115 protein-coding genes, 2 tRNA genes and 3 pseudogenes are annotated in these 115,343 nt (G+C 42.7%); 100 read left to right on the top strand and 20 right to left on the bottom strand.

Annotated features, from left to right (window positions below):
- The first annotated feature begins 687 nt into the window (after nt 1–687).
- Complete coding sequence (locus EUBDOL_RS11790; protein ID WP_004798169.1) at nt 688–810, top strand: hypothetical protein; 123 nt, start codon at nt 688–690, stop codon at nt 808–810.
- A 393-nt stretch (nt 811–1,203) separates the two neighbouring features.
- Nucleotides 1,204–2,496 carry a group II intron reverse transcriptase/maturase gene (gene ltrA, locus EUBDOL_RS02570; protein WP_040462961.1) on the top strand — a complete coding sequence of 431 codons (1,293 nt, stop codon included), beginning with the start codon at nt 1,204–1,206 and terminating at the stop codon, nt 2,494–2,496.
- 115 nt (nt 2,497–2,611) lie between these two features.
- On the opposite strand, the gene EUBDOL_RS02565 is transcribed toward ltrA, so the two are convergent.
- The 3 genes from EUBDOL_RS02565 to EUBDOL_RS02555 form a co-directional block, all read right to left on the bottom strand.
- Nucleotides 2,612–3,952 carry an ATP-binding protein gene (locus EUBDOL_RS02565; protein WP_004798167.1) on the bottom strand — a complete coding sequence of 447 codons (1,341 nt, stop codon included), beginning with the start codon at nt 3,950–3,952 and terminating at the stop codon, nt 2,612–2,614.
- A 253-nt stretch (nt 3,953–4,205) separates the two neighbouring features.
- Nucleotides 4,206–4,622 carry a hypothetical protein gene (locus tag EUBDOL_RS02560; protein WP_004798166.1) on the bottom strand — a complete coding sequence of 139 codons (417 nt, stop codon included), beginning with the start codon at nt 4,620–4,622 and terminating at the stop codon, nt 4,206–4,208.
- A complete protein-coding gene (locus tag EUBDOL_RS02555; protein ID WP_148495292.1) occupies nt 4,619–4,798 on the bottom strand; it encodes a hypothetical protein in 180 nt (59 codons plus the stop codon). The genes EUBDOL_RS02560 and EUBDOL_RS02555 overlap by 4 nt, the downstream gene beginning before the upstream one ends.
- 191 nt (nt 4,799–4,989) lie before the next feature.
- Between EUBDOL_RS02555 and EUBDOL_RS02550 the strand changes: the two genes are divergently transcribed.
- The 20 genes from EUBDOL_RS02550 (at nt 4,990) to EUBDOL_RS02455 (ending at nt 23,211) form a co-directional block, all read left to right on the top strand.
- Nucleotides 4,990–5,547, top strand: coding sequence for a hypothetical protein (locus EUBDOL_RS02550; protein ID WP_022419625.1), 558 nt, complete (start codon nt 4,990–4,992; stop codon nt 5,545–5,547).
- A 1-nt stretch (nt 5,548) separates the two neighbouring features.
- Nucleotides 5,549–6,085 carry a GNAT family N-acetyltransferase gene (locus tag EUBDOL_RS02545; RefSeq protein WP_050750071.1) on the top strand — a complete coding sequence of 179 codons (537 nt, stop codon included), beginning with the start codon at nt 5,549–5,551 and terminating at the stop codon, nt 6,083–6,085.
- A gap of 15 nt (nt 6,086–6,100) precedes the next feature.
- Nucleotides 6,101–6,514: a C-GCAxxG-C-C family protein gene (locus tag EUBDOL_RS02540; protein ID WP_004798162.1), complete on the top strand. Its 414-nt coding sequence runs from the start codon at nt 6,101–6,103 to the stop codon at nt 6,512–6,514.
- A 19-nt stretch (nt 6,515–6,533) separates the two neighbouring features.
- The gene (locus EUBDOL_RS02535) at nt 6,534–6,977 is read left to right on the top strand and encodes a thioredoxin fold domain-containing protein (RefSeq protein ID WP_004798161.1); all 444 of its coding nucleotides are present in this window, start codon (nt 6,534–6,536) and stop codon (nt 6,975–6,977) included.
- 235 nt (nt 6,978–7,212) lie between these two features.
- Nucleotides 7,213–8,181 carry a carbohydrate kinase family protein gene (locus tag EUBDOL_RS02530; RefSeq protein WP_004798160.1) on the top strand — a complete coding sequence of 323 codons (969 nt, stop codon included), beginning with the start codon at nt 7,213–7,215 and terminating at the stop codon, nt 8,179–8,181.
- A 397-nt stretch (nt 8,182–8,578) separates the two neighbouring features.
- Entirely contained in the window at nt 8,579–9,370 is a 792-nt protein-coding gene (locus tag EUBDOL_RS02525) for a PHP domain-containing protein (RefSeq protein ID WP_004798159.1), read from the top strand.
- Nucleotides 9,367–9,921 carry a histidine phosphatase family protein gene (locus tag EUBDOL_RS02520; RefSeq protein ID WP_004798158.1) on the top strand — a complete coding sequence of 185 codons (555 nt, stop codon included), beginning with the start codon at nt 9,367–9,369 and terminating at the stop codon, nt 9,919–9,921. Before EUBDOL_RS02525 ends, EUBDOL_RS02520 begins: the two co-directional genes overlap by 4 nt.
- A gap of 240 nt (nt 9,922–10,161) precedes the next feature.
- Complete coding sequence (locus EUBDOL_RS02515; protein WP_022419631.1) at nt 10,162–10,854, top strand: iron-sulfur cluster assembly scaffold protein; 693 nt, start codon at nt 10,162–10,164, stop codon at nt 10,852–10,854.
- A gap of 11 nt (nt 10,855–10,865) precedes the next feature.
- A complete protein-coding gene (locus tag EUBDOL_RS02510; RefSeq protein ID WP_004798156.1) occupies nt 10,866–11,867 on the top strand; it encodes a GGGtGRT protein in 1,002 nt (333 codons plus the stop codon).
- A 186-nt stretch (nt 11,868–12,053) separates the two neighbouring features.
- Nucleotides 12,054–12,617 carry a GNAT family N-acetyltransferase gene (locus EUBDOL_RS02505; RefSeq protein ID WP_004798155.1) on the top strand — a complete coding sequence of 188 codons (564 nt, stop codon included), beginning with the start codon at nt 12,054–12,056 and terminating at the stop codon, nt 12,615–12,617.
- A gap of 359 nt (nt 12,618–12,976) precedes the next feature.
- Nucleotides 12,977–13,723: an N-acetyltransferase gene (locus EUBDOL_RS02500; RefSeq protein WP_004798154.1), complete on the top strand. Its 747-nt coding sequence runs from the start codon at nt 12,977–12,979 to the stop codon at nt 13,721–13,723.
- 234 nt (nt 13,724–13,957) lie between these two features.
- Nucleotides 13,958–14,713: a helix-turn-helix domain-containing protein gene (locus EUBDOL_RS02495; protein ID WP_004798153.1), complete on the top strand. Its 756-nt coding sequence runs from the start codon at nt 13,958–13,960 to the stop codon at nt 14,711–14,713.
- Nucleotides 14,714–14,953: 240 nt separating this feature from the next.
- Entirely contained in the window at nt 14,954–17,566 is a 2,613-nt protein-coding gene (locus EUBDOL_RS02490; protein ID WP_040462957.1) for a calcium-translocating P-type ATPase, PMCA-type, read from the top strand.
- A 171-nt stretch (nt 17,567–17,737) separates the two neighbouring features.
- Nucleotides 17,738–18,709 (top strand): rod shape-determining protein, encoded by a 972-nt coding sequence (gene mreB, locus EUBDOL_RS02485; RefSeq protein WP_004798151.1) that lies wholly within the window; start codon nt 17,738–17,740, stop codon nt 18,707–18,709.
- Nucleotides 18,710–18,853: 144 nt separating this feature from the next.
- Nucleotides 18,854–19,900: an A/G-specific adenine glycosylase gene (mutY, locus tag EUBDOL_RS02480; protein WP_004798149.1), complete on the top strand. Its 1,047-nt coding sequence runs from the start codon at nt 18,854–18,856 to the stop codon at nt 19,898–19,900.
- A 9-nt stretch (nt 19,901–19,909) separates the two neighbouring features.
- A complete protein-coding gene (locus EUBDOL_RS02475) occupies nt 19,910–20,485 on the top strand; it encodes an NUDIX hydrolase (RefSeq protein ID WP_004798148.1) in 576 nt (191 codons plus the stop codon).
- Between the two features lie 63 nt (nt 20,486–20,548).
- Nucleotides 20,549–21,277, top strand: coding sequence for an amino acid kinase family protein (locus tag EUBDOL_RS02470; protein WP_004798147.1), 729 nt, complete (start codon nt 20,549–20,551; stop codon nt 21,275–21,277).
- Between the two features lie 60 nt (nt 21,278–21,337).
- Nucleotides 21,338–21,529, top strand: coding sequence for a hypothetical protein (locus EUBDOL_RS02465; RefSeq protein ID WP_004798146.1), 192 nt, complete (start codon nt 21,338–21,340; stop codon nt 21,527–21,529).
- Between the two features lie 354 nt (nt 21,530–21,883).
- The gene (locus EUBDOL_RS02460) at nt 21,884–22,870 is read left to right on the top strand and encodes a LolA family protein (protein WP_004798144.1); all 987 of its coding nucleotides are present in this window, start codon (nt 21,884–21,886) and stop codon (nt 22,868–22,870) included.
- The gene (locus EUBDOL_RS02455) at nt 22,870–23,211 is read left to right on the top strand and encodes a type II toxin-antitoxin system PemK/MazF family toxin (protein WP_004798143.1); all 342 of its coding nucleotides are present in this window, start codon (nt 22,870–22,872) and stop codon (nt 23,209–23,211) included. Before EUBDOL_RS02460 ends, EUBDOL_RS02455 begins: the two co-directional genes overlap by 1 nt.
- Before the next feature lie 123 nt (nt 23,212–23,334).
- Here EUBDOL_RS02455 and EUBDOL_RS02450 read toward each other — a convergent pair.
- Nucleotides 23,335–23,410: transfer RNA gene (locus tag EUBDOL_RS02450), tRNA-Asn, on the bottom strand.
- A 408-nt stretch (nt 23,411–23,818) separates the two neighbouring features.
- Between EUBDOL_RS02450 and EUBDOL_RS02445 the strand changes: the two genes are divergently transcribed.
- Nucleotides 23,819–24,883: a M42 family metallopeptidase gene (locus EUBDOL_RS02445; protein WP_040462955.1), complete on the top strand. Its 1,065-nt coding sequence runs from the start codon at nt 23,819–23,821 to the stop codon at nt 24,881–24,883.
- Nucleotides 24,884–24,903: 20 nt separating this feature from the next.
- Here the strand turns inward: EUBDOL_RS02445 and EUBDOL_RS02440 are convergent, their stop codons facing one another.
- The 3 genes from EUBDOL_RS02440 to EUBDOL_RS02430 all read right to left on the bottom strand — a co-directional run bounded on the left by EUBDOL_RS02440 (nt 24,904) and on the right by EUBDOL_RS02430 (nt 26,935).
- Nucleotides 24,904–25,767 (bottom strand): GNAT family N-acetyltransferase, encoded by an 864-nt coding sequence (locus EUBDOL_RS02440; protein ID WP_040462953.1) that lies wholly within the window; start codon nt 25,765–25,767, stop codon nt 24,904–24,906.
- Between the two features lie 187 nt (nt 25,768–25,954).
- Nucleotides 25,955–26,197 carry a DUF3781 domain-containing protein gene (locus EUBDOL_RS02435; protein WP_004798140.1) on the bottom strand — a complete coding sequence of 81 codons (243 nt, stop codon included), beginning with the start codon at nt 26,195–26,197 and terminating at the stop codon, nt 25,955–25,957.
- Nucleotides 26,198–26,278: 81 nt separating this feature from the next.
- A complete protein-coding gene (locus tag EUBDOL_RS02430) occupies nt 26,279–26,935 on the bottom strand; it encodes a nucleotidyltransferase domain-containing protein (protein WP_004798139.1) in 657 nt (218 codons plus the stop codon).
- Between the two features lie 156 nt (nt 26,936–27,091).
- Here EUBDOL_RS02430 and EUBDOL_RS02425 point away from each other — a divergent pair.
- Nucleotides 27,092–27,177 (top strand) — tRNA-Leu (locus EUBDOL_RS02425).
- Between the two features lie 143 nt (nt 27,178–27,320).
- Here the strand turns inward: EUBDOL_RS02425 and EUBDOL_RS02420 are convergent.
- Genes EUBDOL_RS02420 through EUBDOL_RS11910 form a run of 3 tightly spaced genes read right to left on the bottom strand, consistent with a single transcriptional unit; the run spans nt 27,321 to nt 28,692 of the window.
- Nucleotides 27,321–28,232, bottom strand: a complete 912-nt coding sequence (locus EUBDOL_RS02420) for a zf-HC2 domain-containing protein (protein WP_004798137.1) — start codon at nt 28,230–28,232, stop codon at nt 27,321–27,323.
- Entirely contained in the window at nt 28,222–28,455 is a 234-nt protein-coding gene (locus EUBDOL_RS02415; protein ID WP_004798136.1) for an RNA polymerase sigma factor, read from the bottom strand. The genes EUBDOL_RS02420 and EUBDOL_RS02415 overlap by 11 nt, the downstream gene beginning before the upstream one ends.
- A gap of 39 nt (nt 28,456–28,494) precedes the next feature.
- The gene (locus tag EUBDOL_RS11910) at nt 28,495–28,692 is read right to left on the bottom strand and encodes an RNA polymerase sigma factor (protein WP_004798135.1); all 198 of its coding nucleotides are present in this window, start codon (nt 28,690–28,692) and stop codon (nt 28,495–28,497) included.
- 203 nt (nt 28,693–28,895) lie between these two features.
- Here EUBDOL_RS11910 and EUBDOL_RS02405 point away from each other — a divergent pair, with 203 nt between their 5' ends.
- From EUBDOL_RS02405 to EUBDOL_RS02385, 5 genes are all read left to right on the top strand, one after another.
- Nucleotides 28,896–29,726, top strand: a complete 831-nt coding sequence (locus EUBDOL_RS02405) for a Cof-type HAD-IIB family hydrolase (RefSeq protein ID WP_004798133.1) — start codon at nt 28,896–28,898, stop codon at nt 29,724–29,726.
- A complete protein-coding gene (locus tag EUBDOL_RS02400) occupies nt 29,723–30,238 on the top strand; it encodes a transcription repressor NadR (protein WP_004798132.1) in 516 nt (171 codons plus the stop codon). The genes EUBDOL_RS02405 and EUBDOL_RS02400 overlap by 4 nt, the downstream gene beginning before the upstream one ends.
- Before the next feature lie 177 nt (nt 30,239–30,415).
- Nucleotides 30,416–30,988 (top strand): hypothetical protein, encoded by a 573-nt coding sequence (locus EUBDOL_RS02395; RefSeq protein ID WP_235713683.1) that lies wholly within the window; start codon nt 30,416–30,418, stop codon nt 30,986–30,988.
- Between the two features lie 94 nt (nt 30,989–31,082).
- On the top strand, nt 31,083–31,796 hold the full coding sequence (locus EUBDOL_RS02390) for an AzlC family ABC transporter permease (RefSeq protein ID WP_004798129.1): 714 nt from the start codon (nt 31,083–31,085) through the stop codon (nt 31,794–31,796).
- A complete protein-coding gene (locus EUBDOL_RS02385; RefSeq protein ID WP_040462949.1) occupies nt 31,789–32,103 on the top strand; it encodes an AzlD domain-containing protein in 315 nt (104 codons plus the stop codon). The genes EUBDOL_RS02390 and EUBDOL_RS02385 overlap by 8 nt, the downstream gene beginning before the upstream one ends.
- Here EUBDOL_RS02385 and EUBDOL_RS02380 read toward each other — a convergent pair.
- Together EUBDOL_RS02380 and EUBDOL_RS02375 are read right to left on the bottom strand one after the other, a co-directional pair.
- Nucleotides 32,087–32,428, bottom strand: coding sequence for a helix-turn-helix domain-containing protein (locus EUBDOL_RS02380; RefSeq protein WP_004798127.1), 342 nt, complete (start codon nt 32,426–32,428; stop codon nt 32,087–32,089). The genes EUBDOL_RS02385 and EUBDOL_RS02380 overlap by 17 nt on opposite strands.
- Before the next feature lie 119 nt (nt 32,429–32,547).
- Nucleotides 32,548–33,279: an SDR family oxidoreductase gene (locus EUBDOL_RS02375; RefSeq protein ID WP_040462946.1), complete on the bottom strand. Its 732-nt coding sequence runs from the start codon at nt 33,277–33,279 to the stop codon at nt 32,548–32,550.
- 163 nt (nt 33,280–33,442) lie between these two features.
- Here EUBDOL_RS02375 and EUBDOL_RS02370 point away from each other — a divergent pair, with 163 nt between their 5' ends.
- Entirely contained in the window at nt 33,443–34,648 is a 1,206-nt protein-coding gene (locus EUBDOL_RS02370) for a hypothetical protein (protein WP_004798125.1), read from the top strand.
- 114 nt (nt 34,649–34,762) lie between these two features.
- On the opposite strand, the gene EUBDOL_RS02365 is transcribed toward EUBDOL_RS02370, so the two are convergent.
- The gene (locus tag EUBDOL_RS02365; RefSeq protein ID WP_004798123.1) at nt 34,763–35,269 is read right to left on the bottom strand and encodes a hypothetical protein; all 507 of its coding nucleotides are present in this window, start codon (nt 35,267–35,269) and stop codon (nt 34,763–34,765) included.
- A gap of 217 nt (nt 35,270–35,486) precedes the next feature.
- Between EUBDOL_RS02365 and EUBDOL_RS02360 the strand changes: the two genes are divergently transcribed.
- The 5 genes from EUBDOL_RS02360 (at nt 35,487) to EUBDOL_RS02340 (ending at nt 42,887) form a co-directional block, all read left to right on the top strand.
- Nucleotides 35,487–37,220 carry an ABC transporter ATP-binding protein gene (locus tag EUBDOL_RS02360; RefSeq protein WP_004798122.1) on the top strand — a complete coding sequence of 578 codons (1,734 nt, stop codon included), beginning with the start codon at nt 35,487–35,489 and terminating at the stop codon, nt 37,218–37,220.
- Nucleotides 37,213–38,997, top strand: coding sequence for an ABC transporter ATP-binding protein (locus EUBDOL_RS02355; protein ID WP_004798121.1), 1,785 nt, complete (start codon nt 37,213–37,215; stop codon nt 38,995–38,997). The genes EUBDOL_RS02360 and EUBDOL_RS02355 overlap by 8 nt, the downstream gene beginning before the upstream one ends.
- Nucleotides 38,998–39,436: 439 nt before the next feature.
- Entirely contained in the window at nt 39,437–40,381 is a 945-nt protein-coding gene (locus EUBDOL_RS02350) for a hypothetical protein (RefSeq protein ID WP_004798119.1), read from the top strand.
- A gap of 31 nt (nt 40,382–40,412) precedes the next feature.
- Nucleotides 40,413–41,951 carry a cardiolipin synthase gene (gene cls, locus EUBDOL_RS02345; protein ID WP_004798118.1) on the top strand — a complete coding sequence of 513 codons (1,539 nt, stop codon included), beginning with the start codon at nt 40,413–40,415 and terminating at the stop codon, nt 41,949–41,951.
- Between the two features lie 78 nt (nt 41,952–42,029).
- Nucleotides 42,030–42,887: a patatin-like phospholipase family protein gene (locus EUBDOL_RS02340; RefSeq protein WP_022420032.1), complete on the top strand. Its 858-nt coding sequence runs from the start codon at nt 42,030–42,032 to the stop codon at nt 42,885–42,887.
- 44 nt (nt 42,888–42,931) lie between these two features.
- Here the strand turns inward: EUBDOL_RS02340 and EUBDOL_RS02335 are convergent, their stop codons facing one another.
- Nucleotides 42,932–43,807 carry a class I SAM-dependent methyltransferase gene (locus tag EUBDOL_RS02335; RefSeq protein WP_004798116.1) on the bottom strand — a complete coding sequence of 292 codons (876 nt, stop codon included), beginning with the start codon at nt 43,805–43,807 and terminating at the stop codon, nt 42,932–42,934.
- Between the two features lie 139 nt (nt 43,808–43,946).
- Here EUBDOL_RS02335 and EUBDOL_RS02330 point away from each other — a divergent pair, with 139 nt between their 5' ends.
- The 4 genes from EUBDOL_RS02330 (at nt 43,947) to EUBDOL_RS02315 (ending at nt 47,476) form a co-directional block, all read left to right on the top strand.
- Entirely contained in the window at nt 43,947–45,104 is a 1,158-nt protein-coding gene (locus tag EUBDOL_RS02330; RefSeq protein WP_004798115.1) for an alanyl-tRNA editing protein, read from the top strand.
- Nucleotides 45,105–45,221: 117 nt separating this feature from the next.
- Nucleotides 45,222–45,893, top strand: a complete 672-nt coding sequence (locus tag EUBDOL_RS02325; protein WP_004798114.1) for a hypothetical protein — start codon at nt 45,222–45,224, stop codon at nt 45,891–45,893.
- 43 nt (nt 45,894–45,936) lie between these two features.
- Entirely contained in the window at nt 45,937–47,151 is a 1,215-nt protein-coding gene (locus EUBDOL_RS02320; RefSeq protein WP_004798113.1) for a hypothetical protein, read from the top strand.
- 1 nt (nt 47,152) lies between these two features.
- The gene (locus EUBDOL_RS02315; RefSeq protein WP_040462944.1) at nt 47,153–47,476 is read left to right on the top strand and encodes a hypothetical protein; all 324 of its coding nucleotides are present in this window, start codon (nt 47,153–47,155) and stop codon (nt 47,474–47,476) included.
- Between the two features lie 23 nt (nt 47,477–47,499).
- On the opposite strand, the gene EUBDOL_RS02310 is transcribed toward EUBDOL_RS02315, so the two are convergent.
- The 3 genes from EUBDOL_RS02310 to EUBDOL_RS02300 all read right to left on the bottom strand — a co-directional run bounded on the left by EUBDOL_RS02310 (nt 47,500) and on the right by EUBDOL_RS02300 (nt 50,704).
- Entirely contained in the window at nt 47,500–47,712 is a 213-nt protein-coding gene (locus tag EUBDOL_RS02310; RefSeq protein ID WP_004798111.1) for a zinc ribbon domain-containing protein, read from the bottom strand.
- Nucleotides 47,713–47,796: 84 nt separating this feature from the next.
- On the bottom strand, nt 47,797–49,407 hold the full coding sequence (locus tag EUBDOL_RS02305; protein ID WP_004798110.1) for an LCP family protein: 1,611 nt from the start codon (nt 49,405–49,407) through the stop codon (nt 47,797–47,799).
- 157 nt (nt 49,408–49,564) lie between these two features.
- Nucleotides 49,565–50,704 (bottom strand): hypothetical protein, encoded by a 1,140-nt coding sequence (locus EUBDOL_RS02300; RefSeq protein WP_004798108.1) that lies wholly within the window; start codon nt 50,702–50,704, stop codon nt 49,565–49,567.
- A 466-nt stretch (nt 50,705–51,170) separates the two neighbouring features.
- Between EUBDOL_RS02300 and EUBDOL_RS02295 the strand changes: the two genes are divergently transcribed.
- The 25 genes from EUBDOL_RS02295 (at nt 51,171) to EUBDOL_RS02185 (ending at nt 73,744) form a co-directional block, all read left to right on the top strand.
- The gene (locus EUBDOL_RS02295; RefSeq protein WP_004798107.1) at nt 51,171–53,360 is read left to right on the top strand and encodes an ATP-dependent helicase; all 2,190 of its coding nucleotides are present in this window, start codon (nt 51,171–51,173) and stop codon (nt 53,358–53,360) included.
- Between the two features lie 12 nt (nt 53,361–53,372).
- A complete protein-coding gene (gene ligA, locus EUBDOL_RS02290) occupies nt 53,373–55,367 on the top strand; it encodes an NAD-dependent DNA ligase LigA (RefSeq protein WP_004798106.1) in 1,995 nt (664 codons plus the stop codon).
- Nucleotides 55,354–56,466: a CamS family sex pheromone protein gene (locus EUBDOL_RS02285; protein WP_004798105.1), complete on the top strand. Its 1,113-nt coding sequence runs from the start codon at nt 55,354–55,356 to the stop codon at nt 56,464–56,466. The genes ligA and EUBDOL_RS02285 overlap by 14 nt, the downstream gene beginning before the upstream one ends.
- Before the next feature lie 74 nt (nt 56,467–56,540).
- The gene (gatC, locus tag EUBDOL_RS02280; RefSeq protein WP_004798104.1) at nt 56,541–56,834 is read left to right on the top strand and encodes an Asp-tRNA(Asn)/Glu-tRNA(Gln) amidotransferase subunit GatC; all 294 of its coding nucleotides are present in this window, start codon (nt 56,541–56,543) and stop codon (nt 56,832–56,834) included.
- A 1-nt stretch (nt 56,835) separates the two neighbouring features.
- Nucleotides 56,836–58,254, top strand: a complete 1,419-nt coding sequence (locus EUBDOL_RS02275) for an amidase family protein (protein ID WP_004798103.1) — start codon at nt 56,836–56,838, stop codon at nt 58,252–58,254.
- Nucleotides 58,251–59,675, top strand: a complete 1,425-nt coding sequence (gene gatB, locus EUBDOL_RS02270) for an Asp-tRNA(Asn)/Glu-tRNA(Gln) amidotransferase subunit GatB (protein ID WP_004798102.1) — start codon at nt 58,251–58,253, stop codon at nt 59,673–59,675. Before EUBDOL_RS02275 ends, gatB begins: the two co-directional genes overlap by 4 nt.
- An 89-nt stretch (nt 59,676–59,764) precedes the next feature.
- Complete coding sequence (locus tag EUBDOL_RS02265; protein ID WP_004798101.1) at nt 59,765–60,406, top strand: hypothetical protein; 642 nt, start codon at nt 59,765–59,767, stop codon at nt 60,404–60,406.
- A gap of 22 nt (nt 60,407–60,428) precedes the next feature.
- Nucleotides 60,429–61,754: a 23S rRNA (uracil(1939)-C(5))-methyltransferase RlmD gene (gene rlmD, locus EUBDOL_RS02260; RefSeq protein ID WP_040462979.1), complete on the top strand. Its 1,326-nt coding sequence runs from the start codon at nt 60,429–60,431 to the stop codon at nt 61,752–61,754.
- Nucleotides 61,755–62,239: 485 nt separating this feature from the next.
- The gene (gene dgt / locus EUBDOL_RS02255) at nt 62,240–63,481 is read left to right on the top strand and encodes a dGTP triphosphohydrolase (protein WP_235713681.1); all 1,242 of its coding nucleotides are present in this window, start codon (nt 62,240–62,242) and stop codon (nt 63,479–63,481) included.
- A complete protein-coding gene (locus tag EUBDOL_RS11785; RefSeq protein WP_268869314.1) occupies nt 63,482–63,637 on the top strand; it encodes a hypothetical protein in 156 nt (51 codons plus the stop codon).
- Between the two features lie 2 nt (nt 63,638–63,639).
- Entirely contained in the window at nt 63,640–64,590 is a 951-nt protein-coding gene (locus EUBDOL_RS02250) for an SIR2 family protein (RefSeq protein ID WP_004798097.1), read from the top strand.
- Between the two features lie 103 nt (nt 64,591–64,693).
- Nucleotides 64,694–65,131, top strand: a complete 438-nt coding sequence (rplM, locus tag EUBDOL_RS02245) for a 50S ribosomal protein L13 (protein WP_004798096.1) — start codon at nt 64,694–64,696, stop codon at nt 65,129–65,131.
- Between the two features lie 13 nt (nt 65,132–65,144).
- A complete protein-coding gene (gene rpsI / locus EUBDOL_RS02240) occupies nt 65,145–65,549 on the top strand; it encodes a 30S ribosomal protein S9 (RefSeq protein WP_004798095.1) in 405 nt (134 codons plus the stop codon).
- A 467-nt stretch (nt 65,550–66,016) separates the two neighbouring features.
- On the top strand, nt 66,017–66,838 hold the full coding sequence (locus EUBDOL_RS02235) for a ParA family protein (RefSeq protein WP_004798094.1): 822 nt from the start codon (nt 66,017–66,019) through the stop codon (nt 66,836–66,838).
- On the top strand, nt 66,795–67,724 hold the full coding sequence (locus EUBDOL_RS02230) for a ParB/RepB/Spo0J family partition protein (protein ID WP_004798093.1): 930 nt from the start codon (nt 66,795–66,797) through the stop codon (nt 67,722–67,724). Before EUBDOL_RS02235 ends, EUBDOL_RS02230 begins: the two co-directional genes overlap by 44 nt.
- Nucleotides 67,725–67,736: 12 nt before the next feature.
- Entirely contained in the window at nt 67,737–68,027 is a 291-nt protein-coding gene (locus EUBDOL_RS02225) for a DUF5720 family protein (protein ID WP_004798092.1), read from the top strand.
- 65 nt (nt 68,028–68,092) lie between these two features.
- A complete protein-coding gene (locus EUBDOL_RS02220) occupies nt 68,093–68,953 on the top strand; it encodes a DUF6017 domain-containing protein (RefSeq protein ID WP_004798091.1) in 861 nt (286 codons plus the stop codon).
- Between the two features lie 50 nt (nt 68,954–69,003).
- Complete coding sequence (locus EUBDOL_RS02215; protein WP_008728385.1) at nt 69,004–69,315, top strand: DUF5720 family protein; 312 nt, start codon at nt 69,004–69,006, stop codon at nt 69,313–69,315.
- Nucleotides 69,316–69,413: 98 nt separating this feature from the next.
- Complete coding sequence (locus EUBDOL_RS02210; RefSeq protein ID WP_004798089.1) at nt 69,414–69,914, top strand: PcfB family protein; 501 nt, start codon at nt 69,414–69,416, stop codon at nt 69,912–69,914.
- Nucleotides 69,911–71,740 carry a VirD4-like conjugal transfer protein, CD1115 family gene (locus tag EUBDOL_RS02205; protein WP_004798088.1) on the top strand — a complete coding sequence of 610 codons (1,830 nt, stop codon included), beginning with the start codon at nt 69,911–69,913 and terminating at the stop codon, nt 71,738–71,740. Before EUBDOL_RS02210 ends, EUBDOL_RS02205 begins: the two co-directional genes overlap by 4 nt.
- A gap of 218 nt (nt 71,741–71,958) precedes the next feature.
- Nucleotides 71,959–72,117 (top strand): Maff2 family mobile element protein, encoded by a 159-nt coding sequence (locus EUBDOL_RS11165; protein ID WP_004798086.1) that lies wholly within the window; start codon nt 71,959–71,961, stop codon nt 72,115–72,117.
- Nucleotides 72,118–72,181: 64 nt separating this feature from the next.
- On the top strand, nt 72,182–72,544 hold the full coding sequence (locus EUBDOL_RS02200) for a helix-turn-helix domain-containing protein (protein WP_004798085.1): 363 nt from the start codon (nt 72,182–72,184) through the stop codon (nt 72,542–72,544).
- Nucleotides 72,513–72,881 carry a TnpV protein gene (locus EUBDOL_RS02195; protein ID WP_456059060.1) on the top strand — a complete coding sequence of 123 codons (369 nt, stop codon included), beginning with the start codon at nt 72,513–72,515 and terminating at the stop codon, nt 72,879–72,881. The genes EUBDOL_RS02200 and EUBDOL_RS02195 overlap by 32 nt, the downstream gene beginning before the upstream one ends.
- A 54-nt stretch (nt 72,882–72,935) precedes the next feature.
- Nucleotides 72,936–73,196 carry a hypothetical protein gene (locus tag EUBDOL_RS02190; RefSeq protein WP_004798084.1) on the top strand — a complete coding sequence of 87 codons (261 nt, stop codon included), beginning with the start codon at nt 72,936–72,938 and terminating at the stop codon, nt 73,194–73,196.
- A gap of 47 nt (nt 73,197–73,243) precedes the next feature.
- Entirely contained in the window at nt 73,244–73,744 is a 501-nt protein-coding gene (locus tag EUBDOL_RS02185; RefSeq protein ID WP_004798083.1) for a hypothetical protein, read from the top strand.
- 94 nt (nt 73,745–73,838) lie between these two features.
- Here the strand turns inward: EUBDOL_RS02185 and EUBDOL_RS02180 are convergent, their stop codons facing one another.
- Complete coding sequence (locus EUBDOL_RS02180; RefSeq protein ID WP_004798082.1) at nt 73,839–74,645, bottom strand: helix-turn-helix domain-containing protein; 807 nt, start codon at nt 74,643–74,645, stop codon at nt 73,839–73,841.
- Nucleotides 74,646–75,128: 483 nt separating this feature from the next.
- Between EUBDOL_RS02180 and EUBDOL_RS11155 the strand changes: the two genes are divergently transcribed.
- The 10 genes and pseudogenes from EUBDOL_RS11155 to EUBDOL_RS02135 all read left to right on the top strand — a co-directional run bounded on the left by EUBDOL_RS11155 (nt 75,129) and on the right by EUBDOL_RS02135 (nt 82,825).
- On the top strand, nt 75,129–75,317 hold the full coding sequence (locus EUBDOL_RS11155; protein ID WP_002304353.1) for a hypothetical protein: 189 nt from the start codon (nt 75,129–75,131) through the stop codon (nt 75,315–75,317).
- Nucleotides 75,314–75,655 (top strand): DeoR family transcriptional regulator, encoded by a 342-nt coding sequence (locus EUBDOL_RS02175; protein WP_003020305.1) that lies wholly within the window; start codon nt 75,314–75,316, stop codon nt 75,653–75,655. Before EUBDOL_RS11155 ends, EUBDOL_RS02175 begins: the two co-directional genes overlap by 4 nt.
- Nucleotides 75,648–75,944, top strand: coding sequence for a DUF3847 domain-containing protein (locus tag EUBDOL_RS02170; RefSeq protein WP_004798081.1), 297 nt, complete (start codon nt 75,648–75,650; stop codon nt 75,942–75,944). Before EUBDOL_RS02175 ends, EUBDOL_RS02170 begins: the two co-directional genes overlap by 8 nt.
- A 311-nt stretch (nt 75,945–76,255) precedes the next feature.
- Nucleotides 76,256–76,510 carry a CPCC family cysteine-rich protein gene (locus EUBDOL_RS02165; RefSeq protein WP_004798080.1) on the top strand — a complete coding sequence of 85 codons (255 nt, stop codon included), beginning with the start codon at nt 76,256–76,258 and terminating at the stop codon, nt 76,508–76,510.
- A gap of 21 nt (nt 76,511–76,531) precedes the next feature.
- Nucleotides 76,532–76,936 (top strand): hypothetical protein, encoded by a 405-nt coding sequence (locus tag EUBDOL_RS02160; RefSeq protein ID WP_004798079.1) that lies wholly within the window; start codon nt 76,532–76,534, stop codon nt 76,934–76,936.
- A 182-nt stretch (nt 76,937–77,118) separates the two neighbouring features.
- On the top strand, nt 77,119–78,699 hold the full coding sequence (gene mobQ / locus EUBDOL_RS02155; protein ID WP_004798078.1) for a MobQ family relaxase: 1,581 nt from the start codon (nt 77,119–77,121) through the stop codon (nt 78,697–78,699).
- Between the two features lie 65 nt (nt 78,700–78,764).
- Nucleotides 78,765–79,409: pseudogene (locus tag EUBDOL_RS02150) on the top strand (CHC2 zinc finger domain-containing protein).
- On the top strand, nt 79,321–80,715 hold the full coding sequence (locus EUBDOL_RS02145) for a virulence-associated E family protein (RefSeq protein WP_004798076.1): 1,395 nt from the start codon (nt 79,321–79,323) through the stop codon (nt 80,713–80,715). The pseudogene EUBDOL_RS02150 and the gene EUBDOL_RS02145 overlap by 89 nt, the downstream one beginning before the upstream one ends.
- A gap of 241 nt (nt 80,716–80,956) precedes the next feature.
- Nucleotides 80,957–81,154 carry a hypothetical protein gene (locus tag EUBDOL_RS02140; RefSeq protein ID WP_003020324.1) on the top strand — a complete coding sequence of 66 codons (198 nt, stop codon included), beginning with the start codon at nt 80,957–80,959 and terminating at the stop codon, nt 81,152–81,154.
- Nucleotides 81,155–82,825 (top strand): recombinase family protein, encoded by a 1,671-nt coding sequence (locus EUBDOL_RS02135; RefSeq protein WP_004798072.1) that lies wholly within the window; start codon nt 81,155–81,157, stop codon nt 82,823–82,825. It begins immediately after the preceding gene.
- 23 nt (nt 82,826–82,848) lie between these two features.
- Here EUBDOL_RS02135 and EUBDOL_RS11980 read toward each other — a convergent pair whose 3' ends face one another.
- A complete protein-coding gene (locus tag EUBDOL_RS11980) occupies nt 82,849–83,013 on the bottom strand; it encodes a hypothetical protein (RefSeq protein ID WP_004798071.1) in 165 nt (54 codons plus the stop codon).
- 57 nt (nt 83,014–83,070) lie between these two features.
- Here EUBDOL_RS11980 and EUBDOL_RS02130 point away from each other — a divergent pair, with 57 nt between their 5' ends.
- From EUBDOL_RS02130 to EUBDOL_RS02080, 11 genes and pseudogenes are all read left to right on the top strand, one after another.
- On the top strand, nt 83,071–83,940 hold the full coding sequence (locus EUBDOL_RS02130) for a VirB6/TrbL-like conjugal transfer protein, CD1112 family (protein WP_002576236.1): 870 nt from the start codon (nt 83,071–83,073) through the stop codon (nt 83,938–83,940).
- A 20-nt stretch (nt 83,941–83,960) separates the two neighbouring features.
- Nucleotides 83,961–84,416 carry a PrgI family protein gene (locus tag EUBDOL_RS02125; RefSeq protein ID WP_004798062.1) on the top strand — a complete coding sequence of 152 codons (456 nt, stop codon included), beginning with the start codon at nt 83,961–83,963 and terminating at the stop codon, nt 84,414–84,416.
- Nucleotides 84,373–86,771, top strand: a pseudogene (locus EUBDOL_RS02120) (VirB4-like conjugal transfer ATPase, CD1110 family). The gene EUBDOL_RS02125 and the pseudogene EUBDOL_RS02120 overlap by 44 nt, the downstream one beginning before the upstream one ends.
- Nucleotides 86,771–87,151 (top strand): DUF3851 domain-containing protein, encoded by a 381-nt coding sequence (locus tag EUBDOL_RS02115; protein ID WP_425321176.1) that lies wholly within the window; start codon nt 86,771–86,773, stop codon nt 87,149–87,151. Before EUBDOL_RS02120 ends, EUBDOL_RS02115 begins: the two are co-directional and overlap by 1 nt.
- On the top strand, nt 87,144–88,880 hold the full coding sequence (locus EUBDOL_RS02110; RefSeq protein ID WP_004798055.1) for a C40 family peptidase: 1,737 nt from the start codon (nt 87,144–87,146) through the stop codon (nt 88,878–88,880). Before EUBDOL_RS02115 ends, EUBDOL_RS02110 begins: the two co-directional genes overlap by 8 nt.
- Nucleotides 88,881–88,908: 28 nt before the next feature.
- The gene (locus EUBDOL_RS02105) at nt 88,909–89,166 is read left to right on the top strand and encodes a DUF4315 family protein (protein WP_004798053.1); all 258 of its coding nucleotides are present in this window, start codon (nt 88,909–88,911) and stop codon (nt 89,164–89,166) included.
- Nucleotides 89,156–89,920 carry a DUF4366 domain-containing protein gene (locus tag EUBDOL_RS02100; RefSeq protein WP_004798051.1) on the top strand — a complete coding sequence of 255 codons (765 nt, stop codon included), beginning with the start codon at nt 89,156–89,158 and terminating at the stop codon, nt 89,918–89,920. The genes EUBDOL_RS02105 and EUBDOL_RS02100 overlap by 11 nt, the downstream gene beginning before the upstream one ends.
- Nucleotides 89,921–90,106: 186 nt before the next feature.
- A complete protein-coding gene (locus EUBDOL_RS02095; protein WP_004798049.1) occupies nt 90,107–92,215 on the top strand; it encodes a type IA DNA topoisomerase in 2,109 nt (702 codons plus the stop codon).
- Nucleotides 92,212–92,490 (top strand): hypothetical protein, encoded by a 279-nt coding sequence (locus tag EUBDOL_RS02090; RefSeq protein WP_004798047.1) that lies wholly within the window; start codon nt 92,212–92,214, stop codon nt 92,488–92,490. The genes EUBDOL_RS02095 and EUBDOL_RS02090 overlap by 4 nt, the downstream gene beginning before the upstream one ends.
- Nucleotides 92,491–92,496: 6 nt before the next feature.
- Entirely contained in the window at nt 92,497–95,865 is a 3,369-nt protein-coding gene (locus tag EUBDOL_RS02085) for an LPD28 domain-containing protein (protein WP_004798046.1), read from the top strand.
- Between the two features lies 1 nt (nt 95,866).
- Nucleotides 95,867–96,082 carry a transposon-transfer assisting family protein gene (locus EUBDOL_RS02080; protein WP_004798044.1) on the top strand — a complete coding sequence of 72 codons (216 nt, stop codon included), beginning with the start codon at nt 95,867–95,869 and terminating at the stop codon, nt 96,080–96,082.
- Nucleotides 96,083–96,178: 96 nt separating this feature from the next.
- On the opposite strand, the gene EUBDOL_RS11695 is transcribed toward EUBDOL_RS02080, so the two are convergent.
- Entirely contained in the window at nt 96,179–96,946 is a 768-nt protein-coding gene (locus EUBDOL_RS11695) for a hypothetical protein (protein WP_235713679.1), read from the bottom strand.
- Between EUBDOL_RS11695 and EUBDOL_RS11690 the strand changes: the two genes are divergently transcribed.
- The 15 genes and pseudogenes from EUBDOL_RS11690 to EUBDOL_RS11340 form a co-directional block, all read left to right on the top strand.
- Nucleotides 96,894–97,289, top strand: a complete 396-nt coding sequence (locus EUBDOL_RS11690) for a TnpV protein (RefSeq protein ID WP_425321173.1) — start codon at nt 96,894–96,896, stop codon at nt 97,287–97,289. The genes EUBDOL_RS11695 and EUBDOL_RS11690 overlap by 53 nt on opposite strands.
- Before the next feature lie 776 nt (nt 97,290–98,065).
- A complete protein-coding gene (locus EUBDOL_RS02075) occupies nt 98,066–104,041 on the top strand; it encodes an SNF2-related protein (protein ID WP_425321175.1) in 5,976 nt (1,991 codons plus the stop codon).
- The gene (locus EUBDOL_RS02070) at nt 104,022–104,396 is read left to right on the top strand and encodes a TnpV protein (RefSeq protein WP_001129922.1); all 375 of its coding nucleotides are present in this window, start codon (nt 104,022–104,024) and stop codon (nt 104,394–104,396) included. The genes EUBDOL_RS02075 and EUBDOL_RS02070 overlap by 20 nt, the downstream gene beginning before the upstream one ends.
- Nucleotides 104,397–104,762: 366 nt before the next feature.
- Nucleotides 104,763–106,682, top strand: a complete 1,920-nt coding sequence (gene tet(O), locus EUBDOL_RS02065) for a tetracycline resistance ribosomal protection protein Tet(O) (RefSeq protein ID WP_000691758.1) — start codon at nt 104,763–104,765, stop codon at nt 106,680–106,682.
- A gap of 51 nt (nt 106,683–106,733) precedes the next feature.
- Complete coding sequence (locus tag EUBDOL_RS11135; protein ID WP_002779755.1) at nt 106,734–106,907, top strand: cysteine-rich KTR domain-containing protein; 174 nt, start codon at nt 106,734–106,736, stop codon at nt 106,905–106,907.
- Nucleotides 106,908–107,393: 486 nt separating this feature from the next.
- Nucleotides 107,394–107,906: a sigma-70 family RNA polymerase sigma factor gene (locus tag EUBDOL_RS02060; protein ID WP_000241709.1), complete on the top strand. Its 513-nt coding sequence runs from the start codon at nt 107,394–107,396 to the stop codon at nt 107,904–107,906.
- A gap of 94 nt (nt 107,907–108,000) precedes the next feature.
- Entirely contained in the window at nt 108,001–108,426 is a 426-nt protein-coding gene (locus tag EUBDOL_RS02055) for an RNA polymerase sigma factor (protein WP_000323895.1), read from the top strand.
- Between the two features lie 83 nt (nt 108,427–108,509).
- A complete protein-coding gene (locus EUBDOL_RS11975) occupies nt 108,510–108,680 on the top strand; it encodes a hypothetical protein (RefSeq protein ID WP_000331638.1) in 171 nt (56 codons plus the stop codon).
- Between the two features lie 458 nt (nt 108,681–109,138).
- Nucleotides 109,139–110,164, top strand: a complete 1,026-nt coding sequence (locus EUBDOL_RS02045; protein WP_001170964.1) for an AAA family ATPase — start codon at nt 109,139–109,141, stop codon at nt 110,162–110,164.
- A 524-nt stretch (nt 110,165–110,688) separates the two neighbouring features.
- On the top strand, nt 110,689–111,654 hold the full coding sequence (gene mobV, locus EUBDOL_RS02040) for a MobV family relaxase (RefSeq protein WP_001820668.1): 966 nt from the start codon (nt 110,689–110,691) through the stop codon (nt 111,652–111,654).
- 8 nt (nt 111,655–111,662) lie between these two features.
- Nucleotides 111,663–112,517, top strand: coding sequence for a ParB/RepB/Spo0J family partition protein (locus tag EUBDOL_RS02035; RefSeq protein ID WP_000743700.1), 855 nt, complete (start codon nt 111,663–111,665; stop codon nt 112,515–112,517).
- A 45-nt stretch (nt 112,518–112,562) separates the two neighbouring features.
- A complete protein-coding gene (locus EUBDOL_RS02030; RefSeq protein WP_001206986.1) occupies nt 112,563–112,793 on the top strand; it encodes a YdbC family protein in 231 nt (76 codons plus the stop codon).
- Entirely contained in the window at nt 112,793–113,056 is a 264-nt protein-coding gene (locus tag EUBDOL_RS02025) for a hypothetical protein (protein WP_000253176.1), read from the top strand. The genes EUBDOL_RS02030 and EUBDOL_RS02025 overlap by 1 nt, the downstream gene beginning before the upstream one ends.
- 54 nt (nt 113,057–113,110) lie before the next feature.
- Nucleotides 113,111–114,967 (top strand): recombinase family protein, encoded by a 1,857-nt coding sequence (locus tag EUBDOL_RS02020; RefSeq protein ID WP_001820670.1) that lies wholly within the window; start codon nt 113,111–113,113, stop codon nt 114,965–114,967.
- A pseudogene (locus EUBDOL_RS11340) lies at nt 114,960–115,343 on the top strand (hypothetical protein); the annotation flags it as partial. The gene EUBDOL_RS02020 and the pseudogene EUBDOL_RS11340, both read left to right, overlap by 8 nt.

Raw genomic sequence — 115,343 nt, 5'->3', positions numbered from 1 at the left:
ATAGAAATATTCAAGAGTTCAGCTTTTTTTCGTAAAATTCGTATGAATATTCATGTGTTCCAAAAAATTGTCCTTAATACTTTGATTTGAATTGGTATCAAGAATAGTATCAATGGTATCAGAAATGTATCTTGGTTGATACCATTTAGTTTAATTGGATCTCTATAAATATTTATTTTGAAATCAATATCTGTACTAATTTGTATTTTTATTTACTGCGCCATTTACTGCGACAACAAGAATTCTATTAATTGTTTCATTCCATTTATTTAACAATTTATTTAGTAAAACGAATTATATTTACTTGTAATAGTGTAGATATAAAATCTTCTAGATAAGTTATGTTTCTTATACAAAGGAAGTAAATTTATTTTCAGATTCATTTGGGTCATCTGGGTCATTTTTTTGGGTCATTTGGGTCAATAATAAGATCATTAAGGTCATGATTAAGGTCATCGAGGTCAAATTCTAATCAATCAGTTAATTAAAATGTAAAATCTAGCTAGAGTAATTAAATCATTTTATATCATATTAGATATATCAATAGAAAATTGAAAAAAGTAAATACTTGTTTTGCTATTTTCTTATTATTTATATTTGAAGAATTGTGCTTTAATTAGACAAAATAAAAGGAACTCTAACATTGAAGTTCCTTTGTAATGTGTGCCAGGCATGGCATGAATTCAGTTGGAGATAAACCAACCACAGGTATCTATCGCCAAGTGTAGTGAACCACAAGCTATTGACAGTGATGTCAAGGGTGGAGGAAGTGGTGTAGCAATTCTTTTGAGCGTACGAACAGAAACTTGATATAAGGCTAAATGGTGGGTAAGGTTGCATTGCAAACCGAAGCCCAAACGATAGACGTAAAACCAAGACAGTAAATTAAGACGTTGTGAAAGAAATAGGATTCATGAATTACCCTGGGAGGTCTTGTGGACGATGAAATCCAATAAACTTTAAAAACAGTGATGGTACCATCGGTCGAAAAAGGTTAATCACAAGAAGTCAGCTGAAGTCATAGTAGGTATTTTGCACCGAATACTGAAGGACTTAATGTTTATATGGAGCAACTCGCCAAAGCGCAATGCTTGGATAATTCGAAATCGAAGATAGTTTTATAAATAGAGAACGTAACTCTATGGAATGAAGATAGAGGGAATAATTCCAAGTACATTTACAAAGGGAAAGGAGAGCAACAGCATGAGATTAATAGATGAAATACTGAGAGAAGAAAATCTTAAGGAAGCAATCAAGAGGGTCAAAATAAATAAAGGTGCCCCAGGCATTGATAAAATGACAGTGGAGGAAATTGACGAATATTTCAACTTGTATAAGGAAGAAATAAAGCAAAGTATATTTGAAAAGAAATATAAACCTCAGCCAGTCAAAAGAGTGTATATACCTAAGGCAAACGGTAAGAAAAGACCGTTGGGAATATCGACGGTAAAAGATAGAGTTATACAACAAGCAATCGCACAGAAATTATCACATATATATGATAATCAATTCAGTGAAAACAGCTATGGCTATCGACCAAAGCGAAGTGCGCAAGATGCTATCACGAAAACATTACAATATCTAAATGAGGGATATGAGTGGGTAATAGACTTAGATATAAAAGCATATTTTGACACAGTAAATCATGATAAATTAATATCAATCCTTAGAGAAGATGTGAATGACTCGACAACATTATATTTAATCAGAAAATTCCTCAGAGCAGGAGTTATGGAAAATGGATTAGCGAAAGCTAATACCATAGGAATGCCACAAGGCGGTCCTTTAAGTCCAATCTTATCTAATGTTTATTTAGATAAATTTGATAAAGAATTGGAAAACAGAGGATTGCGATTTGTACGCTACGCAGATGATAGTAATATCTTTGTAAAGAGTGAAATGGCAGCCAATAGAGTAATGAAGTCAGTAACGTCATGGCTAGAAAGAAAACTGTTTTTAAAAGTCAGTGCAACTAAAACAAAAGTTGTAAGACCAACGGACAGTAACTTTCTGGGATTTACATATTACAAGAATTCCACAGAGTGGAAATGTAGACCAACACAGAGAAGTAAGAAAAACTTATATGACAAATGTCGGAAAGAGTTAATCCGAAAGAAATGTGTGGCAAGACCAAACGCAATCACCTTTAAAAAGATAAATCAAATCATGAGAGGGTGGATAAATTATTACCGAATAGGTAGCATGAAAATGTTCATAACGAAGTTTGGAGAATGGGTAAGACACAAAATAAGGGTAATTATACTCAAACAATGGAAGAAACCCGAAACAATATATGTAAATTTACAGAAATTGAATAGAAAGTTACCATATAAATTCAGTGATGAGAAGATATATGCAGTAGCGAATACAAGATTAGGTTTATATAAACAAGCTAATGGAAATGTAGTCAACTTTTTATTGAATGATAAAATATTAGCCATGAAAAAAGAGGAAAGACCGGGATTGGTCAATCCTCTAACATATTACCTAGGATAAGCTGTAGTAACATGTAAATGTAGCGCCGTATACGAGAACCGTACGTACGGTGCAATGAGAGGGGCGAAAATAATTTATTTTCCCTCTACTCTATTACATTCATTTGATTACATTTTTAGATAAACGGAACCATATAAATGGGAAGATATTTTATTCCATTTTCAAATTTATAGTCTTTTGTATGAACGACGTATTTTTCCTTAATTCTACTACTGAACTTAGTGCAAAATAAATCTAATGATTTATGAGATCTATAATTTCCAGATTTAACTTCTATTGGACATACTTTGTTCCCTATTGAAAATAAAAAATCAATTTCATATAATCGGTTTGAACTATCACTATCCATTGTGTAGTAAAATAAATTATTACCTTTTGCTAATAACATTTGAGCCACAACATTTTCATATATATACCCTAGATTTGTATCAAGTTTATTTGATAATAGTTTATTATAGATAACATTATCAGTAAAATCTTTGTCTTTAAATGCAAGTGTTATAAACAATCCCACATCAGAAAGAAAGAGTTTATAACGACTAGTATCTTTCTCTAAAGCAAATCCAACATTAGGATTGTTTGCATGATACGCAATATTTACAGTAAATGAGCTAAGCATATCAGGAATTAATTCACGTACTCTATTTGTTCTTATTCCTTCTCTAGCGGTTGATAAAACATATCTTGATGCATTACTGCTTAAATTAGCTGGTATTGCATCGTATATATCTCCTGCAAGCCCTGTACCATCAATTTTAACAAAATCTTCTTCATATAAATCAATTATTTCTCTTTTTACTTCGTCTACTATCTGTAAATTATTATTTTCTAGATATGATTCTATAGCTTGGGGCATTCCACCTATAAGCATATAGAGTCTGAAAGTTCGCATGAGATTTCTATGCAAAGAATTACCAGCAGGTTTCTTACTTTTTATTAGTAATTTTATTGTATCTGCTGTCATATCATCGCCAATTGCCCATAAAAATTCTTCAAAATCCATAGGATACATAGATATCTTGTGTTCTTCGCTAGGAATCAAAATATCTTTAGTGTTTTTCTTAATTGATAATAGTGATCCTGTTTCAATGTATTTATATCTTCCATCAGCTACAAGATATTTTATTGCTTGTCTAGCTTTAGGTAGAAGTTGAACTTCATCAAAAATAATAACGGATTCTTTTTCATGCAACCTAGTACCTGTAAACTGTTGAAGTTGTAAAAAGAAAAAGTCTAGATTATACATATCATTAAAAAGTTCTATGATTTCTTTACTTGTATGTGCGAAATCGATTAAAATATATGATTTAAATTCATTTTTTGCAAACTCTTCAGCAATTGTACTTTTACCAATACGTCTTGCTCCTTTGATTAGTAATGCATACTTATCGCTTCGATTTTCTTTCCATTCAAGTATCTCATTATATATTTTTCTTTTAAAAACTGGTTTTTCCACAGAACATCACCTCACATTACCTATTATATCTTGAATCCCCGTTCAAGTAAACACTAAAAATACGCAAATCCCCATTCATGAAATTGCAAAATATACGCAAATCCCTATTTAAATGTTTGATAAACTTATAATTTTATTAAATCTGGATATTAGTCTATTATTACCGTTCTTAATATAAATATACATATATTTTATCTTTCAAAACTTTTTTCTTTTGGTTTCGTTTTATTTTTTTAAAAAGAAAGATGATTTTCTAACATATCATGACAACGTTCTTCATAATTTTTGAAAGCATTTTTCTGACAATACGATAGATATTTTGAAGTCCATTGGTATGTTCTAATTCATCACGCCATTCATCTATACTACACCATGTATTATAATGACATTCTAAAGACATATAATCAATTGTATATCCTTGTTCAAGTTCAGATAAAAGATATCCATCTACATTAAAATCCCAATCTGGAATAGAATAGACTTCTGACATACTCTTATCTTTGAATTTGACATAAACCATTTCATCATTATTTTCTTTTGATGTTGCGTAACCAATAAAATGATGATCATTAGATTTGTTCATTTGAAGAATATAATCAATTTCGTAATTTTTGTAGTGATGATTCTTTAATATCTTTAAATATTCTTTGTATGATTCAATAGGATTCATTCTACTTCCTCATTTCTTTCTTTTAAAAATTCAATCTGTTCCTGAATTAAATCATTTATTAATTTTTCACATGCTTTTTGTTCTTTGATTTTTAAATCATAAAAACGATTGTTAAAATCATTTATGGAAGCATTTAATTTAGAATGAACTTTCTTTTCAAGAATTACTTTTTTCATAAACAATAGAAAAACAAGCTGTGCGAACTGATAATATCGCATGACATGAGGAACATATTCAGAATCACCATAACTGCTCTAACCATGTTTTATTGTTTGTTCTTCATGCAGGTAAGAAAAAACGAAAAGCTTTAGTGCTTTTCAACTTAGCAAAAAAGTGTTACGATATTACCAATTGCGGAGGAATATGTATGCAGTTTAAAAAAGCACATATACGAAAACTAAAATGGAATGGTTTTTTTCAATCTATTTTATGGATTTTAAGCGGCGTTATATTTTGGGTTATGGACAATGATAATAAACTGGTAGTAGCTAAACTAGCCGGCACGCTTTTGGTGGTACAGGGAGTCGGACAGCTACTGTTGTTTATTCAAGAAGATGAGCATTTTCGTTTTTCCATAGTCAGCCTTATACATAGCGTATGTGCAAGCTTTACCGGCATTTGGCTCATGGTACGAAGCTATGAAGCAGTAAACTATATTCACTTGGCATTTGCCTTTATTATGGTACTGCACATGGTTGAAAACCTATTGTTAGGCTATCGTCTGCGGCTTCTACGCTCTCAGGTAGGTTGGATCAGTTACTTATTAGCTTTCAGCTCGATCATTTGTGCTATACTTATCGTATGCTTAAGAGAGGTAGATATCGTTTATATGGCGATAGGCTCTATTCTTGTTGTCAATGGGATAATCGGACTATGGGTATGGCGACATTATGAAAACAAATCAATCGCAGAAATGGGGATTTAGCATGAAAGAATTAACACTAGAAGAATTTGATGCAATGTTTCAAATCATGCAGGAAAGCTTTCCGATAACGGAAATGCGTACATATAAGGAACAAAAGCGTTTGTTTGAACGAGAGGATTATCATGTGTACGGTTTTTACGAACAGAATCAGCTGATTGGCTTTTTAGCAATCTACGAAGAAAAGAACTTTACCTTTATCGAACATTTTGCACTTACTTCGGCAGTACGTGGAAAGGGCTATGGAAGCAGGATCTTACAACAGTTTATTTCCACATTAAAAAAGCCAAGTATCTTTGAAGTAGAGTATCCGACAACGGAAATAGCTAGGCGCAGGATTCGATTGTATCAGCGATTAGGAGCAAAACTATTTGATGAAATAGACTATGCAATGCCGCCATTACATCAAGAGCATGAACCATTGCCTTTGTATTTGATGACATTCAATAAACAGCTACAAGAGGTTGATGTGGTGGATATGATACCGGATATTTATAAATATGTATATCGTGTAGAATTTACATGGAAAGGAAACAAATAAAAAGGGTGTAAGGAAATGGAACGTAAAGAACTAGCAATTCAACTGTATAAAAAAGGATATAGCTGCGCACAGGCAGTTGCTTGCGCTTATCATGACAGCTTGTTATTGAGTGAGGACGCTGCCTATCGAATCAGTGAAGGATTTGGCGGTGGTATGGGACATTATGGGCATACCTGTGGAGCATGCAGTGCCATGGTCATGGTTGCCGGCAGCCAAATTAGTAAGGGTGTAGAAGATATGAGCAGTAAACAACAAACGTATCCGATTGTGAAAGAAATGGTAGAACAATTTGTGGAAGCAAATGGATATTTGAACTGTTTTGATATTTTACGTAATGGAAGTCAGGATATGGAAGATAATAAACGTGTATGCTGTATTCACTGTATCCATAGTGCTTGTGATATTTTAGATCACATGCTTAAGAAATAAACAGAATAGGAGTCGCTATATGAAAAAAATAGTATGTATATTTGCATGTATCATGACACTGGCGTTAGGCGGGTGCTCATCATCTTATGAACGTGATAGTACACCGGGTGAGGTTGTTCGTGTAACAGTAGGTGAGATGCAGTCTATGATTGATAAAAAGGAATCTTTCGCAATTGTTTTTACGCAAACACAATGCTCTCATTGTATTGTATTCCATGAAATGCTTGATGAATATCTTTTATATCACAATATCACCTTATATGAAGTAGTATTAGATGAAGCACCGAAGGAAGAACGCTCTGAGAATTTAAAGAAAATACGTAAAACCTTTAAAGAATTGGATAGTACTCCGACACTTTATTACGTAAAAGATGGAAAAATAGAGGAAGAAATTTTAGGTCTTACCGAGGAAGATGACTTTGATGATTTTGTAAAGGAATATAAATTAGATGAGAAGAAATAATCCAAATACTTGGGTTATTTTTTTCGTATGAATACATTTTGATGGTAAAATCAAGTATGTTTTAACAATTCAAATACTGCTTTATTGGACTAGGATACTTGAAGTATCTGTTGTTTGACATGAAATAGCTTGTTAAATAAGAAAAGGCAAAAAATCAAGATTGGGATTCATTGACTTTTCCATATAGCAAATCTATAATGAAAAGCAAATAACAGAACAAAAAGAGGTGTTAAGTATGAAAAAGCTATGTGCAATAGGAGAAGCTTTGATTGACTTTATTCCTTCTCAAAAGGGAGTATGCTTAAAAGATGTTGTATCCTTTCAAAGAACAGCCGGAGGAGCACCTGCCAATGTTGCGGCGGCAGTGGCTAGATTGGGTGGCAGTAGTAAGGTTATTACGCAACTCGGTAAAGATGCATTCGGTGATTTTTTAGTAGCCACGATGCAAAGCTATGGGATTGATACGAGTGATATTCAACGCAGTGAAGAAGGAGATACGGCACTTGCTTTTGTTTCGTTAGCTGAAGATGGTAATCGAGATTTTCAATTTTATCGTAAAACAAGTGCGGATTTATTGTTAGAACCTGTACAAATACAGGAATCAATGCTTGATGATTGTGGCATTTTACATTTTTGCAGTGTAGATTTGGTGGAAAGTCCTATGCACTATGCACATAAAAAGCTGATTGAGCTAGCTCTTGCGAAACAACTTACGGTAAGCTTTGATCCGAATTTGCGTTTTCCTTTATGGAAAGATAAAGAAAAGCTTAGACAGACGGTTTTAGAATTTTTGCCTTATGCACATATTTTAAAGCTTTCCGATGAAGAACTGGAGTTTATTAGCGGAAAACAAACAATAAAAGCTGCACTTCCTGACTTGTTTGTCGGAAACGTTTCGTGTGTGATTTATACAATGGGGAAAAACGGAGCTAGAGCATATCATAAAAGCGGGTTTTGGGTAGAAACAGCAGGTTATTTTGTTGATGCAAAGGATACGACCGGAGCCGGAGATGCTTTTATTGGAGCCTTTTTATATAAGCTGTTAATGCTTGGAAAGGATATTTCTATTTGCACTGAAGAAGAAACTTTAGAGATGTTGAGATTTGCCAATGCTTATGGTGCGCATACTACAACCAAGCAGGGAGCAATGTCGGCTATGGCATCACGATCAGAGTTAGAACAGTTTTTAAACCAAATGAAATGATAAAGAAACGCCGCTCTTTAAAGATAGAGTGCTAAAGGAAATGTTTGTATTTTCGATTTATCGGATAGAATAAAAGATAAAATATAAGCGTTGTATCTGTGTTTTGTAAGTAGCTGTATTCGTTTGTCAAACGAGAGGAAGCGGCTTTTCTTTATACTTTTTACAGCTTTATGGATTGCTTTCGGTAAGTAGAAAATTAAGGCAGGTTTTTCATAATTCAATGCTGTTGTCCCTTGTTGATTGATAGAGGCTATTTTCTATTCATTAAATATGGTGTGCTATCTCAGAAAAAGATGCAATATATATTAAGGGAGGGAAGAGGTACCTCTCTTTATTGTTTTTTAAAGAGAAATGCGCTATATTAAAGGAGTTAAAGTAAGAATAAGGAGGGTGTGGAATGATTGATGGACATGTGCATTTAGAAAATGGACCGCTTACTAAGGAGTATGTTATGCAGTTTGTGGAAGCGGCGCAAAAGGCTGGTATTGATTGCTTGCATATTTTGGATCATACACACCGATTTTGTGAATTTGCCCCTCTTTATGAAGATTTGAGAAAAGATAATCAAAGCCAACGGGATTGGTTTGCTAAGAAGTTAAAAGAGCCTCTTGCCAACTATCATCGTTTGATTGCGGAAATGAAGCAGACAGAGCTTCCTATTGAGGTAAAATTTGGCTTAGAGGTATGCTATGTACCTAAGCAGGAAGCTTTTTTGAAGAATATCCTTTGCCAATATCCGTATGATTTTTTGATCGGTAGTATTCATTCCATTGATGGAAAGCTTTATGATATGCCGAGCTTTTCAAAAGAAATTCTTTGGGATATTCTTGATACAGATGCGATTTATCAGCGCTATTATGAAATTATGGAAGATATGATCGAAAGCGATTTATTTACACAAATCGCCCACCCCGATCAGCTAAAGCTTTTTCATTATGAACCACGCTATGATCTGAAGCCTACCTATCGACGTATTGCATTGCTGGCTTACAAACATCATGTTTCCATGGAAAGTAATACCGGTATTCATTATCGTTATCAGCATGAGGATTTAGGAACCAACCTCACTTTTTTAACGATCCTAAAGCAAGCCGGTGTAAATATTATCACTGCCAGTGATGCGCATCAGCCTGCACATGTAGGAAGTTATATAAAAGAAATGATGAAAGTATTGGAGGAGTTAGTATGAGCATTTATTTTGTACGGCATGGAGAAACCGATTGGAATGTGGCACATCGCTGGCAGGGAAGTGCCGATATTCCATTGAATGAAAATGGGATTCATCAAGCGATGATTGCACGTGATAAGCTTGCGAATGTACGTATGGATCGCATCTATTGTTCCCCTTTGCAAAGAGCAAAGAAAACAGCGGAAATTATCAACGAAAATTGGAAACTTCCGATTACGGTAGATGAGCGTTTGGCAGAGCGCTGCTTCGGTGTTCATGAGGGAGTATGTGATGAACATATTGATTTTCAAAAGATTTGGTCATGCAGTGATGAGATTATTTGGGAAGGAAGTGAAAGTGCCAATCGGTTTTACAGACGTGTCGAAAGCTTTCTTGATGAACTTATAAAGCTTGCTGAGGATCAAAATATTTTGCTGGTTGCTCATGGGGGAGTAAGTATTCCTTTCTATTGTCATTTTCATGGCTATGATTTTGAAGATTTGCATAGTGTGATGATTGGAAACTGTGAAATCAGAATTGCCGAGCATGGAGAGGCAAAACGCATTCTATGAGGTGAAAATCCTCTTTTTTTTACGCATTTTTTGTAAGTAATGAGGGCTTGTAAACATTGACATAAAGAAAGAAAAGAATTACAATAAAAAGGCGGAGCGTCTTTTTGTGAATATTTTTACAAATATCAAAAAACGACGGATTCGTCAGACGTAATGTTCGTATATAACATTGCGAAATCGCAAGCTGCTTTCAAAAGTGGCACGTTTATAATCATGGATATAGCGGAAAGGAGAAATGACATGATTTATTCAAAAGAAGTTGAAAACATGTGCACAGTAAAATGTGGTGCAAGCCATGGTTGTGCACCTATTCCTGAAGAAGGAAAATGGGTGTACTCAAGAGAAATCAAAGATATCTCTGGTTTGACTCACGGTATCGGTTGGTGTGCTCCTCAGCAGGGTGCATGTAAGCTGACATTAAATGTTAAGGAAGGTATTATCGAAGAAGCATTGATCGAAACATTAGGCTGCTCCGGTATGACTCACTCTGCGGCAATGGCTAGTGAAGCAATCGTTGGTAAGACTTTGCTGGAAGCTGTTAATACAGACCTTGTTTGTGATGCAATCAACACAGCAATGCGTGAATTGTTCTTACAGATCATTTACGGTCGTACACAGTCTGCATTCTCTGAAAACGGACTTCCTGTCGGTGCAGGTCTAGAGGATTTAGGTAAGGGTACTCGCTCTCAGGTTGGTACTGTTTATTCTACAAAGGTAAAAGGTCCTCGTTACCTAGAGCTTGCAGAAGGATATATCCTACGTATGGGTCTTGACGCAAACGATGAAATCATCGGTTACGAATATGTAAACATGGGTGTATTCATGGACGCTGTTAAGAAGGGTGTTAATCCTGAGGAAGCATTAAACAACGCTAAGAAAACTTACGGTCGATTTGCAGATGCTGTTAAGTACATCGACCCACGTCACGAATAGGAGGAAAAATCATGGCATTATTTGAAGGATACGAAAGACGTATAGATAAAATCAATGAAGTATTAAATTCATATGGTATTTCTTCCATTGAAGAAGCAAAAAAACTATGTGATGATTTAGGTGTCGATGTTTATGACATCGTTAAAGGTATTCAGCCAATCTGTTTTGAAAATGCTTGCTGGGCATACATCACAGGGGCTGCGATTGCCATCAAAAAAGGAGATAAAACAGCTTACGATGTAGCAAAATCACTTGGTGAAGGTTTACAGGCATTCTGTATTCCGGGAAGTGTTGCAGATGATCGTAAGGTAGGTTTAGGTCATGGTAACCTAGCTGCTATGTTGTTGAGTGATGAAACAAAATGTTTCGCATTCTTGGCAGGACACGAAAGCTTTGCTGCGGCAGAAGGAGCTATCGGTATCGCTCGTAACGCTAACAAGGCTCGTAAAGAACCACTACGCGTTATCCTTAACGGTTTGGGAAAAGATGCTGCTAAGATCATTTCTCGTATCAACGGATTCACACATGTTGAAACTAAGTTTGATTACTTCACAGGAGAATTGAAGGAAGTATCAAGAACAGCTTACTCTGATGGAGAAAGAGCTGCAGTAAACTGCTATGGTGCAGATGATGTTCGTGAAGGTGTTGCAATTATGCATCACGAAGGTGTAGACGTTTCTATTACCGGTAACTCTACAAACCCTACACGTTTCCAGCACCCAGTTGCAGGTACTTATAAAAAAGAATGCAACGAACAAGGTAAAAAGTATTTCTCAGTAGCAAGTGGTGGTGGTACAGGACGTACGCTTCACCCAGATAACATGGCTGCTGGTCCGGCTTCTTATGGTATGACAGATACAATGGGACGTATGCACTCTGATGCTCAGTTTGCAGGTTCTTCTTCTGTTCCTGCTCACGTAGAAATGATGGGTCTAATCGGTATGGGTAACAACCCTATGGTTGGAGCTTCTGTTGCGGTTGCAGTTGCGATTTCTGAAGCAATGAATAAATAATAAATAGAGAGAGATCGGTGTATGCCGGTCTTTTTTTAACTGTATTGAGTATCTATTGAGGAATAGGTACTTTTTTATAGGATTGTAAGAACTTCGATGTATCAAAGTATATTCTTGTAATTGTAAAAAGGAGGGGTGTGCTATACTTATTTTAAAGATATCTTTTATAGAAAGAAGGGTTTTATAATGAAAGATGTATATCAAAATTGTCCGGTATTTGAAAATGAATTTTACTATTTAAGACAAGTAAAAAAGCAAGATCGTGATGATTTGTTGAAGGTATATTCTGATCGTAAAGCTGTTTGTTTTTTTAACAGTGATAATTGCGGAGGCGATGATTTCTATTATACGAGCGAGCAACGAATGCAAGAAGCAATCGAGTATTGGGATTTTGAATATCAGCGAAGTGGATTTGTACGTTGGGCAATCCTATCAAAAGCATCAAAGGAAGCTATCGGAACGATTGAGCTATTTCACAGAGATGCAACAGATTATTTTACCAACTGCGGCTTGTTAAGATTGGATCTGCGAAGTGATTATGAGAAAGCAGATGAGATTGTCAAAATACTTGATTTGATTTTGAAACCGACGTATTCGTTATTTCATTGTGATAAAATCGCTACAAAAGCTATTCATGAGGCTACGGAGCGTATCAAAGCTTTAAAAGCATTAGGTTTTCATTACACAGATGAAAAGCTGATAGGTCATGATGGAACGGAATATGATTTCTATTTTGTTCTTTCCTCATGATTATACTTTTTATGTATGTTTAGAATATGATGTGATTTGATACATAAGCTTTATGATTGATAGTTTTATCAGAAAAATTATTTCTGAATAAATAGAATGAAAAGTTTGATTATTCACATCATTAGGAGATCATAAGCAAATCGGCATTTCATATTTTCAAATGGAATGTCTTTTTTAGTGATAATTCTGTATTGATATTCTTTTTAGAGCATAATCGGTTAGAAGCTGTTATGTAATAACGTTTATATTCTTAATAATCCATTGAGTAAAAAAGATAGCTAAAAAATAATGACTGTATGATTTTCTATGCTATACTAAACAGTAATAAATCAATGTGCAATTGATGGAGGTTTTATACATTGGAATATATTAAGGTTACAAGTGAAAATATAGAAAAAGAACATATTTGCTGTGCGCTTTCTAACACTAGTGATATTCAAGTGGCTTCAAAAAAAGCGTGGCTGTCAAGGCAGTTTAAAGAAGGCTTAGTTTTTTTGAAAAGTATCGAAAGAGGCAAGTGCTTTATTGAGTATATCCCTGCTGAAAATGCTTGGAATCCGATTTTGGCTGAGGGCTATATGTATATTAACTGTTTATGGGTTGCAGGTTCGTTGAAAGGGCATGGCTATTCATCAGATTTATTAAATGCTTGTATCGAGGATAGTAAAAATAAAGGGAAAAAGGGATTGTGTATTTTGTCGGCGGCAAAGAAAAAACCTTTCTTAGCAGATCCTAAATTTTTAAAATATAAAGGATTTCGAGTATGTGATGAAGCCACTAATGGTATTCAATTATGGTATTTGCCATTTGATAAAAATGTTCATTTACCTAGGTTTAAGGAATGTGCGAAAAATCCTCATATTGATGAAAAGGGATATGTTCTGTACTATACCGATCAATGTCCGTTCAATGCACGCTATGTACCTATGATCGAAGCAATCGCCAAAGAAAAATCCATACCATTTAAAGCAGTTCATTTGCAAAGCAAAGAACAGGCTCAAAATGTAGTAACAGCGGTTACAACGTATGCATTGTTTTTTGATGGTAATTTTATTGCCAATGAGCTTCTGAATGACAAGAAATTTTTGAAGCTATTGGAGAAGTAAAGCTTGATTTTAATAATGGTATCGAATGTATTGCATATTAGAAGCTGTATTTAGTATTGCAGTAAAGGTAGAAAAGTTTTTTTATGCAAATTTTTCATGACTGACACTAGGTGTAAACAAAAGTATCATGTTTATAGAATAAGTGAAAAGATATAGGTAAATGCTTAATTCTCCGTTTCGTAGATTGCGTATTTCAAAGAATGATTTTACAATAGTGGCAGAGGTGGTGGATAAATGGAATCACTAGATCATGAAAAAATCGGACACTTTATCAGTGAAATGCGGAAGGCGAAAAATATGAAACAGAAGGAATTGGGCGATCAGCTATTTGTGAGTGATAAAACGATCAGTAAGTGGGAGAATGGCATCAGTATGCCCAATATCGTTTTGCTCGCTCCATTGGCAGAGTTATTGGATATCAGTGTGAATGAGCTGTTAAAGGGAGAAAAGCTAACACAAGAGAGTGTGGCGAAAACAAGGGAAGAAGCGTTGGTGAATTGCTCTGTTGATATAGCTATGGAAGGTACATTACGTGGGCATAAACGAAATCGAAGATATGCATTTTTCATCGTTGCTGTTGTATTTGGATTGGAAGCTTTTTGGCTTTGGGGCTTGGATATAAGGGATACCTATGTGAAAGATACGCTGTATCTTAGTGTGCTCATGTTGCTCTTTGCTTTTTGGTTTTGTTTCTTCGCGAAAGATTTTCTGCCTTCCTATTATGACAATAATAAAATCAATTATGTTTCACAAGGAATATTTAAGATCCATATCGTTGGTTTATCTCTTAATAATCATAATTGGAGATATATTTGCATTGTATGCAGAGTGTTTACTCTTAGCTTTGCGGTACTCTATCCTTTGCTTTGTATAGGAATATGTTGGTATAGTGAGGTATTATGGAGAGAGTTTTGGCTTCCTGTTGTGATTGTAGGAATAAGTATCTTTATGATTGTGCTTTATGCGGTAGGAAAAAGGTATGAAGTGTAATTGACGACAAAAAATGTGAAGTTATGGGAAAGACATGGAAATATTGACCTTTTAAGCTGATTTTGATAAACTAAAAATGTATAAGGGAGTAGTCGGCACACTGGTGCGATGCTGTCAACATCATGGATTTTTGATCCTGGCAACATCTGAAATGACAAGACTTATCGTCCACTAGTGGAATAAGTCTTGTTTTTTTATTCGAATAGCGGACATCATATAATTAATGAAGGAGGAATGATGATGAACCCGTACTTTGATTCAAAGGAAGAAGTATTAACAGCTTTAGAAAGTGATGAAGCACAAGGCTTAAGAAGTGAACAGGTAAAAAGCAAGCAGGCGCAATTCGGGCGCAATCAGTTGGTGGAAAAAAAGAAGAAAACCAATTGGCAGCGTTTTGTAGATCAATTCAAGGACACGATGATTATTATTCTATTGATTGCGGCTGCGGTTTCGTTTGGTATCGCAATGGTAGAAGGCGATGTTGCGGAGTTCTTTGAACCGGCTTTGATTTTATTGATTGTTATTTTGAATGCTATTATGGGCGTTTTACAGGAAAGTAAGGCAGAGAAAGCTTTAGATGCTTTGAAAAGCTTATCGGCACCACATGCTCGCGTTTTGCGTGATGGAGTGGAGAGTGTCATAGATGCCGCAGAGCTTGTTCCTGGTGATATCATTAAGCTGGAGGCAGGGGATTTTGTTCCCGCCGATGCACGCTTGTTGAAAAGTGCCAGTTTGAAAAGTGAGGAATCGGCTCTAACCGGTGAATCGGTATCTGCGGAAAAAGATGCTTTAGCTCAAATTGAAGAAAATGCCCCATTAGGAGATCGCTCCAATATGATGTTTTCCGGGTGCAGCATTACCTATGGAACCGCAACTGCAGTTGTCAGTGCAACGGGAATGCAGACGGAAATGGGAAAGATTGCTGATTTGTTGAATAATGAGAACGATACGCAAACACCTTTGCAAAAAAAGTTGGCACAGCTTGGAACTTATTTAGGTATTTTGGCACTAGCTGCCTGTGCGATTATTTTTGTCGTAGGCTTGTTTAATGGCATACCGGTATTGGAAATCTTTATGACCTCTGTTTCCTTAGCAGTTTCCGCAATACCGGAGGGATTACCGGCAATCGTAACGATTGTGCTTTCTATTGGGGTTCAGCGTATGGTTAAGAAAAACGCAATCATTCGTCGTTTACCGGCAGTGGAAACATTGGGAAGTGCTTCGGTTATTTGCTCAGATAAAACCGGAACCTTAACTCAAAATCGCATGACCTTAGTGAATGCTTATGTAGATCAAAGTGATGAATTAGAAAAAATCAGCGAGCATAACAGTGAAGCTGTACGTAAACTTTTGATGTATGCGACATTGTGCTGCGATGGCTCTTATGTAGTAGAGGCAAGCGGCGAAAAGCATATCGGTGATCCAACCGAAACTTCCATCTTAAAAGCAAGCTATCTAAATGGTATGCCAAAGGAAGAACTTTTGAAGCGCTATGAGCGTTTGGGAGAAATTCCATTTGACTCCGATCGTAAGCTGATGACAACGATCAATCGCATAGATGGAAAATATATGGTTATTGTTAAGGGTGCTTTTGATATTATGGAAAAGCGCTGTGTGCGTGGCGATTTGAAAAAGGCACGCAACATGAATGATGACATGAGTAAACAGGCTTTGCGTGTATTGGCTATCGGATATAAAGAAATTGAAGCGTTACCGCAAAATTTGGTTGCGGAAGAAATGGAAAACGGATTAACGTTGATGGGTCTTGTCGGAATGATCGATCCACCACGTGAAGAAGCTAAGAAAGCAGTTGAAGTTTGTTGTCATGCAGGTATTCGTCCGGTAATGATTACCGGTGATCATGTCGTAACAGCCAGTGCGATTGCCAAAGAACTTGGTATCTTACATGAAGGTGAAAAAGCGATTACCGGCTTAGAGCTAGATGCGATGAGTGATGAACAATTGGCAAATGAAGTAGAACATATCTCAGTATATGCACGTGTTTCACCGGAAAATAAAATACGTATTGTAAAGGCTTGGCAGAATAAAGGGCAGATTGTTTCCATGACCGGAGATGGCGTCAATGATGCTCCGGCATTAAAGGCTGCGGATATCGGTTGTGCCATGGGGATTACCGGTACCGATGTGGCGAAGAATGCTGCTGATATGACATTGACCGATGATAATTTTGCGACGATCGTAGAAGCTGTCAAAGAGGGACGTGGTATTTATGCAAATATTAAAAAGGTAGTCGGTTTCTTATTGGGAACAAATATCGGAGAAGTTATTTTGGTATTTGTTGTCATGTTGCTATGGCATAAGGCACCGCTTCTTTCCATGCAGCTGTTATGGATCAATTTGGTTACCGATAGCCTTCCTGCTATTGCCTTGGGTATGGAAAAGGTTGAAGCGGATATCATGGATAAAAAACCACGACCAAAAGATGAAAGTATCTTTGCTCATGGCTTTGGTATTCGCATTGCTTTGCAAGGAGTTATGTTTGCGACATTGGCAATCATTGCCTTCCTACTAGGTGAAAATATAACCGGAGAATTGGCAGGAGGACAAACGATGGCATTTATCGTATTGTCTTTATCCCAAGTGATTCAGGCATACAATATGCGTTCTGATCACTCCTTGTTTAAGATTGGTGTCTTTACCAATAAGAAGTTAAATATGGCTTGTCTTGTATCTATCGTATTGGTATTGCTTGTTGTATTTACACCGCTTAAAGTATTGTTTGGACTTATTGATTTACCGATAGAGCTTCATTTGATTGCTTTAGGTTTAATTGCTGTACCGGTATTGGTCATGGAATTATCAAAAGCATTCGGCTTGATTCGTCATCAATAAAATAGGCTGTATAAATAGTGGCTTTGTTCTCTTAAGAGACAAGGTCGCTTTTTTGATAGAAGAAAGTGGAATTGATGCAATTTTGTGAAAAAACTACAAAAGTGATTGATTTCGTGGTATATTTAAGGCGTTGAAATACATTACATGAATTAGAAAATGGAGGCGTAGCGTATGGTTAGAAAAATAGGTATTGATTTAGGAACGACCAACTTGTTGATTTGCCTTGACAATAAAGGGGTTATCGTAAATGAACCATCGGTTATAACGGTAGATGCAACATCGAAAAAATGTATTGCGGCCGGTATAGATGCAAGAGATATGCTGGGAAGAACACCGAAGAATATGATTTGTATTCGTCCGTTAAAAGATGGTGTGGTTGCGGATTTTGAAGCAACCGATATGATGCTGAACTACTTTTTGAAAAAGTGTGAGCTAAAAGGAATGTTCAAGAAAAATGTAATTTTGATTTGCCATCCGACCAAGATTACCTCAGTAGAAAAGAATGCTATTCGTGATTGTGCATATCGTGCCGGTGCTAAGAAGGTGTATTTGGAAGAAGAACCGAAGGTAGCGGCAATTGGTGCCGGTTTAGATATCGGAAAGCCTAGTGGACACATGGTTTTGGATATGGGTGGAGGAACAAGTGATATTGCGGTACTATCCTTAGGCGATATCGTATGCTCTACATCAATTAAGGTAGCCGGAAACAAGCTGACCAATGATATTATCGAGGGTATTCGTGTAAATAAAAAAATGTATATCGGTGAGCAAAGCGCCGATGAAATTAAAATTAGGGTAGGAAACGCACTGCATTCGAACCGTCCGGAAAAAATGACGATCAGCGGACGTGATGTGGAAACCGGTCTGCCGCATTCGATTGAGATTAACAGCAATGAGGTAGAGTCCTATATTCGCAATAGCTTGCAGGAAATTGTCCATGCAACACGTACCATTTTGGAGGTAACACCGCCGGAGCTTGCTGCTGATATTGTTCAGCATGGTTTGGTGCTAACCGGTGGAGGTGCATTGCTGAAAAATTTGGATCAGCTGTTGAAAGACGAATTAAAAATTCCGGTATATGTTGCGGAAAATGCATTGAACTGTGTGGTTGATGGCTGTAACATCATGTTAAAGAGCTTGTAGGAAATGAAATGATGAGGTTTTTTATTCGCAAGGAAACGAATAAGAAGCCTTTTTTATCATCACTTTTCGTCAGCTTATTGAACCAAGTGGTTTTCAAGGGTGTTGTACGTGTATCGAAATGAGAAAATATGCTATAATACCCGCATGAATATACAACATGATAAAGAACAGCTTACAAAACAATTATTAGATTGGTACAAACAAAATGCACGTGTGTTGCCTTGGCGAGAAAAAGCAACACCTTATCGTGTATGGGTTAGTGAAATCATGCTTCAACAAACACGTGTGGAGGCTGTAAAGCCTTATTTTGAACGTTTTATTGCGACGATACCGGATATTCCAACACTTGCAAATACAGAAGATGAGGTGTTGGCAAAGCTGTGGGAAGGACTTGGCTATTATCGACGTGTCTATAATATGAAGAAATGTGCACAGGTATGTGTGGAAAAACATGGTGGAAAGCTTCCCAATACGTATGCAGAACTGTTAGAGCTGCCGGGAATCGGTGCATATACGGCAGGTGCGATTGCATCAATTGCATTTGGAGAATGTGTGGCAGCAGTTGATGGGAATGTTTTACGTGTATTTTCACGTGTACTTGTTTTGGAAGAGGATATCCTAAAGGAAAGTGTCAAGCGACAATATGCGAAAATTGTTCAGATGTACATACCGAAGCATGAAAGTTCTGCTTTTAACCAAGCATTGATGGAATTGGGCGCAACTATCTGTGTTCCGAATGCCGCACCACGCTGTAATATTTGTCCGATTGCAGATAACTGCAAGGGGTATCAATGTGGAAAGGCACATTATTTACCCAATAAAGCAGCTAAGAAAACACGTCGCATAGAAAAAAAGACGATTTGTGTATTACGTTATAAGGATAAGTTCCATGTTCGTCAGCGTGCTTCTCAAGGGTTGTTAGCAGGATTGTATGAATTTGATTGGCTAGAAGGATATCAAAGCAAGAAAGCAGTCAGTGAATATTATAAAATGTATGTAGTTAAGAATATCCGCAAGCTACCTGATGCGAAGCATGTTTTTTCACATATCGAATGGCACATGAAGGGGTATCTTGTTGAAGTGGAAATGCCATGTGAGGAAGGAGTCTGGTGCACGTTGGAGGAATTAAAAGCAAGTTATGCTATTCCAACGGCATATAAGGCTTATAAAGATGCCTTGGAAAAGGAGTAAACGAACACTATGGAAGTATATGAACAGATACAGCGATATGAGCCTTTTGATGAGCAGGAAAGTAGAGATCGCAAGCAAATATTGGACTATATGCGAAGGTATTCAAATATTTACGAGCGAACAAATGAAGTTGCGCATATGACCTCATCGGCATGGATCATCAATCCATCTGCTACGCATGTACTGATGGTGTATCACAATATTTATGATTCTTGGAGCTGGTGTGGAGGTCATAGCGACGGAGAAAAGGATTTATTAAAAAATGCTTTGAAGGAAGGAAAGGAAGAAACCGGAGTAAAAAAACTGAGTCCACTGCTAAAGGATATTTTTTCCATTGAGGTGTTATCCGTTGCGGAGCATATAAAAAACGGAAAGCGTATCAAAGCCCATAAGCATTTAAATGTTACCTACTTATGTGTAGGCGATGAAGAGGAACTTTTACGGTGTAAGCCCGATGAAAACAGTGGAGTGAAATGGATTGCCATTGATGAATTGGAGGCTTATGTAAAGGAGGAACACATGCTTCCTATCTATCGCAAGTTGATTGCAAAGCAGCGTCTGTTGTCAAAAAAACATATAATCTAGGCTCCTTTCCTATGGTATGCGTGCTTATTTGCATATCCTATAAGGAATGCGAGGTAAGATATCATGGATATAAAGGTGATGAAGTTTGGCGGAACCTCTTTGAAAAATGAAAAAACAAGAGCCTATGTTTATCGTCATATCGTAAAAAATCTTATATCTCACAAGGTCGTGGTTGTGGTTTCTGCCATGGGACGTTATCCGGATACCTACGCTACGGATACACTGCTTTCCTTAGGCAGTCCTCGTCTTAGCAAAGAGGAAAAGGCTCGTTTGGTTTCGATGGGGGAGCAGCTTTCGGCCTTGAAGGTATGTAGTGAATTATTGGAGATGGGGATACGTGCCTGTGCACTTTCTTTTTTTCAAGCCGGCATTTTTACTGATGATAATTATGAATATGCCAGTGTGTTAAAAATGGATAGTCGTGGAATTAAGAAAAAGCTACAGCATTACGATGTGGTAGTAGTTGGTGGTTTTGTGGCAGTATCTACGCATGGAAGAATTACGACTTTGGGTAGAGGGGGCAGCGATTACAGTGCTGCATTGTTTGCGGATATGCTAGGTTTAAAAGAAGTTGAGATTTATACCGATGTTGATGGAGTGTATGATCGTGATCCACGCCTTGACAATATGGCTGTGAAGTATGATGTACTGACTTATGATGAGATGCTGAATATGAAGTCGCGTGTTTTGCATGATCGCTGTGTGAACTATGCAAAAAAGCATAAGCTCATCATTCATTTGCGAGGAAGCTTTTCTTCTTCATCGGGAACGCGGATTCAACCGAGATATTAAGGAAATGACCGTTTTATACGGAATGATTTGTGATATAATAGCACTGAGGTGAATACCATTATGAGAAATGTAATATTGGTGCGCAATTTAAACAATCAAGAAGATGCAAAAAGAATTGAACAAGCTTTATCACAGACACGTACGGATTATGAAGTGAATTTAGAAAAGCAGTGTGTTGTGATTGAGGGAAATACGGATATGGTTGCCGTTGCCAGAAAGGTAATCAATGATTTGGGCTTTCGTATTTTGTAATGCTTGCTAATTGAAAGATGTTAAAAAACCTATGTTGATCTAAAATGGATCGCATAGGTTTTTATTTGTCGTTATTTTGAAGTAAGGTGAGATTGATAAAGGCACACGTACCAATGAAAAATGCATAGGTATGTTCAATCCATGGCTTACTATGAAGGAAAGAATAACAAATGTCAAAATGGAACAATATATAAATGGCATAGTTGATGCCGAAGAATACGGAAAAAATAAGAGCCCACTTTTGCAGCTTGTTCATATAGCTATCACCATTTCTATCTTATGATATGCTTATGAACTTATGAATGAAAAGGTGATTGTCTGCATAAAGTATGTTGAGAGTGAAGGGAGAGTCTTATGAAAACAAAAGTGATAGCCGCAGCAGGTATCCTGGTGTTAATGATTGCCTTATTGTTTGCGATACGTCCGAAGTCGTTTGATAAACAGCTTGCGAATACGATGGCTGAAATGGATTCCTATGTTTTAATCGGAGATATGGAAATTACAAAAGGGGAGGATATTAAAAGCTATGCGTTGGAGATTGGATACAAAAAACAAGAGAAGGATTTGTTTCGTGTATCAATTGTAGATAAGGAATTGAATCAGGAACAAATTATTTTACGAAATGATGCAGGTGTTTTTGTGGTAACACCAAGCTTGAATCAGATTTTTAAATTTGAAGGAAATTGGCCTTTGAATTCTCCAAAGCCATACCTTCTGCAATCCATTGTGGAAATTGCACAGAAGAAAGAAGCAAAAGTTGAAAAAGAGGACGATGGTTATTTGGTATCAAGCAGGGTGCATTATCCGAATAATAAGAACTTCTATCGTGAAGAAATCATGTTTGATAAGGAAGCAAAAGTGAAGTGGCTTCAAATTTATAATAAAGATGATGTTGCGGAGTTAAAAATTGCATTTAAGAAAGTGAAGTACGATGCTCCAATAAAGGATACTTATTTTGATGTTCCGCAAACGCTTGACAAAAAAGCAAGTGTTTCGGCAATTCAAGAGGAGGATTTACCGCTATATCCGATGACGCTTCATGGTGCACAATTAACGAATACCAGTCGTATGAATATCAATGGAAAGGTGAAGCATGTTTTGGAGTATAGCGGTGATGCGAATTTTACGGTTGTGCAGATGAAAAAGGATAGTGTGGAAAAGACGCAAACCGTTATTATGCCGGGACAAATGATTGATGTGCTTGATATGGTTGGTTTCTATGATGGAAATCATGTAAGTGCGATTTATGATAATGTTGAGTTCACCGTATTCTCAGAGGATTTAAGCCCTGATGAAATGATGAGTGTGATTACCAGTATGCAGGTGGCAGTGATGAAATAATGATCAAACGCGGAGATGTTTATTATGCTGACCTTTCTCCTGTGGTTGGAAGTGAACAGGGAGGGGTGCGTCCGGTTGTCGTGATTCAAAATGATAAAGGCAATCGTTATTCCAAGACTATTATCATTGCACCGATTTCGAAAAAGCTATCGAAGCCACCGATTCCAACTCATGTCATATTTAGTGATCACGCATTAAGTTATGTTTCTATGATTCTTTGTGAACAACTGCGTACGATTGATAAAACGCGCTTGGGGCAATGGATATGCACATTAGATAAAGAAACCATTAAAAAAATCGATCATGCAATTTGTATCAGTTTGGATATTCAGGGAGTATGATTTTCATGCTTCCTGTTTTTTATCAAAAATATATCGAAATTCAGCAATAAGCTAGTAATATATTAGTTTTATCTTTAAAACAAAAAAAGCGACTAGCTTTCACCAATCGCTTACACTTTTTAATGGCGCCTGAAACAAGACTCGAACTTGTGACCTGCCGGTTAACAGCCGGATGCTCTACCGACTGAGCTATTCAGGCATTTCCTTAAGTGCTTAGATATAATATCATAATAATTCTAAGTTGGCAACCCTAAATTAAAAAAAAGTGAATTTTTTTATGATACGGTTAAATTTCTTTGAAACTCCTGTTTTTGTATACTTCTAAAGTAAGAACTGTTTTTTATGATAAAGGGTATTAGTACAAGAGCTTAAAGAAAAAGAAGTGTATATTATCTGTTATCGAAAAAAAGAAGTAAAAATGGCATATTGCCATCAAGGAAAGTAAAACAGTTGTCTAGACTCTCTATAAGTGAATTGCGGATAGAACCAAAAGGAAGGATTCAAATATCAAGCTCGATAATCAAACACATTAAGATTCATTTTTATTTTTCACTATTGGACATACCCTATGAATTATTTTATAATAAAGGCAGAAAAGAGGGATAAGATGAGAGAAAAAGAATGTATTATAAAGCTGTCTAATGCTTTTGGACCAAGTGGATTTGAAGATGATGTTATTGAATATGCGAAAACACAGGTTCGTGATGTATGCACTCTGAAGGAAGATCACATGCGTAATCTATACATGGAACTACCGGCAGAGGAAAAAGAAACTACGGTTTTGTTAGATGCCCATAGTGATGAGGTTGGATTTATTGTTCAAGCCGTTAAGCCTAATGGCACTTTACGTTTTCTTCCGTTAGGTGGTTGGGATCCGAAAAATATCATCGGTAATAAGGTATGGATTAAAAATAAGGACAATGAACTGATTAGCGGCGTTGTTTGTAGTAAGCCACCTCATTTTATGAAAGATGTGGAAAAAGGAAAGAGCATAGACTTTGATGATTTGTTAATAGATGTTGGTGCGACAAGTGCTCAAGAACTTATGGAGGTTTATCGCATCGGAATTGGATCACCGGTAGTTCCGGCTGTAGAATGTGAATACAATGAAAAGCAAAAGACCTTCATGGGAAAAGGCTTTGATTGTCGTATTGGCTGTGCTGCCTTATTGGAAACAATGCAGGAGCTGGATAGTAAAAAACTGCATACGAAGGTAGTAGCAACATTGACCTCGCAAGAGGAGGTGGGAGAGCGTGGTATGGCTTGTGCAATCCATAATGTGAAACCCGATATCGTCATTTGTTTTGAGGGCTGTCCTGCTGATGATACATTTGAAGAACCATATATGATTCAAAGCGGAATGAAAAAGGGGGTTATGCTGCGCCATTTTGATCGCAGTATGATAACCAATCCGAGATTTCAGCGTTTTACTTTGGAGATTGCGGAAAAATATGGTATTCATGTGCAAGAAAGTGTACGCAAAGGCGGTGGCACCAATGGTGGTATTACACATACAGCGTATGAGGGAATCCCGACGATTGTCATTGGCGTACCGGTACGCTATGCGCATTCGTGCTATGGAATATGCGCTTATGATGATTATCGTGAAGCAGTAGAATTGGCAAAGCATATTATTGAGGATATAAGCAGTCAGGATATTCTAAGTTTTTAAAGTCCATAACGGACTTTTTTTTAATAAGTGTAATAAACGTATTGCTCACAGTCTTTTGTAAAGCCGGTTGCCAGTAAGTTGTTTCGCATCGGAGCATTCTTTTTATCAATATCGGCAATCAGTATATTAAGCTTATTTTGATAAGCAATCGTAATTGCGATTTGTAAGAGGATACTGCTGTATTGATGCGATTGGAATTGTCTGCGGACACCGATATAGCCGATTCCGCCGATTTCTTTGCTTAGACGTTGGACACAAACAAAGCCAAGGATTTGTTCTTGATGCCATAGAATGCGAAACATACTTCGCTTTTCCTTGCTATCGGTTAATTCATTTAGGAATTGTTTGGCGTAAGCATGGCTTCCTTCTTGACGGATACTGTTTTGAATACTTGTATCAAGGGTGCTTTCATTCGCATCTTTTATAAGTGAAAGGAGCTGTGTATCACTGATTGCTGTGCAGTCGGTATGCTTATATTTTGAAGTATCTATTGGATAGGTTGAAATGGTATAGCTTTCACGCTCTATACATATCGCAAAGCATTGATGAAGTGCCTGTTGGATAATGGGGAAATGCTTTTTATCGGAGTATACATCACAAAACCAGTTTTGCTTTGGGTTTAACTCTTTTTGTATTTCTTGTAAGAAGGTTTGCAGTTCCTTTGTTGTGATAGCTTCTATGGTAAGATAGCCGATATAGGAAATGTCCTTCATAATTACAGCACGCGCTTTTACTTCATCATGTTCTAATAAGAGGTAGCAATCAGTAAGTGCGATTTCACCGCATGCGATACTATCGGCAAGTGCTTGGTTTTGTGCCAAGCTGCTAGAAGGCATTGAAGTCATTTTGGTAAGATAAGTGTTGTTGCAGACTATGATATTCATAAAATTCTTCCTTTCTGTTGTATAGATAGAAAGAAAAAAAGTATCGCAAGGATACTTCGACAGGCTGTTATATGGATATAGGCAGGCATGTCGTTTTCTTTCCTTGAAGTGAGTAGATAAATTTCATAACGACCACCTGCCTTTCGTAGTTATAGTATAGCATAGCAATATGAAAAAGTCAGTGTTTTTACAGAAGATGAGCGGTAATGATGGTATAGCTATGTGCATTGATGGTCCATATTGCTCCATCACTTTCACAATACCAGTTTTTTCCTTGTTTATAAATGACAGCATGCTTTTGTAGAATACTATCCTTGCAGTAAGCAACAACATCATCACAGCATATTGGCAGATTTCTTTTTATGCGCTGAACACCTAATGATGTTGTGTGTAAGCTTTCGATATTGGTAATAAGTGGGTGTTGATTCATGCTTATCTCCTTTTGTCTTTCTTGTTTATAAATACCATGAATGCTTTTATAGAAGTATATAAGAGGGACGATATGTGTTTATTATATTTGGTTGATCCATGTTTTAGACCAAGTAAATAGGGTGTTTGACATTGCTTGAAAAGCAACCTCTCCGCCTTTCTTCAATTCTAAAAAAGTTTTTATAATCTGTTGTTCCGCAGGCTCTACCATATATAACAAATCACTTTGATGACGAATATAGGTTCCGCTTTGTTGGAAATAAATAGCTTGGATAACAAAGGAAGCAGATTTGTATAAGTCTTTTAAGATAGCATCGTTTTTTTCATAAAGCATGTTATGAACACAGCTATGATAGATATTGCATGCGCTGCTTTTTATTGCTTTACAAACGGCAGTCTTATCAATTTGTACCAGCAATTCATCAAGGCTTCCTTTGATTGAGATTGTGTCATGATAAAACTGAAAAAGATCGGAAGGCTCCCAATGTAAAAGCTCGGTTTTTCCGGATATAAAACCGCAAAGCAGATTGCGGTGAGGAAGTGTATTGAGCATATTGTCGTAGCTTTGAATATCATCATAAGATAATTCATCAAGAATTACGACAATATCAATATCGCTTGCTTCTGTTGCTTCCCCACGTGCATAGCTTCCTTGTAAACCAACGAACCAAACACGATTTGGAAAGGTTTCTTCTAATGCTGATAAAAAAGTATGGAGCCATGTGGATAGATTCACCATGCAGATCACCTCGTTTTTTTGCTAAGGAGATAGTAGCTTATCGGCAGAAATAATGCAAGGAAAAGGAATAGAATATTTTTGTAGTGGCAGGGATATTTTTAGGATTATGCTAGACGAATGTGGGAAAAAGGTGTATGATATATGCACATAAAAAATGCAGAAGTGGTGGAACGGCAGACACGCTGTCTTCAGGCGGCAGTGCGAGCAATCGCGTGAGAGTTCAAATCTCTTCTTCTGCACCATTTTGTTAAAATGCCTTATGTAAAGGCTTTTTTTATACTCATTTTTCAGTTTGGTGTAAATCTATACTTCACTTATATGTTATCTAATTTATTACCATTTTCCATTTGACAAAAACGGTTTATCTTATAAAAAGCTATGTAGATTACTCTAATATGAGCTCTAGTGCAACAATATCTTTTGTGCAGTCAATGTTGTCGATTCGATAGCTTTGTTTTGCTGTTTCTAAACGCAGAGATAAACGAAGCGGAGAAAAATCGAGGCTATGTAAGATATTAACGATATTTTGGGTATATGTTTGGATATTTTCAATATCCGTTTCTGTTGCATGAAGTGTTAGCATAATATTTATTGGCAGGATCGAATCAATACTTTTGTCAAATTCTTGATTAAGTTTTAAATGCTCAGCTAGATTTTTATCGAAATAATCGCTTATACATGCAAGAGAGGCAGATGCATCAAGTAAAGCAAAATCCGCTTGTCGAAGGAATGCTTTTTTCACATCTTCACCATAGGCATTTATTAAACGATCATGTGTATTCCATTTTTGATTGATTTGATGCTCATAGGAATCCTTAATGGAAAATATAAAACCATCTGTATAAACTTGAAAAGCAATGTCCTTTTCTTGCTTATTTTTTGATTGAAAGCTAGCAGTATAATAACCATTGTCTATCCCAAAGCCCCTCACTTGGGGGTCATCATAAGAAAATGAAGTCATTTCCAAATCATATTGTGCATAATGTCTAGTTACATAGCTTAAAAATCGCAGTTTCATCAATTCGCTGGTAATCCTTGTCTCAAACAATAAAAAAATCATAAGGAAAGCAAGGCATAAAAGAAACAGTTTTTTCTGATAGCCTTTGATTATTTTTTTAAAGGGTTTCTTTTCATCAATCGTAGGAAGATCCATTGTTTCGATTTCTTGATAGGCTTCTATTTCTTGCCGACATGCTGCACATTCTTGGATATGTGCTTCAACAAGAATCTTCGTTTCTTCACTGCAAACACCCTCACAATATATAGGAATTAAATCTTGTATAATCTCACATTTCATTTTTCATTAGCTCCTCCCTAAGCATTTTTTTGGCTCGTAGAAACGCAACTTTCGCAAAGCTTTCGGATTTGTTGTATTTCTTCGAGATTTCTTTAAGCGAATAGCCATCAAAAACATGAAGCTGTATAATCTCTCGATAAGGACTTTTTAAAGTAGATAGTGCTTCGTACAATGGGGAAACATCAATATCGCTTGTAACCTGTTCTATATCTTCTAACTTCATATCGTATGTATATTTAGCATTTTTCGTATAATATGCTTTTCATCGGTTTTTTACGATTGTACATAGCCATGTATAGATAGAACATTTACCTTGGAAAGACTTGATATTTTTAAAGGCTTGATAAAAGGTTTCTTGTGTGATTTCTTCGCTTATATCTTTATCATGTGTTAATACGAGCAAATAGCGATAAATGCTATTGGAATATGTTTCGTATAGCTCATGAAAGCACTTTTGCAAATCAATCCCTCCTTTTTCATAAGTTAATACAATTTATTGATGGAAAGGTTACAAAGATATTTTTATTTTATCATTTTGTTATCTTTTTTTACAAATAGGCTAAAATTATTTGTGTAAATATGTTTTTGAATATATTTTCCACAAGCGAAGAACAACAAATTGAAAACATGCTATAATAGCTAATATAGAAAAAGGAGAAAAACATGATTAAACTGATTGCTTGTGATTTAGATGAAACATTGTTGAATGATGATAAAAAGATATGTGAACGTAATCTGAAGGCTATCCGCAAGGCACGTGAGGAATATGGAGTGAAGTTTGTAATTGCTAGTGGAAGATCCTGCACACGAATTAAACCTATTTTGGAAACATTGGGCATGCTGCATCAGCCTAATGAATATATCATCGGCTTTAATGGCGGAATGGTTTGTGAATGTAAGGACTATAAGCGCTTAGCGTTTCATGCTCTGCCTTTTGCAAAAGCCAAGGAGTTAGTTGCATACGGAAAAAGCATTGGAATATGCGTAGAAGTATTTACGGAACATCACGTCTATTCCTTTAATATGAATGATGATGAAAGAGAAAACTTAAAGAAATATGATTTTATTGCCGATGAGTGCGAAGGAGATATTGATTTTTTAAAGGATACAGCAATTATCAAGGTGTTGTTTGTAAAGCCGGATATGGACTATCTGAAACAGGTGGCAGATGGTATGAAAGAGTTGACACAGGGTGTTTACGTATCCTTTTCCAGTGGGCGCTATTTAGAGTTTAATCGAGAAGGTGTTAATAAAGGACTTGGACTTTCGGATTTAGCAGGAAGCTTAGGAATTGCCATGGAGGAGACAATGGCAATCGGAGATAATTACAATGATGTCGGTATGCTGAAGGTGGCAGGAACTTCAGTTGCTATGGTAAATGCACATGATGATATCAAAGCGGTAAGCAGCTATGTTACGCAAGCCAATCATAATGATGGAGGAGTAGCGGAGGCTATTGAACGCTTTGTGTTTACGGAAAGGAAGGCTGTATGAAGTCTGGTGATCGAAAAGCAAAGGTGTTGGAATTGATCCAACAAAGCAAACGTCCTTTATCTGCAAGCGCATTGGCTGCACAGCTGCATGTTTCCAGACAAATTATCGTAGGTGATGTGGCTTTGTTAAGAGCGAGCGGTATTCAAATCATTGCGACACCACGAGGCTATGTTATGGAACCAAAGGAGCAAGGGGTATTGTGTACGGTTGCGGTTATGCATGATTACTCTCGTTTGGCACAGGAGCTTTATACGATCGTGGATCAAGGAGCGATAGTTCTTGATGTTATCGTGGAGCATGCTGTATATGGTCAGCTATCGGGAAAACTGCATATTGCTTCACGCTATGATGTTGAGCAGTTCATGGAGCGTATTCAAGGAGATGAAGCAAAGCCTCTTTCTTCTTTAACCAGTGGCTTGCATTTACATACCATTCAATGTAAAGATGAGGAAATGGTGCAGCGAGTTTTGAATGCTTTAAAGGAAGAAGGCTTCCTTTATGAAAAAGGCTAGTGATGCATAAAGAAAAAGTTTTTTTGACTTTTATAAAAAAGAAGTTCGACGAATATTGCATAAATATGCAGTGGAGCCGAACTTTTTTCATTGACATTTTTATAAAATAAAATATATAATAGTCCTAACATGTGTCTTGACACATGTTAGCTTATGATAAGCTTGGGAGGAATGGAAATGAATAAAAATGTTTCACGCATGGTGCTTTCTGCCATGTTGATTGCGGTTGGTATTTTGATACCGGTGATAGCGCCGATTAAAATTTTGATCGAACCGATGTCGTTTACGTTGGCATCTCATGTAGCAATCATGGTGGCGATGTTTGTATCGCCTAGTGTTGCGGTTGCGGTTGCATTGGGAACAACGCTTGGATTTGTTTTTATAGCGTTTCCGCTTCCGGTCGTATTACGTGCCTTAAGTCATGTTGTATGGGCATACGCCGGTGCCTATTATTTGAAGAAGCATAGCGATGCTTTAAATTCTTTTGCACACACTGCATTGTTTGTGTTGGCAATCGGCTTGTTGCATGCGGTATGTGAGGTCATTATTGTATTGCCAATCTATGTAGGTACAACAAGTGTGAATGATTTTCTGTATATGGTATTTGGACTTGTCGGTATCGGTACAGTTGTTCACAGTACGGTTGATTTCATTATCAGTATTGTGGTTTGGAAGGTTATTTGCCATAGTCGAGAAGTTTCAAGCATTTCTAATGTTAAGGAAGTCAAGCTTGCTCTTCATACGAAATAAGCGTCGAAAGACGTTTTTTTCTTAGCGTGGCAAAGAAATCTTTTCTTGCTTGGCAGCATCATGTATAATAGTTTCAAAGCAAATGAGGTAGGGTATGGAATATTTGGAAAATCGTTTTTCACAAGGAATCAGAGATAGTGTTCCGATTGGGTTAGGGTATCTTTCGGTATCCTTTACCTTTGGTATGGCAGCAGTTAGCGGTGGGCTTCCTTTAGGGGCTGCGGTTATCATGTCATTAACCAATTTGACAAGTGCAGGACAGTTTTCGGCATTGACCCTTATCATTGAACAAGCCGGTTTGTTTGAATTGGCTTTGTCGCAGCTTGTTATCAATTTGCGCTATGCTTTAATGTCGTTATCACTTTCGCAAAAAGTAGATCAAAAGATGAAGGCTTACGAGCGAGCGATGATAGCTTTTGGGATTACTGATGAAATTTTTGCATTATCCAGCAGCCGCTATGAACGGATAGGAAAATGGTATATGCTGGGACTTATGACATTTCCGATTGCTTGTTGGACATTTGGAACTTTTTTAGGCGGAGCGGCGAGCGAAATATTACCTTTGGCGATTCGTGATGCACTTGGAATCGCAATTTACGGTATGTTTTTGGCTATCATCATTCCACCGGCACAAAAAATAAAAGCTATACGAGTGGTACTCTTGCTTTCGATTTCTTTGAGCTGTTTGTTTGCTTTTCTTCAACATTGGGTTGCAATCAGCTCGGGCTTTGTGATTATCGTATGTACGGTGCTTGCTTCGGCAATATGTGCTTGGTTATTTCCGGTGGAGGAGAATGGACATGTTTAAATATCTTCCTTATATATTGGTAATGGCACTTGTAACGTATTTGATCCGTATGCTGCCGCTCGTTTTTTGTCAACAGGAAATAAAAAGTGTGTTTGTGAAATCGTTTCTTTTTTATGTTCCTTATGCGGTACTCGGTGCAATGACATTTCCGGCTATTTTTACAGCAGTAGGAACAGAACCTAAGCAGGTAGCAGCCGCTACGCTTGGCTGCTTGACCGCAATCTATCTGGCTTATCGTAAAAAGAGCTTACTAACGGTTGCTATTGCGGCTTGTGTGATGGTTTATCTTGCTAATTTGTTTTTATAGAGGCTTTTGCCTCTTTTTGATTGGTTTGTACGAAATAGCGTAGGATCACGAGAATGACCTTCTTTTGTTCGTATTTCAGCATTTTATAATACTCCTTATTGCATCGATCGAGATCGAGCTGTTCGATGATATTGGGTGGGAATAAGGAATCCTGCAGGCCTAATAAATCGACAAGGTCAATAAAGCATTGTAGGCTTGGAGAGCGGCGGTTATTTACATAAGCGCTGAGTGTTTGTGGGGAAACGTGAATACGATCTGCAACTTCACGTTGGGTTAAGTTTTGTTCGATTATGGCTTGCTTGATAAGTTCGCCAAAGTTTTCCATAAATACACTTCCTTTTTCTTATTTATTATAAGAAAGAATGTGGTCTTTGTGTAGGAAAGTAAACAAAACGTGGATTTTTATAATAGAATTATCGCATTTCATTGAAGCTAAAAAGAATACTAACGAATCGAACAGCCACCATCGACAGGAATGCAGGCTCCACACATATAATTGCTTTGATCACTTGCCAACAGCAGCAAAGCTCCTTCCATATCGCTTGCGGTTCCTAAACGTCTTGCCGGAATTGCTTTGAGAATTTCTTTATCTTCATAAAGTGAACTTCCCTCCTGCATATAGCCAAAGCGAATGGCGTTGATCTGAATGTTATCTTTCGCAAATGCAGATGCTAGATATTGAGTCATGGCCTCCATACCGCCCTTTCCGACAACATAGGCGGCATAACTATCGGCTTCAAGAGGTAAAATACCACTGGCATTGATGATTTTTCCACCCTGCTTTTGTTTTAGAAACTGTTTGATTACTTCTTGAGAAAGGAAAAAAGCAGCCGTCAAGTTAATATCCAATGCCTGTTTCCAAGCTATGCGGGAAAGGGAAAGCGTGTCCTCTTTTTTTAGAACATGTGCAAAATTTAAAAGAATGTCGATATGTTGATAAGCTGCCAGCGCCTCTTTTACCACTTGATGAATAATATCCGGTGTTGATAAATCGGCAGTCATGGAGTGATACGATCTTCCCATAGCTTCGATTTCTTTTTTTAACTGTTCATCATCACCGATGCTGATACCGAAAATATCAGCACCATGCGCAGCTAATATTTTTGCGGCTTCATAGCCTAAGCCCTGTGAGCAGCCACTGATAAGGGCTACCTTTCCATGTAAACAATGATTCATATTCTTACCTCCGTTTACCATTAGTATGTGAACAGCACCACCAGTCATACATTTTTTTTGATATGACGTTAAAATACGCAGCTTATTGTGATGAAATGGTATCTATGCTACCATATAGATACTATATTGCATAGAAATATATGGAAGAAGGAGGGAAAAGAAGATGGAGGATAAGGTGATTCGTCTTAGTAAGTTTACCAAGGTACTTGGTATTATTACAGTTGTGATATTTATGATACCTACGGGCTTCTTATTGTTTACGGGAAATATTATCGCGGCACTTTGTTTTTTTCCTTTTGTTTTGCTTGGCGCAGCATTGCTTCTGGCATATCGAAAGCAGGTTATTATTCTCGATGATCAAGAACTGACTTTTCACTATTTGTTGAAAAATACGCTGCATATTCCTTATGCGGATATTCATTGCTTATTATTTATTCCACTGAACAATCAGATGCACATGGCACTTATATCTAAAACGTATGAGCGTTTGATTTCTTTGGACAATATGCTTGTTAATCTCGATCCTCTGTTTGAAATATTGCAGCAGAAAAATATTCAGTTGATTGATTTTGCAGAGTTGGCTGAAGATGAAAAACAGGCAGCACTTTATGGGAATACTTTGACGATGATCGAGCGAAATTATTACAAATCTATTGATAGTGAAAACAAGACCGTGGATTCTATGACGAAGAAAAAACCGCACTTTCATTATAAAAAGACAAAAAAGAGATTGAAAATACTAGGCTGGATTTTATTTCTTACTGATGTAGTAGCTTATATCATCGGTGGTAAGACAATGCTTGTTCTTTCACTTGCGGTTATTTTTATTACTTATAGTATATATATTATCTACTATCCGTATATTTATGTTGATACGATTAGCAAAAAAGGACAAAAACAATCTTTGCAGCTACCGTTCTTTGCTGCGGCGATTGCCATGCTCATCAATCTTTCGCTTACTCAGCTTTATAATTATAACTTCAATGCTTTGTTGCAAATTACAGCTGTCATCATGCTAATACTTATAGGGATATTTATGATTAAATCTATGAGAAATTCTATCGCGCAAAGATTGACACGTAAGTTGTCCGTTATTTGTGCAATCTTTATCATGGCTTTTAGCAGTACCTTTACAATCAATTTTTTGTTAACCTTTGAACCGGCAAGGCATGAAACCATACGTGTTAGCGATAAAAGCATTAGTAGCGGAAAGACAAGGGATTATTATCTTTATGGACAGTGGAATGGGAAAGAAGAACAGTTCAGTGTTCCAAGAAGTGTGTATCAGGAAAGTGAAATAGGAGATCAAAAAAAAGTGTGTATTAGAAGAAGCATGTTTGGCTTAGAATACTATACGGTTCATGAATAAGACAAGAAGCTTTTTCTTTGGTAATACTTTGAAGATTATATTTTTTAAATATAGGATCTATGTGAAAAAAGCCGATCAGGAGTGATCAGCTTTTTTACTGCTTATTTTAGAAATCTATTTTTCATGCTCTTGACAGCTCATATCCAACCAATACGTGCCATAAGCACATAAAAAGAGTGCTATACTGCTATAAAGGAAAGGACGTAGAAATTCAGTGAATTTGATGGTAGCACTGAAGCAAGAAAAGGCGGCTTCAGAGTTTGCAAGCAAGGTAATGCTATAACGTGAGGATAAAATAGTAAATGCAAAGGGGATAAGGAAGCATACACAAATTGACATTAAAATATTGCCGACGCCTAGTGCAGTTGGATTATTTGCTTGAGAGTGTATTTTCCTTTTTGAAAAGTAGAAGCATAGCAAATAGATGATGCCGGTTATTATCAATTCAGCGATTTGATAAAAGTTTTGCACCGCTTCTTTTATCAAGGTATCCCCAAATACAAGCGGTAAGAAGGTTTGTGGAAGTAAGCTGATAAGAGAAGTCAAGATGGCATAGATAAGCCAAAGCAGCAAAGAAGCATAGAGCAGGGTTGAAAGTCGTTTTTGTTTTTTCGCATTCATGAAGTGTTCCTCCTTATGATCGTTCCTATATAATGCTATCGGATAATTCTATTATACTTCCCCCATATTTTCGCCAGTAAAAGTATACTTTTTTGGGATTGCTTTAAAAGCTTACGATTACAAATCATAATTAGGAATTGTAATTTCTCTCTTAGCTATGCTTGCGTAAAATTTTTATTTCGTTTATCATTATACATTGATAAAAGGAGGGGAATTTATGCGTTTTATTTGGCATTATTTAAAAAAATACAAGAAGCTTGGAATCATCAATGTGATTTCCGTTTTCGGCTTTGCCCTTGTCGAACTTGGGATACCGACGATTGTGGCATTGATGATCGATAACGGAGTAATGAACAATGATGCCGGCTATATTTACAAGATGGGAGCGGTAATGATTACGATATCCATCATCGGAGTGTGCGGAACAATTTTACTAGGGTATTGCTGCGCAAAAATCTCCACTTGTATTACACGTGATATTCGTAATGATATTTTTGAAAAGGTGCAAAGCTTTACGGCTTATGAGTTTAACCGCTTCGGTGTATCCAGTATGATTACTCGTACGGCAAATGATGCCTATCAAATTCAGATTTTTGTGAATGTGTTGTTACGTACTGCTTTGATGACACCGGTAATGTTTGTGGCAAGTGCTTTTATGACTGCGAAAGCAAGCATACCGCTTTCCATGGTTATTTTAGCAACCATTCCAATCATTATTTTAGGGGTTGTTTATGTAGCTAAGAAAAGTAAGCCGCTTTCAACCAATCAACAAAACTCGCTTGATAGTTTAAATCGTATTTCACGGGAAAACATTAGCGGTATTCGCGTCATTCGTGCTTTCCACAACGATGCGCATGAACAGGACCGCTTTGAAGCTACTAATGAGCAGTTCACCGGGTATTCTAAGAAGCTCTTTAAGCTGATGTCTTTAACAAGTCCGATCTTTTTTTTGTTGATGAATCTTGCGGTATTGGCAATTTTTTGGGTAGCGGCAATTTTGATTGAACAAGGAAGTCTTCCGGTAGGACAACTGGTTGCTTTTATGGACTATTTATTCCATGCGATGTTTTCCGTAATGCTGTTTTGTACCGTATTTATGCAATATCCACGTGCAGAGGTCAGTGCAAAACGTATCGAAGAGGTGCTAAATACCAAGCCGTTAGTTGAAAACCCTAAAAATGGTGTTAAAGAAGGAAACCATGAAGGAACGCTTGAATTTGATCATGTAACCTTTGTATATCCTGATGGCGAGGAAGCAATTTTAAAGGATATCAGCTTCCGTGCCAAAAAAGGCGAAACGATTGCTTTTATCGGCAGTACCGGTTCCGGAAAAAGTACCTTGGTAAATTTGATTCCACGCTTTTATGATGTAAGCGAGGGGCATATTTATATTGATGGTGTGGATTTACGCGACTATGATTTGCAGGCACTGCGCAGTAAGCTTGGAATTATTCCGCAAAAGGCGGTATTGTTTAGCGGAACGATTGAGGATAATATTCGCTTTGGGAAAGAGCATGCCAGTGAAGAAGAAATTGTGGAAGCGGCTAAGATTGCACAGGGCTATGATTTTATTATGGATAAGGAGCAGCAATTTAAGGAAGAAATTACTGAAGGAGCTACCAATGTATCCGGAGGACAAAAGCAGCGTTTATCCATTGCACGTGCGTTGGTACGTAAGGCAGAAATTTATATTTTCGATGATTCCTTCTCGGCGCTTGACTTTAAGACCGATGCGAATTTGCGTAAGGCACTTAAGCGTGTAACGAAGGACAGTATTGTAATGGTAGTTGCACAGCGTATCGCAAGTATCATGGACGCAGATCAGATTATCGTGCTGAATGAAGGCAAGATGATCGGGCATGGGACACATAAGGAGCTGTTAAAGAATTGTCAAATTTATCGTGAAATCGCTCTTTCACAGTTTCGTGAGGAGGAATTAGCCAATGAATAAGAATAAGAAAATCAATGTGAAGCGCAGCATTCAAGGCTTCGTGTCTTTCTTAGCACCTTATAAATGGGGCTTTATCGGTGCTATTCTCATGGGGGTTGTGGCAGTCTTTACGATGACGATGGCACCTACCTTCGAGGGCAGGATTACAACCTCAATCGCTAATGATGTTGTAAATAGTCCAGAGGGTAACATTGTTATTAATTTTGAAAATATCCTGCGCTTGATTGTTATTTTGCTAGGCATCTATCTTATCAAAACGATTTCGCAAATGTTTGCGACAATATGGCTTACCAATGCCATTCAGCATGCAATGCGTGATTTGCGTAATGCGGTGTTAAGAAAAATACGTCGTTTGCCGGTGCGCTATTTTGATTCCCATCATGTCGGTGATATTTTAAGTCGAATTACCAATGATATTGATACGGTATCCATTGCGATGCAGCAAAGCTTTATCAATGTGGTAACCGGAGTATTGACTCTGCTTTTTGCGATTGTTATGATGTTTGGTATTCATGCGGTTATGGCTTGTATTGCCTTTATGATCATACCGTTGTCTTTGTTGGTAACTCAAACGATCGTTCGCTATTCACAGAAACGATTTAAAGCACAGCAGGAGACACTTGGTAATCTTAATGGCGCAATTACCGAAATGTATGGCGGATATCATGAAATTCTATTGTATAACAAACAGCAGGAAAGCATTGAAAAATTTAAAGAGCTTAATGATACACTACGAGAAAATGGCTTTAAAGCACAGTTTATTTCTTCCATCATCGGTCCTTTAAATGCTTTGGTAACTTATCTAACTATTTGTGTGTTGGCAATTTACGGAACCTTAAAGGTATTGCAGGGGGGGTTACAAATCGGTGATTTACAGGCATTTATTCGTTATGTTTGGCAGGTCAATGATCCACTTTCTCAAATTTCGGCATTATCCTCACAGATTCAGGCAGCTGCAGCGGCAATGACACGAATCATGGAGGTTCTTGATGAAGAGGAAGAGCCTGCGGAAAAGAGCTTACCGCTAAAGGTGGAAAATGTAGAAGAAGGTGTACGCTTTGAGCATGTTGCTTTTGGATATGGAGAAGAAAACTTTATCCATGATTTCAACATAGATGTAAAGCGTGGACAGATGGTCGCAATCGTCGGTCCGACCGGAGCAGGGAAAACAACCCTTATCAATCTGCTTTTACGCTTCTATGATGTAAATAAAGGAAGAATAACGATTGATGGCGTAGATATTCGAGATATGAAGCGTGGAGATTTGCGCGACTTGTTTGGTATGGTGCTTCAGGATACTTGGCTGTTTTCGGGAACGATTTATGATAATATTCGCTATGGTCGCTTAGATGCCCGTAAAGATGAGGTTATTGAAGCAGCACGTATGGCAAATGTGCATCATTTTATCAAAACGATGCCAAATGGCTATGATTCCTATATCAATGAGGAAGCCAATAATATTTCACAAGGAGAAAAACAGCTTTTAACGATTGCACGTGCAATCTTGAAAAATCCGGAAATTCTGATTTTAGATGAAGCAACCTCTAGTGTTGATACACGCTTGGAAAAAATGCTTCAAGAAGCAATGAAGAATGTCATGAAAAACCGTACCAGCTTCGTTATTGCCCATCGTTTATCGACAATTCGCAGTGCGGATTTGATTCTTGTTATTCAAAACGGTGATATTGTGGAACAGGGTACACATGATGAGCTGATGGAGCGCAAGGGAGCATACGAAAAGCTATACAATTCACAGTTTGCGAATGCAAGTGAATAGAATTTTTATAAAATAGAAAGCTGTTTAAGATAAAGATATGTTGAAGGACAAAGATTTCTATCTTATGGTTTCAACGTTTCTTATTTAACAAGCAGTAAAGAGAGCCTATTGTCCTGTTGATGATAGGCTTTTATCTATTAAGTGATAAGTGTAAATAAAGATTTTTATGAGTAAGCATGGGGATATGGATTTTTTAATGGATAGAGGTTTGCCGGATTTCTTAGAAACTTGCAGGTGCATTTATGTTTGTTTTTTTCTATGAACATTTTTTTGATGATATATTTTTTCATAGTAGAAAACTGGTAACAGATTAGGAATTTCCTAGGAAATAAATGTTTTTAGCAGAAGAATAAAAACATCTTGATAAACAAGTCTTGTTAGTGCTTTTATGTAGCGTTATTTTAAGGTATAATAAACATATTGTTTGGAGGCGAATCAAATGGATAAGCAAAGATTAGAACGATATACAAAGGAGTATGGCTGTCGCTATACAAGAAGGCAGAAAAATAAGTTTTTAGAGGTTTTGCATAAAGAAATGGCAGAGTGTGGCTATGAGTCGACAGATATTCAGGGAAAGCGTTTGTTTTCTCGTGCTAATAATGTATTGTATGGAAATGTAAAGCAGATGAAGCAGGTTATTGTTGTGCCATACGATACACCGGAGAAACGCTTTTGGCCAACGGTGCGATATTATCCGTTAAACGGATCGAAAACAATTAGCAAATCTATGGTTCCACTATATGTTCCTGCGATTGTGCTGTTTGTTGTTTTATTTGTTGGGGTATATTTAGTACAGCCGAAGATTAGCGATGCAATGGCAGGCTTATTGGTAAGCAGCTCCATGTTCCTGATTGCGATTTTATTGATTTATAATTTACTGCATGGATTCTCAAATCGTAAAAATTATAACCGTAACTCTGCGGCAATTGCTTGTGCTGTGGAGGTTGCACATTCTTTATCCAAGGAGGAGCGTGCCAAAACCGGCTTCTTATTTACGGATAAAAATAAACAGTATTTTTTAGGTGCAGAAGCAAGTGCAAATTATTTCCACGAACAGCATAAACAGCCGGAGCTGATCGTACTTGATTGTATCGGTAAGGGAAGCTGTATGCAAATTGGCTTTAATCCACAAAATCGTAAGCTGGCGGCAGAACTTGCCAAGCATGATCCAAGTAAGACAACCATTGAATGTGTCAAACTGAATGAAACAATGCGTTCTCAGCACATGATGGCATATTTCAAAAAAGCGGTCATGGTTGCCTGCGGTGAGTTGGAGGGCGAAGATCTGTGCGTGCTTGGAACGCATACTGGTAAAGACACGGAGCTTGATGAGGGCTTACTTGATCGTGTGAAGGAAATGCTTTTAGGCTATTTGAAACACTAACGTTAATCTGAAATAGGAAGGAGGAGATTCCATGCTGCGTAAGCTATTTAATCTGTTATCAAAAAAAATCGTTATTATTAGTGGCTTGATTCTTCTTCAGCTTTTCATATTTTTGGGATTGATTCTCGTATTAAGTGAATATTTTGTACCGATTTATTTTATTTTGGTTATCTTAAGCGTTGCAATGAGTATCTATATCATCAATAAAAACGATAATCCCAGTTTCAAAATTATATGGATTTTATTCATCTTAGCAGTACCGGTATTCGGTGGGCTGATCTATTTGTTGTTTGGCGGTCAAAAGGTACCGAAAGCATTGCGTAAGCGTGATTTGGAAAGCTATGGCTTGTATCATGACGAAGCAGGACAAAATATGGAAATTATGGAGCTTTTGGAACAAGAGGACAGCGTTGCACATAAGCAAGCAAGATACTTGTGGAAGAATGCCTTTTATCCGATTTATCAACATACGGAAACAACCTACTTTCCGATTGGTGAAAAGAAATTCGAAGCCATGATTGAAGAATTAAAAAAAGCCGAACGCTTTATTTTCTTGGAGTATTTTATTATTGCACCGGGAGTTATGTGGAATACCATCTTGGAAATCTTGATTGAAAAGGTAAAGCAGGGCGTTGAAGTGCGTGTTATGTACGATGATTTCGGTTGTATTACCTACCTTCCAAACGATTATTATTTAATTCTGCGTAAGCTTGGAATCAAAGCTAAGGTATTCAATCCGGTGAAACCGCGTTTGGCGATTCAAATGAACAACCGCGATCACCGTAAAATTTTGGTCATTGATGGGAAGGTGGCAATGACCGGTGGAATCAACCTAGCAGATGAATACATCAATGAGAAGGAACGCTTTGGTCATTGGAAAGACACTAGTGTTATGATCAAGGGAGAAGCGGTTTGGAATTTTACTTTGATGTTTTTGCAGTTTTGGAATTATGATGAAGAAGTAAGGGATAATGTGTATGATTATAAGGCGAGTGAAGAGGAGCTTTGCGATATTCAACAAGATGGGTATGTACAGCCGTTCAGTGATTCGCCAACCGATGAGGAAAATGTTGGGGAAAATACACATTTGAATATGATCAACGGAGCGAATAAGTATGTCTATATGACAACACCGTATCTTGTGATCGATCAAGAGATGAAAACAGCACTTTTATTAGCTGCAAAAAACGGAGTCGATGTGCGTATCTTAACACCGCATATTCCGGATAAATGGTATGTTTTTGAGGTAACACGTGCGAATTATCGTGATTTGATTGCCGGAGGTGTAAAGATTTACGAATATACACCGGGGTTTGTGCATGCGAAAAGCTTTGTTGCCGATGATAAGATGGCAGTTGTAGGAACAGTCAATATGGATTATCGCTCTTATTATTTACATTATGAGTGTGGGATATGGTTTTATCGCTCCAGTGTAGTTATGGACGTGAAAAAGGACTTTTTGGCAACCTTAGAAAAAAGTCATCAGGTAACCTTAGAGGAATGTACAGAGGTTTCGATTTTTGTGCGTATATTAAGAGCAATTCTTTATCTGTTCTCGCCAATGCTTTAGGAAGCGTGTTTTGTAAATAAAAGAACTCTTTACGCAGGCATGCGGAAAGAGTATAATAAGACGTTGAGGTGTAAAAGTATGAAAAAAAAGATTGGATTGATTTGTGAAGGAGGCGGCACAAAGGCTGCTTATACATGTGGTGTCTTGCAGTGCTTTCTTGATGAAAATATCAATTTTCCATATACAGTTGGAATCAGTGCAGGGGCGGAAGTGTTGGTTGCATTTGTATCCAAACAAAGAGAACGCTTGAAGGTAGCCGGTGTTGATGCCGCTAGTAATCCTAAGGCGATCGGTTTATATCCGCTGTTGAAGGAAAGAGGAGTATTTGGTATCCAATATGTTTGTAAGTTTATTGAAGAACTGGCTCCTTTAGATTATCAAACCTTTATGGAAAATGAAACGGAATTGGATATCGGTTTATATAATATGGATAATGATGAGGTCGAGTATTATGGTAAAGAATATTTAGATCCGCAGGAACAAATTTTGGTACAGGCAAGCTGTGCACTATTCCTATTAACACGTCCGTATAAATGGAACGGACATACATATATGGACGCCGGATTGGTGGATATGATTCCGATTGAACAAAGTATTCGTAAAGGAATGGATAAGCATATATTTATTTCTACTAAGGAAGAAAATTATGTACGCAAACCGGCACCATCTTGGCAGTTGAGATTATCTTCTTTGTTTTACCCCGGGAAAAAGAAGGTAAAGGAAAATCTGCGTATTCGCCATGAGAATTATAATCGCCAATGGGGAATTGTAAAAAAGCTGGAGGAAGAAGGGAAAGCGTTGGTGCTTCGACCAAGTGCCGATTACAATGTTACTCGCTATACGCATGATAAGGATTTGTTATCGCGTTGGATGCAGCTTGGTTATGATGATACCAAAGCACGTATTGAAGAAATACGTAAATTTATGGAAGAATAGAAAATGGGACTGTAAAGCTTAGATGCTATACAGTCCTAATTTTTTTATTCTTCCTTTACCCATCTGCCATAAATTCCACATGGTAAAACTGTTTTGCTTTTAGTAATCGGTAATCCGATTTCACCGGCATCTATAACGCCATTTACGTATTTTTTACCAATCGTTGCGTGTAAGAGGTTTTCCAATGCAGTAGGAGGAAAGCCGGTCGTATATGAATTTACTAAGAAAAATAAAGGGTCATCATCTAAGATCTCCATACATGCTTGAATCAGCGGATAAAGCTGTTCTTCGATTTTCCACACTTCACCATTTGGGCCGCGGCCATAGCTTGGAGGATCCATGATAATGGCATGATAGGTCCTGCCACGCCGTTTTTCTCTTGCCACAAACTTCAATACGTCGTCAACAATAAAACGAATCTTGCGATCTTCTAAATGAGAAAGTATCATATTTTCCTTTGCCCAAGCAACCATACCCTTGCTGGCATCGACATGAACAACCTCGCCTGCACCGGCAGCAGCACATGCCATCGTTGCTCCACCACTGTACGCAAATAGATTCAGTACCCGAATTTCACGCTGCTCGTTGGCAATCCTATCCATCATGAAATCCCAATTTGCTGCTTGTTCGGGGAAAAGACCGGTATGCTTAAAGCCGGTAGGAGAAACCTTAAAGCGTAGGTTTTTATAAGTAATGGTCCAACTGTCCTTGAATTGCTTTTTATATTCCCAATGTCCACCACCGCTTTTGGAACGATGATAGTGGGCATGCGCATGTTGCCAATCGGCATCTGTTTCACTGGGCCAAATAACAGCCGGATCCGGACGACGTAAAATAATATTTCCCCAACGCTCCAATTTCTCTCCGTTTCCTGCATCTATGCATTCATAATCCTTCCAATGATTTGCGACTCTGTTCATATCAACACTCCTTGCTTCGTGTTAATATTATATCATAAGGAAGGTACTAGGACTATACTTATGAAAACAGTTTCATGAATAAAATTGAGAAAGTTATGATACAATGAATAAATAATAATGTGTAGAAGGAGGGATTGTTATGATCAACAAGCTATATGATAATTGCTTTACAACCCAGTGGAATACAAGTGTGGTAAAGGTAGTAGAGGAAAACGGAATGTATTGGCATGCGTGCAAGGATACCATTTTTTATAAAGAAGGCGGCGGCATGGCAAGTGATATCGGTATGATCAATGACCACTTGGTGCAGGATTTAAAGTTAGAAGATGGTTATATGTGGCATTTGCTTGATGAAAAGCTAGAAGGTACGGTAACGATGAGCGTCAATCTGCATGAGCGTTTTCGCAAGTGTCAGATTCACACCGCTCAACATTTGATCAGCGCTTTAATGCAAAATGTATATAAAGTAAAAACCTTGGCACATCATGTCGGTGATGAAGAAAACGATGTGGAATTTGATTTAAAAGATTTTAATGAGAAAATGGCATTTGAGCTTCAGGTGCTATGCAATGGCTTGATTCGCGATGATTTAGCAGTTACGATACAATACCCGACTCCTTCGGAGGCTAAGAAACATGTATCCGGAAAAGATGTGAATCGCGATGATTTACGTGTGGTACGAATTGGAACCTTAGACTATAATCTTTGCGGCTGTATGCATGTGCCGAGCTTGCGCTACTTACAGATGCTCTATATCAGTGGTTTTGAAAAGACAACAAAAGGCTACAAGATTCGTTATATCGTAGGAGATCAGCTGTTGGATTGCACAAGTAAGCGTTATAAGGTATTAGATGAGGTCAGTCAAACCTTGGCAGTTCCGCATTTATATGCAGTTACCGGAGTGCATCGTGTGATCAACGAAAATCGTCAGCTGAATCGCAATGTGCTGGTGTGGAAACAAAAGTATTATGAAATGCTAGCAAAAGAGTTGATCAAGGATCATAGTGATGTAGTTGTTCATTGTTTTGATGATATTGATGCACGTTCTTTAAGTATGATGGCACAGTATGTTGTGAAAAATTACCATAAGAATGTAGTATTTGCAGCTAAAATTTATGATAATGTGCATATTGTAGTTGCTTCTGGTGATACAGCAAGCTTTGATGCGAAAGAAGTCTTTGCACAATTCGCTGAGCAGTATCATTTAAAAGGCGGCGGCAACCGTGCGATGGCGCAAGGCGGAGGTATTTATAAAGAAGGAATGTTTGAAGAAATCCATCAGAAATTAGCGTCCTAATCCGATAAATTTTATCGGATTTTTTTAAGTATCATAAAATTTTCTTAATATTATGCATTGTCTGCTTTCAAAAGAGGGGAAGTATGATATACTAAGAACAGTTTGTGGAGGTTTTTTATGAATAAGAATATAAAACGCTTCTTATTGTGCGCAGGTGTTTTGGCTTTAACCTTAGGCGGCTGTGGCAGTAAAGATGAACCCAAGGAAGAAGTAAAAAAGGAAGAAAAAGCGGTGTTGGTGAAAAACGATCTCTATGTAGAGCCTTTGAATCCAACAGAGTTACAGATTCGGGCATATAACGAATTATCAACGTCGGTACAGGAAGAAAATTATGCAAAAGAAGCAGAAATGGCGGCAGTAAGCTTTGCTCTTGATTTCTTTACCATGTCCAATAAAAGCGGAAGTGAGGACGTTGGAGGAATGAGCTTTATTCCGACTACAATGTCTTGGGAGTTTAAAGAATATGCACAATCCTATTATTACAATAATTATAACTATATTGTAAATGAGGAAGGCAAAGATGCTTTACCGGAGGTTGTTGATTATAAGGTTAATTCTGTTACAGAAGGTGTCTACACGTACTTAGGGGAGCAATATAACGGCTACGATGTTACACTTCAGCTTACGTATAAGGAAGGCGGATTGAAAGCGGAGGATTTAAAAACCGAGATGGTTTTACATGTGATCGGTATCAATGATTTTAAATACGATCGCACTAAGGTATATAAGGATTATACGGATTTTGAAGGAGAACGCTACAATACATATAAAGTATTAAGCATGGAATAAAAGAGGAAGGAGCGTTAGCTCCTTTTTGAAAGGAGAGGTTACAATGATCGAAATGCTGATGGAAGGAGAACTGCAAAGTGTAAAGGAACAGGATTCCTTTCGTGAAATGTGGAAACAGATTGCCCAGAAGCATAAGGTGAAATGGGAAGATTTTCATATGCTGCTAACGATGGAGGTTTGTCCGGAGGGAGTAATTGAATGTAGCTTTGAGGATAAGTTTGTAAGTATTGCTGCACAGACGAATGTAGCTGGACCGGGCTTTCATGCCTGTGTTGCGTCTATTTATGATGATATTTTATTGGACAGTGGACTTTCGTTTCAAGTCAATGATCCCACCGGTTATTATGAAAAGCGCGATTTTGAGGAATTGAAGTATCGCTATTTTTATCCATGGCTGCGAACGATTGCAGATTATGTTTTGGAGCATAAGCAGCAAGCAAATATGTGTCTTTGCTGGTCTTTTGATGATTATGAGCCACTTGGAAAAGACGGGTATGTCGTTACTCCACTTGGTTATATGGCAATCGAAGAATTTGAAAAAGAGGACAGTGAACTAGCACAAAGCTTTTTTATTTGGCATAATCAAAAGCGCGATGCTCATTTTTATCGCAACTGTGCGTATGCACTTTTGTGGAAAGAGTGCTTTTTCGATTACAGTGCGATGAATGCTTATAGTGCAAGCTATGCACATAAGATCATTGATTATTTGGAAGCTGCCTATGACAAGGATAATCTTTTGACCTTGCCATACGATTTATATTCTCAGCTATGTCAAGTAATGGGGCGTGAGGAATTGCTTCATGGACAAGCTGCGCCAAGAAAGATGATGATCGGCTATCGTCAGGAATTGGTTTTTTATTCCGTAGGAAATTTTAAAATCGCATGTATGGGTGTAGCGGAAAAAAGCTACGACAGCGTAATGGATACTTTAAATATCATGGCACCTTATAAGCAGGAGGACGCACCATGGTCATGGCTTATCAAGGCAAGTGCAATGCCGCATGAGCAAGGAGAGAGCAGTTATTTTCCATGCTTTGAAAATGCGCAAACGATTCCCTTAACATTTACGGATATGCAAGGAAAGGCATGTATTCAAAAGGAAGATGATTATTATCGTATGGACGTTCAGATTAACAAGGAGAAAGAATGTCTGTATGTGGAGGCTATTGCTTGTGAAGAGGCAATGCTTCAGGAAATCTTGCAGTGGCTAAGCCTTAGCATCTATCAGAAAAAGGCGGAGGAAAGCTTAAAGCATTGATATGTGGAAATGGATTTTGTTGTGGATTGTTGTTATAGAGCTTGATTGGTTGTTATCGTCGGTGATGTTATATGGCTGTGTTTCTTGTTATGCAAGGATTCGTCATCAAAGTGTGCGGCAAGTTTTGGTAATTTGTTCTCGTAGAAGCTGTATGCTACTGGTATTGTTAAGTGAATGTTTCCATATTCCTTTAGCAATAGGAATTAGCTTTCTTTTTCATGGATATGCTTTGTTACGGATATTGTTTTTGTTAGCGGCAGTTATTCAAGGTATTGTTAAAATGGTGGGTGTATATCGCTATCATGAATATATTAAGACATTATAAAAGCCTGCAAAGATAAGCAGGCTCTATCCGCCGATAAGGAAATCTAAGATATTCATTCCGCTATCGGTTTCTTCGCGATAAATCTCGGTAAAACCGCATTGTTTACAGCTTACTGTAATGAATCTTTTGTTTTGGACATCAAATAGTTTGGCAAAATTTCCACCGGTTGCTTGAAATTGATCATTTATAAATTCATGACAGCCACATTTGGGACATACAAACATTTTCTTTTCCATGGTCAAATCCTCCTAATACAAAAATTATAGCATAGTTTTATGCTGATTATATGAAAAAAGCTTTCGTATTTTTGACGAAAGCTTTTAATATACCACTCCTGACATAGAGGACCAAACAAGATTAGGATCATCGCTAATAGCCGGTGTATTCTCATATAAGTTGTCAAGATCAAAGCTGAAATCCTTTAGCTGCATAAGCTTTTTGGCTCCATCATAAGCATTCATGATTTCATGGATTTCTTCCTGACTGAATAAGTAGACATCATAAGGACCGTTTTCAGTGCTTAAGCTTGCGACCTGCTGACGATCATTGATACCGCTGTCGCTAATCAAAGAGTGAATGGTCCAAGGCTGGAAATCACTTAACTGATGATTGATGAAGCTTGTGATTTGATCACTAGGCATATTTGTAATAATGAAGTTTGGTGCAACTTCCAATAGGTTGTTAATATAAGTCAAAGCATTTAAAGAAAGAAGCTTATTGATAACTCCCATGATAACACGACGCTGTGCACGTTCACGACCTTCGGTACCATATCCTTCGGTTTTACGATGACGGGCATAAACCAAGGCTTGAGCTCCATTTAAATGTTGGTTTTCACCTTGCTGTGCACATACGACCTCTTGTCCTTCATGACTTTCTAATTCATCATGTGTACGGTTTTGTGATTCGTCGTAAGAGCAAACCGATAATTCAACGTCGATATCAATGCCACCGACAGCATCAACGATTTGAGCAACCGAAGTAAAGCTGATACGTGCATAATAGTCGATTGGAATACCTACAAAATCTTCAATTGAAGTAATGCTGTTTTGAATACCGTGTAAAGAAGTATGCGTAAGCTTATCGTTGAAGCCGTTTAGTGCCGGATTTGGAATATAACCATCACGAGGCAGGCTTACCATATCTACATGATTGTTTTTAGGATTTACGATCATAAGTAAATTGACATCGGTTCTTGCCATTTGATCAGGAGATCCGGCATCATCAATACCACTGATATATACGGTAAAGACATCTTCGGTTACATCAATTTTATTTTCGACCTGCTCGGCTTCCTTTTCAAAGGTATGAATGGTTTTTACCTTTTCATCAAAGCCTTCTTGGGTTGCTTTTGTCATACCGTAATATTGTTCGCTGATCGCAAGTGCGTCAATCTGTCCATTGGTTAAGAAGGAATATAATGAAGTATAGTCTAAATAATCATAGGCTTGTGTGCCACTTACTTCATTTTCAATCAAATTTTTCATATAGGTTGCACTGGCAACATCAGATCCGTTTTGATAACCGATCACAGCTCCTTGCAAATCCTCGATGCTGTCGATGTTGCTGTCGGAACGTGTGAGAATGAAAAGCTTGGTTTGAGCTGTACTATTAACAGTTGCGATTTTTTCGGTCGTAGATTCGACTTTGCGTAAAAAGAAGCCAACCGTTCCAAGTAGGGCACATAGCAAAACGATAAATATCCGTTTAATAACGACAAACCATGTCGGATAGCGCTGTAAAGCTAATACGAATAGGATCAAATAAATGACAGCTGCTACCATAAGCGCCATAAATACATATTTATTAGGCAGCATAGAGAAGTTAAAGGCCTTATAAAAGGCATAGATATATACGATCAGTAGTACGAATAAAAACATTAAATCGATCGTCCGGCGATAATAACGTTTTTTCTTTTGTTCATTTTCCATTGTTTTTACACCTCAATCGCTCTTTATTATAGTATATATCTTGTGAAAATGCTATTGGCTAAATATGAAATTTTTGTAATAAAGGGTTTGAAAATAAAAAAGCGCACGATGTACGCTGAAGGATTAAATAAAATGAAGCAATAATTTCTACAATCTTTTATAGTGGCTGACCGTGAACACCATTTACTACAACATCGCCAACCTCAACATAACCGTTATTACGTAAATTACGAAGATTTACTAAGTTTTTGTCAATCGGTAGCCAACCGCAAGAGCAGGCATGTGTTGCTTCGTAATATTTTGCCCAACTTGATGTATCTTCTCTATATGTATCATGAGCTTCTTTTGGATAACCATGAGAGGTATAAATGGCTACATGCTGTTCCCAATTTTGTTTTGCTGTATAACCACTGCCTCCACTGAATTTCATGCCACATTCACATACGATACTTTTTGTATATACTGTTTTTTCTATGGTTCCGAAATTATGAACATGTCCAGTTATGATTTCCTGCCCACACGCATTACAATATTTATAGGCAAGTCCTTTAAAACCATGTCCCCAACTAGAATTGCAACCATCAGCCATATGATGAAGTAGCATATCGTTTTGTGTCATAAAGAACATCGGATCACTTCCGGAGTAACCATGTGATCTGCATTCTACACCATATTCCATATGTCCGCTCTGTTCCGGACTTACATGTACCCAATGATGTGTGTGTGGCTTTGTTGGTTGGGAAGGTTTTTGTGAAGAATTGTTGTTTGAAGGCTTGTTGGAAGGTTTACTAGAGGGTTTATTGTTTTCTTTGTTATCTTCTTTTTTGGCAGAACTGTCTTTATCTTTCTTTTTTGCAAGCTTTTTCGATTGCTTGTTATCATTATTGCTTATCAAGTTTTTTTTATCGGTAACAGTTACATTTTTGTTGATTTTTATAATACTAGCTTTTTTATCAATAGGTAGGATTGTATAGGTAATTTGATAGTTTCCGACTTTTTGAAAATCTACTTTTTGATGATTTACCTGAACATCTTTGATATAATTCTTATCCCAAGTAACTCCTTCTAAAAAATCAACATCTTTTGAATTTACAGCAATTTTCCAATTCCTTAAGCCATGAATCTTACTAAGATAGTCTATTTTTTCTTTTTGTTGTTCATGTTGTGCTATTTGTTTTTGGGGTTCTTGATTGTTTGACCACAAAAAAAGACAAGCAATTCCTATAAAACATAAAAGCAATAAGCTAGTCAGTATGACTTTCTTTTTTGTTGATATTTCTGATTTTTTATTATCCATAATAACCTCCTTAATAACAAATATATTTACTTTTACTTTATTTCTTTATGATCTTGAGATTCTACTATTTTATTTTAACATAAAAGAGTTCAAAATTGTAAAAATGGGGCAATTTGTATGGGGACTGTTTTATCTTTATTTAATAAATACATTTATTCTCGTTTAAAACTAAAATAAAAATCTCTTGTTACTTTATCTTTTCAATTCGTAATAGGTGCTTCCCGATATTTATCAGTAGAAACGATAGCAATTTGCAATGGAAGGTAAATTAACCAAACAACATTATTTGATTCCATTATAAGCAGGCGATACTAAAAAAGAAAAGCCAATCAAAATAGTAATATTTATGTGTAGGTAAAAAACAAGATACACATTTTATCGTGGTGATAAATTCATACGAAATTTTTAAAAAGTATAGTTTCCAATTTCCATATGAAGTATAGTATAATAATTCAGAGGTGATTTCGTGTCATTATTAGAGCAATTAAATCAGCAGCAATTAGAAGCAGTTACTTGTGTCGATCGACATTTGCGTATCATCGCCGGTGCGGGAAGCGGGAAAACACGTGTTGTAACCACAAGGATTGCGTATCTGATTGAACAATGTCATATATATCCGAATAAAATACTGGCGATTACGTTTACCAATAAGGCTGCCAGAGAGATGAAGGAGCGAGTAGAGGGATTTTTAGGGGATACTGCACAGGCAGTGATGATTTCCACCATTCACTCTTTTTGTGTGCGTTTGCTAAGGGAGGATATTTTGGTACATGGATATCCACGTAATTTTACGATTTTAGATGCAGACGATCAACGCAGTATTTTACGTGATGCTTATAAGCAGCTACAAGTAGATGTGAAAACTTACAGTTATCATCGAGTGCTTTCCTATATCAGTAATAATAAAACCAACTTCATTGATGCAAACAGTGCCTTGGCACGTGCTAATTATGAAGGTGAAAGAATTATGGCGAATGTCTATGCTTTCTACGAAAAAAGATTAGCGGAAATGTTTGGGTTGGATTTTGATGATTTGCTTATTTTTACATATCATATCTTAAAGGAGCATGTGGAGGTACGCAAAAAATGGCAGCGGCGTTTTACCTATCTGCATGTTGATGAGTTTCAAGATGTGGATATGCTGCAATATCAGATTATTAAAATGTTGGTAAAGGAAGATAGCTATTTATGTGTTGTAGGAGATCCTGATCAGACCATTTATACATGGCGTGGAGCACAGGTCGATATCATCATGAATTTCGAAAAGGATTTTCCACATAGTCATACTGTTATTTTAAATGAAAATTATCGTAGTACACAGCCGATTTTGCAGGCCTCCAACGAATTGATAAAAAACAATCGCAATCGTATTGAAAAAGAATTGTTTACACGCAATGAAAGTGATGAGCGCATCGTTCACTTTACCGCGATGGACGATTATAATGAGCCGATATGGGTAGCGGGAAAAATTCTAAGCCTTCATCATAACGGTGTGAAGTATCGCGATATTGCGGTATTGTATCGTTCTAATTATTTGTCCAGAGGTTTGGAAAAGGCATTGTTGGATCAACATATTCCTTATCGAATTTACGGTGGAGTACGTTTCTATGATCGTGCGGAGATCAAAGATGCTTTAAGCTATTTGCGCTTATTGGCTCCAAAGGTGGAGGGTGATGATAAGGAGCTGTTTAAGAATTTGGCAGTTAAGCGTATCATCAATTTACCAAAGCGTGGAATCGGTGCCAAGACCCTAGAAACACTTGAACAGGAAGCCGCAGCTAAGGATACGAATATGTATGAGATCTTAAAGCAGGGAGGCTTTGGAAAGGGAAAGGCAAAGGAAAGCATTGCGAAATTTGTTGAGGTTATCGAGGCTTGTCGCAGCTGTGTGGATACCATCAGTATCGATCAGCTGCTAAGCAAGGTCTTAGAAGATAGCGGCTACATGGAAATGCTGAGAAACGATGCGGAAATCGAGCGTTTAGAAAACTTAAAGGAATTGATTAGCGATATTGCTAATTATGTAGAAAATAACCCAGACGGAAGCTTGTTGGATTATTTACAGGAAATCTCATTATACAGCGATAAAGAGGATTTGGATAATGGAGAGTTTGTTCAGCTGATGACCATTCATGCCGCAAAGGGCTTGGAATTTGATCGCGTTTTCGTATATAGTCTATGCGATGGAATCTTTCCCAATGAACGCTCTATCAATGAAGGAGGACAGCAAGCCTTGGAAGAGGAACGTCGTTTAGCTTATGTTGCCTTTACACGTGCTAAAAAACAGCTGTTTTTATCAGACTCTTATGGTTATAGCTATGTTTTGGACAAGCTGAAAACAACCTCACGTTTCGTAAAAGAAATTCCACAGGACTGCTTACAGGAGGTAGGAGCAAAGCCTCGCAACAGCTTTGCAAGCGATGTGGATACTTATCAGGGAAGTGGTTTTTCATCACTTGGCAATACAACTGATGAAGCAATCGAGCATACATCAAAGAAAAAAGGAAAAATACGTAAGGGAGATTTGGTTGTTCATGATGTATTTGGTGAGGGAATCGTTATCAAACTAGAGGGTGAGCTTGCAGTGATTGCTTTTGATAAAAAATATGGGATTCGTAAGATTTTAGCAACCCATGCATCACTGCATAAGAAATAGGAGGCTTTGTATATGAGTCAACAAAGAATTTTAGAATTACGTAAAATCCTCGATCGCCTTGCGTATGAATACTATGTTTTGGATAAACCAAGCGTCAGTGATCAGGAGTATGACCGATATTATCAAGAGCTGTTAAAGCTAGAGGACGAGTTTCCGCAATATCGTGATCCCAATTCCATTACGCAACGGGTTGGCGGTGTCGTATTAGATGCTTTTGAAAAGGTATCGCATAAGCGTCGTATGCTGTCTTTGGATAATGCTTTTAATTTAGAGGATTTAATGGCTTTTGATGAACGAGTTAGACAAAGTGTAAAAAATCCGGAATATGTAGTAGAGCTGAAAATGGACGGCTTGGCAATTTCCTTACACTATCATAATGGGCGTTTTGTACAGGCTGTTACAAGAGGAGATGGATTGGTCGGGGAAGATGTAACCAACAATGTGCGTACCATTGCGTCCATTCCGATGCATATTGATATGGAAGGAGATTTAGAGGTACGTGGTGAGGTCATCATGCCTAAAAAAAGCTTTGAAGCTTTGAATGAACAACGACGTAAGCAAGGAGAGGAAGAATTTGCTAATCCACGCAATGCTGCTGCCGGAAGTATTCGTCAGTTAGATAGCCGTATAGCGGCAAGTCGAAAGCTTGATGCTTACTTATATTATTTTGAAGGAGCACAACAGCATGCTATGCATACGCATGAGGAGGCTTTAGAGGCTTTGGAAGCTATGCGAATTAAGGTCAATCCTTTGCGTAAGGTATGCAAAAATATGCAGGAGGTTTGGCAGTTTATTCAGGAAATGAGTGAACGCCGTAACGATTTGCCTTATGAAATCGACGGTATGGTGTTGAAGGTCAATGATCTGCATGCGTGGGATTTATTAGGAACGACTGCGAAGGCACCACGTTATGCGATTGCCTATAAATTTCCGGCAGAGGAGGTTGTAACGAAGCTTCTTGATATTGTATTAAGTGTCGGAAGAACAGGACGCATTACACCAAATGCGGTATTGGAACCGGTAAGGGTGGCAGGCACTACGGTAAGTGCCGCAACACTGCATAATGAAGATATGATCAAAGAAAAAGATGTTCGTATCAACGATGATGTCATTATTCGTAAGGCAGGGGATATCATACCCGAGGTGGTACGCTCTTTACCGGAGCGCAGAAACGGCACCCAAGGTATTTATAAGTTCCCACAAATCTGTCCTTTTTGCGGAAGCAAGCTTGTGCGTTTTGCAGATGAAGCCGCACATTATTGTATGAATCAGGATTGTCCGGCACGAATCGTGCGTGGTATGATTCATTTCGCAAGTCGTGATGCCATGAATATTGATACGCTTGGAGATAAAAAAATCGAGTTTTTTCATAAGCAAGGTTTTCTAAATACGATTGAGGATATTTATGAGCTGTCCTTGCATAAGGAAGAAATTCTTGCTTTGGAGGGATTTCAAGAAAAATCGTTTCAAAAGATGATCTTAGCAATCGAAGCCAGTAAAGAGCGTCCTTTGGAGGATTTGTTGTTTGGATTAGGGATTCGCGAGGTTGGTAAAAAAGCCGCAAGGGTATTAGCGAAAACCTATGGCAATATAGATGATTTAATGGCTGCCGAGGAAGCAGAACTGACAGCGATCAAAGATATCGGTGTAGTAACGGCACAAAGCATTCGGGCATATTTTGCGGAACCGAAAAACAAGGAGCTGATTGCGCATCTAAAGGGCTTTGGATTGCGTATGGATACGGATAAAGAAGTTATAAAAGAGAGCATATTTACCGGGAAAACGGTTGTTTTAACAGGAACATTGCAATACCTAAAGCGTAATGAGGCGAAGGCCTTGTTGGAGAGGTTAGGTGCTAATGTCAGCGGGTCGGTTAGTAAAAAGACCGATTTGGTTATTTATGGAGAAGCTAGTGGCAGCAAGCTTAGCAAGGCTAAGGAATTAGGGGTTGCGACTATGGACGAAGAAGCCTTTATGAAAGAGGTGAATGCGAATGAAAAAAGCTAAATGGGGACAGCTTGCTTTAGCAGCGATCTTGTTGCTTGGAGTGGTTGGCTGTGGAGATAAGGACAAGGAAAAGGAAAGCGGAGAGGCCTTAGAGGTTATTAAGGAAGGCGATTATGCTGCGCTGCTTCCATATCAATCCAGCGATGCCAGTATTAAGCATGCGACCCTTAATACGAATATGATAGATACACTGCAAATCGGAACCGGCTTGATGGAGCTTTCCAAGGAATATTTTTCCAGTGATACTCATACCTTTCGTGAGGGTGAATTTTTAGATTTTGATACCTTAGATGCGGCAACCGATCAATCTAGCGGTTTATTAGGACGATTTAATAAGAAAACCAATTCCATCGGTTTAAATCCGGCTATTAAAGATGAATTTCCAGTAGAAGGCGGAGGCACTGTGAAAATCGGTGCAAGCGATATTTTGCTTTTGGATATTCAAGAATTTGATTGGTATAAAAACGGCGAGCTTGCGGGCTTATCTTTGGCCTTTGTGTTAAATGATGAGGTCGGAGAAGAAAATAATACGCAAAGAATACGAGAGGATAAAATGGACGTCTATGCCAAGGAAACCGTCAGAAAAGCGGTAAACTACATTCGTAAAAAAATTCCCGGTGTAGGTAATGATTTACCGATATTCGTAGCTTTGTACGATATCAATTCTGTTGATGAAGCATTGCCGGGAACATTTTATCAGGCAGCTTTCTTTGAAACGAAAATTGACGGTGATTTTTATGATATAAAAGAAAATTGGGTGTTATTTCCAACGCAGCAGGCTACCGATTTAGATGGAGCTACCGCCGCAAGCTTTGATCGCTATAAGGCAGCCTTTAAAAATGTCATGCCACAAGATGTATCTATGATTGCAAAAGGACATTATATGAAAAATGCTTTGCAGGAGCTGCGTATTCAAGTAACCCTGCATGCTAGTACAAGCGGAGAGGTCATGACGGCGGTGCAATTATTAAATAAAGAATTAAGTGAATTTCCAAGTGATTATATGATTACGGTTGATATTCAAACCGATACGAGCCATGTCGGTGTTATTCAAAGGGATAAAGGCGCAAAGGATACCAATGTTATTACTTTGATGTAGTCATACGTAATAAAAAGGAAATAGATAAATAGAAAGGAGCGGCATAGCAAAGTACAAGCTATGCAAAGGAAGAAATGGAAGCGTACAGTAAGGATTATTTTAAAAGACTGGCACGTGATATCATGTTCGATATCAGCGATGAGGAAGCCGGTGAATTGCAGTATGAATTTCAAGATCTATTAAAGCAGATAAAAGCTTTAGATGCGATTGATACTGAGCATGTTGAGGAAATGGTGTATCCGTTTGAAACGGAAACACATTATTTACGTGAAGATGAAGTAAATTGTGTCATTTCTCAAGAGGAAGCATTATGTAATGCGAAAAGTGTGAAAGCAGGGCATATACACGTGCCAAAGGTGGTGAAGTAAAATGGATTTTAAAAAAGCAAGAGCAGGTGAAGTAGAAGCACGCGTCAAAGCGGCTTATGAAAAGCTACAAGAGGTTAATAAAGATATCAATGCGGTAGTAACTTTTGTAGATCCAAGTGAACAGTTAGAGGAGCTGAAAAAGATTGATGAGCATGCGCCAATGTATGGCTTACCAATTGTATTAAAGGATAACGTCAATACGAAGGGAATACGTACAACGGCATCTTCTCGTATTTTGGATAACTATATTCCGGTATATGATGCACATATCGTTGATAAGCTAAAGCAAGCCGGAGCGGTTGTGATTGCGAAAACAAGTATGGACGAGCTTGGTATGGGTGGAACTAATAAAAACGCTTATACAGGAAGCGTGCATAATCCATGGAATCCTGCACGTATATCTGGTGGAAGCAGCGGTGGCAGTGCTGCGGCTGTGGCTAGTGGAGCAGTAAGCTTTGCGATTGGTACTGATACCGGTGATAGTATTCGTAAACCGGCAGCCTTTAATGGTGTCGTCGGTGTAAAACCAACCTATGGAAGAATTTCCCGTTATGGAATTATCCCTTATGCTTCCAGTCTCGATCATGTTGGTTATTTTACGACCTCTGTAAAAGATGCTTGTGTAGCATTGGAGGTATTGGCAGGACGTGATGATCGTGATATGACTAGCTCATTACGTGAGGTAGAAGCATATCATGCCAATGTAACAAGTGATTTGCATGGAAAACGAATTGCATTATTGGAAAATGTTCAGGAAGAGGTACGTCCGGAAATAAAAGAGAACATGGATCAGCTGGTGAAAAAGCTAGAAGAGCGTGGAGCCATTGTAGATACTGTACGCATGAATGATCAGCTTATGGAAGCATTATTGCCGGTATATTATATCATTGCGAATGCCGAGGCAACGGCAAATCATTCCAATTTGGACGGTATTCGTTTCGGTATGCGTGAAGATGGTGAAAGTGTAGAGGACGTTATGATTCATTCCCGCACAAAAGGCTTTTCTTCCTATGTGCGCAAGCGTTTTGTCATCGGAAGCTATTCCCTGTATGCGGAAAATCAAGAAAAGGTGTTCCGTAAGGCACAGAAGATCCGTCGTTTGATCGTAAACGAGTTAGCTGCGGTATTAGAACGATACGATGCTGTATTGGCAAGTGCCAGTGGAGATATTGCGCCGCTGAGTGAGGCAAGTCATGATGCTTCTTTGCATACATCATCAATCGTAGCCGAAAACTATATGGTGCTTGGAAACTTCAGTGGTTATCCTAGCATTAGTGTGCCAAGCGGCTTTGTGGAAGGAATGCCAATCGGTGTTAATTTGACCACCAAAGCCTTTGACGAACAAACAATGTTTAATATTGCCCTTGCAATCGAAGAAATATGTGGGCTAGAGGGCAATGATGTGGAGGTAGCAGCATGAAATACGAAACAATTATCGGTATAGAGATCCATTGTGAGTTAAAAACCAAAACAAAAATGTTCTCCGGTGCACCGACATCTTTTGGAGAAGTTGCTAATACATGTGTAAATGAGATTGATTTAGGACACCCGGGAACTTTACCATGTGTGAATAAGGAAGCGGTACGTTTGGCGATTTTAGCTGCTACTGCTTTAAAATGTGAAATCGATCCGTTAGTAAAATTCGATCGTAAAAATTATTATTATTCGGATTTGCCTAAAGGCTATCAGATCACTCAGCAATTCCACCCGATAGGACGTGGTGGTATGATTACTATTGATACTGAACAAGGAAAAAAAGATATTCGTATCAACCGCATGCACATGGAGGAGGATACAGCAAAGCAATTTCACTCCGATGCCGGAACATTGATTGATTTTAACCGTGCCGGAACACCACTAATTGAAATTGTCAGTGAACCCGATATTCGAAGCGGTGCCGAAGCAGCGGCGTATGTTGAAAAATTGAGAAGTATTTTATATTACCTAGGCGTCAGTGATGTAAAAATGGAAGAAGGAAGCATGCGTTGTGATGTCAATGTTTCTATACGTCCGATGGGCAGTGATACCTTTGGAACTAAAACGGAGGTCAAGAACTTAAATTCAATTTCCAATGTGCAAAAAGCTATTGATGCGGAAGTAGCACGTCAAATTGAAATTGTGGAGAGTGGAGAACGTGTCATTCAAGCAACACGTCGTTATGATGAAACAACAAAATCGACTATATTGATGCGCAAAAAGGAAGGGAATGTTGATTATAAGTTTTTCCCTGATCCTAATATCACACCAATTCGTTTGGACGATGCTTGGATTCGTGAAATTCAAGAAAATATGGAAGAATTGCCTGATGAGCGAAAAGCACGTTATCAAAGCAGTTATGGTTTAAATGATTACGATGCCGATGTCTTGGTAGCAAATCGCGAGCTATCCAATTTCTTTGATGAGGTTGTTAAATATACTGAAAATTACAAAAAGGCAGCAAACTGGGTGATTGTTGAGGTTGTGGCAGCCTTGAACAAAGCCAATATCAAGGTGAAGGATAATCCTTGTAAGCCTCAGCATCTTGCGGATATGATCAACATGGTTGATAAGGGTGAAATTTCCGGTAAACAGGCTAAGGTGGTTTTTGAAGAAATTATGCTAGGCAAGGATCCAAAGCAGGTGGTTGAAGAAAAGGGTATGAAGCAAATGAGCGATACCTCTGCGTTATTGGAAATCATTACTACGGTCCTTGATAATAATCCACAGTCTATTGAGGATTTTAAAAATGGTAAGGATCGTGCCATTGGTTTCCTTGTAGGACAAGTTATGAAGGCTAGTAAGGGACAAGCCAATCCGGCAATGACTAATAAGCTGATTCAAGAAGAGTTGGCGAAACGATAGTATATAAATTGTAAGAAAGTGGCATTTTGCGTTAATGCGCTTTCTATGCTATACTAATTTTGTATGAAGCCTTTATTAGGAGTGAAAACATGGCAGAAAAGAAAAAAAACAGTCAAAAAAAGACAACCGGCGGTAAGGGACGTTGGGCGAATTTAAATAAAACGAGCAAGATTCTTTATACCGTTGCGGTTATTGTGATTTTGGTACCTTTGCTTTTTCTAGGCTATATTTATATCAGTGCCAAGGAAAACAGTGGAAAGCCAACCGTAGGAAGCCGTTTTGATGATTCTTTAAATCCGGCGATTACCGAGCAGCAGTTAGAAGATGTGAAAAAAGCAGTTGTGTTTGATGGTACAGATAAGGTAGAGGTTAATTTGATTAGCGCGACCTTACGTATTACGATTGATGCTGCTGATGATGCTAGTTCGGATACGATCAATCAGCTTATGGAACAGGCGTATGAAAAAACCGTTGCAATTCTTCCGGTTGAAACATATTTTTCAAACAATAAAGAATCGGACAAAATGTATGATTTAGAGGTACACGTGTTCAATTATATTCCGGACGAAGCTAAACCGGCTGAACAACAGATTTATATGGTAAAAACCAAGACATCAGGTGCTACGGAGCCAAATGTTTCAGTTCCTACAACGCCAAAAAATGAAGAAGTTGCAAATGAGCTGCTAGAAGGTCAAAAGGAAGCACAAGCAGATGCACAGAAAGGGCAGTAAGCCCTTTTTTAATGAGGTATTTATGAAGAAAAATGATCGAGTGATTGGTGTATGCAGTGGATATACACATGATGGACATGGGGTTGTAAAAATTGATGGATTTCCTTTGTTTGTAAAGGGAATGTGCGAGCATGAAGAAGGCGAAATTATTGTTACGCAGGTACGCAAAGGCTTTGGTTTTGGCAAGTTGTGGCGACTGATGAAAAAAAGCGAGGCACGTGTGGAGCCTTTCTGTCCGGTTGCTAAGCAATGTGGTGGTTGCCAGCTTCAGCATGTATCTTACGCGGAACAGCTGCGCTTTAAGAAACAAAAGGTCATAGATGTCATGAAGCGTATTGCGCAAATTGATGTTGAGGTGTTAGATGTCATAGGAATGGAAAATCCTACCTTTTATCGTAATAAGGGACAGATACCGGTAGGAATAACAAATAAGCAGGTAGTTACAGGGTTTTATCGTATTAACAGCAATACTATTATTGATATGAACAGCTGCATGATTCAAAGTAAGCGAATCAATGAGGTATTGGTATGTATGAAAAAGCTGTTAAACAAATATCAGAATGCGGACTTGTTTCGTCATCTTTTAATTAAAGATGCCTTTGCCAGTGGTGAAGTTATGGTAGTGTGGATCGTACGTTCAAGTAAGCTTTCGCATAAGGAGGAAATGTGTAAGGAGTTGGTGGAGAATCTACCTTATATCAAGAGTGTCATTATCAATGTAAATACACGGGAGGATAATGTCATTTTGGGGAAGGAGGAACATGTCTTATATGGTAATAGCTATATTACAGATGCTATCCACGATTTGAATTTTCATATTTCTTCTCGCTCTTTTTATCAAGTGAATCCTGTGCAGACGGAGAGGTTATATGGTAAGGCTCTTGAATTTGCACAACTAAGTGGGAAAGAAGAAGTAATTGATTTATATTGCGGAGTAGGGACGATTTCGATGTTTTTAGCGCAAAAGGCGAAGCATGTAATCGGCGTAGAGATTGTAGATGCTGCTATTCGTGATGCGAAAATAAATGCGAAGCTTAATCAGATTGATAATATTGATTTTGTGTGTAGTGATGCAGCAAGCTATGCGAAGAAATTGGAAAAGCAGGGGAAGAAGCCGGACGTTGTAGTGGTTGATCCGCCGCGTAAAGGCTGTGATGATCTGACATTAGATAGTATTGTAAAGATGCAGCCAAAGCGAATCGTTTATGTTTCTTGCGATCCGGCAACGCTTGCTCGTGATATTAAAAAGCTTGATGAGAAAGGATATGCTGCGCAGGTTGTACAGCCAGTGGATATGTTTCCGTTCAGCTTTCATGTTGAGTCCATTGTTCTGTTGCAAAAAAGATAAATTGAAAATTTAATAGTTTATTAAGGTGTAAGTTTGAATATATGGACTTACATCTTTTGTTTTAAAATCATTAAAATGGATTTTACTCTTTAGCAAGCGGAAAATAAAAGTGTGTTGAACTAACTGAAGCAGCCGAGTAATATGGTTAGTTTAATAACTATAACTACTTAGTTTTTTTACAGATTGCTTGTACTTGTTTGTTCCATGAAAGCAAATAATTGATAAATTTCGGATATTTGTTCAAATCAATTCTAGGCAGGCTTAAAAAAATGTATGTTAAGTGCTTATACGTACGAATTAAGATGGTTTGTTTGCGCTGTCTTTACGATATTGTATACGGTCGCAATTTCATCGGTGAAAAGAAAGCAGAGATATAAAAGATCTATTTTAAGGATAGTTGTTTCTAGAATGCCATGAAATAGAAAGATGAACAGCCCATTTTCCTGTGTTATAATAAGTATATGAATTGGAGGAATGATTTAAGTATGAATATGAATTGGAAACAGTTGCTTTGCGAAGAAAGAATCCCACCAAATAAGAATAAGAAAACACAATATCGGACAGAAATAGAGAGTGATTACAATCGTATTATTACGAGTGCGGCATTGCGAAGATTACAAGACAAAACGCAAGTTTTTCCGCTTGATAGTAGTGATTTTGTCCGTACTCGACTTACACATTCTTTAGAAGTGGCATCTTTAGCCAAATTTATCGGAAAACAAATTTGTGAAGAAATAGAGAAAACTGAAGAGATTGATACACATGCGGTTTTGGAGATATTAAACTGTGCTTCATTGTTACATGATATAGGAAATCCTCCATTTGGGCATTTTGGTGAGCAGGCAATCCGTAAGTGGTTCTCTGACAATTTGAATAAATTAGAATATAATGGAATAAAGGTTTATGATTTATTAGATGAGCAACAGCGAGAAGATTTACTTAATTATGAAGGAAATGCACAAGCATTACGCATTGTGACAAAACTTCATTCTTTCAATGGTAAAAACGGAATGCATTTGACAGCTGCCGTTCTCGATACGATTATAAAATATCCCGTCAATTCTTTAGAAAAGAAAGAAGAAGATAAAAAACTAAAAGAAAATAGAAAGTTTATCGCAAAAAAGATTGGATATTATCAAAGTGAAGAAACAATTTTCCAAGAAATAAAGCAGAATACCGGAACTTTTGGTTGCCGTCATCCATTAACATTTATTTTAGAGGCAGCGGACGATTTAGCTTATACGTTTGCCGATTTGGAAGATGGTCTAAAAAAGGATATGTTTACGTTTGATGAATTGTTAGACGTACTTGAAAGCGCCAAAGATGAAAATGGAAAAAAACGCTTGTTAGAGATAAGGAAAGAAAAGGAAAAGATGAAAACAGAATCTGGTGATAACCCTGTGATAGAAGCTATCGCTTCGTGGTTGACAATCAAACAACTTTTCTGTGTAAGTTCGGTAAAAGCGGCATTTATGGAACATTATGATGAAATTATGAGTGGGAAATTCGATAATGAACTTATCGCATGTTGCAGTGAATCGGAAATAATTAAAAAATTGAAAAATTTTGCTTTCCGTAAGATTTATCGTGATGTTTCCATATTAAAACTAGAAATTATGGGGAATGAAATTCTTCAGTTCTTTTTGGATAAATTCGTCAATGCTGTATTATATTTTGATTCAGAAAATTATAAATTAGATGCTATTCAAGAGAAATACTTAGCTTAGATTTCTAAAAATCATTTAAGCAATTATAAAAAAGCATCAGATGGGAAAAAGGACGAAGAAAAAATTTATGATAAATTACTACTTGTTGCAGACTATGTATCTGGCATGACAGATGGATATGCAAAAAGACTTTATCGTGAATTAAGGGGAATTTAGAGATGGTAGTAAAATTGAAAAAAGATGCGTCATTTATTATTGGAAATGGATTTAATTTTTATTTGAAGAATTATTTGAAAAGCGAAGAGTTTAAAATAGATAGAGAAGAAAAAATAAAGGGAGTCAGCTATGATTCTAAAATACAATGGTTGAAACAATTGGAAAATGTATTAGAAGAATATTGTTATTTAATGGACCCGATTAAATCTGAGAATTCTAATACAAGTGGAAAATTTTTCCTTAAAGATTTAGATGATTTTTGTAACAAAATGACAAATTCAAATGCAATGGATATGGTGATGAATCAAATCGAAACAATGATTGCGAATAAAATCGAACAAAGTATGTCAAAAGAAGGTGAATCAAGTCCACCGTTAACTGCTAGAAGTATTTTTAAAATAAAGAAAGGTGAGATGCATTCATGGTTTTACTCATGTTTGGAAAATACATTTAAAGATGTCGGAATTGAAAAAATTCACGCATATACAACTAATTATGATGATTTGATTGATAGAGTTCTCTCTACAAGACAAAAATCTGCAAATGTAGTTCATTTGCATGGTTATTATGATGAACCGAATAGTATTGTGTGTTGTTCGCCAAATAAAAAGGCAGATAAAACCAAAAGAAAATTAAAAGAGCTGTCAGTAAATTTAGAAAAATCTAAAATTGTTGTACTGTTTGGACTAGGATTGGAAAGTGATCCTCATATTCGAGAAGTATTAAATCAGATGAAAGATAGGCAATTTATTATTATAGAAGCAAATCCAGCGGAATATTTTGTGAAAAGGATTGAAAAACTAGAGGAATATCAGTTTTTGAAAAATAATTATATTTATTTTATAAATACTGCTAAGTGTATACTTGATAATTCGAAACTAAGGGAAGCAGCGAAATCTCCCGAACTGTTGATTGAACGATTACAGGAAATATTAGCAGATATTTATAAATAAATTTCATATTTATATTGACTTATCTCTTGTTTGATTATAAACTATTAAATAGGCACTTATGCCTTTGTAGCCCCGGAAACTACATAGGAAAGGAAGTAAAAATATGCGCCAAACAACTTTTACAAAGCCTGCAGAAGTAGAACGTACTTGGTATGTTGTTGATGGAACAGGCAAGACTTTAGGTCGTCTAGCTACAGAAGTAGCAGCTGTATTAAGAGGAAAACATAAACCTACTTATACACCAAATGTCGATTGCGGAGATTACGTTATCGTAGTTAATGCTGATAAAATCGAAATGACAGGTAACAAATTGGATACGAAAAACTACTATAATCATTCTGGATATGCTGGTGGACTTCGTACACGTAGTGCTCGTGTAATGAAAGAAAACTACACAGTAGAATGGGTAGAAAGAGCTATTTACGGTATGTTGCCACACACAAAACTAGGTGATGTTATGCGTAAGCACTTATTTGTTTACAAGGGTAGCGAACATCCACATACTGCACAGAAACCAGTAGAAATGGTTATTAAAGGGTAAGGAGGAATAAAGAATGCCAGCTAAGAAAAATACAGTAACTTACAATGGTACAGGACGCCGTAAAACTTCTGTTGCTCGTGTCTTCATGACTCCGGGTAAAGGAAATATCGTAGTTAATGGTAAAACATTAGAAGAATATTTGCCTTTGGAAACTCTACGTATGGTTGTTCGTTCACCATTAGAATTAACAGAAACTTTAGGTCAGTTCGATATTAAAATCAATGTTCAGGGTGGTGGATACACTGGACAGGCAGGAGCAATGCGCCATGGTATTACTCGTGCATTGATGGCTGCTAGTGAAGACTATCGTCCGGCATTGAAAGCTGCAGGATTCGTAACGCGTGATTCTCGTATGAAAGAGCGTAAGAAATACGGTCTCAAAGCAGCTCGTCGCGCTCCGCAGTTCAGCAAGCGATAATCGACTGCTCAGACTATATCAAAATGGTTCAAAAAGCCCGGAAAATCAAGGTTTTCCGGGCTTTTGCTATATCTAAACGGGCTGATATGGTTTGACCAAATTTGGCAAAACGAGAGCCGATTTCACCCAATTTTTAGTGGTTAAATATAGGACAACCGGCAAAAATGGGGTCAAAAAACGGCCTTAGTGGTTAAAAAATAGGACAACCAGAGAGCAATTTCGGGGGTATTTTTGAGGGTGATTTGGCACTCTCAGACACCGGATTTTTCGCTGGAGGGTTTGGCATAATCTGACCAAATCTGAACAATTAAATACGATTCTAATGCAGGCACTCAGTAACAAATAACTGGGTGCTTTTTTTGTTTCAGAGATTCCGGCATTAGAAAGGGCCGTCACTTTATGATTTTGAAGTGGCGGCTTTTTCTATTTCCAGAAACAACAGCAACAATCAGAAATGAGGTGAAGTCATGAACACACAAATCATCGCCATCGCCAACCAGAAAGGCGGCGTTGGCAAAACAACAACCTGTGCGAACTTGGGAATAGGTCTGGCACAGGCCGGAAAGAAAGTGCTTCTGATCGACGGGGACCCACAAGGAAGCCTGACAATCAGCTTGGGAAATCCGCAACCGGACAAGCTGCCATTTACACTGTCGGATGCAATGGGCAAAATTCTGATGGATCATCCTATACGCCCCGGAGAAGGTATTCTGCATCATGCAGAAGGCGTTGACCTGATGCCTGCGGATATTCAGCTTTCCGGTATGGAGGTTTCTCTGGTAAACGCCATGAGCCGTGAAACAATTTTACGGCAATACCTGGACACACTGAAGGGACAATATTCCCATATCCTGATTGACTGTCAGCCCTCGTTGGGGATGCTTACGGTCAATGCGCTGGCGGCTGCGAACAGGATCATAATTCCCGTTCAGGCAGAGTATCTGCCCGCCAAAGGGTTGGAACAGCTTCTATCTACGGTCAGTAAGGTGAAACGGCAGATCAATCCAAAGATCCAGATTGACGGTATCCTGCTGACGATGGTGGATAACCGCACCAACTTTGCCAAAGAGATTGCTGCTTTGCTGCGGGACACCTATGGAAGTAAAATCAAAGTCTTTGGAACGGAAATCCCCCATTCTGTCCGGGCAAAGGAAATCAGTGCAGAGGGAAAAAGTATTTTCGCCCATGACCCTGGCGGCAAGGTGGCAGAGGGGTATCGAAATCTGACGAAGGAGGTGTTGAAACTTGAAAAGCAGCGCGAAAAAAATAGAGCTGGCCTCGGTAGATGATCTGTTCTCCACCGAAGAAGGTCGGCAGGATGCAAAGCTGGAAAAGATTCAGGAGATTCCGCTGTCTGAACTGCATCCCTTTAAGAACCACCCATTCAAAGTCAAGGATGACGAAGCCATGATGGAGACCGCTGACAGTATCAAGCAGTATGGCGTTCTGGTTCCGGCGATTGCTCGACCGGACCCGGAGGGCGGTTATGAGCTGGTAGCCGGACACAGACGGCACAGGGCCAGTGAGCTGGCAGAAAAGGAGACCATGCCGGTCATTGTTCGGGATTTGGATGATGATGCCGCCACGATCATTATGGTTGACAGCAACCTGCAACGAGAAAGCCTGCTTCCAAGTGAGAGGGCCTTTGCCTATAAAATGAAGTTGGAGGCTATAAAACATCAAGGAGAACGCTCAGATTTAACTTCTCGCCAAGTTGGCGAGAAGTCGCAGACATCAATTCAGCTGGTTGCAAATCAAGCAGGAGAAAGTCAAAGGCAGGTTCAGAGATTTATTCGCTTGACTGAGCTGATTCCCGAACTGCTGGACATGGTGGATGAAAAGAAAATTGCCTTAAATCCCGCCTATGAGCTGTCCTTTCTCAAAAAGGAGGAACAGGTAGACCTGTTGGACGCGATGGACAGCGAACAGGCTACCCCTTCTCTTTCTCAAGCCCAGCGGCTCAAGAAATACAGTCAGGAGGGGCATCTGACCCTCGATATGATGCGTGTCATCATGGGTGAGGAAAAGAAAAGCGATCTGGACCGAGTGACATTTACCTCTGACACCTTGCGGAAGTATTTCCCTAAAAGCTATACGCCCCAGCGGATGCAGGAAACCATCATCAAGTTGCTGGAGGCATGGCAGAAAAAGCGTCAGAGAGACCAGGAACGATGAAAGGAGCCGCCTATGAAAGATATTTCAGCAAGGGAGCTGAAAGGACATAACATTCTTGCCGTGGAACGCTTTGAGGACAGCACCCGATGGATGATTGAGTTTGTTGTTCTCCATCCGTGCAGTGCTTACGGGAGCAGAGGTGATGAAATGCGTCTGTTTCTTGCAGAGGACAGCTATCAGAACGCTCTCCAAGATCATCAGCTCCGGAAAATCAAAATCAAGCGGTATGCCCGTGTTGTTGAGGGACACATTCTCGACTTTAAGCCGGGAAAGAAATGCACAAGAAAATATAGAGAAAGTTGAACGCCACAATTCTTTGATTTAGGATTGCGGTTTTTTGTACCCAAAATTCGGAAGGAGTGAGGTCGATGGCCGTTTTTCGCATTGAACGGACCCGTGATTATACCGTGATGAGCAATCATCATTTACGAAATGCAAACCTGTCGTTAAAAGCCAAGGGACTGCTTTCCATGATGTTATCTTTGCCAGAGGACTGGAATTACACCACCCGTGGTCTTGCAAAGATCTGTAAGGAGGGCGTGGATGCCATAGGCGCTGCGTTGCGGGAATTGGAGGCTGCTGGTTACATTGTGCGGCACAAGCTGCGTGACCGGCAGGGACGCATCAGCGATACAGAGTATGTCATATACGAGCAGCCACAGCTTAGAAAACCGGATACGGATTCACCAGATACGGAAAACCCGGATATGGATAAACCGGATACGGAAAAGCCCGCAGAATTAAATATAGAGAAATCTAATACTCAAAAACAAAATATTTATGGATCAAGTACCGATTCCATTCCCTTCCGGGATTGCGCGGCAGATTGTCTGCCGGAACGGAAAGGAAGGGATGCGATGTCACTCACAGAGATAGAGAGTTATCGGGAATTGATTCAGGAGAATATCGGGTATGAATACCTGTGTCAGCAGTATGAAACTTATCGGGAGGATTTGGATGAGATTGTGGAGCTAATCGTGGAAACGGTCTGTGCAAAGCGAAAGACCACCCGTATTGCAGGAAGTGATTTTCCGCATGAAATCGTTCGTTCCAGGTTCTTGAAGCTGGATAACTCGCACATTGAGTTTGTCATGGACTGTTTACAGAAGAACACCACGGAAATTCGCAACATGAAGCAGTATCTTCTGACCGTTCTGTTCAATGCACCGACCACGATAAGCAATCATTACACCTCACAAGTAAATCACGATCTGTATGGCGGCTGGTAAATGGTCGCTTTTTTATTGCCCGGAACTGCCGGGAGAAAGGAGCAAGCATGATGTCTGAGGGAAAGACCATAGGGCAGCTGATGGAAGAAATGCGGGCAAAGGCAGGAGCGCAGAATTATCACGGTCATGGATATATGGACCTCCAGCGTTTTGCGGAGGACACCCGGCACATGATTATTTTTGATGTGCTGACGAACGATTCCCCTGTTGGCTGGAAAGGCGAACGAACCCGCCTGTTCCTGTCGGATACCGGTTATGAAAAAGCACTGGATAGTCAGGAAAAGGGACAGATTAAGATTTTGAGCCACGCAAAGGTACGTCAGGGCAATCTGCACTATGACCGTTCTGACCAGTTACGCTAAGGAGGGCGGTATGAAGCGTTATCTTCTGCGGCGGCTGGTGGTTCCGCCTTAGCAAAAAAAGAGATTCCCTGCAAACTTCGTGGAAAGGAGGCGAGAAAATGCAGGAAGAAGTGGAAAACAGAACTTTGACGCTGGTTGTCAGTGGAACAAAGTTTACCGGCAGAATGTTTAAGGCTGCCATAAGCAAGTACATGGCACATCGCAAGGAAAAGAAGCTGGAAAAACAGAGAAGCCGTGATGCGCCGGTTGTTCCGCATGGGAAACAGACTGTGAAGCAGCTTGTCGGGCAGAATCAGGGAATATCCAATATTGAGATCACAGACCCCTCTATCAAGGCGTTTGAGAAAATTGCCCGGAAATATGGTGTGGATTATGCGGTGAAAAAGGACCGCAGCAGTTCTCCGCCAAAGTACCTGATTTTTTTCAAAGGCCGTGATGCAGATGCTCTGACAGCAGCTTTTACAGAGTACACCAACAAAAAGGTCAAAAAGGCAACGAAAACAGAGCGCCCGTCCGTACTGGCAAAACTTAACCAGTTCAAAGAGATGGTTAAAAATGCTGTGGTGGATCGCACCAAGCGAAAGGAGCTGGAACGATGAAAAAGACATTGGACATCAAAAAGCTCATTTTGCTGAATATGCCGTATATCCTGCTGGGGCTGTTTGCTACCAATTTTGGAGAGGCATGGCGAATGGCACAAGGGGCGGATGCTTCAGAAAAGTTTCTTTCGCTGGTTGCGGTTCTGCCTGGGGCGCTGCAAAGTTTCTGGCCCAGCCTTCACCCGTTGGATCTGCTGGTGGGGCTGTGTTGCGGTGCTGGTCTGCGTCTGGCGGTGTACCTCAAAAGTAAAAACGCCAAGAAATATCGACATGGTTTGGAATATGGTTCGGCCCGCTGGGGAACCCGTGAGGATATTGCACCTTACGTTGATCCTGTATTTCAGAACAATGTGATTCTGACGAAAACGGAGAGCCTGACAATGAACAGCCGCCCCAAGGACCCAAAGACCGCCAGAAACAAAAATGTGCTGGTGATTGGCGGCTCCGGTTCCGGTAAGACCCGCTTCTGGCTCAAACCGAATCTGATGCAGATGCACAGTTCCTATGTGGTCACAGACCCGAAGGGAAACATTTTGGTGGAGTGCGGAAAGATGCTCCAAAGGGGCGCACCCAAACTGGGGAAAGACGGAAAGCCCATGAAGGATAAGCACGGCAAGGTCATTTATGAGCCGTACCGAATCAAGGTTCTAAATACCATCAACTTCAGGAAGTCCATGCACTATAACCCTTTCGCCTATATCCATAGCGAAAAGGACATCTTGAAGCTGGTCACAACGCTGATCGCCAATACCAAAGGCGAAGGCAAGGCCGGAGACGATTTCTGGGTAAAAGCAGAAACCTTGTTGTACTGCGCGCTTATTGGCTATATCCATTATGAGGCCCCGGTGGAGGAGCAGAACTTCTCCACCCTCATTGAGTTCATCAACGCTATGGAAGTCCGTGAGGATGACGAGGAGTTCAAAAACCCCGTAGACCTGATGTTTGACGCATTAGAAGCCGAGAAGCCAAACCACTTTGCGGTGCGCCAGTATAAGAAATATAAGCTGGCCGCCGGAAAAACAGCCAAGTCGATTTTGATTTCTTGCGGTGCGCGTCTTGCCGTATTTGATATTGCGGAGTTGCGTAAGGTCACAGCTTATGACGAGCTGGAGCTGGACACTCTGGGAGACAGGAAAACTGCCCTGTTCCTCATCATGAGTGATACGGACGATAGCTTTAACTTCCTAATCTCTATGTGCTACACCCAGCTGTTTAATCTGCTCTGCGAAAAGGCGGACGATGTGTATGGCGGCAGGCTTCCAGTCCATGTGCGCTGTCTCATTGATGAAGCCGCCAATATCGGGCAGATTCCTCGTCTGGAAAAGCTGGTGGCCACCATCCGAAGCCGTGAGATCTCCGCCTGTCTGGTGTTGCAGGCGCAGAGTCAGCTCAAGGCAATTTACAAAGATAATGCCGATACCATCATCGGCAATATGGATACTTCCATCTTCCTGGGTGGCAAAGAGCCAACAACGCTAAAAGAGCTGGCGGCTGTTCTGGGAAAGGAGACCATAGACACTTACAACACCGGAGAGAGCCGGGGACGGGAGACCTCCCACTCGCTCAACTATCAGAAATTGGGAAAAGAGCTGATGAGCCAGGACGAGCTGGCAGTTATGGATGGCGGCAAGTGCATCTTGCAGTTGCGCGGTGTGCGTCCGTTTCTTTCAGACAAGTATGACATTACCAGACACCCTAATTTCAAATACACAGCTGATGCAGACAAGCGAAATACCTTTGATATTGAAGCATTTTTGTCTGCCAGACTAAAACTCAAGCCTGATGAGGTCTGCGATGTATATGAAGTAGACACGGAGGGCGTGTAATACGGTTCCGCTGAGAAAGGAGTGATCGTATCTATTTGCCGCAACTGCCTCTGTTGAGGCCATTGGCGTACAAAGCGGACAATCGCAAGAAAAATAATGAAAAAGGAGGACAGCCGGAATCATGCCCCCGGAAACCGGGCGGCAGATTGTTCCGGCTTTTGTATGCCTATGAAACATGACAAACCTATTTTTTAATCAGATTCCGGCTAACAAACTATATGGCATTTTTTGAACAGGCAATTACCGTTCTTCAGACTCTCGTTATCGCTCTGGGCGCTGGTCTTGGTATCTGGGGTGTCATCAACCTGTTGGAAGGTTACGGCAACGACAACCCTGGCGCAAAATCTCAGGGCATGAAGCAGTTCATGGCTAATTAAAGGGAACAAAAAGAAAGGAAAAACCAATCCAGACGGTATCAGCGGCAGGCTACAAGAATAAATTGTGATTTCACAAGATTGGTGTTATAATAAGAGAAAAGTTCCTGCCGGGGCAGCCGCCCCGGTGGTATGGGTAGAAAGGCAGGAAAACAATATGCACATCAGCTATAAACCACTCTGGCATACACTGTTAGAGCGTGATATGAGAAAAGAAGATTTAAGGCTTGCCGCCGGTATGACAACGAATATGATTGCCAACATGAGCAAAGAGGGAAAGCACATCAGCATGGATACATTAGCCCGTATCTGCGAAACGCTGAATTGTGAGATTACCGATGTGATTGAGTTAGTACCAGACGAGCCTGCTTCCACAGGAGGTAAGGAACATGAGCGAATTGAAACCAAGAATAACGGAAAACGGAATTGATTATATCCTTGTCGGAGATTACTATATCCCAGATTTGAAGCTGCCGGAGGAACACCGCCCTATCGGAAAGTACGGACGGATGCACCGGGAATATTTAAGAGAAGCCCATCCAGCCAGATTGAACACATTGACACTGACCGGGGAGTTATGGACATATCTTGCAGACCTGAACGAACAGGCACAGGAACGGTTAGACACCATCATGGAGCAGATGAAGGCTGCCGATGGTGTGACCGAGGAATTGAAGCGTACCCATCAAATGGAATGGGTGCAGCGTTGCAATAACATTCACAACCGGGCAGAAGAAATTATTTTGCAAGAGATGATTTATTCATAACGGTATGGTAGAATGATTATGACAAATCGGGATTTGTAGAGGGGGTGTGATTATATGAAAAACAATAGCCCACAAAAGCAGGCTGCCATTTCTTGGATCATTTTGATGATAGGGATATTGCTCGCAGTAATAGGAGCAATGACGGCAAAGGAGTACAGAGTAAACCTATGCCTGCTGATCGGTGCAATGGTTGTTATTGGTGGTATTGTATATCATCTCACCATGATGAAATGTCCTTATTGCGGTTGCTCACTTGTTGGTTATAGGCCGATCCCTAAAGAATGTCCAAAGTGTCATAAAAAATTCGAAGAATAAGTTCCAGTTTTTGAAACTGAGAAATCGGAATTTGAGGAGGTGTTCATATGAAGAGAGCATTGCTTTTTATTTTCATGACGGTTTGTGTATTAGGAATGTCCGCCTGCAGCAGCAAAGACGCCATGCCAGAAACATCAGATTCTGCCAGCAATCCGGTTCAGAATACAGATATCAGTAATCTGAATGGAGGAAAAATCTGGTCTGAACAAGATATTGTGTCGATGTTCTCTCTTGTGCAAGAAACAGATTGGGAATACATAGACTGTGTTTTAATTCCAGATCATGCTAGTGACCGTGTTGGTGCAGTACTCTTCCGGAACGATAAGGAGCAAACAAGCAATGTTGCGTTCTTTGATGCAGACGGATACTTTCAACAGTATGGCACATATGCAAGAATGTCTGACGAACCTGACTTTCAGTATCTCGGAGGTGGTGCGGTAACATTTAGGCTGGAAACAGAAGATGGTATAATCTATAACTACACGATCACAATCTCGATCGATGACAGTAATGTGAATTTTAAAGCGGAAGATGATTTGCCAAAATAAATTCCAGTTTGTCGTGCTAAAAATTCAACTGAATAATCCCAGCAAAAACCGCTGCTACATGGAAGCCAACAAACCATGCAACAGCGGTTTTTCTTTATCGTTTTTTCCTCTGGCTGATAGGCGTTCCCATTTTCTTTGATTTTTTGAGAATCCGAATCAGCCAGCGAAATTCTTCATCTGACAGATTTTTATAGTTGATACCAAGCTGCTTACAGTAAAGGACAACCAGCTTTTCATCACGGCTGCCCTTGAAATTTTCAACCGCTTCCAGATTTTCTTTCAGTTCATCGGCAACGGTGGTCTGAGGTGCACTCTCGCTGTCCTTTTTATGGGCTTCCCGAATATCCCGGATAATCAGGTTGAGGTCATCCCGTACCATGTGACTGAAATATTCATCATCACTGATATGGGCGGCTTGCAACACTTTCAAATGGGGGTCATCTTCGCCGGGGCGATACCGTTCAATGATTTCATGCCGGACGGTATCGACAAGGGCGTTGAGGTTCTGAATCTGCATGGTGGCAATCCCATCCACATAAATCTCAATGTCCGCAAGAAACTTGATAAAGTCCTTATGGGTGGCAAGTTCGCACAGCAGACGGTTGTTAATCCGACCGCTTTTCAGAAGTGCTACCATCTCATCACTCAAATGCAGCTCCCTTAATGGCGTGTTGATCTGCTCCCGGTTCTCTGTCCGGCACAGTAGATAATCAACGGAAACCCCATAGAAGTCTGCCAGCGTGATAAGGTTGCCATGATTGATTTCCTTATAATCTTCTTTTTCATAATTTCCAAGAGCTGATTTGGAAATGCCCGTCAGCTTTGATAATTCTTCCAGATTTAAGCCTTTGTCCTTGCGGAGTTCCCAAAGGCGTTCCTGTATGCTTGTTGCTCCTTTCATGGGCGCACGCTCCTTTCCGGCGGTTTGATTGCTGCCGCTTAATTGGATTATATCATACTTTCCGCAATCGTGGAAATTTCCGCTTTTTACCCCTAATTCCTACTTTGTGGACATACGGCACAGGGTACAAAAATGTTCTATGATACAGGTAGTTCATCGATGGATTATTCCAATCGAATGACCAGCCTGTGTGGGATATGCTTCCCCGGCGATGTAGTGCCATGACTTTTGGCAGGGATGTGGAGGAACCCTGACCGAAACGAGCGTACCAAAGGGAGCGATACGCCGCTGTGAGATTCAGGGGAGGAACGACACCGGGGGGAACTGGCGAACTGACACCGAAATGATACCGAAACACGACAATCTGATAGGGGGATAGTCTACCCTATCGCTGATACTTCGGGAGATTTTAAGCGGCTCTATGGCTGTAATTTTGCCGAAAATCGCCCCGAAACCATACACGAAAACGGGAGGAAGCGCAATATGCCGAGAATGAGCAAAAAGAGGAAGCATGAGCTTTCCTTTTACCTCAATGACCGGGGGCGTGTCACTTACAACGAATTATGCCGGAAATGCCAGCATGGGTGCAAGCAGAGCTTCCGGGCGGTTGTGATTGACTGCCCCCGTTATTTATCCAAACGAGCAAAGAAAAAGGAGGAACACACCGAATGAATTTTGAATTTATGACGATAGACACACCATTGCCGCCCTGTATGCCATTTCCCAGAGCGTTGACAGGATTTCCAGTCAGCAGCACCGCAAAGGTCATGTACTGCCGGATGCTGGACGCTATGCTATCCAAAGGGCAGGAAGACGAGAACGGAATCCTGTTTGTCTGCTTCCCTGTCACAGCCATTGCCGCAGTCCTGTCCCGCAGTCCCATGACGGTCAAGCGTTCTCTGAATGAACTGGAAACCGCCGGACTTATCATGCGGGTGCGTCAGGGCGTTGGAGAACCCAACAGAATTTATGTGCTGATACCGGGAAAGGAGGACGCTGCCCTTGCCTGATACCTTAAAGCTGGAAAAGCTAAACCGGGAGCTGGAGAAAAGCGAAAAGAAACTGCGGAAAGCCATCAATGATGAAAAGGCATTGCAGCACCAGTTAAAGCAGCTTACCCGAAAGGAACGGACGCACCGGCTCTGCACTCGTGGCGGTATGCTGGAAAGTTTTCTGCAAGAGCCGGAACGCCTGACAGATGATGATGTCATGCTGTTGTTGAAACTCATTTTTCACAGACAGGATACGCAGGAACTATTGAAAAAACTGCTGGAACGGGAGAAGCCGGAAACCCCTTAGTTTACTAAGGGCGCAATTATACACCACCCAAAGGTTGGTGCATTGCGTTCTCCGAAGGCTCCTCGCCGGAGGGCTGTGATTTTCCGCAGTCAAGGTCTGCTCCAAATCATACAGGGGACGCTACGCTTCCCCTGCGCTGGCTGCCGCCAGCTACCCTTTTGTGGACTTGCCATCTGGGGACACCTTGCGCTGTAAGCTGTTCCCAGCCGACAAGTTTCATAAAATATGCTATCTTTTCGATAATCGATGAAGTATAATAAAGTCAGAAATAAATCAGGAATTTGAGGTCAAGGCTTAAACGGGAGGTTTATATGAAAAAATACCAATGTCCTTGCTGCGGATATTTTACCTATAATGTTCCGGCAAATGAAGATTGTGGGTATATCTGTCCCGTTTGTTTTTGGGAGAATGACCCGTTCATTGCTTCTGATAACGAATCAAGCGACTCTAATCATGGAATAACACTAAAAGAAGCAAAATTAAATTTCTCAACATTCGGAGCTTGTGAAAAAGAAATGGTGTGTTATGTCCGACTACCAAGAGATGATGAAAAAGAAATTTCATAGTAGTGTGTAAAGGAGAATCAAATGAAGCGTAAAAAGTTTTTGTTAATTGCACTGATATGTTTAATCGGTATAGGTATTAGCTTTCTTTTGTTTTCTGCTCATAGACCATTCAAAGATTTAGAGGCAGCAGATATTACTTCGGCAAGTGTTCGGTTATCGCCACCTGATACAACAATTCAGATAGTAGAAACAGAGGAATTAGTATCATATCTCAATGAGGTAGTTATTTACAATAAGGACAACTCATATACAGAATATGCCGGACAAGCAGTTATTTTCACTCTGTCTTTGGCAGATGGTTCTCAAGTGGAGATTATAGCATACAATCCATTTATTATAATTGACGGTATTGGTTATAAATGCAAATATGAACCTTGTGAAGCTCTTAATCATTATGCTAATGAGCTAATGACAAGAGAACCATAATTTTTAAGTGTACCATCTCCCCATCGGGTCAACTTGTCCCGAACTTTTACAACTAAATATCCGCCGCCCTCACAGCGGCACACCGAGCAGGAAATCTGAAAAAGGTCTCCTGCTTTTTTTCTGCCAAAATGAGGTGGTAAAACGCCACCCCATCCACCAATTACCGAAAGGAGGGACACGAAATGCCCTGCCCACACAACGAAATCACGATTGTTCAGCGCAGCCAGCGACAGTCTGCGGTTGCCGCCGCTGCTTACCAAAGCGGCGAAAAGCTGTTCTGTGAATACGACCAGCAAGTGAAGCACTACCCGGAAAAGCGTGGTATTGTCCACAATGAAATTCTGCTCCCGGCAAACGCCCCACGGTCGTATGCAGACCGCAATACCTTATGGAACGCCGCCGAAGCGGTGGAAAAGCAATGGAACTCCCAGCTTGCAAGGCGGTGGGTGCTTACCATCCCAAGAGAGATACCACCCGACCAGTATGCTGTCCTTGTCCGGGAATTTTGTGAGCAGCAGTTTGTTTCCAAAGGCATGATTGCTGATTTTGCAATCCATGACCCCCATCCGCCGGGACACAATCCCCACGCCCATGTCATGCTCACTATGAGGGCAATGGACGAACATGGAAAATGGCTTCCCAAGAGCCGCAAGGTTTATGACCTTGACGAAAACGGGGAACGGATAAAACTTCCGTCCGGCAGATGGAAAAGCCACAAGGAGGATACGGTTGATTGGAACGACAGGAAGTATTGTGAAATCTGGCGGCATGAATGGGAGGTCATCCAGAACCGCTATCTGGAAGCCAATGACCGCCCGGAGCGTGTGGACTTGCGTTCCTATGCCAGACAGGGGCTTGATATAGTCCCCACTGTCCATGAGGGGGCTGCTGTCCGGCAGATGGAAAAGCGTGGTATCCAGACGAATATCGGCAACCTGAACCGGGAAATCAAAGCCGCCAACCGCCTGATGCAGTCCATTCGGCAGCTCATTCAAAACCTCAAAGGCTGGATTACCGAACTGGGAGAAAAACGGAAAGAGCTGCTTGCACAAAAAACGGCGGAGGAAGCGACACTTCTTCCCAATCTGCTGATGAAGTATATGGAGATACGAAAAGAAGAACGGAGGGACTGGACAAGGGCTGGACAGAACCGGGGGACTTCACAGGACTTAAAGGCAGTCAGCGAAGCCTTGTCCTATCTCCGGCAAAAGGGACTTTCCACTGTGGAGGACTTAGAAGCATTTCTGGAATCTTCTGGGAAATCAGCCGCAGATTACCGCAATCAAATGAAGCCAAAGGAAGCCCGAAGCAAAGTGATTGACGGGATTCTTGCCAGCCGGACAGACTGCAAAGAATGTAAGGCTGTCTATGAGAAGTACCAGAAGATATTTTTTAAGAAAACAAAGGAGAAATTCAAACAGGAATACCCGGAGGTTGCCCGGTATGAGAAAGCCGCTGACTACCTTGCCAAGCACCCGGACGATAAGGACAGTACCAAAAAGGAGCTGCAAGAGGAGCAGGAAACGCTTCTCAGCGAAATCGCAGAACTGAAAGTACCGCTGACCGAGGTACAGGAGGATTTGAAGAAGCTGCGGGACATCCGCTACTGGGTACGGAAAGCCACACCCGGCACAGAAGAAAGCAAAGAGCCGCCCAAGAAGCAGCCCATCAAAGAAGTCTTGCAGGATAAGACTGACGAGAAAAAAGCACAAAGAACCGCCCCGGCACAGACAAAACACAGACAACAGGATATGGAACTTTAACAGGCACTTGCCATTTTCAATCAGAGAATGTCAGGTGCTTTTCTTATGTTCAAGGAGGGATTGATTTGAATGTATTTGAAGTTGTGAAGCAGTCTGTCACAACAAGACAGGCAGCGGAGCATTATGGAATCCATGCAGGGCGGAACGGGATGGCTTGCTGCCCGTTCCATCACGATAAAACCCCAAGCATGAAGCTGGATCGGCGTTACCACTGCTTCGGCTGCGGTGCGGATGGGGATGTGATTGATTTTGCCGCCGCTCTGTATGGGCTGGGAAAGAAAGAAGCCGCCGTACAACTGGCACAGGACTTTGGAATTTCCTATGAGGACTGGAAACCGCCGGGAAAGGTAAAAAAGCCCAAGCCCCGGCAGAAATCCCCGGAGGAACAGTTTCAGGAAGCAAAGAACCGCTGCTTCCGTATCCTTGCCGATTATCTCCACCTGCTCCGGGCATGGAGAACGGAATATGCCCCGCACTCCCCAGAGGAAGCCTTTCATCCCCGGTTTGTGGAAGCCTTACAAAAGCAAGCCCATGTGGAATATCTGCTGGATGTGCTGCTGTTCGGGGAGACAGAGGAAAAAGCGGCTTTGATTGCGGACTACTGAAAGGATGTGATACAGCTTGAACAGCGAATGGCAGAGCTTGCAGCCGCAGACGCAGCAAGAACTAAAAAACACCATGAACGCCATGCAGCCGCCCCAGAGCATTGAGGAAATCAAGGCGGGGCTGGAAACCACCGAGAAAGGCGGTGTCCGCCAGAGCATACGGAACTGCCTGACCGTATTCCAGCGTGACCCTCTGCTTTCCGGGGCTATCGCATACAACATCCTGACCGACCGCAAGGACATCATAAAGCCCATCGGTTTTCACAGAGAAAGCACAGCCCTGAACGATACGGATATGAAGTATCTGCTTCTCTATCTGGAAGAAACCTATGGGCTTACCAATGAGAAAAAGATTGATAATGCCATCGGGATTGTGGCGAATGAAAACAAGTACCATCCCATCCGGGATTATTTAAGTTCCCTTGTGTGGGACGGGACAGAGCGAATCCGCTTCTGCCTGCGGCACTTTCTGGGGGCTGACGCAGACGATTACACCTATGAAGCATTGAAGCTGTTCCTGCTGGGTGCAATCTCACGAGCCTTTCAGCCGGGGTGCAAGTTTGAAATCATGCTTTGTCTGGTAGGCGGTCAGGGGGCTGGAAAGTCCACCTTCTTCCGTCTGCTGGCAGTCCGGGACGAGTGGTTCTCCGATGATTTGCGGAAGCTGGACGATGACAATGTGTACCGTAAGCTGCAAGGTCACTGGATTATCGAAATGTCGGAAATGATGGCAACCGCAAACGCCAAGAGCATTGAGGAAATCAAGTCATTTTTAAGCCGGCAGAAAGAGGTTTACAAGATACCCTATGAAACCCACCCGGCAGACCGCCCCCGTCAGTGCGTGTTTGGCGGCACTTCCAATGCCCTTGACTTCCTGCCCCTTGACCGTTCCGGCAACCGCCGCTTTATCCCCGTCATGGTGTACCCGGAGCAAGCCGAGGTTCACATTTTAGAGGACGAAGCTGCTTCCAGAGCCTATATCGAGCAGATGTGGGCGGAAGCGATGGAGATTTACCGAAGCGGCAGGTTCAAGCTGGCTTTCAGCCCCGCCATGCAGCGGTATCTCAAAGAACACCAGAGGGATTTTATGCCGGAGGACACCAAAGCCGGGATGATACAGGCGTATCTTGATAAGTACACCGGGAGCATGGTCTGCTCCAAGCAGCTCTACAAGGAAGCCTTGAACCATGTCTTTGACGAGCCGAAGCAATGGGAAATCCGGGAAATCAACGAGATTATGAACCAGTGCATTTCCGGCTGGCGGTACTTCCCAAACCCAAGAATGTTTTCCGAATATGGCAGACAAAAGGGCTGGGAGCGTGAAAACCCGGCAACGGACTCCGGCAACCCGTCTGAAAAAACGATGGACGGTTTTGTGGAGGTCACAGAACAGATGGAGCTTCCATTCTGAAAATGACAGCCCGTTGCATCCCCTGTTGCTATCCCGTTGCCGAGCCGGTTGCCGGGGAAAACCCCATAACTGCGGGCTTTTCTCCCTTATAACAACCAAAACAACAGAAAAATAAAAGAAAAGTATAAATAGTAACCATCGCCAGATTGAGATTGTTTGCAAGGTCTTTTGAAGCCCGTTGCCGGACTTCGTTGCCGACACCCTCTGTCTGGCTATTTTCATGTATGGAGGATAACTGCCTATGGCAAAAAACAAAACAGAGATTCATGTTACAACGGTATTTGACGGGGAACTGGACGCAACCGATGTGTTCGTCAGCCTGATTTCCCAGAAATACGGTAAGACAAATACGAAAGAATATCTTGCTAAAAGGAAAGATATGAGCTATAATGAAGATGAGGTTCAAAAGAGCCAGATACCGTCTGGATTGTGTGGGTAAATGGCTATGATGAACGAAATGGAATACAGAACAATCGGTTCGGCACTTGCCGGAGGGTATCGTGCAGCGGTCTATTGCAGGCTGTCAAAGGACGATGACCTGCAAGGCGAAAGTGCCAGTATCGCAAACCAGCGTGATATGCTGGAAAAATACTGCGAAAAGCAGGGATGGGAGGTTGTGGCAGTCTATCAGGACGATGGCTTCACAGGTCTTAATATGGAGCGTCCTGATTTACAGAGAATGTTGAGAGCCATTGAGCGCAGGCAAATCAACCTTGTCATCACGAAAGACCTCAGCCGACTGGGGCGTAACTATCTGCAAACCGGGCATTTGATTGAGGACTTTTTCCCAAGAAACGGTGTCCGCTATATCGCCATGAATGACGGTATCGACACCCTGCGGGATAACAACGACATCGCCCCGTTCAAGAATATCCTGAACGAGATGTACAGCAAGGATATTTCCAAGAAAGTCCATTCCTCTTATCTTCTGAAAGCGCAGAAAGGACAGTTTACCGGGTGTCTTGCCCCGTTTGGGTATCGGAAAGACCCGGAGGACAAAAACCATCTGCTCATTGACGAGGAAACCGCCCCGATTGTGCGGCTGATTTTCGGATATGCCCTGAACGGTCATGGTCCGAACTATATCCGCAGACGGCTGGAGGAAGAAAAAATTCCCTGCCCCACATGGTGGAACCGGGAACGGGGGCTTCGCAATACCCGCACCAAATGGGAAAAGAAAGACCCGGAAAACGGGCGGTATATGTGGGACTTCTCCGTTATCAAAGACCTTTTGATGAATCCCGTCTACACCGGGGCGATTGCTTCCCAGAAAAAGGACTACCGTTTCAAAATCGGCACGATTGGGGAAAAGAAGCCGGAGGACTGGATTGTGGTGGAGGGACAGCATGAACCGCTGATTGACCGCATGAGCTTTGACATTGTGCAGAACAAGCTGAAATCCCGCCAGCGTCCGGGGCAGACCAATGAAATCAGCCTGTTTGCCGGACTGATAAAATGCGGTGAGTGTGGGAAGTCACTGACGGTACGCTACACAAACGCAAAACATCCCCAGCAGATTTACTCCTGCAAAACCTACAATGCCTTTGGAAAGAACCACTGCACCCAGCACCGGATTGATTATGACACCCTTTACAGCCATGTGCTGCGGAAAATCCGGGAATGTGCCAGAGCCGCCCTGATGGACGGGGAAGCGGTTGCCGACCGCTTGACCAATACCTGTGAAGCCGAGCAGCGGGAACAGCGGGAAGCAATGGAACGCTCCCTCACAAGGGACGAGGAACGGATTGAGGTTCTGGACAAAATGGTCATGCGGCTTTATGAGGATATGATTGCAGGGCGTATCAGTGAACAGAATTTCAACACCATGCTGGAAAAGACACAGACCGAGCAAGCGGAGCTTAAAGCAAAAGTGTCCGAGGGCAGAAAGCGGCTGTCCGATGAAGTCCAGCTTGCCAATGACGCAAAACAATGGGTGGAAGCCATTCAGGAATACGCCAATATCACAGAGCTGGACGCAGCCACCCTCAACCGCTTAATCAAAGAAATCGTCGTGCATGAGCGCATTGACGAAGATAAAACAAGACACATTTCTATCGAAATTCATTTTAATCTCAAACCCATCCCAGAGGTGGAACAGGTCACTGCCTGACCTGTCCCGCCGGGACGGTTCTCTTAAAAACACCATATAGATTTTTGTACGCCGCCGCCCGCCATCGAGCAGAGTTTTACACCTAATTGGGGATAAAACAGCTCATGGCTGGCGCTGGTGTAGCCGTTGTTGGTATGGTTCTTGTACCTCTGCTCTCCGGGCTGTTCTCTGTCTAAGCGTTCCTGCATGAAATCCTTGCCGCTCCCGCAGCTCTGCGGGGGCGGCGGAAAGGAGGTTGACACCGTATGGATTTCTTACTTGAAGCCCTGACAAATTGGCTGAAAGAAATGCTGGTGGGCGGTATTATGAGCAACCTTTCGGGGATGTTTGACAGCGTAAACCAACAGGTCGCGGATATATCCGTACAGGTAGGACAGACCCCACAGGGATGGAATGGCAGTATTTTCAATATGATTGAGAATCTGTCAAACTCCATCATGGTGCCGATTGCAGGTGTGATCCTGGCTATCGTGATGACCGTAGACCTGATCCAGATGATTGCAGACAAGAACAACCTGCATGATGTGGATACCTGGATGATTTTCAAGTGGGTGTTCAAATCAGCTGCCGCCATCCTCATTGTCACAAACACATGGAATATCGTGATGGGTGTCTTTGATATGGCGCAGAGCGTGGTGGCGCAGGCGGCAGGGATTATCAATTCGGATGCGTCCATTGACATTTCCTCAGTTATGACCGATCTGGAACCGAGGCTGATGGAAATGGATTTGGGACCGCTGTTCGGACTGTGGTTCCAATCCCTCTTTATTGGCATTACCATGTGGGCGTTGTATATCTGTATCTTTATCGTTATTTATGGCCGTATGATCGAGATCTACCTTGTAACTTCGGTGGCTCCCGTTCCAATGGCTGCAATGATGGGCAAGGAATGGGGCGGTATGGGACAGAATTACCTCCGATCTCTGCTGGCACTGGGCTTTCAGGCGTTTCTCATTATCGTCTGCGTGGCAATTTATGCTGTGCTGGTGCAGAACATCGCTCTGGAAGATGACATCATCATGGCAATCTGGAGCTGCGTGGGCTACACCGTACTGCTATGTTTTACGCTGTTCAAAACCGGCAGTCTCGCCAAATCAGTCTTTCAGGCACACTAAAACGGAAGGAGGTTTCCACATTGGCTTATGTACCCGTACCCAAGGACTTAACAAAAGTCAAAACAAAGGTCATGTTCAATCTGACCAAGCGGCAGCTTATCTGCTTCACGGGCGGAGCGCTTATTGGCGTACCGCTTTTCTTTTTGCTCAGAAAACCTACCGGAAACAGTGTAGCGGCTATGTGTATGATGCTGGTTATGCTGCCCTTCTTTATGCTGGCTATGTACGAAAAGCATGGACAGCCCCTGGAAAAGATCGTGGGCAACATTCTCAAAGTAGCTGTGATCCGTCCAAAGCAGCGACCTTACCAGACCAACAACTTTTATGCCGTATTAAAGCGGCAGGAAATGCTCGATAAGGAGGTGTATGACATTGTTCACCGCAATAAAAAAATGGCTGCATCGGATGTTCGGAAAAACCGGGGAAAAAACTGTGCAGCCGGTAAAGACAAAGAAAAAACTGTCCCGTGCCGATAAGAAGCAGATCGAAGCGGCCATTGCCCGCGCTAACCGCACGGACAAAAAAGGAAAATCTGCGCAGGACAGTATCCCTTATGAACGGATGTGGCCGGACGGAATCTGCCGCGTATCGGACAGCCACTACACAAAGACCATTCAGTTTCAGGACATCAACTATCAGCTTTCCCAAAACGAAGATAAGACGGCAATCTTTGAGGGTTGGTGTGATTTCCTCAATTATTTTGACAGCTCGATTCATTTTCAGCTGTCTTTTTTGAACCTTGCGGCATCGGAGGAGACCTTTGCTAACTCCATTTCCATCCCGCCCCAGAGGGACGCCTTTGACAGTATCCGCGAGGAATACACCACAATGCTGCAAAATCAGCTGGCCAGAGGTAACAACGGTCTCATCAAGACCAAATACCTGACCTTTGGTATCGACGCGGACAGCATCAAAGCCGCCAAGCCCCGTCTGGAGCGTATTGAGACCGATATACTTAATAACTTCAAGCGTCTTGGTGTAGCTGCCAGAACGCTGGACGGTAAAGAAAGGCTTTTTCAGCTTCATGCGGTATTCCACATGGATGAACAACTCCCGTTTCAGTTTGAATGGGACTGGCTGGCTCCTTCCGGTCTGTCCACAAAGGATTTTATTGCACCAAGCTCCTTTGAGTTCCGCACCGGCAAGCAGTTCCGTATGGGTAAGAAATACGGGACTGTTTCTTTTTTGCAGATTCTCGCACCGGAACTGAATGACCGTTTGCTGGCTGATTTTCTGGATATGGAAAGCTCGCTCATTGTGAGTATGCACATTCAGTCGGTGGATCAGGTGAAAGCCATCAAAACGGTAAAGCGGAAGATTACCGACCTGGACCGCAGCAAGATCGAGGAACAGAAAAAAGCAGTCCGTGCCGGATACGACATGGACATCATTCCATCTGACCTTGCTACCTACGGCAGTGAAGCGAAAAAACTCTTGCAGGATTTGCAGAGCCGCAACGAGAGAATGTTCCTTTTGACCTTTCTGGTGCTGAACACAGCGGACAATCCCCGTCAGCTTGGCAACAACATCTTTCAGGCAGGCTCTATTGCCCAGAAGTATAACTGTCAGCTGACCAGACTGGACTTCCAACAGGAAGAAGGGCTGATGAGCTGTCTGCCTCTGGGTCTCAATCAGATTGAGATTCAGCGAGGACTGACCACCAGTTCCACAGCTATCTTTGTGCCCTTCACTACGCAGGAACTGTTCCAGAACGGGAAAGAAGCTCTGTACTACGGCATCAATGCTCTGTCCAACAACCTCATCATGGTGGACAGAAAGCTGCTGAAAAACCCCAACGGCCTGATTCTGGGTACGCCGGGTTCCGGTAAGTCCTTCAGCGCAAAACGAGAAATTGCCAACTGCTTTTTGCTTACCAGTGATGATGTCATTATCTGTGACCCGGAAGCGGAGTACGCACCTCTTGTTGAGCGTCTGCATGGGCAGGTCATCAAGATCTCACCTACTTCAACCAACTATATCAATCCGATGGATCTGAATCTGGACTATTCGGATGATGAAAGCCCGCTGTCACTCAAGTCTGACTTTATCCTCAGCTTGTGTGAGCTGATCGTGGGCGGTAAGGAGGGCTTGCAGCCGGTGCAGAAAACCATTATTGACCGTTGTGTGCGCCTGGTCTATCAGACCTATCTCAATGACCCGCGCCCGGAGAATATGCCGATTTTGGAGGACCTTTATAACCTGTTGCGGGAGCAGGAAGAAAAAGAAGCTCAGTACATTGCAACGGCATTGGAAATCTATGTAACGGGTTCGTTGAATGTGTTCAATCATCAGAGCAATGTGGATATTGATAACCGGATTGTCTGCTATGACATCAAGGAACTGGGCAAGCAGCTTAAAAAAATCGGTATGCTGGTAGTTCAGGATCAGGTGTGGAACCGTGTCACCATCAACCGTGCCGCTCACAAGTCTACCCGCTACTACATCGACGAGATGCACTTGCTTTTGAAGGAGGAACAGACCGCTGCTTATACGGTAGAAATTTGGAAGCGATTCAGAAAATGGGGCGGCATCCCCACCGGAATCACGCAGAACGTCAAAGATCTACTTTCCAGCCGCGAGGTGGAAAATATCTTTGAAAATTCCGACTTCGTGTATATGCTCAACCAGGCAGGGGAGACCGTCAGATCCTCGCCAAGCAGCTGGGTATTTCCACACACCAATTATCTTATGTGACCCACTCCGGTGAGGGCGAGGGCCTGCTGTTTTATGGCTCTACAATTCTGCCTTTCGTGGATCACTTCCCGAAGAATACCGAGCTTTACCGCATTATGACCACCAAACCTCAAGAATTGAAAAAGGAGGATGAATGATTATGAATCTCAACATTTTGAATAAAAACCCGCTGATGTTTTTTGACAGGGCGGTAAATGCCCAGCGCAGCCAGCTGCTTACGGTCATGGCTGAAGCAGTCAGCGAGTGCCGCACAGCGGCAGACCAGGCAGCCGAACTGAATGAGACCGGTCAGGTGGGGCTGCTCCGTTTGGCAGAGGTGTGGAGCACCATCCGTGCCAAAGAAGGTATGGGGGGTCTGGTTCTGGAAGGAACCGAAGCGAAGATCCTGTCCGATGTGGTGGCACAGTTTTATGCCTACCTGTCCGGCTGTATGTTCAACGATCCGGTGGGAATGGCCATTTATGCAGAGCTGCACTACATGATGTCCTCCCTCATGCTGGGAGAATGGTTTGAATAAGGAACCGCGCCTGCGCTTTACTGATGAGGAACGGTCTGACCCTGCACTGGAAAAGCCGATCCGTAAAGCGGAGAAAGCTGCGGCCAGAGCAGATAAGGCGCAGGCCAATATCCCAAAGAAAAAGGTCAGGCAGACGGTCATTGACCCGGATACCGGAAAAAAGACCTCGAAGCTGACCTTTGAGGACAAGAAAAAGCCACCTTCCAAAGTTTCTCAAGGAGTCAGGCAAGCTCCCGCCCATCTGGTCGTGGGCAAGCTCCACAAAGAGATCCGGGAAACAGAGCAGGACAATGTGGGCGTGGAAAGCGCCCACAAGTCCGAGGAAGCGGTGGAGACCGGCGCTTATCTGGTGCGGGAGGGCTATCGCAGCCACAAGCTGAAGCCGTACCGCAAAGCAGCACAGGCAGAGCGCCAACTGGAAAAGGCAAATGTAAATGTTCTGTACCAGAAATCTTTGCAGGAAAATCCCCAGTTTGCCAGCAATCCGCTTTCCCGCTGGCAGCAAAAGCAGGCCATCAAAAAGCAGTATGCCGCCGCCAAACACGCCGGTCAGACTGCCGGAAATACCGCCCAGGCTGCATCCAAAACCGGAAAAGCCGCAAGGACGGTAAAAGAAAAGGTACAGCAGGCAGGGGCATTCGTCATGCGCCACAAGAAGGGTTTCCTGATGGCAGGGGTTTTGTTCCTCATTACCTGTATGCTGATGAATACCATGTCCTCCTGCTCCATGATGGCGCAGAGCATCGGTTCCGTTCTCTCCGGCACCACCTATCCGTCGGATGACCCGGAAATGCTGGCGGTGGAGGCAGATTATGCAGCCAGAGAAGCCCAGTTGCAGGAGGAAATCGACAACATTGAAAGCAGCCACCCAGGGTATGACGAGTATCGCTATGACCTTGGTATGATCGGCCATGACCCTCATGAGCTGGCAGCATTTCTGTCTGCCGTCTTGCAAGGTTACACCCAACAGAGCGCTCAGGCAGAGCTGGCGCGTGTGTTTGCAGCACAGTATCAGCTGACGCTTACTGAGGAAGTGGAGATTCGCTACCGCACGGAGACCTCCACCGACCCGGAGACCGGCGAGACCACCTCAGAAGAAGTCCCCTATGAGTATTACATTTTGAATGTGAAACTCACCAGCAAGCCCATTTCCGCTGTGGCGTCGGAGTTACTGACCCCGGAGCAGATGGAAATGTATCAGGTTTACCGGCAGACCATGGGCAATAAGCCGCTGTTGTTTGGCGGTGGTTCCCCTGACATGAGCAATTCCGAGGACTTGACCGGTGTACAGTTTGTAAATGGAACCCGTCCCGGAAATCCGCAGTTGGTGGAGTTGGCCAAGCGTCAGGTCGGCAATGTGGGCGGCTATCCTTATTGGAGCTGGTATGGCTTTGACAGCCGCGTGGAGTGGTGCGCCTGCTTTGTATCCTGGTGTTATAACCAGGCTGGAAAAAGTGAGCCGCGCTTTGCAGGCTGCGAGTGGCAGGGCGTTCCGTGGTTCCAGTCTCATGGACAATGGGGTGCAAGAGGCTATAACAATCTGGCTCCCGGAGATGCAATTTTCTTTGATTGGGATTTGGATGGGACAGCAGACCATGTGGGTATCGTGATCGGTACGGATGGCAGCCGTGTTTATACCGTGGAGGGAAATTCCGGCGATGCCTGCAAGATCAAAAGTTATGACCTGAATTATCAAAGCATTAAAGGCTATGGTCTGATGAACTGGTAACAGACTTTGTGGAAAGGAGTGAACGGTTATGGCAAAAAACAAAATTGAACGTATCGACCAGGAAATTGAGAAAACCCGTGAGAAGATTGCGGAATATCAGGAAAAGCTCAAGACCTTGGAAGCACAGAAAACGGAGGCAGAGAATCTGGAAATCGTTCAGATGGTTCGTGCGTTACGCATGACTCCAGCACAGCTGAACGCTATGCTTTCCGGTGGAATGAACCATGGCAGAGATACGGCACTGCCGGAATCAAATAATCAGGAGGCTACCGCTTATGAAGAATAAAAGAATTTGCAAAACACTTTCCGCCCTTTGCCTGACAATGGTTGTGGCATTTGGCTTTACGATCCCTGCTTTCGCACAGGGGTCAGAACAGGCTCCGGCGGCACCGGCAGAGGATTCTACCAATGACAGCAATGTGATTGTGGAAGAAGCAGAACCGGCACCGGCACTTACACCAGATGGCAATGCCGCTCTGGTGGATGATTTTGGTGGCAATAAGCAGCTCATTACCGTTACCACCAAGGCTGGCAACTATTTTTACATTTTGATCGACAGGGCTAATGAGGATAAAAAGACTGCTGTTCACTTTCTGAACCAGGTGGATGAAGCAGATTTGATGGCACTGATGGAAGATGAAAATGTCAAAGAGGAGCCGGCTGCTGTGTGTAGCTGTTCAACAAAATGTGAAGCAGGGGCAGTCAATACGGCCTGCCCGGTCTGCGCAACTGATAAGAGTAAATGTACGGGCAAAGCACCGGAACCTCCGGCAGAAACATCGGAGCCGGAAAAAGAGAAGCCTGCCGGATTGAACCCGGCTGCGATAGTCCTTTTGCTGGCTCTGCTGGGAGGCGGTGGCGTATTTGCCTACTTGAAGCTCGTTAAGAACAAGCCTAAGACCAAGGGCAATGACAGTCTGGACGATTATGATTATGGCGAGGAAGATTCCGAGGAATGGGAAACCGAGGATGAGGAGTCGGAGGAACCGGATGCTGACGGGGGCAGCACAGAAGATGATGATGAGGACAGTGTGAAATGACCCGTTTCACAGACAGTCCCTATGAACGCATGATGACACGCAGGCCGGAGGGCGGGAAGGAAACTTCCCGTCCTCCTTCTTTGCCCCACAGCCACCCCTGCTATGGTTGCGGGAATTATGGAAGACCCTGCGTAGGTATCTGTCACCGGGAAATGTCCCGATGGCTCAAAGAGAGGAGGAACCATCATGGCTCAACATAAATTGGTAATTGCCGAAAAACCATCAGTTGCCCAGAGTTTGGCGGCGGTGATCGGCGCAACCGTCCGTAAGGACGGGTATCTGGAGGGCAACGGTTGGCGTGTCAGCTGGTGCGTGGGTCATCTGGCCGGTCTTGCAGATGCAGACAGCTATGACCCCAAGTATGCCAAGTGGCGATATGATGACCTGCCTATCCTGCCGGAACATTGGCAGATGGTAGTGGGAAAGGATAAGAAAAAGCAGTTTGATATTCTGAAAAAGCTGATGAACGCCCCGGATGTGACGGAGGTGGTAAATGCCTGCGATGCCGGACGCGAGGGTGAGTTGATCTTCCGCAGCGTCTATGAGCTGGCAGACTGTCAGAAGCCTATGAAAAGGCTCTGGATTTCTTCGATGGAGGACTCTGCCATAAGGGAAGGCTTTGCAAACCTGCGCCCCGGTGCGGATTATGACGGACTTCGGGATGCTGCCCTCTGCCGTGCCAAGGCCGACTGGCTGGTGGGGATCAATGCGACAAGGCTTTTTTCCGTGCTGTATCACCGAACCCTCAACATCGGGCGCGTGATGTCCCCGACGCTGGCGCTTATTGTTCAGCGAGAAGCTGAGATCGACACCTTTAAGCCGGTTCCCTTTTATACCGTGGCGCTTGAGCTGCCCGGTCTTACCATATCCGGGGATCGCATGGCGGATAAGGCCGCTGCTGAGCAGCTGAAAGAAACCTGTCAGGGTGCAAATGTCACAATCAAAAAGGTGGAGTGCAAGGAAAAGTCTGAAAAGCCGCCTGCCCTCTATGACCTGACTACTCTGCAAAGAGATGCCAACCGCTTGCTTGGATTTACAGCCCAGCAGACCCTGGACTATCTGCAAAGTCTGTATGAAAAGAAGCTTTGCACCTATCCCCGTACTGACAGCCGCTATCTGACCGGTGATATGGCAGACAGCCTGCCGGTGCTGGTCAATCTGGTTGCCAACGCTATGCCGTTTCGCAAAGGGATCGCCATTACCTGTGATCCGCAGACGGTCATCAACGATAAGAAAGTAACTGACCACCACGCAGTAATCCCTACCAGAAATCTCAAGGATGCAGACCTTTCTGCCCTTCCTGCGGGAGAAAAAGCGGTGCTGGAGCTGGTGGCCCTGCGTCTGCTGTGCGCCGTAGCCCAGCCCCATATCTATTCGGAAACTGTTGTGATTGCAGCGTGTGCCGGTGGAGAGTTTACCGCCAAAGGAAAAACGGTGAAGCACCCCGGATGGAAAGCACTGGAGGACGCTTACCGTGCCAAAATGAAGGATGCAGAGCCGAAAAAAGAAGGCGCAGAGAAAGCTCTGCCGGAGCTGACCGAAGGACAGACCCTTTCGATTTCTGCGGCAATCGTCAAAGAAGGTAAAAGCAGTCCACCTCAGCACTTTACGGAGGATACCTTGTTGTCCGCAATGGAGACTGCCGGAAAAGAGAATATGCCGGAGGACGCCGAGCGAAAAGGTCTGGGGACACCGGCCACCCGTGCCGGTATTTTGGAAAAGCTGGTATCTGCCGGTTTTCTGGAACGAAAAAAGAGCAGGAAAACGGTGCAGCTTCTCCCTTCCCACGATGCAGTATCCCTTATCACGGTCCTGCCGGAACAACTGCAATCGCCGCTTCTGACTGCCGAGTGGGAGTACCGCCTGGGCAAGATCGAGCGCGGGCAGCTTGCACCAGAGGAGTTTCTGGACGGGATCAGCACCATGCTGAAAGATCTGGTGGGAACTTATCAGGTCATCAAGGGAACCGAGTACCTGTTCACTCCGCCCCGTGAGGTAGTGGGCAAATGCCCTCGCTGCGGCGGTGAAGTTGCAGAACTGCAAAAAGGCTTCTTCTGTCAGAATGATTCTTGTAAATTTGCAATCTGGAAAAACAACAAATGGTGGGCTGCCAAGAAAAAACAGCCGACCAAGGCTGTGGTGTCTGCGCTGCTGAACGATGGCCGTGTCCGTGTGACGGGGTTATATTCGGAGAAAACCGGCAAGACCTACGATGCCACTGTGGTTTTGGAGGACGATGGACAGTATGCCAACTTCAAGCTGGAATTTGACCAGTGGAAAGGAGGCAGCCGATGAAGCTCTCTTTAGTGGAACGGGAAACCATTCTCCTCTATAACCAGGCAGAACCAATGGCTGAGGTCTATACCCACGATCCCCGTCTGATGGAGAAGCTGGAACTGCTGGCAAAAAAGCACCCCGACCAGATCACCCGAAAGGACGCCCATAACTTTACCGTCCCCAAGCGGTGTGTATCAGTCCGGGAGCCATACAGCGCCGAGCGCCGCAAAGCTGCCAGTGAGCGAGCAAAAGCCGCCGGATACCAGCCCCCTGTGAAAAAGTCCGGCAGTTAAAGGCACATGGCAGAGAATGTATTTGAAGCGGTCAAGCAGTCGGTTAGCACCAGAGAAGCGGCAGAGTTTTACGGGATAAAAGTCAGTCGAACTGGCATGGCCTGCTGTCCCTTTCACGATGATAAGAATCCCAGCATGAAGGTAGACCAGCGGTTCCACTGCTTTGGCTGTGGCGCAGATGGGGATGTGATCGACTTTACCGCAAAGCTCTTTGACCTCTCCCCAAAAGAAGCGGCGGAGAAACTGGCACAGGACTTTGGCCTGATCTATGACAGTCAGGCCCCGCCCCGCAGGAGATATGTCCGGCAAAAAACCGAGGCACAGAAGTTTCGGGAGGATCGACAGCGCTGTTACCGTGTACTGTCCGATTACTACTATCTGTTGAAAAAATGGGAAGCCGACCGTTCTCCCAGGACACCGGAGGAAGAACCGCACCCCCGCTTTGTGGAAGCAATCCAGAAGAAAACCTATGTAGAGTACCTGCTGGACCTTTTTCTTTATGAAAGTGAAGAAGAACAAAAGGCATGGATTGCAGAACACACAGCAGAAATCACACACTTGGAAAGGAGATTGAAAATCATGGCTGAGAATAAACCCACCAACCGAGAACGGCTAAGGGAAATCACAGATGGCATCGAGCAGGGTATCAAAGAATTGTTTGAAAGCGAAAAGTATATGCGTTATCTGTCCGTCATGTCCCGCTTCCACCGCTATTCGGTAAACAACACCATGCTCATCTATATGCAGAAGCCGGACGCCACATTGGTAGCCGGATACAATAAGTGGAGAGACCAGTTTGAGCGTCATGTAAAAAAGGGCGAGCATGGCATTACCATCATCGCTCCCACACCGTATAAGAAGAAAATCGAGGAGCAGAAGCTGGACCCAGATACCAAGGCTCCGATTCTGGATAAAGACGGAAAGATCGTCACAGAGGAAAAAGAAATCGAGATTCCCATGTTTCGCCCTGTCAAGGTCTTTGATGTGAGTCAGACCGACGGGAAACCTTTGCCGGAGCTTGCTTCCTCCCTTTCCGGCAATGTGCCAAATTATGAGGCATTCATGGAGGCCCTGCGCCGCAGCGCACCGGTGCCGATTACTTTTGAAGCAATGGCCGCCGATACGGACGGCTATTTTTCTGCCGATCATCAGAAAATTGCCATTCGTCAGGGCATGAGCGAGGTGCAGACGGTTTCGGCCACGGTTCACGAGATTGCTCACAGCAAGCTCCACAATCAGAAAAAGATCCAGATTGCCAATGACGAGCAATATCAGGAGATCGAGCTGTTTGATAAACTTGGTCTGTTCTCCAACGGACGGATTGCTCGCGATAATCTGCCAGAGGGCGTTTATTGCTATGACCTGCGCGGTTCTGACTACGATCCTGGAGATCCGGTCTGTGTGGAAGAACGAGTGGTTGTAAACCATGCAGGCTCCGTTCTGCTGACAGAGCCGTTGGAACTGACGGAAGATGGACGCTTGATGCTGACCGAGGAAAAAGGGCTGAATTTTACCGGTGGCTTTTCTACCCTCTCCCAGTTTTTGCAGAAACAGAGGAAAGATCGTCACACGGAAGAAGTGGAGGCTGAAAGCATCTCCTATGCGGTCTGCAAGTATTTTGGCATCGAGACTGGAGAAAACAGCTTTGGCTATATTGCCAGTTGGAGTCAAGGCAAGGAGCTGAAAGAATTGAGAGCCAGTTTGGAGACCATCAACAAAACCTCCGGCACTTTGATCTCCGACATTGAGCGCCACTATAAGGAAATCTGCAAAGAGCGCGGAATCGACCCTCATGCAAAGGCAGAGCCGGAAACCGCCCCGATAGAGCAGCCAACCAGCAATCTGACTTACTATGTAGCAGAGTGCATGGAATTTCCAAACCTCGGAGAATACCACGATAACTTGTCTTTGGAGGAAGCAATCCGCATTTATCAGGAGATTCCGGCAGAACGAATGAACGGGATCAAGGGCATTGGTTTTGAGCTGAAAGACGGAAGCGACTATGAAGGACCTTTTCCGATTTTGACCGGCCAGACCATTGACCTGGACACCATCCAGGCAATCGACTATTACCGTGATAATCCTCTGGTGCAAAAAGCGGTAAAGGAACTGGCTGCGGCAATGCCGGAAATGGAAGTGCTGGGGGCGGACGCCAATCAGCAGGAGGCTTTGTTTCTGATCGACAATGCCACCTATCTTCATATCCAGTCCTGTGACAGCGGCTGGGACTATACCCTTTACGATGCCGCATCCATGAAAGAGCTGGATGGTGGTCAGCTGGATATGCCGGAGATTTCCCGCATGAAGGCAGTTCTCCAGATTTGTGATGACAACGATTTGGGCAGAGACTCGGTAAAATACGCACCGTTGTCCATGATTGAGACCTTGCAGGACGCTGCCTATCAGCAGATGCAGGCAGAGGTCAGTCAGATGGCTGCTTCTTCCCAGCTGCCGGAAGCACAGGAGCAGGCACTGGATGAATACCCCATGCCGGATGAGCAGGTCTCCACACCAGATATGCAGGAATACGGCTACTCCTATGATGGGATGTTCCCTGTTACCAGAGAACGGGCGCTGGAACTGGATGCCGCCGGTTTGACCGTTTATGTGCTGCATGAGGACAATACGGAGAGCATGGTGTTTGACCCGCAGGAAATCATGGATCATGGCGGTCTTTTTGGCGTGGACCGTGAGGAATGGGAGAAAAGCCCTCAGTTCCACGAAAAGGTCATGGAGCGTCAGGAACATCAGCAGGAACGCGAACAGGCATTTCTATCCCAGAACAGAGATTGCTTTGCTATCTATCAGGTGAGCCGTGACGATCCGCAGAATGTGCGCTTTATGAATCTGGATTGGTTAAAGTCCCATGACATTTCCATAGACCGCAGCAATTATGACCTCATTTACACAGCTCCGCTGAGGGAGTCTGGCACGGTACCGGAGCAGCTGGAAAAACTATATGAGCAGTTTAATCTGCAAAAGCCGGCGGATTTTCACAGTCCTTCTATGAGTGTCAGTGACATCGTTGCGATCAAGCAGGACGGTAAGGTATCCTGTCATTACTGTGACAGTGTTGGTTTTACCCAGATCCCCGGATTCCTGCCGGAAAATCCGTTGAAAAATGCGGAGATGGCCGTGGAGGACGATTACGGCATGATCGACGGTATCATCAACAATGGCGCAAAAGAGCCTACGGTGGCAGAGCTGGAACAGCAGGCCCGCAACGGTCAGCCCATTTCCCTCATGGATTTGGCTACCGCTGCCCATCGGGAGGAACGGGAAAAGAAAAAGTCCGTCATGGAGCAGCTGAAAAGCCAGCCCAAGGCAGAACACAAAAAGATAGCGCCAAAAAAGAGTGCGGAAAGGGAGATTTGATATGGGAAACTTTACTTTTGAGGAAATGAACCTGATGTGCATTTACAATACCGGCAGCCGCACCGGACTGATCGACAGCCTGCGTGAGATGCGCGGCGAGCTGGCCCCGGAGGAAACCGAGCTGCGGGAGTTGACAGACAGCGCACTGGGCAATCTCCAGGCCATGAGTGATGCCGAGTTTGCCGAGCTGGAGTTGTATCCGGATTTTGACCAGTAAACACCATAATCGCAGGGATGGGGTGGCAATATGCCACCCCACCTCTTTACCCCAAAACCGAAAGGAGGACAGGACACTATGCCAACCAAAGCTGAACTATATGCACAGATGGCGGAGAAGGTGACAACGCAGCTCACGGGGAGTTGGCAGGAATGGGCAGGGTTTCTCACTACTGCTTCCCGCCTTTACAAGTACCCGTTCCATGAGCAGCTGATGATCTATGCCCAGCGACCGGACGCCATCGCCTGTGCGGAGTACGATTTGTGGAATGAAAAGATGGGCCGGTATGTAAGGCGCGGTTCCAAAGGGATTGCTCTGGTGGACGATTCCGGGGACAGACCTCGCCTGCGTTATGTCTTTGACATTTCCGACACCGGAACCCGTGAACATTCCCGCACTCCCTGGCTGTGGCAGCTGGAGAAGCGCCATCTGGATTCCGTGCAGGCCATGCTTGAGCGCACCTATGATGTTTCCGGTGATGACCTTGCCGGACAGCTCACGGAGGTAGCCGGAAAACTGGCTGAGGAATACTGGACGGAGCATCAGCAGGACTTCTTCTATATCGTTGACGGTTCCTTTTTGGAGGAATATGATGAGTTTAACATCGGAGTACAGTTCAAGGCAGCAGCCACCGTCAGTATCACTTACGCTTTGATGTCCCGCTGTGGACTGGAACCAGAACGCTACTTCGACCACGAAGATTTCATGGCGATCTTTGATTTCAATACCCCGGCAACTATCGGGGCGCTGGGAACAGCGGTCAGTCAGATTAACCAGCAGGTGCTGCGGCAGATCGGCGTTACCGTCCGAAATGCAGAGCGCGAAGCCAACCAAGAAAGGAGCAAGCAAGATGAACAATCCCATGACCTACATCCAGAACGGAGACTATCAGATTCCCGACCTGAAGCTGAGCCAGCAGCGGTCGAAACCCCTGGGCAAGTACGGCAGGATGAGGAAAACCTACCTGAAGGAACATCGTCCCATCCTCTACAACCAGATGCTGCTGAGCGAGAAGTTGTACCAGCACCTTCTGGAGATCGACGAGACCGCCCAGAGCAGACTGGAGCAGATGATGCCCCAGCTGGCGAAAGAAGCGGGAGCCACCGAGGAACTGAAAGCCAGCGATCCCATGAAGTGGGTGGGGCTGATGAACACCTGCAAAGCCCAGGCAGAGGAGATCCTGATGGCGGAGCTTATCAACAGCTGACCCTAAACCTGTTCCTCTCCGAAGCGGAGCAGATCCAATCCATAGATGAAGCAGAGAATGTAGCGCATACATCCTCTGCTTTTTCTTTTGCCCAAAATGATATTGACCATGTGCTGCGTTTGGGAGGCAATACAGATCGTCAGAGAGAGCGTGTGGTTGCAGCCTTTGAAAAGCAGAAAACCACCGCTGAGATTGCCGAGATACTGAAAACGCTGTATCACGGCGGTAACGGCCTTGGCAGTGTGAGTGCATGGTATGCCGAGGATGGTATCCATCTTTCCCACGGGAAGTCTGTCCGTTATGACAGGTCTGCCCAGGTCATTTCCTGGGAGAGTGCCGCAGAGCGTATCGGGGAGCTTTTGAAAAGTGGTCAGTTTGCCTCCAATGTGGAGCTTGCAGAAGCGGCAGGCTATGAACGCTCCCTTCTCTCGGAAAAGCTCTGGCATCTGTATCACGATCTCAGCGAGGACGCCAGAAAAGCCGGATATTTGTCCTGCCTGTCAGAGATCAAAGGCAATGGTTTCCCAGAGGAGACCCGCCGCCTGACGGAGCAGCTGAGTGACCCGGCTTTCCGCCAGACACTCAAGGAAGAATACGCCGCCTTCTGGACTGCCTATCAGCAGGATCGTGACCTGTTGCGTTTTCACTATCACAGACCAAGGGAGATCTGGGAGAACCTGAAGGACCTTAACCTGCCACGCAGGACCTTTTCTTCAGACCTTTCCCAAGTGCCAACCGTTCAGCACTTCATTACCGAGGATGAGATCGACGCCGCTATGACCGGCGGCAGCAGTTTCGCCGGAGGAAAAGGCCGTATCTATGCGTTCTTCATGGCAAACCATACGGATAAGGAGAAAGTGAGATTCCTCAAAGACGAGTATGGCATTGGCGGACGCTCTCATGCCCTGTCCGGCGCAACACACAGCGGCGAAGATCACGATGGGAAAGGACTGCACTATAAAAAGCAGGACTGCCCGGATGTTCACTTGAACTGGGAAAAGGTTGCCAAGCGCATTACCTCACTTGTCCAGAAAGACCGCTATCTTACCGAACAGGAACAGGCACAGTATGACAAGATCCAGTCTGAACAGGAACTGGCCGAAGAAGATGCCATTCAAGCCCAGCAGCCGGAGATGGATGAAGAAACACCAAAGCCTACCCTTGGGGAGCAGTTTGAGCAGTATAAGCCTGTGGTGACTGCCGCTATTTCCGAGGATGCCGCATACCGCAATGCCTGCGGGCATTCTGACCGTGAAAATGCTGTCATCGAAGGTAATGCCGCTGTGCGCCGTGCAGTCCTTGGTTCTAAGGATATGGAGCTGATCCGACTCTATTCGGATGTGCCGGAGTTCCGTCAGCGTTTACACCGGGAAGTGATCGACGAGACCTATCCAAAGCTCCATGAGCTTCTGCGCCCTCTTTCTCAGGAAGATATTGATACTGCCCTTTGTGCATGGAACGGCAATATCGAGAGTAAACACGCTGTTGTCCGCTATATGAAAGACCATGCAAGAGAAAAAGATACCGCCGCATGGCTGGCTCAGGAATACGGCGGCAGTAACAGCAACAGCCTGTTCGTTGTCCGTGCCGGCAGCCCGGAGGAAACGCAGCTGCCCTGGCCGAAGGTACAGCGCAGGCTTGCCCAGCTCATTCAGGAGGACCGGTTCTATACCGAAGAAGAACAGGACCGTTTTGACGACATCGACCCAATCGCCATCCGGGAAGCTCTGGAGGAAAGAGGGATTGTCAACGGCCAGGTGGCAGACCCGGAAAAACTGGACAATGATCCGTTTATCCAACAGGTGATGTCGGATGTAGAGCAGATCGCAGCTGCTGAGACAGAGCAGACTTCCGAAGTTGCTATTTCCGATGAGGAATATGATGCAGTTCGCCGCCCAACTCCGCAAAGAACATCCTATGACCCTGCTGCCCTGGTCTATGCCGTGGGCGATACCGTGTATATCGAGGATGACGCCTATCAGATCACCGAGCTGCGTGAGGACACCGTACAGCTTCTGCCCACCGGGATGGTATATCCCATCTACCGGGCAGAGCGCAAAGAACAGTTCGAGCAGCTGCTTCGGGCAGACCGCCGCAATGCTTACTATACCGAGTTTCTTCCTACTGACCCGGACAAGGCAGATCAGGACTTGCGGGATGTATTGGCTCATGGACTGATGGATGAAGCGGATAAAAAGAAGATTTCCACGCTGCTGCAATCCGGCAGGAGCAACAGCGAGATTGCCTACTGGCTGAGCAGAGCCTATTCCGGTGAGATCGAGACACTGAATCTGGAGACCGGCGATATTGCCGATTACCGTACCACGGCACAGGGCATAGAACTGGAAGTCATGGATGCAGAGGAAAAGCGTCTGGCTATGCTGTATTTCCGCTGGGATGAGGTTGCGCCTTTGCTGCGCGGGATGTATGCCCGTCAGCAGGACGGTTTTGGACAGGAACAGCCCCAACCGGCTACCGAATCCCCAACCTTCCATTCCGAGACCATGGCCGTCTATCCGGGCGATAAGAACAATCTGCCTTATGATGTGGTGGTGGAACGACTGCATATCGAGGAGCCGGAGCCACCAGCCCCTGTGACTGAGCCGGAGAAAACCTTTGAGGAAGTGCTGGACGAACACCCGGTTTCCATTCAGGTCAATGGCCAGTGGCAGACCTTCCCCAATGCCAAAGCTGCCGAGAAAGCCTCCTATGAGGAATACAAGGCTAACCTGCGCCGCAATGCAAAAAACTTTCGCATTACCGATGAGCATTTGGGCGAAGGCGGTCCGAAAGCCAAGTTCCAGGCAAATGTCAATGCGATTCGTTTGCTGAAAGAGCTGGAAGCTGCCGGACAGCAGGCGAGCCCCGAACAGCAGGAGGTTCTTTCTCGATACGTGGGCTGGGGCGGTCTCTCTGATGCGTTTGACCCGGAGAAACCGGCATGGGCTTTAGAGTATGCCCAGCTAAAAGAACTGCTGACCCCGGAGGAATATGCCGCCGCCAGAAGCTCTACCCTCAACGCCCATTACACCAGCCCTACGGTCATTCAGGCCATCTATGAAGCGGTGGACCGTATGGGATTTGAGACCGGAAATATTCTGGAGCCGTCTATGGGTGTGGGCAATTTCTTTGGTATGCTGCCGGAGAAAATGCGAAACAGCCGTCTGTACGGCGTGGAGCTGGACCCTGTTTCCGGGCACATCGCAAAGCAGCTCTATCCCAAGGCGGACATCACAGTAGGCGGCTTTGAGACCACCGACAGGCGTGACTTCTTTGACCTTGCCATCGGCAATGTGCCGTTCGGTCAGTATCAGGTCAACGACAAAGCCTACAACAAGTTGAATTTCAGTATTCATAACTATTTTTTTGCCAAAGCACTGGACCAGGTGCGTCCCGGCGGTGTGGTAGCTTTTGTGACCTCTCGATATACCATGGACGCCAAGGATTCCACCGTGCGCCGATATCTTGCCCAGCGTGCTGAGCTGCTGGGAGCTATCCGTCTGCCGAATGACGCGTTCAAAAAGAATGCCGGTGCCGAGGTGGTATCGGACATCATCTTCTTCCAAAAGCGGGACCACCCGTTGGACATCGTGCCGGAATGGACCCAGACCGGACAGACGGAGGACGGGTTTACCATCAACCGGTATTTTATCGACCATCCGGAAATGGTGCTGGGCAGACAGGAGCCGGTAAGCACTGCACATGGTATGGACTACACCGTGAACCCCATCGAGGGACTGAAGCTTTCCGACCAGCTGCATGATGCTGTGAAGTACATTCATGGCACTTATCAGGAGGCAGAGCTGCCGGAGCTGGGCGAAGGCGAAGCCATTGACACCTTCATTCCTGCCGATCCTAATGTGAAGAACTATTCCTATGCCATTGTAGACGGGCAGGTGTACTACCGGGAAAACAGCCGCATGGTGCGCCCGGATCTCAACACCACCGCAGAAGCCCGCGTAAAAGGTCTTGTGGGACTGCGTGATTGTGTGCAGGAACTGATCGACCTTCAGATGGATGCAGCGGTTCCGGACAGCACCATTACCCAAAAGCAGGCGGAACTGAACAGCCTGTATGACAGCTTTTCTGAAAAATATGGCCTTATCAATGACCGTGCAAACCGACTGGCCTATGCAGATGATTCTTCCTATTACCTGCTCTGTGCGCTGGAAGTCATCGACGAGGACGGAAAGCTGGAACGCAAGGCAGATATGTTCACCAAACGGACCATCAAGCCCCATCAGGCGGTGGCTGTGGTGGATACGGCAAGTGAAGCACTGGCGGTGTCCATCTCGGAAAAAGCCTGCGTGGATATGGACTATATGAGCCAGCTTACCGGAAAAACAAAAGAAGAACTGGCCGGAGAGCTGCAAGGCGTCATCTTCCGTATACCGGGACAGTTGGAGCAGGACGGAACGCCCCATTATGTGACTGCTGATGAATACCTCTCTGGCAATGTACGCCGCAAACTGCGTCAGGCGCAGCGGGCGGCACAGCAGGACCCGGTTTATGCAGTCAATGTGGAAGCTCTTACCGCCGCCCAGCCCAAAGACCTGGATGCGTCGGAGATTGAGGTGCGTCTGGGCGCTACCTGGATCGACAAAGAGTACATCCAGCAGTTTATGTACGAGACCTTCAACACCCCGTTTTATCTCCAGCGCAGTATCGAGGTCAACTATTCGTCCTTTACCGCTGAATGGCAGATCAAGGGGAAATCTTCTGTATCCTACAACGATGTGGCAGCTTATACCACCTATGGGACCAGTCGTGCCAATGCCTACAAGATTTTAGAGGACAGCCTGAACCTGCGGGATGTCCGCATCTATGACACCATAGAGGACGCAGACGGAAAAGAGCGCCGCGTGCTGAACGCCAAGGAGACCACCCTGGCGGCTCAAAAACAGCAGGCGATCCGGGAAGCCTTTAGGGACTGGATCTGGAGAGACCCGGAGCGCCGCCAGACTTTGGTGCGTCAGTACAACGAAGAAATGAACTCTACCCGTCCCCGCGAATATGATGGAAGCCATATCACTTTTGGGGGCATGAACCCGGCCATTACCCTGCGGGAACACCAGAAAAGCGCCATTGCCCATGTGCTGTATGGAGGAAATACCCTGTTGGCACATGAAGTAGGCGCAGGCAAAACTTTTGAGATGGTGGCCGCTGCGATGGAAGCCAAACGCCTGGGACTGTGCCAGAAATCTCTCTTTGTGGTTCCCAACCACCTGACTGAGCAGTGGGCATCGGAGTTTCTGCGCCTCTATCCTTCTGCCAACATCTTAGTCACAACCAAAAAGGACTTTGAGACCCATAACCGCAAGAAGTTCTGCGCCCGTATTGCGACCGGTGACTACGACGCCATCATCATGGGACACAGCCAGTTTGAGCGTATCCCCATCAGCCGGGAGCGTCAGGAACGGCTTCTCTATGAGCAGATCGACGAGATCACCGAGGGTATCGCAGAGGTGCAGGCCAGCGGCGGCGAGCGTTTTACCGTCAAGCAGCTGGAGCGTACCAGAAAGTCTCTGGAAGCCAGACTGGAAAAGCTGCAAGCCGAGGGGCGAAAAGATGATGTGGTAACTTTTGAGCAGCTGGGTGTGGACCGGCTGTTTGTGGACGAGGCCCACAACTACAAGAACCTGTTTTTATACACAAAAATGCGGAATGTGGCTGGTCTTTCCACATCGGACGCGCAGAAATCCTCCGATATGTTTGCCAAGTGCCGCTATATGGATGAGATCACCGGAAACCGTGGCGTGATCTTTGCCACCGGTACACCGGTCAGCAACTCCATGACCGAGCTTTACACCATGCAGCGTTATCTTCAATATGAACGCCTGCAAGAACTGAACATGACCCACTTCGACTGCTGGGCTTCCCGATTTGGGGAGACCGTCACAGCATTGGAGCTGGCACCGGAAGGCACCGGATACCGGGCAAGAACGAGATTCAGCAAGTTCTTTAATCTGCCGGAGCTGATGAACCTGTTCAAAGAAGTGGCGGACATTAAGACTGCCGACCAGTTAAATCTCCCTACCCCGGAAGTGGAGTACCACAACATCGTGGCGCAGCCCACCGAACATCAGCAGGAAATGGTCAAGACCCTTTCGGAGCGCGCATCGCTGGTACACAGCGGAACTGTTGACCCGTCCCAGGATAACATGCTCAAGATTACCTCGGATGGCCGTAAGTTGGGGCTTGACCAGAGGATCGTCAACCAGATGCTGCCGGACGAACCTGGCACAAAGGTCAATCAGTGTGTGGACAACATCATGCAGATCTGGCGGGACGGCAAAGCTGACAAGCTGACCCAGCTGGTGTTCTGCGACATTTCTACACCACAGGCCAAAGCTCCTGCAAGCAAGGCGGCGAAAACGCTGGATAATCCACTGCTTCACGCATTGGAAGGCGCTGTGCCTCTGCCGGAACAGGAACCGACCTTTACGGTATATGACGATATTCGTCAGAAACTCATTGCTCAGGGGATGCCTGCCGACCAGATCGCTTTTATCCATGAAGCCAATACCGAAGTGCGGAAAAAGGAGCTGTTCTCTAAAGTCCGTACCGGTCAGGTTCGTGTCCTTTTGGGCAGCACCGCCAAGATGGGCGCAGGCACCAATGTGCAGGACCGTCTGGTGGCACTTCATGATCTGGATTGTCCGTGGAGACCCGGAGATGTAGGACGGATTTTGCGGACATTCAAAATAAAAAAGAATGTGGAGGTAACAGACAATGGCAAAATCATTATTTGAGGAACTGGGCGGCAAATACGAAAGGCAAGGGGATTATTTGATACCGTGCTTAACTGTACCCGCCGAAGAAGAACAGGCAATAGGCATCTGGGGGCAACGGCATTTAGATTATCTAAAACAGTACCGTAAAGTTACATACACCAATCTTCTTACAAGCGGCAGGCTAAACGCCTACCTTGCCGACATCAACAGACAGGCACAGGAACGCTTTGAAAGGCTCATAGAGGGTATGAAACAGGCACAGGGCATAACGGAACAGCTAAAGGCAGAAAACGCCTTAGAATGGACAGGATGCCTCAATAACATAAGGGCTTGTGCGAGGGAGATTGTGGAAAAGGAAATTATTTTTGCATAAACAGATGATTAGTGGCAGGGGGAAATCCTGCCGCTTTTTCTGCTTTAGTTTGTCAGCTTGACAAATAAAGGGTTAAGGAATATAATTAGATTCAGTATTATACAAGGAGTTAATAAATATGCGGCAAGGTATTCTTAAATAAACTGTCAATTTGATAGTGGGAACAAAAAGTAGCAGTCCCGTTTCACTTTTAATATGGGGCTTAGTTTTTTGTACCCAGTTTAAGAATACTTTTATCATGTAATTTTATATGCCCGAAAACATATAAGTGTTTTGGGGCTATTGGAGTTATTTACCCAGTGATAGGAGTATTTATCACTGGGTATTTTTATGCCCTTTTTTGGGTGTTGATAGGAGGAAAATCACATGAAAATAATTAACTTAGGCATTCTGGCTCACGTTGACGCAGGAAAGACAACATTAACGGAAAGTTTATTGTATACCAGTGGTGCAATTGCAGAACTAGGGAGCGTAGATGAAGGCACAACAAGGACAGATACAATGAATTTGGAGCGTCAAAGGGGAATCACTATCCAGACAGCAGTGACATCTTTTCAGTGGGAGGATGTAAAAGTCAACATTATAGATACGCCAGGCCATATGGATTTTTTGGCGGAAGTATACCGTTCTTTATCCGTATTAGACGGAGCAGTATTATTAGTTTCTGCAAAGGATGGCATACAGGCACAGACCCGTATACTGTTTCATGCACTACAGATAATGAAGATTCCGACAATTTTTTTCATCAATAAAATTGACCAAGAGGGGATTGATTTGCCAATGGTATATCGGGAAATGAAAGCAAAGCTTTCTTCGGAAATTATAGTGAAGCAAAAGGTTGGGCAGCATCCCCATATAAATGTAACGGACAATGACGATATGGAACAGTGGGATGCGGTAATTATGGGAAACGATGAACTATTAGAGAAATATATGTCAGGGAAACCGTTTAAAATGTCAGAACTGGAACAGGAAGAAAACAGGAGATTCCAAAACGGAACGTTATTTCCCGTTTATCACGGAAGCGCTAAAAACAATCTGGGGATTCGGCAGCTTATAGAAGTAATTGCCAGTAAATTTTATTCATCAACGCCTGAAGGTCAATCTGAACTATGCGGGCAGGTTTTTAAGATTGAATATTCAGAGAAAAGGCGGCGTTTTGTTTATGTGCGTATATATAGCGGAACATTGCATTTGAGGGATGTTATTAGAATATCTGAAAAAGAGAAAATAAAAATCACAGAGATGTGTGTTCCGACAAACGGTGAATTATATTCATCCGATACAGCCTGCTCTGGTGATATTGTAATTTTACCAAATGATGTTTTGCAGCTAAACAGTATTTTGGGGAACGAAATACTGTTGCCGCAGAGAAAATTTATTGAAAATCCTCTCCCTATGCTCCAAACAACGATTGCAGTAAAGAAATCTGAACAGCGGGAAATATTGCTTGGGGCACTTACAGAAATTTCAGATGGCGACCCTCTTTTAAAATATTATGTGGATACTACAACGCATGAGATTATACTTTCTTTTTTGGGGAATGTGCAGATGGAAGTCATTTGTGCCATCCTTGAGGAAAAATATCATGTGGAGGCAGAAATAAAAGAGCCTACTGTTATATATATGGAAAGACCGCTTAGAAAAGCAGAATATACCATCCACATAGAAGTCCCGCCAAATCCTTTCTGGGCTTCTGTCGGGTTGTCCATAGAGCCGCTCCCTATTGGAAGCGGAGTGCAGTATGAAAGCAGAGTTTCACTTGGATATTTAAATCAATCGTTCCAAAATGCGGTTATGGAGGGGGTTCTTTATGGCTGCGAGCAGGGGCTGTATGGATGGAAAGTGACAGACTGTAAAATCTGTTTTGAATATGGATTGTATTATAGTCCTGTAAGTACCCCCGCAGACTTTCGGCTGCTTTCCCCTATCGTATTGGAGCAGGCTTTAAAAAAAGCAGGGACAGAACTATTAGAGCCATATCTCCACTTTGAAATTTATGCACCGCAGGAATATCTCTCACGGGCGTATCATGATGCTCCAAGGTATTGTGCAGATATTGTAAGTACTCAGATAAAGAATGACGAGGTCATTCTGAAAGGAGAAATCCCTGCTAGATGTATTCAAGAATACAGGAACGATTTAACTTATTTCACAAATGGGCAGGGAGTCTGCTTGACAGAGTTAAAAGGATACCAGCCAGCTATTGGTAAATTTATTTGCCAACCCCGCCGCCCGAATAGCCGTATAGATAAGGTTCGGCATATGTTCCACAAGTTAGCTTAACAGCTTGCAAAAGTCATATAAAATGAGATTTGAAAGGATTAGAGACTAATTATGATGAAATGCGAATGGATATTGTGTCCTGTTTGTGGGAGCAAAACCCGTAATAAAATTAGGAAGGACACTGTTTTGGAGAATTATCCCCTTTATTGTCCAAAATGCAGACAAGAAAGATTGATTAAAGTTGACAACTTGAAGATAACTGTCATCAAAGAGCCAGACGCTTAAGACGCAGAGCCGATGAAATTGTGGAACAATTCACGAATCATCGGCTCTTTTTGTTTCGTATTTGAAAGAACAAACTCACCAAATAAAAAAACGATATTCGGGTGGGTTATTTTGTTATACCCTAAATTACCCTCTGAATTTGTTTTTAAATTTGGAGGGATTTTTTTATGTCCTTTTTTCGGGCAGTTATCTATCTGCTCATACGAAGCAAAATTTATCAATACATAGCATATCAGAGAACGGCAGGAAACCAGTTAAAAAAATTTCTGCCAGTGCAACGGTACTTCTCACCTTGAAAGTAGAAGTACAATCTCCATACAATAGAATTACTATTTCCTATAACCGTAAAGGTCACAGAGCCTTTGCGGTTTTTCTTTTGTCGATTTTTGTTGGAAAGTGCCGTAGGGCTGTTTCTGATATGCGGTGTCGTTCTCCGCCTCTCCATCTGGATTTTTTACATTTCAAAAATTCAGATGGGAGGTATTTATGGTGAAATATGCACCAAGAAAGGTATATATCAGAGAAAGTGGCGGCTATGTGGAATTATCCTACACGGAGTTCTGCCGTTGCAGGGAATCCGACCAGACCTATATGGACAAGCTGTTTATCCCCATTCAAGGCTGTCTGCTTGAAGTCGTGAGGGAGCAATACACAGACTTCTACCGTGACAAGGAACGGTGGCGTTATCTGCAAAAATTAGATACAAAGAATAGACTGCTATCTCTCGACGGATTTACGGACAGCGAGGGGAATCCTCTGGACTTTATCACTGATGAAGCGGTGGACATTGCAGAAACCGTTGTCAATGCGGTCATGGTGGACAGGCTGAAAGCCGCCCTGCCTTTGCTGTCGGATAGTGAACAGGAGCTGATACAGGCAATCTTTTTTGACGGACTTTCCGAGCGTGAAGTCGGGGCGAGGTTGGGCATAACCCAGAGCGTTGTAAACAAACGCAAAGCCAGAATCCTAATAAAACTAAGAAAGATAATAGAAAATTAAAATTTAAGGCGTTCAGCCCCCTTGTTTTTTCCTTTGGGAAGATGAGGGGGCTTTTCTCTGCCCTCTCAATCAATTCTGATTGGAGGAAGTAAGAATGGCATACAACCACGGACGGGAGGACAGGAAATGGCGTATCTGGAAAGAAGCGGAGGAAAAGCTGCTGCGTGAGTGCGGCGTTGATGAAGCGACCATTGAGCAGATACGCATGGCGGACAGGGCAGACTTCAATTCCAACAGGCGGTTTTACCGATGGACGAATGACGTTGCGGAATATCTTGAGGACATGGCAGGCAGGGAGCGGCAGGCGGAAGTGGGTACGGTTGCGGAGTTACTGGAAGAGATTGAGAGCGAAAATCTCTATCAAGTATTAGTCACGGTGGACGGGCGTACCTTGAAAATCGTCCTGCTGAAAATGCAGGGGTATTCCACAAAGGAGATTGCCCCGCTTGTGCATTTGACGACTGGTGCCATCTATGCGAGGTTAGACCATCTGCGGAAGAAGCTGCGGAAAATTTTATAGCTTCTAAAACAGCCTGCCATCCTGCGGGCTACTGGGTGAGGGATGGAAATCCCCTCACTCATTTTTTGCAGGAGGACAACAGGATGGCATACAGGGTTAAGGCATACACGCTTCGGGAGGAATCCACGGAAAGCGGCACAAGGTATTTTATCAGCTTTAAGGACGGGCAGGGCAAATCCCACGAGTTGGAAGTGTCGGAACAGTTCTTTATGGAGTTTCGGCAGATGGAGCGCAGGAACAGGAATCTTTTCTAATGGGACGAGCGGCACAGGGAGTTTAACGAGGTATGGGACGAAACCCTTTACAGACGGGCGTTGCGTGTGCCTAAGAGCCTTGATGAACGCATGGTTGAGGAAGAACGGAATGAAACGCTCTATAAGGCGGTTGGGAGCCTTCCAGAGATACAAAGGCGGCGTTTCCTGCTCTACTACGAGTATGAGTTCAATTTTTACCAAATCGCCGCTATGGAGCATTGCACCGCTTCGGCAATACAGAAATCTGTTGCGATTGCAAAGGAGAAAGTAAAGGCGGAAATTGAAGAAATATCTCCAACCGTGACCGACACCGCCCGAAAAAGAAATCTGTTTTTTATTTGTGTGGGATTGGCGGCATTACATACTCTCACTTTTTTCCGTGGGAGTAAATCTATTTTTAAGGAGGTCAACGCCTATGTGCAACGAAAACAAAGACACCGCCCGAAAGGAGGAAAGCCATGCAGAAGTTACAGACAGTCAACGCCGAAACGCTCCTTTATGAACCGCTTGAGAAACCATCCTTTGTGGTGGACAGCCTTATCCCGACAGGCTTATCGCTGTTCTGCGGCTCACAGAAGATAGGCAAAAGCTGGCTCATGCTGAAGCTATGCTTATGCGTGTCGCAGGGAATCCCTTTATGGGATATGCCGACAATGGAGGGCGATGTGCTTTACCTCTGCCTTGAGGACACGTTCTGCCGCATACAGGACAGGTTATTTCGTTTGACGGACGAAGCAAGCGGGCGGCTCCACTTTGCCGTGGCAAGCTGCAAGCTGTCAGACGGTCTTATCGTGCAGCTTGAAGATTATCTGAAAGATTACCCAGACAGCAGGCTCATTGTCATTGATACCTTGCAGAAAGTCCGTACAGCTTCAAAAGACAATGCCTATGCAAGCGACTATGGGGACATCTCCCTCATCAAAGACTTTGCCGACAGGCACTCTCTGGCGGTCATTGTCGTACACCACATCCGAAAGCAGAATGACAGCGACGTGTTCAACAAGGTGTCTGGGACGACAGGATTAACGGGGAGTGCGGACGCTACCTTTGTTCTGGAAAAGGAGAAACGTGCGTCTGACACCGCCAAGCTGTATGTGACGGGCAGGGACACGCCTTATCAGGAATACACGCTGCGTTTCCGTGATTGCCGTTGGGAGCTTGTGGAGCGGAAAACGCAGGAGCAGCTTGCGAAAGAAACGATACCAGATGTCCTTTTTCGGTTGGTGGATTTTATGAGGGATAAGGAAGAATGGATAGGCACGGCAACGGAACTGTTAGCCGCTATGGGGGAAACGGAAACCATACCCACGGTGATTACGAAATGGCTGAATGAATACCGCACCACATTTTTAAGCGAGAACCGTATCTGCTACCAGTACAGCCGCAGGAAAGACGGCAGGCGGATTGCCCTTGCAAGGAGGGCGGGTGACAGCGGTGATGGTGGTGACAGCGATATTAGGATACCCCCCTGTTACTGTCATTGACGCTTAAAGCCATGTAAAGCTGGCGGCTCTGCCCTGCGGGTGACAGCAGTGACGGTGGTGACAGTGATTTTAGGATACCCTGCCGCTGTCATCCCTACGGGAGAACACCCCGTAAACGCAAAATGCAGGCGTGAGATTTACTCGCCCTTTTCGGTCGTGTAAAACCACCCCTGCGGTCAGAAAAATCATTCCGATTTTTCCGACTGCGTTTACAGGGTGTAACACACTACACTTTGCCCTGCAAAGTCGTGTGCCAGACGTTCCCTCTGGACTCCCTTAAGGCAGGGCTGTGCCCTGCTATCCTACGCCTTACGGCTTCGGATAAAAGAATGGCGGCATGACGGTGACGGCTCTTGCGAGGGGGGTATCCCAAAAACACCGTCATCATCGACATGACCGTCATGCAGGGGGTGAGGGTGACAGTTGCGGCAGTCGGCAGGGGGTATCCCAAAACTGCTGTCACCACCGTCACCGCTGTCACCCCAAAGGACGGTCACCCGCCGAAAGAAAGGAGGAATCCGCCTATGCCTTATGCAATCCTGCGTTTCCAGAAACGAAAAGCGGGCGGCGTTGCGGCTTGTGAACGCCACAACGAGCGGAAGAAAGAAGCCTACAAAAGCAACCCAGATATAGATATGGAACGCTCTAAAAACAATTACCATCTCATAGCACCACCAAAGTACACCTACAAGAAAGAGATTAACCGCATGGTAGCCGAAGCGGGGTGCAGGACAAGGAAAGACAGCGTGATGATGGTGGAAACGCTCATCACAGCTTCACCAGAATTTATGAACCAGTTACCGCCCGAAGAACAAAAAGCGTATTTCCAGACGGCTCTTGACTTCATTTCGGAGCGTGTTGGAAAGCAGAATATCCTCTCCGCTGTCGTCCATATGGACGAGAGAACGCCCCATATGCACCTCTGCTTTGTGCCGATTACGCCAGACAATAAGCTGTCAGCGAAAGCTATCTTAGGCAACCAGAAATCATTATCCGAGTGGCAGACCGCCTACCATGAGCGGATGTCCTCACGGTGGAATCAGCTTGAACGGGGGCAGTCCTCAATGGAAACCAAGCGGAAACACGTCCCCACATGGCTCTATAAATTAGGCGGCAGGCTTGATAAACAGTATGAAGAAATCGTGTCTGCCCTATCCGACATCAACGCCTTTAACGCAGGGAAGAAAAGGGATAAAGCGTTAGATTTACTCTCTGCATGGCTGCCAGACGTGGAGAAATTCTCTAAGGAAATCGGGAAACAGCAGGCGTATATCGACAGTTTGAAAGAGAGAATTGGGCAGGAATCAGACTATGCGGGGCGTATGCGTGATGAAAAGTACGAGCAGGAACTAAAGGTGCAGAAAGCGAATCAGAAGATATTTGAATTGCAGAGAACCAACGAGCAGATGGGGCGGCTGCTGTCAAAAATACCGCCCGAAGTGTTGGAAGAATTGCAGAAAAATCATAGAAGCAGAGCGAAAGAAAGGTAGATATGTGAATGAAGAAACAGGATTTTAAGGTGTTAAAGACCAAAGACTTGTACCCGTTCCCCGACAATCCGTTTCATGTGGCAGAAGATGAAACACTGTCAGAGTTAGCGGAAAGCATCAAGGAATTTGGCATTGTCACGCCGATAATCACACGCCCGAAAGAGGACGGGGACGGTTATGAAGTGATTGCAGGACAGCGGCGTGTCCGTGCTTCTGAACTTGCAGGGATAAATACCGTGCCTGCGTTTGTCCTGCCCTTAGACCGTGACCGAGCCATCATCACCCTTGTAGACAGCAATTTGCAGCGTGAGAATATCCTGCCATCGGAGCGGGCGTTTGCTTACAAGATGAAATCCGAAGCCATGAAGCGGCAGGGTTTCCGCACAGACTTAACCTCGTCACAAGTTGTGACGAAGTTGCGGACGGACGACAAGGTGGCACAGGGCTTCGGCGTGGGCAGGATGACCGTGCAGCGTTTTATCCGCCTGACGGAACTGATACCGCCGATTTTGCAGATGGTGGACGAGGGGAAAATCGCCCTCACGCCTGCGGTGGAACTGTCCTTCTTGAAGAAAGACGAGCAGGAAAACCTCTTTGCCACGATGGAGAGCGAAGAAGCAACGCCCTCACTCTCACAGGCACAGCGGATGAAACAGTTAAGCCAGAGCGGGCGGCTTGACATGGATACGATATTTGCGATTATGACGGAGGAAAAGGGCAACCAGAAAGAAACCTTGAAAATCAACACAAGCAAGCTGAAAAAATACTTTCCGAAGAACACAACGCCGAAGCAGATGGAGGAAACCATCATCAAACTTTTGGAGCGTGAGTTGCAGAGGAAACGCAACCGTGACAGCCGCTAATCTTCTTTTTTCGGGAAGTAAATACAGAGAGTTGAGGTATGGAGAATGAGAGAAATCCAGTATGAAATCGTAAAGGAAATCGCAGTATTGTCTACGGGCGACAGTGGCTACACAAAGGAAATCAATCTCATTTCATGGAATGGGAAAGAGCCGAAGTATGACATCCGCAGCTTTTCCCCGAACCGTGAAAAGTGCGGCAAGGGAATCACGCTGAACGCTGATGAAGCGGCGGCACTCCTTAAAGCATTACAGAAAGAATTAAACAGCGAGGATTAATGGTATCTGATTGGCAGGGCGGGGACATTTCCAAACTCTTCCCTGCCCTGTCTGGAAAGGAAGATTTAAGTATGGGCGAGGATAAGAAAGCAGATAAAAAGAGAAAGCGTATCGTGCCAAAAGCACCAGTGCAGATGATAATCAGCCGTGAATATGTCGGCACACAGACCGTTACAGAAGCGTTTGTCCCGATTATCTCCGAGGATATTCGGAAGAAGATTGCCGAGGGCGACACCTTCGACAATGAGGGGCTGTCCGCTTAGAATGTACGCAATGGGACATGAAAACAGATAGGACAGATACGGAGGTTTTACAGTATGGCAGGAATCAAAGAAGAAAAGAAAATCTATTTAGTCGGCATTTATTGCCGCTTATCTAAAGACGATGGTACGGATAACGAGAGTGCGAGCATTGCGACACAGAAATCCATCCTCACGGATTATGTGAAAAAGCAGGGATGGCACATAGCAAAAACGTATGTGGACGATGGTTATTCTGGTACAAATTTCCAAAGACCAAGTTTCCAGAATATGATAAAAGACATTGAAAGCGGTCTGATAAACTGCGTGATTACGAAAGATTTATCCCGTCTGGGGAGAAACTATCTTGATTGTGGGTTATATCTGGAAGTTTTCTTCCCAGAGCATAACGTGAGGTATATAGCGGTCAATGACGGCGTAGATACCTTGAATAAATCTGCTATGGACATCACGCCTTTCCGCAACATTTTAAACGAAATGTATGCCGCTGACATATCTGTTAAGATAAAATCGGCATATCGGGCGAGGTTTCAACAGGGGAAATTCATGGGAACTACCGCCCCTTATGGCTATATCAAAGACCCTGCCGACCACAACCATCTGCTGATAGATGATAAAGTGGCACATGTTGTAAAAGAGATATTCGACCTTGCATTAAAAGGGAATGGAGTTGCCAAAATTTGCAGACATCTTAATAAACAGCATATCCTACGCCCTGCCGCTTATGCGGCGGAGCGTGGCGAAACAGGCTTTGAACGTCATTTTGAGGGGAACGAGGACAAACGCTATATTTGGAGTGGGAACAGCGTGAGGAGCATTTTAAGAAGCCCGATATATGCGGGAAATCTTGTAGGCTACAAACGGATTGCCGCCAATATGAAAAGCAAGAAACGCCCCTCTAAGCTGCCCGAAGAATGGGAAGTGATACCCAATACCCATGAGGGAATAGTCACGCAGGAGGAATTTGATATTGTCCAACAGCTTATTACAAGTCGTAGGCTTCCACAGAACAAGGGAGGATTTGTAAATATTTTTGCAGGCGTTATCAAGTGTGTGGACTGCGGATGTGCTCTGCGGGCAATGAACGTACACAGGAGGAAACGCCCAGAGATTATCGACTGTGTACAGTATTCATGTAATAATTATGCAAGAAACGGAAGAAGCGAGTGTAGTGCCCACAATATAGAAGCAAGGGATTTATTCAATGCCGTTCTTGCCGACATCAACTGTTTTGCGGATATGGCAGTGAATGATGAAAAGGCGGTCAGGGCCATAGAAAAGCGGCTCACGGAAACAGACCAGAGCAGGGCGAAAGCATTAGAGAAAGAACGTAAGAAGCTGAACAAACGCCTTGCGGAACTGGACAGGCTGTTTTCCTCTCTCTACGAGGATAAGGTCATGGAGCGTATTACCGAGCGGAATTTTGAGATGATGTCGGGGAAATACCAGAAAGAGCAGCTTGAAATTGAAGCAAGGCTGAAAGAGGTGACGGAAACTCTTAATGAAAGCTACGAGAAATCACGGGGAATCCGTGACTTCCTCGCCCTTATCCGAAATTATCAAGGCTTAAAAGAACTGGATGCAACAGTTATAAACGCACTCATAGACAAGATACTTGTTTCGGAGCGTGAGAAGATGGCAGACGGAACAGTGAAGCAGGAAATCAAGATTTACTATAAATTCATCGGCTTTGTCGATGAATTACATATCATACCTACAAAACGGTGGGCAGCAATGCCCGCTAAAAATTGTACGGTGTGCGGCGTTGAATATGTCCCGGGCTCTGGTGCATCAAGGTATTGTCCTGCTTGTGCCAAGAAGATACGGAGGGAGAAATCAAACGAGAGCAAACGCAGGAGCAGAGAACAGAAAAGGATAGCATGTATGAACTGTCCGCAAAAAATGACCGACTGACCTTGCCCAGAGAAAGGGGCGTATCGAGCGTCAGGGCAACCAGAACCCCCTTGTTCATGTGTACCGCTATGTGACCGAGGGAACCTTTGACGCATACCTCTGGCAGACAGTGGAGAACAAGCAGAAATTCATCAGCCAGATCATGACTTCTAAATCGCCGGTGCGCTCCTGCGATGATGTGGATGAAACCGCCCTCAGTTTTGCAGAGATTAAGGCTTTGTGTGCCGGAGACCCCCGTATCAAAGAGCGTATGGATTTGGATGTGGAGGTATCCCGCCTGAAGCTGATGAAAGCCGACCACCAGAGCAAGCAATATCGTCTGGAGGACCAGCTGCTCAAATACTTCCCGGAGGAGATTGAAAAGCACAAAGGCTTT

The organism is Amedibacillus dolichus DSM 3991 (genome assembly GCF_000154285.1).
Classification (GTDB): Bacteria; Bacillota_I; Bacilli_A; order Erysipelotrichales; family Erysipelotrichaceae; genus Amedibacillus; species Amedibacillus dolichus.
Note: the sequence above shows the minus strand (reverse complement) of the source record. Positions and strands in the feature narration are given on the sequence as shown.

Coding starts and splice junctions, on each gene's coding strand:
- EUBDOL_RS11690 (WP_425321173.1), top strand. CDS start 96,894: ATGCAGAGCGCGAAGCCAACCAAGAAAGGAGCAAGCAAGATGAACAAT.
- EUBDOL_RS02530 (WP_004798160.1), top strand. CDS start 7,213: ATGAAAAAGCTATGTGCAATAGGAGAAGCTTTGATTGACTTTATTCCT.
- EUBDOL_RS02085 (WP_004798046.1), top strand. CDS start 92,497: ATGGCAGAGAATGTATTTGAAGCGGTCAAGCAGTCGGTTAGCACCAGA.
- EUBDOL_RS02445 (WP_040462955.1), top strand. CDS start 23,819: ATGAGAGAAAAAGAATGTATTATAAAGCTGTCTAATGCTTTTGGACCA.
- mutY (WP_004798149.1), top strand. CDS start 18,854: ATGAATATACAACATGATAAAGAACAGCTTACAAAACAATTATTAGAT.
- EUBDOL_RS02140 (WP_003020324.1), top strand. CDS start 80,957: ATGGCAAAAAACAAAACAGAGATTCATGTTACAACGGTATTTGACGGG.
- EUBDOL_RS02130 (WP_002576236.1), top strand. CDS start 83,071: ATGGATTTCTTACTTGAAGCCCTGACAAATTGGCTGAAAGAAATGCTG.
- EUBDOL_RS11980 (WP_004798071.1), bottom strand. CDS start 83,013: ATGCAGGAACGCTTAGACAGAGAACAGCCCGGAGAGCAGAGGTACAAG.
- EUBDOL_RS02435 (WP_004798140.1), bottom strand. CDS start 26,197: ATGAATCAACACCCACTTATTACCAATATCGAAAGCTTACACACAACA.
- mobV (WP_001820668.1), top strand. CDS start 110,689: ATGCCTTATGCAATCCTGCGTTTCCAGAAACGAAAAGCGGGCGGCGTT.
- rpsI (WP_004798095.1), top strand. CDS start 65,145: ATGCCAGCTAAGAAAAATACAGTAACTTACAATGGTACAGGACGCCGT.
- EUBDOL_RS02515 (WP_022419631.1), top strand. CDS start 10,162: ATGATTTATTCAAAAGAAGTTGAAAACATGTGCACAGTAAAATGTGGT.
- EUBDOL_RS02030 (WP_001206986.1), top strand. CDS start 112,563: ATGAGAGAAATCCAGTATGAAATCGTAAAGGAAATCGCAGTATTGTCT.
- EUBDOL_RS02310 (WP_004798111.1), bottom strand. CDS start 47,712: ATGGAAAAGAAAATGTTTGTATGTCCCAAATGTGGCTGTCATGAATTT.
- EUBDOL_RS02235 (WP_004798094.1), top strand. CDS start 66,017: ATGAACACACAAATCATCGCCATCGCCAACCAGAAAGGCGGCGTTGGC.
- EUBDOL_RS02215 (WP_008728385.1), top strand. CDS start 69,004: ATGTCTGAGGGAAAGACCATAGGGCAGCTGATGGAAGAAATGCGGGCA.
- EUBDOL_RS11135 (WP_002779755.1), top strand. CDS start 106,734: ATGATGAAATGCGAATGGATATTGTGTCCTGTTTGTGGGAGCAAAACC.
- EUBDOL_RS02095 (WP_004798049.1), top strand. CDS start 90,107: ATGGCTCAACATAAATTGGTAATTGCCGAAAAACCATCAGTTGCCCAG.
- EUBDOL_RS02400 (WP_004798132.1), top strand. CDS start 29,723: ATGAAGTCTGGTGATCGAAAAGCAAAGGTGTTGGAATTGATCCAACAA.
- mreB (WP_004798151.1), top strand. CDS start 17,738: ATGGTTAGAAAAATAGGTATTGATTTAGGAACGACCAACTTGTTGATT.
- dgt (WP_235713681.1), top strand. CDS start 62,240: ATGAATATGAATTGGAAACAGTTGCTTTGCGAAGAAAGAATCCCACCA.
- EUBDOL_RS02055 (WP_000323895.1), top strand. CDS start 108,001: ATGGCATACAACCACGGACGGGAGGACAGGAAATGGCGTATCTGGAAA.
- EUBDOL_RS11975 (WP_000331638.1), top strand. CDS start 108,510: ATGGCATACAGGGTTAAGGCATACACGCTTCGGGAGGAATCCACGGAA.
- EUBDOL_RS02535 (WP_004798161.1), top strand. CDS start 6,534: ATGAAAAAAATAGTATGTATATTTGCATGTATCATGACACTGGCGTTA.
- ltrA (WP_040462961.1), top strand. CDS start 1,204: ATGAGATTAATAGATGAAATACTGAGAGAAGAAAATCTTAAGGAAGCA.
- EUBDOL_RS02385 (WP_040462949.1), top strand. CDS start 31,789: ATGTTTAAATATCTTCCTTATATATTGGTAATGGCACTTGTAACGTAT.
- EUBDOL_RS02375 (WP_040462946.1), bottom strand. CDS start 33,279: ATGAATCATTGTTTACATGGAAAGGTAGCCCTTATCAGTGGCTGCTCA.
- EUBDOL_RS02440 (WP_040462953.1), bottom strand. CDS start 25,767: ATGAATATCATAGTCTGCAACAACACTTATCTTACCAAAATGACTTCA.
- EUBDOL_RS02365 (WP_004798123.1), bottom strand. CDS start 35,269: ATGAATGCGAAAAAACAAAAACGACTTTCAACCCTGCTCTATGCTTCT.
- EUBDOL_RS02300 (WP_004798108.1), bottom strand. CDS start 50,704: ATGGATAATAAAAAATCAGAAATATCAACAAAAAAGAAAGTCATACTG.
- EUBDOL_RS02495 (WP_004798153.1), top strand. CDS start 13,958: ATGGAATCACTAGATCATGAAAAAATCGGACACTTTATCAGTGAAATG.
- gatC (WP_004798104.1), top strand. CDS start 56,541: ATGGAAGCGTACAGTAAGGATTATTTTAAAAGACTGGCACGTGATATC.
- cls (WP_004798118.1), top strand. CDS start 40,413: ATGCTGCGTAAGCTATTTAATCTGTTATCAAAAAAAATCGTTATTATT.
- EUBDOL_RS02220 (WP_004798091.1), top strand. CDS start 68,093: ATGGCCGTTTTTCGCATTGAACGGACCCGTGATTATACCGTGATGAGC.
- EUBDOL_RS02540 (WP_004798162.1), top strand. CDS start 6,101: ATGGAACGTAAAGAACTAGCAATTCAACTGTATAAAAAAGGATATAGC.
- EUBDOL_RS02340 (WP_022420032.1), top strand. CDS start 42,030: ATGAAAAAAAAGATTGGATTGATTTGTGAAGGAGGCGGCACAAAGGCT.
- EUBDOL_RS02320 (WP_004798113.1), top strand. CDS start 45,937: ATGATCGAAATGCTGATGGAAGGAGAACTGCAAAGTGTAAAGGAACAG.
- EUBDOL_RS02390 (WP_004798129.1), top strand. CDS start 31,083: ATGGAATATTTGGAAAATCGTTTTTCACAAGGAATCAGAGATAGTGTT.
- EUBDOL_RS02395 (WP_235713683.1), top strand. CDS start 30,416: ATGAATAAAAATGTTTCACGCATGGTGCTTTCTGCCATGTTGATTGCG.
- EUBDOL_RS02045 (WP_001170964.1), top strand. CDS start 109,139: ATGCAGAAGTTACAGACAGTCAACGCCGAAACGCTCCTTTATGAACCG.
- EUBDOL_RS02475 (WP_004798148.1), top strand. CDS start 19,910: ATGGAAGTATATGAACAGATACAGCGATATGAGCCTTTTGATGAGCAG.
- EUBDOL_RS02265 (WP_004798101.1), top strand. CDS start 59,765: ATGGCAGAAAAGAAAAAAAACAGTCAAAAAAAGACAACCGGCGGTAAG.
- EUBDOL_RS02505 (WP_004798155.1), top strand. CDS start 12,054: ATGAAAGATGTATATCAAAATTGTCCGGTATTTGAAAATGAATTTTAC.
- EUBDOL_RS02105 (WP_004798053.1), top strand. CDS start 88,909: ATGGCAAAAAACAAAATTGAACGTATCGACCAGGAAATTGAGAAAACC.
- EUBDOL_RS02460 (WP_004798144.1), top strand. CDS start 21,884: ATGAAAACAAAAGTGATAGCCGCAGCAGGTATCCTGGTGTTAATGATT.
- EUBDOL_RS02225 (WP_004798092.1), top strand. CDS start 67,737: ATGAAAGATATTTCAGCAAGGGAGCTGAAAGGACATAACATTCTTGCC.
- EUBDOL_RS02090 (WP_004798047.1), top strand. CDS start 92,212: ATGAAGCTCTCTTTAGTGGAACGGGAAACCATTCTCCTCTATAACCAG.
- EUBDOL_RS11165 (WP_004798086.1), top strand. CDS start 71,959: ATGGCATTTTTTGAACAGGCAATTACCGTTCTTCAGACTCTCGTTATC.
- EUBDOL_RS02510 (WP_004798156.1), top strand. CDS start 10,866: ATGGCATTATTTGAAGGATACGAAAGACGTATAGATAAAATCAATGAA.
- EUBDOL_RS02210 (WP_004798089.1), top strand. CDS start 69,414: ATGCAGGAAGAAGTGGAAAACAGAACTTTGACGCTGGTTGTCAGTGGA.
- rplM (WP_004798096.1), top strand. CDS start 64,694: ATGCGCCAAACAACTTTTACAAAGCCTGCAGAAGTAGAACGTACTTGG.
- EUBDOL_RS02165 (WP_004798080.1), top strand. CDS start 76,256: ATGAAAAAATACCAATGTCCTTGCTGCGGATATTTTACCTATAATGTT.
- EUBDOL_RS02470 (WP_004798147.1), top strand. CDS start 20,549: ATGGATATAAAGGTGATGAAGTTTGGCGGAACCTCTTTGAAAAATGAA.
- EUBDOL_RS02420 (WP_004798137.1), bottom strand. CDS start 28,232: ATGAAATGTGAGATTATACAAGATTTAATTCCTATATATTGTGAGGGT.
- EUBDOL_RS02100 (WP_004798051.1), top strand. CDS start 89,156: ATGAAGAATAAAAGAATTTGCAAAACACTTTCCGCCCTTTGCCTGACA.
- EUBDOL_RS02325 (WP_004798114.1), top strand. CDS start 45,222: ATGAATAAGAATATAAAACGCTTCTTATTGTGCGCAGGTGTTTTGGCT.
- EUBDOL_RS11695 (WP_235713679.1), bottom strand. CDS start 96,946: ATGGGATTGTTCATCTTGCTTGCTCCTTTCTTGGTTGGCTTCGCGCTC.
- EUBDOL_RS02550 (WP_022419625.1), top strand. CDS start 4,990: ATGCAGTTTAAAAAAGCACATATACGAAAACTAAAATGGAATGGTTTT.
- EUBDOL_RS02275 (WP_004798103.1), top strand. CDS start 56,836: ATGGATTTTAAAAAAGCAAGAGCAGGTGAAGTAGAAGCACGCGTCAAA.
- EUBDOL_RS02175 (WP_003020305.1), top strand. CDS start 75,314: ATGAATTTTGAATTTATGACGATAGACACACCATTGCCGCCCTGTATG.
- EUBDOL_RS02075 (WP_425321175.1), top strand. CDS start 98,066: ATGACCGGCGGCAGCAGTTTCGCCGGAGGAAAAGGCCGTATCTATGCG.
- EUBDOL_RS02315 (WP_040462944.1), top strand. CDS start 47,153: ATGTGGAAATGGATTTTGTTGTGGATTGTTGTTATAGAGCTTGATTGG.
- EUBDOL_RS02360 (WP_004798122.1), top strand. CDS start 35,487: ATGCGTTTTATTTGGCATTATTTAAAAAAATACAAGAAGCTTGGAATC.
- EUBDOL_RS02180 (WP_004798082.1), bottom strand. CDS start 74,645: ATGAAAGGAGCAACAAGCATACAGGAACGCCTTTGGGAACTCCGCAAG.
- EUBDOL_RS02455 (WP_004798143.1), top strand. CDS start 22,870: ATGATCAAACGCGGAGATGTTTATTATGCTGACCTTTCTCCTGTGGTT.
- EUBDOL_RS02285 (WP_004798105.1), top strand. CDS start 55,354: ATGAAAAAAGCTAAATGGGGACAGCTTGCTTTAGCAGCGATCTTGTTG.
- rlmD (WP_040462979.1), top strand. CDS start 60,429: ATGAAGAAAAATGATCGAGTGATTGGTGTATGCAGTGGATATACACAT.
- EUBDOL_RS02070 (WP_001129922.1), top strand. CDS start 104,022: ATGGCAAAATCATTATTTGAGGAACTGGGCGGCAAATACGAAAGGCAA.
- EUBDOL_RS02335 (WP_004798116.1), bottom strand. CDS start 43,807: ATGAACAGAGTCGCAAATCATTGGAAGGATTATGAATGCATAGATGCA.
- EUBDOL_RS02305 (WP_004798110.1), bottom strand. CDS start 49,407: ATGGAAAATGAACAAAAGAAAAAACGTTATTATCGCCGGACGATCGAT.
- EUBDOL_RS02160 (WP_004798079.1), top strand. CDS start 76,532: ATGAAGCGTAAAAAGTTTTTGTTAATTGCACTGATATGTTTAATCGGT.
- EUBDOL_RS02135 (WP_004798072.1), top strand. CDS start 81,155: ATGGCTATGATGAACGAAATGGAATACAGAACAATCGGTTCGGCACTT.
- EUBDOL_RS02560 (WP_004798166.1), bottom strand. CDS start 4,622: ATGAATCCTATTGAATCATACAAAGAATATTTAAAGATATTAAAGAAT.
- EUBDOL_RS02520 (WP_004798158.1), top strand. CDS start 9,367: ATGAGCATTTATTTTGTACGGCATGGAGAAACCGATTGGAATGTGGCA.
- mobQ (WP_004798078.1), top strand. CDS start 77,119: ATGCCCTGCCCACACAACGAAATCACGATTGTTCAGCGCAGCCAGCGA.
- EUBDOL_RS02250 (WP_004798097.1), top strand. CDS start 63,640: ATGGTAGTAAAATTGAAAAAAGATGCGTCATTTATTATTGGAAATGGA.
- EUBDOL_RS02185 (WP_004798083.1), top strand. CDS start 73,244: ATGAAGAGAGCATTGCTTTTTATTTTCATGACGGTTTGTGTATTAGGA.
- EUBDOL_RS02330 (WP_004798115.1), top strand. CDS start 43,947: ATGATCAACAAGCTATATGATAATTGCTTTACAACCCAGTGGAATACA.
- EUBDOL_RS02545 (WP_050750071.1), top strand. CDS start 5,549: ATGAAAGAATTAACACTAGAAGAATTTGATGCAATGTTTCAAATCATG.
- ligA (WP_004798106.1), top strand. CDS start 53,373: ATGAGTCAACAAAGAATTTTAGAATTACGTAAAATCCTCGATCGCCTT.
- EUBDOL_RS11155 (WP_002304353.1), top strand. CDS start 75,129: ATGCCGAGAATGAGCAAAAAGAGGAAGCATGAGCTTTCCTTTTACCTC.
- EUBDOL_RS02430 (WP_004798139.1), bottom strand. CDS start 26,935: ATGGTGAATCTATCCACATGGCTCCATACTTTTTTATCAGCATTAGAA.
- EUBDOL_RS02080 (WP_004798044.1), top strand. CDS start 95,867: ATGGGAAACTTTACTTTTGAGGAAATGAACCTGATGTGCATTTACAAT.
- gatB (WP_004798102.1), top strand. CDS start 58,251: ATGAAATACGAAACAATTATCGGTATAGAGATCCATTGTGAGTTAAAA.
- EUBDOL_RS02465 (WP_004798146.1), top strand. CDS start 21,338: ATGAGAAATGTAATATTGGTGCGCAATTTAAACAATCAAGAAGATGCA.
- EUBDOL_RS02555 (WP_148495292.1), bottom strand. CDS start 4,798: ATGAAAAAAGTAATTCTTGAAAAGAAAGTTCATTCTAAATTAAATGCT.
- EUBDOL_RS02350 (WP_004798119.1), top strand. CDS start 39,437: ATGGATAAGCAAAGATTAGAACGATATACAAAGGAGTATGGCTGTCGC.
- EUBDOL_RS02370 (WP_004798125.1), top strand. CDS start 33,443: ATGGAGGATAAGGTGATTCGTCTTAGTAAGTTTACCAAGGTACTTGGT.
- EUBDOL_RS02020 (WP_001820670.1), top strand. CDS start 113,111: ATGGCAGGAATCAAAGAAGAAAAGAAAATCTATTTAGTCGGCATTTAT.
- EUBDOL_RS02405 (WP_004798133.1), top strand. CDS start 28,896: ATGATTAAACTGATTGCTTGTGATTTAGATGAAACATTGTTGAATGAT.
- EUBDOL_RS02415 (WP_004798136.1), bottom strand. CDS start 28,455: ATGAAGTTAGAAGATATAGAACAGGTTACAAGCGATATTGATGTTTCC.
- EUBDOL_RS02025 (WP_000253176.1), top strand. CDS start 112,793: ATGGTATCTGATTGGCAGGGCGGGGACATTTCCAAACTCTTCCCTGCC.
- EUBDOL_RS02190 (WP_004798084.1), top strand. CDS start 72,936: ATGAAAAACAATAGCCCACAAAAGCAGGCTGCCATTTCTTGGATCATT.
- EUBDOL_RS02380 (WP_004798127.1), bottom strand. CDS start 32,428: ATGGAAAACTTTGGCGAACTTATCAAGCAAGCCATAATCGAACAAAAC.
- EUBDOL_RS02525 (WP_004798159.1), top strand. CDS start 8,579: ATGATTGATGGACATGTGCATTTAGAAAATGGACCGCTTACTAAGGAG.
- EUBDOL_RS02205 (WP_004798088.1), top strand. CDS start 69,911: ATGAAAAAGACATTGGACATCAAAAAGCTCATTTTGCTGAATATGCCG.
- EUBDOL_RS02490 (WP_040462957.1), top strand. CDS start 14,954: ATGAACCCGTACTTTGATTCAAAGGAAGAAGTATTAACAGCTTTAGAA.
- EUBDOL_RS02035 (WP_000743700.1), top strand. CDS start 111,663: ATGAAGAAACAGGATTTTAAGGTGTTAAAGACCAAAGACTTGTACCCG.
- EUBDOL_RS02060 (WP_000241709.1), top strand. CDS start 107,394: ATGGTGAAATATGCACCAAGAAAGGTATATATCAGAGAAAGTGGCGGC.
- EUBDOL_RS02355 (WP_004798121.1), top strand. CDS start 37,213: ATGAATAAGAATAAGAAAATCAATGTGAAGCGCAGCATTCAAGGCTTC.